The sequence below is a fragment of the Mitsuaria chitosanitabida ATCC BAA-476 = NBRC 102408 genome (genome assembly GCF_001598255.1).
Classification (GTDB): domain Bacteria; phylum Pseudomonadota; class Gammaproteobacteria; order Burkholderiales; family Burkholderiaceae_C; genus Roseateles; species Roseateles chitosanitabidus.
Map to the genome: position 1 here is coordinate 1 of NZ_BCYP01000013.1, position 111,506 is coordinate 111,506.

The 111,506-nt window shown below is 71.7% G+C and carries 97 protein-coding genes and 1 pseudogene (1 of these 98 running past the window's edge); 51 read left to right on the plus strand and 47 right to left on the minus strand.

What is annotated here, in order from left to right; translation table 11 throughout:
• From MCHT01_RS27120 to MCHT01_RS08280, 3 genes and pseudogenes are all read left to right on the plus strand, one after another.
• A partial coding sequence (locus MCHT01_RS27120) for a hypothetical protein (RefSeq protein ID WP_218017883.1) occupies positions 1-556 on the plus strand: 556 nt, incomplete at its 5' end.
• A gap of 120 nt (positions 557-676) precedes the next feature.
• Positions 677-2,134: a sigma-54-dependent transcriptional regulator gene (locus MCHT01_RS08275; RefSeq protein ID WP_067064547.1), complete on the plus strand. Its 1,458-nt coding sequence runs from the start codon at positions 677-679 to the stop codon at positions 2,132-2,134.
• Positions 2,135-2,394: 260 nt separating this feature from the next.
• Positions 2,395-3,258, plus strand: a pseudogene (locus MCHT01_RS08280) (DNA topoisomerase IB); the annotation flags it as partial.
• Between the two features lie 148 nt (positions 3,259-3,406).
• Here MCHT01_RS08280 and MCHT01_RS27325 read toward each other — a convergent pair.
• Entirely contained in the window at positions 3,407-4,225 is an 819-nt protein-coding gene (locus MCHT01_RS27325; protein ID WP_084452186.1) for an HAD-IIIA family hydrolase, read from the minus strand.
• Between the two features lie 43 nt (positions 4,226-4,268).
• A complete protein-coding gene (locus tag MCHT01_RS08285) occupies positions 4,269-4,796 on the minus strand; it encodes a response regulator (protein ID WP_067064549.1) in 528 nt (175 codons plus the stop codon).
• 372 nt (positions 4,797-5,168) lie between these two features.
• Between MCHT01_RS08285 and MCHT01_RS08290 the strand changes: the two genes are divergently transcribed.
• From MCHT01_RS08290 to MCHT01_RS08305, 4 genes are all read left to right on the plus strand, one after another.
• The gene (locus tag MCHT01_RS08290) at positions 5,169-5,654 is read left to right on the plus strand and encodes a hypothetical protein (RefSeq protein WP_067064551.1); all 486 of its coding nucleotides are present in this window, start codon (positions 5,169-5,171) and stop codon (positions 5,652-5,654) included.
• 175 nt (positions 5,655-5,829) lie between these two features.
• A complete protein-coding gene (locus MCHT01_RS08295; protein WP_067064553.1) occupies positions 5,830-6,195 on the plus strand; it encodes a hypothetical protein in 366 nt (121 codons plus the stop codon).
• A 13-nt stretch (positions 6,196-6,208) separates the two neighbouring features.
• A complete protein-coding gene (locus MCHT01_RS08300; RefSeq protein WP_067064554.1) occupies positions 6,209-6,739 on the plus strand; it encodes a hypothetical protein in 531 nt (176 codons plus the stop codon).
• The gene (locus MCHT01_RS08305) at positions 6,714-7,370 is read left to right on the plus strand and encodes a hypothetical protein (protein WP_067064556.1); all 657 of its coding nucleotides are present in this window, start codon (positions 6,714-6,716) and stop codon (positions 7,368-7,370) included. Before MCHT01_RS08300 ends, MCHT01_RS08305 begins: the two co-directional genes overlap by 26 nt.
• A gap of 172 nt (positions 7,371-7,542) precedes the next feature.
• Here MCHT01_RS08305 and MCHT01_RS08310 read toward each other — a convergent pair whose 3' ends face one another.
• The 3 genes from MCHT01_RS08310 to MCHT01_RS08320 all read right to left on the minus strand — a co-directional run bounded on the left by MCHT01_RS08310 (position 7,543) and on the right by MCHT01_RS08320 (position 11,577).
• Positions 7,543-7,998, minus strand: coding sequence for a ferritin-like domain-containing protein (locus MCHT01_RS08310; RefSeq protein ID WP_067064558.1), 456 nt, complete (start codon positions 7,996-7,998; stop codon positions 7,543-7,545).
• Between the two features lie 67 nt (positions 7,999-8,065).
• Entirely contained in the window at positions 8,066-10,351 is a 2,286-nt protein-coding gene (locus MCHT01_RS08315; protein ID WP_067064559.1) for an ATP-binding protein, read from the minus strand.
• 83 nt (positions 10,352-10,434) lie between these two features.
• A complete protein-coding gene (locus MCHT01_RS08320; protein ID WP_067064561.1) occupies positions 10,435-11,577 on the minus strand; it encodes an AI-2E family transporter in 1,143 nt (380 codons plus the stop codon).
• A gap of 486 nt (positions 11,578-12,063) precedes the next feature.
• Between MCHT01_RS08320 and rpoN the strand changes: the two genes are divergently transcribed.
• Positions 12,064-13,467 carry an RNA polymerase factor sigma-54 gene (gene rpoN / locus MCHT01_RS08325; protein ID WP_245643200.1) on the plus strand — a complete coding sequence of 468 codons (1,404 nt, stop codon included), beginning with the start codon at positions 12,064-12,066 and terminating at the stop codon, positions 13,465-13,467.
• Positions 13,468-13,742: 275 nt separating this feature from the next.
• Here the strand turns inward: rpoN and MCHT01_RS08330 are convergent, their stop codons facing one another.
• Positions 13,743-14,189, minus strand: a complete 447-nt coding sequence (locus MCHT01_RS08330; protein WP_067064565.1) for a hypothetical protein — start codon at positions 14,187-14,189, stop codon at positions 13,743-13,745.
• A gap of 92 nt (positions 14,190-14,281) precedes the next feature.
• Here MCHT01_RS08330 and MCHT01_RS08335 point away from each other — a divergent pair, with 92 nt between their 5' ends.
• The gene (locus MCHT01_RS08335) at positions 14,282-15,538 is read left to right on the plus strand and encodes a mechanosensitive ion channel family protein (RefSeq protein WP_084452193.1); all 1,257 of its coding nucleotides are present in this window, start codon (positions 14,282-14,284) and stop codon (positions 15,536-15,538) included.
• A 42-nt stretch (positions 15,539-15,580) separates the two neighbouring features.
• Here the strand turns inward: MCHT01_RS08335 and otsB are convergent, their stop codons facing one another.
• From otsB to MCHT01_RS08355, 4 genes are all read right to left on the minus strand, one after another.
• Entirely contained in the window at positions 15,581-16,450 is an 870-nt protein-coding gene (gene otsB, locus MCHT01_RS08340; RefSeq protein WP_067064567.1) for a trehalose-phosphatase, read from the minus strand.
• Positions 16,447-18,738, minus strand: a complete 2,292-nt coding sequence (locus MCHT01_RS08345; protein WP_067064569.1) for an alpha,alpha-trehalose-phosphate synthase (UDP-forming) — start codon at positions 18,736-18,738, stop codon at positions 16,447-16,449. The genes otsB and MCHT01_RS08345 overlap by 4 nt, the downstream gene beginning before the upstream one ends.
• A complete protein-coding gene (locus MCHT01_RS08350) occupies positions 18,735-19,241 on the minus strand; it encodes a hypothetical protein (protein WP_067064571.1) in 507 nt (168 codons plus the stop codon). The genes MCHT01_RS08345 and MCHT01_RS08350 overlap by 4 nt, the downstream gene beginning before the upstream one ends.
• Before the next feature lie 73 nt (positions 19,242-19,314).
• On the minus strand, positions 19,315-19,527 hold the full coding sequence (locus MCHT01_RS08355) for a hypothetical protein (RefSeq protein WP_067064573.1): 213 nt from the start codon (positions 19,525-19,527) through the stop codon (positions 19,315-19,317).
• Between the two features lie 134 nt (positions 19,528-19,661).
• On the opposite strand from MCHT01_RS08355, the gene MCHT01_RS08360 reads away from it, so the two are divergent.
• The 3 genes from MCHT01_RS08360 (at position 19,662) to MCHT01_RS08370 (ending at position 21,671) form a co-directional block, all read left to right on the plus strand.
• Positions 19,662-20,699, plus strand: coding sequence for an SDR family oxidoreductase (locus tag MCHT01_RS08360; RefSeq protein ID WP_067064574.1), 1,038 nt, complete (start codon positions 19,662-19,664; stop codon positions 20,697-20,699).
• 136 nt (positions 20,700-20,835) lie between these two features.
• Positions 20,836-21,114, plus strand: a complete 279-nt coding sequence (locus MCHT01_RS08365) for a hypothetical protein (protein WP_067064576.1) — start codon at positions 20,836-20,838, stop codon at positions 21,112-21,114.
• Positions 21,111-21,671 carry a hemerythrin domain-containing protein gene (locus tag MCHT01_RS08370; protein WP_067064578.1) on the plus strand — a complete coding sequence of 187 codons (561 nt, stop codon included), beginning with the start codon at positions 21,111-21,113 and terminating at the stop codon, positions 21,669-21,671. The genes MCHT01_RS08365 and MCHT01_RS08370 overlap by 4 nt, the downstream gene beginning before the upstream one ends.
• Positions 21,672-21,726: 55 nt before the next feature.
• Here MCHT01_RS08370 and MCHT01_RS08375 read toward each other — a convergent pair whose 3' ends face one another.
• Together MCHT01_RS08375 and MCHT01_RS08380 are read right to left on the minus strand one after the other, a co-directional pair.
• On the minus strand, positions 21,727-23,160 hold the full coding sequence (locus MCHT01_RS08375) for a type II toxin-antitoxin system HipA family toxin (RefSeq protein ID WP_067064579.1): 1,434 nt from the start codon (positions 23,158-23,160) through the stop codon (positions 21,727-21,729).
• Entirely contained in the window at positions 23,157-23,516 is a 360-nt protein-coding gene (locus MCHT01_RS08380; protein ID WP_067064581.1) for a helix-turn-helix transcriptional regulator, read from the minus strand. The genes MCHT01_RS08375 and MCHT01_RS08380 overlap by 4 nt, the downstream gene beginning before the upstream one ends.
• A gap of 202 nt (positions 23,517-23,718) precedes the next feature.
• Here MCHT01_RS08380 and MCHT01_RS08385 point away from each other — a divergent pair, with 202 nt between their 5' ends.
• Positions 23,719-23,907, plus strand: a complete 189-nt coding sequence (locus MCHT01_RS08385; RefSeq protein WP_067064582.1) for a DUF6496 domain-containing protein — start codon at positions 23,719-23,721, stop codon at positions 23,905-23,907.
• Between the two features lie 76 nt (positions 23,908-23,983).
• Here MCHT01_RS08385 and MCHT01_RS08390 read toward each other — a convergent pair whose 3' ends face one another.
• A complete protein-coding gene (locus MCHT01_RS08390) occupies positions 23,984-25,519 on the minus strand; it encodes a PQQ-dependent sugar dehydrogenase (protein WP_084452195.1) in 1,536 nt (511 codons plus the stop codon).
• 153 nt (positions 25,520-25,672) lie between these two features.
• Here MCHT01_RS08390 and MCHT01_RS08395 point away from each other — a divergent pair, with 153 nt between their 5' ends.
• Positions 25,673-27,973: a TonB-dependent receptor family protein gene (locus MCHT01_RS08395; protein WP_067064584.1), complete on the plus strand. Its 2,301-nt coding sequence runs from the start codon at positions 25,673-25,675 to the stop codon at positions 27,971-27,973.
• Positions 27,974-27,989: 16 nt separating this feature from the next.
• Here MCHT01_RS08395 and MCHT01_RS08400 read toward each other — a convergent pair whose 3' ends face one another.
• The 6 genes from MCHT01_RS08400 to MCHT01_RS08425 are packed head-to-tail and all read right to left on the minus strand — an operon-like array spanning position 27,990 to position 33,733.
• On the minus strand, positions 27,990-30,005 hold the full coding sequence (locus tag MCHT01_RS08400; RefSeq protein ID WP_067064585.1) for a hybrid sensor histidine kinase/response regulator: 2,016 nt from the start codon (positions 30,003-30,005) through the stop codon (positions 27,990-27,992).
• Positions 30,002-30,961: a sensor histidine kinase gene (locus tag MCHT01_RS08405; RefSeq protein WP_067064587.1), complete on the minus strand. Its 960-nt coding sequence runs from the start codon at positions 30,959-30,961 to the stop codon at positions 30,002-30,004. The genes MCHT01_RS08400 and MCHT01_RS08405 overlap by 4 nt, the downstream gene beginning before the upstream one ends.
• A complete protein-coding gene (locus tag MCHT01_RS08410) occupies positions 30,958-32,070 on the minus strand; it encodes an ATP-binding protein (RefSeq protein ID WP_067064589.1) in 1,113 nt (370 codons plus the stop codon). The genes MCHT01_RS08405 and MCHT01_RS08410 overlap by 4 nt, the downstream gene beginning before the upstream one ends.
• 1 nt (position 32,071) lies before the next feature.
• Entirely contained in the window at positions 32,072-32,485 is a 414-nt protein-coding gene (locus MCHT01_RS08415; protein ID WP_067064590.1) for an anti-sigma regulatory factor, read from the minus strand.
• Positions 32,466-32,879, minus strand: a complete 414-nt coding sequence (locus tag MCHT01_RS08420) for an STAS domain-containing protein (protein WP_067064592.1) — start codon at positions 32,877-32,879, stop codon at positions 32,466-32,468. Before MCHT01_RS08420 ends, MCHT01_RS08415 begins: the two co-directional genes overlap by 20 nt.
• Positions 32,876-33,733: an STAS domain-containing protein gene (locus MCHT01_RS08425; protein WP_067064594.1), complete on the minus strand. Its 858-nt coding sequence runs from the start codon at positions 33,731-33,733 to the stop codon at positions 32,876-32,878. The genes MCHT01_RS08420 and MCHT01_RS08425 overlap by 4 nt, the downstream gene beginning before the upstream one ends.
• Before the next feature lie 281 nt (positions 33,734-34,014).
• Here MCHT01_RS08425 and MCHT01_RS08430 point away from each other — a divergent pair, with 281 nt between their 5' ends.
• From MCHT01_RS08430 to MCHT01_RS08455, 6 genes are all read left to right on the plus strand, one after another.
• Positions 34,015-35,112, plus strand: coding sequence for a hybrid sensor histidine kinase/response regulator (locus MCHT01_RS08430; RefSeq protein WP_067064596.1), 1,098 nt, complete (start codon positions 34,015-34,017; stop codon positions 35,110-35,112).
• A gap of 138 nt (positions 35,113-35,250) precedes the next feature.
• Complete coding sequence (locus MCHT01_RS27805; RefSeq protein ID WP_273489621.1) at positions 35,251-36,141, plus strand: beta/gamma crystallin-related protein; 891 nt, start codon at positions 35,251-35,253, stop codon at positions 36,139-36,141.
• Positions 36,142-36,254: 113 nt separating this feature from the next.
• Positions 36,255-39,857 carry a response regulator gene (locus MCHT01_RS08440; RefSeq protein WP_067064765.1) on the plus strand — a complete coding sequence of 1,201 codons (3,603 nt, stop codon included), beginning with the start codon at positions 36,255-36,257 and terminating at the stop codon, positions 39,855-39,857.
• 46 nt (positions 39,858-39,903) lie between these two features.
• Positions 39,904-40,749, plus strand: a complete 846-nt coding sequence (locus MCHT01_RS08445; protein WP_067064597.1) for a CheR family methyltransferase — start codon at positions 39,904-39,906, stop codon at positions 40,747-40,749.
• A gap of 112 nt (positions 40,750-40,861) precedes the next feature.
• Complete coding sequence (locus tag MCHT01_RS08450; RefSeq protein ID WP_084452234.1) at positions 40,862-41,260, plus strand: hypothetical protein; 399 nt, start codon at positions 40,862-40,864, stop codon at positions 41,258-41,260.
• Between the two features lie 242 nt (positions 41,261-41,502).
• Entirely contained in the window at positions 41,503-42,366 is an 864-nt protein-coding gene (locus tag MCHT01_RS08455) for a substrate-binding periplasmic protein (RefSeq protein WP_067064599.1), read from the plus strand.
• A gap of 7 nt (positions 42,367-42,373) precedes the next feature.
• Here MCHT01_RS08455 and MCHT01_RS08460 read toward each other — a convergent pair whose 3' ends face one another.
• On the minus strand, positions 42,374-42,673 hold the full coding sequence (locus MCHT01_RS08460; protein ID WP_067064601.1) for a hypothetical protein: 300 nt from the start codon (positions 42,671-42,673) through the stop codon (positions 42,374-42,376).
• Between the two features lie 401 nt (positions 42,674-43,074).
• Between MCHT01_RS08460 and pepA the strand changes: the two genes are divergently transcribed.
• Positions 43,075-43,872 carry a flocculation-associated PEP-CTERM protein PepA gene (gene pepA / locus MCHT01_RS08465; protein ID WP_067064603.1) on the plus strand — a complete coding sequence of 266 codons (798 nt, stop codon included), beginning with the start codon at positions 43,075-43,077 and terminating at the stop codon, positions 43,870-43,872.
• A 268-nt stretch (positions 43,873-44,140) separates the two neighbouring features.
• Here the strand turns inward: pepA and MCHT01_RS08470 are convergent, their stop codons facing one another.
• Entirely contained in the window at positions 44,141-44,926 is a 786-nt protein-coding gene (locus MCHT01_RS08470) for a Crp/Fnr family transcriptional regulator (protein ID WP_067064604.1), read from the minus strand.
• A 361-nt stretch (positions 44,927-45,287) separates the two neighbouring features.
• Here MCHT01_RS08470 and MCHT01_RS08475 point away from each other — a divergent pair, with 361 nt between their 5' ends.
• A complete protein-coding gene (locus tag MCHT01_RS08475) occupies positions 45,288-46,289 on the plus strand; it encodes a PEP-CTERM sorting domain-containing protein (protein ID WP_067064606.1) in 1,002 nt (333 codons plus the stop codon).
• Between the two features lie 4 nt (positions 46,290-46,293).
• Here the strand turns inward: MCHT01_RS08475 and MCHT01_RS08480 are convergent, their stop codons facing one another.
• The gene (locus MCHT01_RS08480; RefSeq protein ID WP_067064607.1) at positions 46,294-46,995 is read right to left on the minus strand and encodes a heavy metal response regulator transcription factor; all 702 of its coding nucleotides are present in this window, start codon (positions 46,993-46,995) and stop codon (positions 46,294-46,296) included.
• 156 nt (positions 46,996-47,151) lie between these two features.
• On the opposite strand from MCHT01_RS08480, the gene MCHT01_RS08485 reads away from it, so the two are divergent.
• Positions 47,152-49,434 carry an ATP-binding protein gene (locus MCHT01_RS08485; RefSeq protein WP_067064608.1) on the plus strand — a complete coding sequence of 761 codons (2,283 nt, stop codon included), beginning with the start codon at positions 47,152-47,154 and terminating at the stop codon, positions 49,432-49,434.
• A 125-nt stretch (positions 49,435-49,559) separates the two neighbouring features.
• Here the strand turns inward: MCHT01_RS08485 and paoC are convergent, their stop codons facing one another.
• The 11 genes from paoC to MCHT01_RS25550 all read right to left on the minus strand — a co-directional run bounded on the left by paoC (position 49,560) and on the right by MCHT01_RS25550 (position 62,821).
• The gene (paoC, locus tag MCHT01_RS08490) at positions 49,560-51,776 is read right to left on the minus strand and encodes an aldehyde oxidoreductase molybdenum-binding subunit PaoC (protein WP_067064609.1); all 2,217 of its coding nucleotides are present in this window, start codon (positions 51,774-51,776) and stop codon (positions 49,560-49,562) included.
• Positions 51,773-52,741 carry an FAD binding domain-containing protein gene (locus tag MCHT01_RS08495; protein ID WP_067064611.1) on the minus strand — a complete coding sequence of 323 codons (969 nt, stop codon included), beginning with the start codon at positions 52,739-52,741 and terminating at the stop codon, positions 51,773-51,775. Before MCHT01_RS08495 ends, paoC begins: the two co-directional genes overlap by 4 nt.
• Positions 52,738-53,484, minus strand: coding sequence for an aldehyde dehydrogenase iron-sulfur subunit PaoA (gene paoA / locus MCHT01_RS08500; RefSeq protein WP_084452200.1), 747 nt, complete (start codon positions 53,482-53,484; stop codon positions 52,738-52,740). The genes MCHT01_RS08495 and paoA overlap by 4 nt, the downstream gene beginning before the upstream one ends.
• A 171-nt stretch (positions 53,485-53,655) precedes the next feature.
• Positions 53,656-54,720, minus strand: a complete 1,065-nt coding sequence (locus MCHT01_RS08505; RefSeq protein WP_169806108.1) for a glycosyltransferase family 2 protein — start codon at positions 54,718-54,720, stop codon at positions 53,656-53,658.
• Positions 54,721-55,046: 326 nt separating this feature from the next.
• Positions 55,047-55,238 (minus strand): DUF3606 domain-containing protein, encoded by a 192-nt coding sequence (locus MCHT01_RS08510; RefSeq protein WP_067064613.1) that lies wholly within the window; start codon positions 55,236-55,238, stop codon positions 55,047-55,049.
• Positions 55,239-55,353: 115 nt separating this feature from the next.
• Complete coding sequence (locus MCHT01_RS08515; RefSeq protein WP_067064614.1) at positions 55,354-57,492, minus strand: bifunctional diguanylate cyclase/phosphodiesterase; 2,139 nt, start codon at positions 57,490-57,492, stop codon at positions 55,354-55,356.
• Positions 57,493-57,607: 115 nt separating this feature from the next.
• Positions 57,608-58,024 carry a response regulator gene (locus MCHT01_RS08520; RefSeq protein ID WP_067064615.1) on the minus strand — a complete coding sequence of 139 codons (417 nt, stop codon included), beginning with the start codon at positions 58,022-58,024 and terminating at the stop codon, positions 57,608-57,610.
• A gap of 12 nt (positions 58,025-58,036) precedes the next feature.
• Positions 58,037-60,409: an AsmA family protein gene (locus tag MCHT01_RS08525; protein ID WP_067064617.1), complete on the minus strand. Its 2,373-nt coding sequence runs from the start codon at positions 60,407-60,409 to the stop codon at positions 58,037-58,039.
• Between the two features lie 100 nt (positions 60,410-60,509).
• On the minus strand, positions 60,510-62,054 hold the full coding sequence (locus MCHT01_RS08530; RefSeq protein ID WP_067064619.1) for a phospholipase D-like domain-containing protein: 1,545 nt from the start codon (positions 62,052-62,054) through the stop codon (positions 60,510-60,512).
• Positions 62,051-62,587, minus strand: a complete 537-nt coding sequence (locus MCHT01_RS08535) for a ferritin-like domain-containing protein (RefSeq protein ID WP_067064621.1) — start codon at positions 62,585-62,587, stop codon at positions 62,051-62,053. Before MCHT01_RS08535 ends, MCHT01_RS08530 begins: the two co-directional genes overlap by 4 nt.
• A gap of 57 nt (positions 62,588-62,644) precedes the next feature.
• Entirely contained in the window at positions 62,645-62,821 is a 177-nt protein-coding gene (locus MCHT01_RS25550; RefSeq protein WP_084452206.1) for a DUF1328 family protein, read from the minus strand.
• A gap of 259 nt (positions 62,822-63,080) precedes the next feature.
• Here MCHT01_RS25550 and MCHT01_RS08540 point away from each other — a divergent pair, with 259 nt between their 5' ends.
• Complete coding sequence (locus tag MCHT01_RS08540; RefSeq protein WP_067064624.1) at positions 63,081-63,635, plus strand: hypothetical protein; 555 nt, start codon at positions 63,081-63,083, stop codon at positions 63,633-63,635.
• A gap of 79 nt (positions 63,636-63,714) precedes the next feature.
• Complete coding sequence (locus MCHT01_RS08545; protein ID WP_067064626.1) at positions 63,715-63,921, plus strand: hypothetical protein; 207 nt, start codon at positions 63,715-63,717, stop codon at positions 63,919-63,921.
• A 135-nt stretch (positions 63,922-64,056) separates the two neighbouring features.
• Here MCHT01_RS08545 and MCHT01_RS08550 read toward each other — a convergent pair whose 3' ends face one another.
• The gene (locus MCHT01_RS08550) at positions 64,057-64,722 is read right to left on the minus strand and encodes a YiaD family glycine zipper/OmpA-like lipoprotein (protein WP_067064628.1); all 666 of its coding nucleotides are present in this window, start codon (positions 64,720-64,722) and stop codon (positions 64,057-64,059) included.
• Between the two features lie 262 nt (positions 64,723-64,984).
• On the opposite strand from MCHT01_RS08550, the gene MCHT01_RS08555 reads away from it, so the two are divergent.
• Positions 64,985-66,193, plus strand: a complete 1,209-nt coding sequence (locus MCHT01_RS08555; protein WP_067064634.1) for an EAL and HDOD domain-containing protein — start codon at positions 64,985-64,987, stop codon at positions 66,191-66,193.
• A 94-nt stretch (positions 66,194-66,287) separates the two neighbouring features.
• Here the strand turns inward: MCHT01_RS08555 and MCHT01_RS08560 are convergent, their stop codons facing one another.
• From MCHT01_RS08560 to MCHT01_RS08575, 4 genes are all read right to left on the minus strand, one after another.
• Positions 66,288-66,953, minus strand: a complete 666-nt coding sequence (locus MCHT01_RS08560) for a response regulator (protein WP_067064637.1) — start codon at positions 66,951-66,953, stop codon at positions 66,288-66,290.
• Between the two features lie 178 nt (positions 66,954-67,131).
• The gene (locus MCHT01_RS08565) at positions 67,132-68,286 is read right to left on the minus strand and encodes an HlyD family type I secretion periplasmic adaptor subunit (RefSeq protein ID WP_067064638.1); all 1,155 of its coding nucleotides are present in this window, start codon (positions 68,284-68,286) and stop codon (positions 67,132-67,134) included.
• A gap of 36 nt (positions 68,287-68,322) precedes the next feature.
• Positions 68,323-70,506: an ATP-binding cassette domain-containing protein gene (locus MCHT01_RS08570; RefSeq protein WP_067064642.1), complete on the minus strand. Its 2,184-nt coding sequence runs from the start codon at positions 70,504-70,506 to the stop codon at positions 68,323-68,325.
• 51 nt (positions 70,507-70,557) lie between these two features.
• Positions 70,558-71,838 carry a TolC family protein gene (locus MCHT01_RS08575; protein WP_067064646.1) on the minus strand — a complete coding sequence of 427 codons (1,281 nt, stop codon included), beginning with the start codon at positions 71,836-71,838 and terminating at the stop codon, positions 70,558-70,560.
• Between the two features lie 333 nt (positions 71,839-72,171).
• Here MCHT01_RS08575 and MCHT01_RS08580 point away from each other — a divergent pair, with 333 nt between their 5' ends.
• The 3 genes from MCHT01_RS08580 (at position 72,172) to MCHT01_RS08590 (ending at position 76,380) form a co-directional block, all read left to right on the plus strand.
• Positions 72,172-72,531, plus strand: a complete 360-nt coding sequence (locus MCHT01_RS08580) for a four-helix bundle copper-binding protein (protein WP_067064647.1) — start codon at positions 72,172-72,174, stop codon at positions 72,529-72,531.
• Positions 72,532-72,763: 232 nt separating this feature from the next.
• Positions 72,764-75,199 carry an Ig-like domain-containing protein gene (locus MCHT01_RS08585; protein WP_218017884.1) on the plus strand — a complete coding sequence of 812 codons (2,436 nt, stop codon included), beginning with the start codon at positions 72,764-72,766 and terminating at the stop codon, positions 75,197-75,199.
• A 35-nt stretch (positions 75,200-75,234) separates the two neighbouring features.
• Positions 75,235-76,380 carry an EAL domain-containing protein gene (locus MCHT01_RS08590; protein WP_067064650.1) on the plus strand — a complete coding sequence of 382 codons (1,146 nt, stop codon included), beginning with the start codon at positions 75,235-75,237 and terminating at the stop codon, positions 76,378-76,380.
• On the opposite strand, the gene MCHT01_RS08595 is transcribed toward MCHT01_RS08590, so the two are convergent.
• Both MCHT01_RS08595 and MCHT01_RS08600 read right to left on the minus strand, forming a co-directional pair.
• On the minus strand, positions 76,355-78,460 hold the full coding sequence (locus MCHT01_RS08595; RefSeq protein WP_067064652.1) for a sensor histidine kinase: 2,106 nt from the start codon (positions 78,458-78,460) through the stop codon (positions 76,355-76,357). The genes MCHT01_RS08590 and MCHT01_RS08595 overlap by 26 nt on opposite strands.
• A 64-nt stretch (positions 78,461-78,524) precedes the next feature.
• Positions 78,525-78,755, minus strand: a complete 231-nt coding sequence (locus MCHT01_RS08600; RefSeq protein ID WP_067064653.1) for a DUF2789 domain-containing protein — start codon at positions 78,753-78,755, stop codon at positions 78,525-78,527.
• A 138-nt stretch (positions 78,756-78,893) separates the two neighbouring features.
• Here MCHT01_RS08600 and MCHT01_RS08605 point away from each other — a divergent pair, with 138 nt between their 5' ends.
• From MCHT01_RS08605 to MCHT01_RS08620, 4 genes are read left to right on the plus strand one after another with little or no spacing between them, the layout of a single operon-like run.
• Complete coding sequence (locus tag MCHT01_RS08605; protein WP_169806109.1) at positions 78,894-79,673, plus strand: MEDS domain-containing protein; 780 nt, start codon at positions 78,894-78,896, stop codon at positions 79,671-79,673.
• A 10-nt stretch (positions 79,674-79,683) separates the two neighbouring features.
• The gene (locus MCHT01_RS08610) at positions 79,684-81,288 is read left to right on the plus strand and encodes a hybrid sensor histidine kinase/response regulator (RefSeq protein WP_148661451.1); all 1,605 of its coding nucleotides are present in this window, start codon (positions 79,684-79,686) and stop codon (positions 81,286-81,288) included.
• Positions 81,289-81,338: 50 nt separating this feature from the next.
• Positions 81,339-82,151, plus strand: coding sequence for a response regulator transcription factor (locus MCHT01_RS08615; protein WP_067064658.1), 813 nt, complete (start codon positions 81,339-81,341; stop codon positions 82,149-82,151).
• Positions 82,152-82,158: 7 nt separating this feature from the next.
• Positions 82,159-84,306, plus strand: coding sequence for a PAS domain S-box protein (locus MCHT01_RS08620; protein ID WP_067064660.1), 2,148 nt, complete (start codon positions 82,159-82,161; stop codon positions 84,304-84,306).
• Positions 84,307-84,331: 25 nt separating this feature from the next.
• Here the strand turns inward: MCHT01_RS08620 and MCHT01_RS08625 are convergent, their stop codons facing one another.
• Positions 84,332-85,264, minus strand: a complete 933-nt coding sequence (locus tag MCHT01_RS08625) for a Crp/Fnr family transcriptional regulator (protein ID WP_245643201.1) — start codon at positions 85,262-85,264, stop codon at positions 84,332-84,334.
• A 226-nt stretch (positions 85,265-85,490) separates the two neighbouring features.
• Here MCHT01_RS08625 and MCHT01_RS08630 point away from each other — a divergent pair, with 226 nt between their 5' ends.
• Positions 85,491-85,940, plus strand: a complete 450-nt coding sequence (locus MCHT01_RS08630) for a Rossmann-fold NAD(P)-binding domain-containing protein (protein ID WP_218017885.1) — start codon at positions 85,491-85,493, stop codon at positions 85,938-85,940.
• Between the two features lie 43 nt (positions 85,941-85,983).
• Here MCHT01_RS08630 and MCHT01_RS08635 read toward each other — a convergent pair whose 3' ends face one another.
• On the minus strand, positions 85,984-86,577 hold the full coding sequence (locus MCHT01_RS08635; RefSeq protein WP_067064664.1) for a DUF4142 domain-containing protein: 594 nt from the start codon (positions 86,575-86,577) through the stop codon (positions 85,984-85,986).
• 75 nt (positions 86,578-86,652) lie between these two features.
• Entirely contained in the window at positions 86,653-87,708 is a 1,056-nt protein-coding gene (locus tag MCHT01_RS08640; RefSeq protein ID WP_176579644.1) for a glycosyl hydrolase, read from the minus strand.
• A 335-nt stretch (positions 87,709-88,043) separates the two neighbouring features.
• Between MCHT01_RS08640 and MCHT01_RS08645 the strand changes: the two genes are divergently transcribed.
• Positions 88,044-89,264 carry an MFS transporter gene (locus MCHT01_RS08645; protein WP_084452215.1) on the plus strand — a complete coding sequence of 407 codons (1,221 nt, stop codon included), beginning with the start codon at positions 88,044-88,046 and terminating at the stop codon, positions 89,262-89,264.
• Positions 89,265-89,522: 258 nt separating this feature from the next.
• Here the strand turns inward: MCHT01_RS08645 and MCHT01_RS08650 are convergent, their stop codons facing one another.
• Both MCHT01_RS08650 and MCHT01_RS08655 read right to left on the minus strand, forming a co-directional pair.
• Entirely contained in the window at positions 89,523-91,193 is a 1,671-nt protein-coding gene (locus tag MCHT01_RS08650) for an HD domain-containing phosphohydrolase (RefSeq protein WP_084452217.1), read from the minus strand.
• Positions 91,194-91,254: 61 nt separating this feature from the next.
• On the minus strand, positions 91,255-92,049 hold the full coding sequence (locus MCHT01_RS08655) for an alpha/beta fold hydrolase (RefSeq protein WP_067064666.1): 795 nt from the start codon (positions 92,047-92,049) through the stop codon (positions 91,255-91,257).
• A 601-nt stretch (positions 92,050-92,650) separates the two neighbouring features.
• Here MCHT01_RS08655 and MCHT01_RS08660 point away from each other — a divergent pair.
• From MCHT01_RS08660 to MCHT01_RS08675, 4 genes are all read left to right on the plus strand, one after another.
• Entirely contained in the window at positions 92,651-93,313 is a 663-nt protein-coding gene (locus MCHT01_RS08660) for a choice-of-anchor J family PEP-CTERM protein (protein ID WP_067064669.1), read from the plus strand.
• A 109-nt stretch (positions 93,314-93,422) separates the two neighbouring features.
• Entirely contained in the window at positions 93,423-93,854 is a 432-nt protein-coding gene (locus tag MCHT01_RS08665; protein WP_067064671.1) for a post-PEP-CTERM-1 domain-containing protein, read from the plus strand.
• Positions 93,855-93,857: 3 nt separating this feature from the next.
• Positions 93,858-95,357, plus strand: a complete 1,500-nt coding sequence (locus tag MCHT01_RS08670) for a PA domain-containing protein (protein WP_067064673.1) — start codon at positions 93,858-93,860, stop codon at positions 95,355-95,357.
• 304 nt (positions 95,358-95,661) lie between these two features.
• Positions 95,662-95,937, plus strand: coding sequence for an HU family DNA-binding protein (locus tag MCHT01_RS08675; RefSeq protein ID WP_067064674.1), 276 nt, complete (start codon positions 95,662-95,664; stop codon positions 95,935-95,937).
• A gap of 87 nt (positions 95,938-96,024) precedes the next feature.
• On the opposite strand, the gene MCHT01_RS08680 is transcribed toward MCHT01_RS08675, so the two are convergent.
• A complete protein-coding gene (locus MCHT01_RS08680) occupies positions 96,025-96,858 on the minus strand; it encodes an enoyl-CoA hydratase-related protein (protein WP_420541801.1) in 834 nt (277 codons plus the stop codon).
• A 166-nt stretch (positions 96,859-97,024) separates the two neighbouring features.
• Positions 97,025-98,218 carry an NO-inducible flavohemoprotein gene (gene hmpA, locus MCHT01_RS08685; protein WP_067064678.1) on the minus strand — a complete coding sequence of 398 codons (1,194 nt, stop codon included), beginning with the start codon at positions 98,216-98,218 and terminating at the stop codon, positions 97,025-97,027.
• A gap of 178 nt (positions 98,219-98,396) precedes the next feature.
• On the opposite strand from hmpA, the gene norR reads away from it, so the two are divergent.
• The 12 genes from norR to MCHT01_RS08745 all read left to right on the plus strand — a co-directional run.
• Complete coding sequence (norR, locus tag MCHT01_RS08690) at positions 98,397-99,998, plus strand: nitric oxide reductase transcriptional regulator NorR (protein ID WP_067064680.1); 1,602 nt, start codon at positions 98,397-98,399, stop codon at positions 99,996-99,998.
• 31 nt (positions 99,999-100,029) lie between these two features.
• Positions 100,030-101,451 (plus strand): MFS transporter, encoded by a 1,422-nt coding sequence (locus MCHT01_RS08695; protein ID WP_067064682.1) that lies wholly within the window; start codon positions 100,030-100,032, stop codon positions 101,449-101,451.
• A 363-nt stretch (positions 101,452-101,814) separates the two neighbouring features.
• Positions 101,815-103,563, plus strand: coding sequence for a glycosyltransferase family 39 protein (locus MCHT01_RS08700; RefSeq protein ID WP_067064684.1), 1,749 nt, complete (start codon positions 101,815-101,817; stop codon positions 103,561-103,563).
• 51 nt (positions 103,564-103,614) lie between these two features.
• Entirely contained in the window at positions 103,615-103,986 is a 372-nt protein-coding gene (locus MCHT01_RS08705; RefSeq protein ID WP_067064686.1) for an SMR family transporter, read from the plus strand.
• Positions 103,987-104,018: 32 nt separating this feature from the next.
• A complete protein-coding gene (locus tag MCHT01_RS08710) occupies positions 104,019-105,191 on the plus strand; it encodes a DegT/DnrJ/EryC1/StrS family aminotransferase (RefSeq protein ID WP_067064689.1) in 1,173 nt (390 codons plus the stop codon).
• Positions 105,170-106,243 (plus strand): glycosyltransferase, encoded by a 1,074-nt coding sequence (locus MCHT01_RS08715; RefSeq protein ID WP_067064691.1) that lies wholly within the window; start codon positions 105,170-105,172, stop codon positions 106,241-106,243. The genes MCHT01_RS08710 and MCHT01_RS08715 overlap by 22 nt, the downstream gene beginning before the upstream one ends.
• Positions 106,240-107,154 carry a formyltransferase gene (locus MCHT01_RS08720; protein ID WP_067064692.1) on the plus strand — a complete coding sequence of 305 codons (915 nt, stop codon included), beginning with the start codon at positions 106,240-106,242 and terminating at the stop codon, positions 107,152-107,154. The genes MCHT01_RS08715 and MCHT01_RS08720 overlap by 4 nt, the downstream gene beginning before the upstream one ends.
• 91 nt (positions 107,155-107,245) lie before the next feature.
• On the plus strand, positions 107,246-108,307 hold the full coding sequence (locus tag MCHT01_RS08725; protein WP_067064694.1) for a bifunctional UDP-4-keto-pentose/UDP-xylose synthase: 1,062 nt from the start codon (positions 107,246-107,248) through the stop codon (positions 108,305-108,307).
• 59 nt (positions 108,308-108,366) lie between these two features.
• Positions 108,367-109,260: a polysaccharide deacetylase family protein gene (locus tag MCHT01_RS08730; RefSeq protein WP_067064696.1), complete on the plus strand. Its 894-nt coding sequence runs from the start codon at positions 108,367-108,369 to the stop codon at positions 109,258-109,260.
• A 95-nt stretch (positions 109,261-109,355) separates the two neighbouring features.
• Positions 109,356-110,177, plus strand: coding sequence for a TMEM165/GDT1 family protein (locus MCHT01_RS08735; protein ID WP_067064700.1), 822 nt, complete (start codon positions 109,356-109,358; stop codon positions 110,175-110,177).
• Entirely contained in the window at positions 110,174-110,389 is a 216-nt protein-coding gene (locus MCHT01_RS08740) for a hypothetical protein (protein WP_067064702.1), read from the plus strand. Before MCHT01_RS08735 ends, MCHT01_RS08740 begins: the two co-directional genes overlap by 4 nt.
• A 176-nt stretch (positions 110,390-110,565) precedes the next feature.
• Positions 110,566-111,506, plus strand: the 5' portion of a protein-coding gene (locus MCHT01_RS08745) for a DUF4382 domain-containing protein (protein ID WP_067064703.1). Its footprint extends 253 nt past the window's final position; the window shows 941 of its 1,194 coding nt (coding positions 1-941); the start codon lies at positions 110,566-110,568; the stop codon falls past the right edge of the window.

A 111,506-nucleotide genomic window follows, 5' to 3' on the forward strand; every position in this document is an offset into this window, starting at 1 on the left:
CGACTCCGACTCCGACTCCGACTCCGACTCCGACTCCGACTCCGACTTCGATGCCGATGCCGATGCCGATGCCGATGCCGATGCCGATAGGCCGCGGAAGGCGACTGCGCGACTCGGACATGTCCCGGAAACCGGGGTGAAATCGTCACCGGACGTTGCGCCGGGCACGGTGCTTGCCCTTTGGGCGGACCGTCAACACAGGAGTCTTTTCATGCACCTGCGCAAGCTCGCCTGGGCTGTTCCGCTGATGCTGGCCGCGACCGCGGTCCACGCGGAGAACGCCGGCAGTTTCCTGGAGGGTGCCAAGCTCGCGTCGCTGGCGCGTCCGGAGGCCGCGGCCCCGGCCCACGGCCCCTCCGTCCATGCCGGCGGCGCCCATGGCGCCAACGGGACCGCCCCGCGCTCGCCCGCCGCCACGCCCTCGATGACGGAGGTGCTGACCGCCGACGCCGCGGACACGGAATCGCGCTCGTCCTTCGAGATCCGGAATTTCCTGACCCTGGTGGTTGCCCTGGCCCTGGTGGGCTGGATCCAGCGCCGCCGTCGCGATGCCTGAGGACATCGTCCGGATCGACGATCGTCACCGGAATATTTTTCAAATCGATGCGAGGCCGGGGCTGGCAATCCGTCGGGTTGCTGCAAGAATGGCCCGCGCCCCACAAACAAGGATGTACCGGTGACCCATGCGTTGATCGTGGATGACGATGTCGATTCCGTCGCCACTCTGCAAGAACTGATTGCGAGCGAGAAGTTCACCGTCTCGGTGGCCCATACCCTGCGCGACGCGCGCCGCCACATCGCGCTGCAGCAGCCCGATGTCGTCCTGCTGGACCTGCAGCTGCCCGACGGCAACGGCATGGAGCTCTTCCAGGACCCGCAGCTGGTGGCCAACTCCGAGGTCGTGCTGATCACCGGCCACGCCAGCCTGGACACCTCCATCCAGGCGCTGCGCCTGGGCGCCGCCGACTACCTGGTCAAGCCGATCAACATCACGCAGCTGCAGGGCGTGCTGTCGCGCGTGATGAAGCCCGCGGCGCTGCAGGCCGAGGTCGCGGACCTGAACGCCAACCTCGCCCAGAGCGGCCACTTCGGCCTGCTGTGGGGCCGCACGCCGCCGATGCAGCGCATCTACGACCAGATCTCGCGTGTGGCGGGGACCAGCGTGTCGGTCTTCATCAACGGCGAGAGCGGCACCGGCAAGGAGCTGGTCGCGCAGACGGTGCACGACCTGAGCCGCCGTCGCAAGAAGCCCTTCCTGGCGGTGAACTGCGGCGCGATCTCCCCGAACCTGATCGAGAGCGAGATCTTCGGCCACGAGAAGGGCGCCTTCACCGGCGCGGACAAGCAGCACGAGGGCTTCTTCGAGCGCGCCAGCGGCGGCACGCTGTTCCTGGACGAGCTGACCGAGATGCCGCTGGAGCTGCAGGTCAAGCTGCTGCGCGTGCTGGAGACCGGGCGCTTCATGCGCGTGGGCTCGACCACGACGCTGGACGCGGACGTGCGGGTGATCGCGGCGTCCAACCGGCCGCTGCTGCAGGCGGTGCAGGCGGGCAAGCTGCGCGAGGACCTGCTGTACCGCTTGAACGTGTTCCCCATCGAGATGCCCCCGCTGCGCGAGCGCCTGGACGACGTCCCGCTGCTGGCGGACCACTTCCTGCGCGGCATCGGCGCGAAGGAAGGCAAGAGCAAGCGCTTCACCGCGAAGGCGCTGGCGCAACTGCAGACCTACCACTGGCCGGGCAACGTGCGCGAGCTGCGCAACGCGGTGCAGCGCGCCTATGTGATGGCCTCGGGCGACTCGGTCGACGAGCAGTGGCTGCCGCGCGGAGAGGGCGTCGAGCCCGCCGCCGCTGCCGCGCCGGCCGGGGTCGTGGCCTCGACGGCGACCGCGATGAGCGTGGCCGCGCCCGTGGCGTCGGCGCCGGCCGAGTCCTCCGGCTCGTCGGTGACGATGCCGCTGGGCAGCTCGATGGCGCAGGTGGAGAAGGCCTTCATCCTGGCCACGCTGCAGCACTACAAGCACCACAAGGAACAGACCGCCGCGGTGCTGGGCATCAGCCTGAAGACGCTGTACAACCGCCTCAAGGAGTACGCCGCCGAGGACGCCGCCGCGGCCGACAAGGCCGAGCAGTAATCCATCCGCCGCTGCCACCGGGGTGTTGACCTTGCGGCCCGAGGACCCTGTCCCTCTGGGCCCGGTCCGCTGACCCTGACCCCCGACCCTGGTCCGCTGCCCCCGGCTCTCGGACCTCGTCCCAGCGAACCCCGTGGTGCCGAGCCTGGCGTGAGGTCGCTCCTGCGCGGCGCGTGCGGCCCCCTCTCCCGCGAGGCGGGAGAGGGCGGGGGTGAGGGTCGTGGCACGCCACCTGCCTCGACCTGCGCAGGAGGTGCCACATGTCCCTGCGCTGGGTGTCCGATTGCGAACCGGGTCTGCGCCGCAAGCGCGCGGCCAAGGGCTTCCGCTACGTCGATGCCGAAGGCCGCCCGATCCGGGACCCGGTGACGCTCCAGCGCATCCGCGCGCTGGCGATCCCGCCCGCCTACGTCGACGTCTGGATCTGCGCCTGCGACGACGGCCACATCCAGGCCACCGCCCGCGACGCGCGCGGCCGCAAGCAATACCGCTATCACGCCGACTGGATGGCCCTGCGGGGCGAGAACAAGTTCGGGCTGCTGCTGGACTTCGGCCAGCGCCTGCCACGCCTGCGCCGCGCGGTGCAGCGCCGGCTGCGCGAGGGTGGCCTCGATCGCGCGCGCGTCATCGCGGCGCTGGTGCGCTTGCTCGACCGCACCTGGATGCGCATCGGTCACCGCGAGTACGCCCGCAGCAACGGCTCCTATGGCCTGAGCTCGCTGCTCAGCCGGCATGTGAAGGTGAGCGGCGACGCCTTGCTCCTGAGCTTCCCCGGCAAGAGCGGCGTGCGACATCAGCTCGCGGTGCGCGACGAGCGCGTGGCGGCACTGGTGCGCCGCTGCCGCGATCTGCCCGGGCAGGAGCTCTTCGGCTATGAGGACGAACAGGGCGAGGCGCATCGCATCGATGCCGCCGACGTGAACGACTGGCTGGCCGAGCAGGGCGGTCCGACCTGCAGCGCCAAGGTCTTCCGCACCTGGCACGCGAGCGTGCACGCGCTGGACCTGCTGCTGACGCATGCGCGCGCGGGCACGGCGCCGGTCGATGCGGGCAAGCAGACGATCCAGGCGGTGGCCGCGCGGCTGGGCAACACCGTCGCCGTCTGCCGCAAGGCCTACGTGCATCCGGCGGTGCTCGACTGGGCGCAGTCGGATCGGCTGTCGACGCTGCCCGATCAGCGCTGGATGCGGACGCCTCCGGCCGTCGCGGGCCTGAGCCTGGCCGAGCGTCGCCTGATGGGGCTGCTGCGGACGCAGCCCCGCGTGGAGGTCGCTACACCGGCGCCGGCGCCCCGTTCAGCGGCGTCGGTGGCGGACTCGACGCGATCGGCTCATCCGGCGAGCCCGCGCCCGGCACCTCGTCCAGCGCGTCGGGCGGCACTGCGTCGACCGCCGCGGGCAACGTCGTCGTCGTCACCGCGCAAGCCGCCGCATGCGCGGCCAGCAGCTGATCGGTGAGCGACGGCCAGTCGCTGAACACGGCGTCCGGCTCGCGCAGCGGCGAGCGTCGCCAGAGGGTTTCCGCGCCGGTGTCCAGCAGCCAGCCGGCCGTGCCGGCGCGGTGTCCGGCCTCGACGTCGTCCAGCGTGTCGCCGACCATCCAGGATCGCGCCAGGTCCAGCCGATGCGCGCGCGCCGTGCGCAGCAGCATGCCGGGGGCGGGCTTGCGGCACAGGCAGGCCGGGCGGCCTTGCGCATCGGGCGCGTGCGGGCAGACGGCGACGTCGTCGACGATCACGTCGAACTCGTCCCGCAGGCGCTTGACCAGCGCCGCCTGCAGTTGCGCGAACTGGACCCGCGTGAACGCGCCGCGCGCCAGTCCGCTTTCATTCGTGACGATCACGAGCGCCAGGCCCGCCTGCCGCAGACGCGCCAGCGATTCACCGGCGCCCGGGACGAAGCGCAGCCGCGCCGGATCGGCCGCGAGCGCGGGCGGGTCGTCGGGGTCGGGGGGCTCGACGAGGGTGCCGTCCTTGTCGACGAAGAGCGCCGGCCGCAGCGGCGCGTGCAGGGCCGCCTCGCGGCGGTCGCGCTCGAGCCCCAGGTCGGCGATGGAGATGGTGCCCAAGGGGGCGTCGAGCCAGGCACTCATGCGCGGCTCCTGAAGCGGCCTCCCCGCCGCGCGCGGCACGGGCTCATCGCATCCAGCCCATGCTGCCGGCCTGGCGATGCGCCGCGGACAGGCCGGGCCGCGGCCGTGCCGCGAGTCCGGGCGTGTCGTCGCGCCGGACGCCACCGGGCGCCGGATCGACCATCGCGCCGCCGGGCTCGCCGGTGGGCAGCAGCGAGGCGCGCGGCGGCGGCAGCAGTTCGGCGAGGCGGGCCAGGGTGCGGCGCACATCCAGCGGCTTGGCCCACAGCTCCATGAAGCCGGCGCCCAGCGCGTCGAAGTCGGAATCGGCGGTCACCGCGATGGCCGGCACCTGCGCCAGGCTGCTGCGCATGCGCAGCAACTTCAGCAGATCGGAGCCGTGGCAGTCGGGCAGGTTGAGGTCGACCAGCAGCAGCGCGGGCTGCAGCTTGCTGCTCAGGCGCCAGGCGGGCATGCCGGCCTCGGCGATGTGCAGGCGCAGGTCGCGGCGCTGCTCGAACATGGCCTCCATCACGATCACGTTGAGCGGGCTGTCTTCGATGTACAGCACCGAGGTGAGACCGTCGTTCATCGATTCGCTCCTTCCCTGTTCTGATCCAGTTCGTCGCGAAAGAGGGCAAGTGCCGTGCCCGGCGGACCCCCCTGCCTTTGGGGGCATGGAGATACCGCGGTGTTACCGGTGAATGGCCGCCACGTCAACGTCGGCGACCGCTTGACCCGCCGGCGCGCAGGGCGATCCCGGTCGGACCGGAGGGGTCCGGGACGCCTTCCCGCGATATCGGCCCGAGAGGATTGGGCATGAGCCATTCCTGGCGGGCTCCCCTCCAAAGAGGGGACAGGGCTTGCGTGCCTTCGCCGCTCGCAAAGGGCGGATGGCCGATGGGCATGAGGCTTGCCTTCCACAGGATGTCCCCGGGACGTCGCCCGGGATGAAGGAGCGACCATGGCCACTCGCACCGCCCGCCCCGAGAGGCTGGCCAGCAGCTTCGGGGTCTACAAGCCGGTCAACCACCTCGTGATCAGCTTCCCCGGCGCGGCCGAGGCCGGCCAGGCCGGCGCCGCCATCGCCGCGCACGGTGTGGCCGATGCGGACCTCCATGTGTTCACCGATCGCGAGATGAGCGCGCAGGTCGAGCATGACCTGCAACGCGCCAGTCCGCTGGCGGCGATCGGTCAGGAGGTCAACCTGCTGCGCAGCCACGGCGAGCTGGCCAGCCGCGGCTTCCACTTCCTGGTGGTGAAGGCCAGCGACGACGCGCAGGCGCGGGAGATCGCCGAGATCGCGCGCCGCAATCACGCCGAGCGCGCCCAGTACTACGGCCACTTCATCATCGAGGAGCTGATCGAGCCGGAGGGCGGTCGCCCGCAGGTGGCGGAGTCCCCACAGCGCGGGCTGGACACGCATCCCAAGCCGCCGCTGCCGCGCTGATCAGGCGGACCCCCGGCGCTCGCGCGCGTGCCGGGAAGGCCGGCGGGCATCGCCGGCCCGGCGCCGACGAGGGGCGTCGCAGGAAAGTCGAGCGCGGCAAGGTACGCGGCTTGCCGTCGGTGGGGCTCACCCACCACCGCCATCCGCCTCCGCGCGACACGAAAGGACTTCCGCCATGAGCACCACGCCCAACAACGAGAAGAGCGACAAGACCGTCCCGTTCACGACGGCCGAGGATGCCGCCAAGATCGCCAACGGCGCCGCGCCCTCGAGCACGGCGGCCGTGGACATGGTCAATCGTGTCGCCGACAAGGCGCACGCGACCATCGACCGCCTGGCGACGACGGCGGCCCCGGCGGCGCAGCAGTTGCAGAAGAGCCTGGAGGACACGAACGACATGCTGCACGAGCGCGCCGATCGGCTGCGCGCCACCGGCAACGAGTGGTGCGACGGCGTGCGCGCGAACGTGCGCGAGCATCCGCTGATGGCGATCGGCACCGCGCTGGCGGTCGGCATGCTGATCGCGCGTCTGACGCGCTGAGCCCGGCGCGCCCATGAGCGACAGCGACGTTCCGCCGTCCTTCTCGACCGCCGCGGACGCGGGGCCCTCCGGGCCTCCCGTCCCTCCCGGCCCGCCGCCCGACGTCGGCTGGCTGGGCGATCTCCACGGCCTGGGCCGCGCCGCGCGCGGCATGGTGTCGGGCCGGCTGTCGCTGCTCGCGCTGGAACTGCGGCGCGCGCAGCACGGCCTGGTCAGCTTGGTCATCCTGGGCGTGGTCGCCGCGATCGCCGGCACCACGGCCTGGATCGCGCTGTGGGCCCTGATCGCCGCGCTGGCCGTGCATCTGCTCGGCCTGAGCTGGCCCTGGGCCTTCGCCGGCGTGCTGGTCTTCAACCTGCTGGTGATGCTGTGGGTCGTCGCGGCGATGAAGTCGCTGACCCCGCTGCTGTCGCTGCCGGCCTCGCGACGCCAGTTCCACTGGCTGTTCAACGACCCCAACGATCCCCCCGACCCGAGGACGGCCGCCGCCGCGCCGGGTCCGCAGGAGCCCCCCGCCCATGGCCATCCCACCGCCACGCCCTGACCCCCGCGGCATCCCCGACGTCCCCGACCGCGCGCTCGCGCAGCCGCCGGAGTCGCTGGCGGACCTCGCGCTGCGCATCGAGATGGCCGAGCTGCGCGTGGTGCGTCGCGACCTGGAGTTCCGGCTGCATCTGGATTCGCTGCAGCACCGCGGCAAGGCCGTGCTGGTGCCGAGCCGCTGGCTGCTGCCGGCGCTGGGCACCGGCGCGAGCTGGCTGTTCTGGCGCCTCGTGCGGCGGCGGCCCAAGGGCCATCGCGGCGAGGGCCGCCATCGGGACGATCACGCGCACCGGCAGGCGCACGGCCATGGGCATGGCTCGGCGCATGCTCACTCGGCGCATCACGCGCCTCACGCCCATGGTCCTGGCGGCCCGTTCGGGCGCGATCCCGGTGAATCGTCGACGCAGGGGTCTTCGCCTCACGCGCACCAGGACGGCGGCGGCCATCTGCAGCTGCTGACGATGCTGTGGGGCCTGGTGCCGCTCAGCCTGCGGGGGCGCGTGCATCCCGAGATCGCCCAGCTCCTGATGGGCGTGGTGGCGGGCTACCTGCAGGGGCGCAAGGAACAGCGAGCAGCCGCGCACCCCGCGGACACGCCCGCCGCTTCCGGCTCACATCGCGCCGCCGACTGAACCGATCCCCCGCAGCGGCGTGAGCGCCGCCGCGCCGAGGGATCGGGTCGCAGCCCCCCGATATCCGAGCCCCGAGACCGGAGACCGGAGACCGGAGACCGAGAGATCGAGAGACCGGGGCGGGGGGGTCGGGAACGCCCCCGCGGGGGGGCGAACGCCGGATCTCGGCCGATCAGGCGTCGGCGTTGCGCGCCTGATCGCGCAGCAGCTTGATCTGGTCGTGGTTGCGGAGCGCGCCGGCCAGTTGGCGCTGCACGACCTCGAGCACGGGCGCGGGCAACTCCTTCTGCGCGGCCTTGCGGTAGCGCGCGACGGCGCTGTCCTCGCCGCGCTCGCATTCCTCGAGCATGGCCTTGTCGCTGTAGCCGGTCAGCGTGCCCTTGACCGCCACCCAGCCGCGATGCATCGCGCCGGTGGTCGATCCTTCGTCCTCGGGTGTGCCGCCGTGCTGCCGCACCAGCTGCTGCAATTCCGCGCAGGCCTGGCGGCAATCCGCGGCGCGCTGGGCGAAGACTTCGCGCAGGCTGGCGCTCTTCACGTGCTCGGCACAGCTGAGAAAGCCGTATTCGCCGTCCTTGCAGGTCTCGATGAGCGTGTTGAGCTCGTTGATCACGTCCTTGCTGTCCATGGCGATCCTTCCGGGGTGGGAGTGGTGATGCCTGGAATCAGCAAGGGCTGTACCCGCGTGACCTCCGTCAGGCCTCGGTCGGCAGGCCCATCGCGCGGCGCAGGCCGTCGAGGATCTGCGACGGCGACGCGGGCTTGCGCAGCACGATGAACGAGGACTCCGCGGTGAGCGCGGCGCTGTAGCCGCTGATCAGCACCACCGGCAGGCCGGGCCGGCGCTTGCGCAGCTCCCGTGCCAGCGCCTGGCCGTCCATGGAGCCCGGCATCACCACGTCCGACAGCACCACGTCGATCGCCGCGCCGGCGCCGAACTGCTGCAGGGCCTCGTCGGCGTCGCGCGCGCTCAGCACCTGGCAGGAGAAGCTGCGCAACAGGCTGGCGGTGACCCGCGCCAGCTCCTCGTTGTCCTCGACCAGCAGCACCCGCACGCCCGACAGGCTGCCCGCCATCGACGCCACGCCGCTCGCGCCGGCCGGCATCGCCTCGCGCGGCGCGGGCGCGCTGGTCTGCGAGGGCAGCAGCAGCGTCACCGTGGTGCCCGCGCCGGGCTGGCTGGCGATCTTGGCCGTGCCGCCGGCCTGCACGCAGAAGCCCAGCACCTGGCTGAGGCCCAGGCCCGTGCCCTTGCCGACGGCCTTGGTGGTGAAGAAGGGCTCGAACACGCGTGCCAGCACGTCCTCGGGGATGCCCGGGCCGCGGTCGGTGAAGCTGATGGCGACGTACTCGCCCGGCGCCAGGTCGTCCACGTCCCAGGACTCGGCCCGGCGCGCGTCCAGCGTGATCTCGCCCATGCCGTCGGTCGCGTCGCGCGCGTTCAGCGCGATGTTGATCAGCGACAGTTCCAGCTCCGAGGGGTCCACGCGCACGTTGGGCAGCTCCGGCGCGATGGTCACCGTCAGCTGCATGCGCTTGCCCAGCACGGTGGTCAGCAGCTCCTTGGCCTCGCCCAAGGTCGAGCGCAGGTCCACCAGCTGCGGATGCACCGGCTGGCGGCCGGCCACCCGCAGCAGGTGCTGCGTCATGCGGCTGCCCACCTCGACCGACCGGATGATCGCGCCCAGCGGCATCTGCAGCGACTCCGCGGCGGGGCTGCGCTGGATCAGGTGGGCGCTGTTGCTGATCACGCCCAGCAGGTTGTTGAAGTCGTGCGCCACGCCGCCGGTCAGGCGGCCCAGCGCGGCCGTGCGCTGCGAGCGCGAGCTGAGCTGCTCCGCCTCGCGCGTGCGGTCGACGGCTTCGTTGACGCGCTCCTCGAGCTCGGCGCGTCCTTGGCGGATCGCGACGCTGGCGTCCTCCAGCGCCAGGGCCACCTCGTCGCACTCGACCATGCCGGTGGGGGGCGCCTGCACGGGCTCGCCCGCGCGCAGCTTGGTGGCGATCGCGTGCAGCGCGTGGATGGGCTCGGAGATGCGGCGACTGATCCACACCGCGCCGATCAGGCCCGTCAGCACCAGCAGCAGCGCGCCCACCGCGATCGGCTGCAGCGGCGCCACGCGTCCGCCCAGCAGGGATTGGCGCGGCACCGCAGTGATCACGGTCCACCCCTGCGGCGACTTGGCGAAGTAGCCCGTCACCGGCTGGCCGTCGAGGTTCACGGAGTCGAAGACGGCCTCCTCGTGCGACTTCATCAACTGGAGCAGGTCGGTGGTCCCGGGCCGGCCGGCGAAGCTGATGCCGCCGGGATGCCGCGCGACGATGGTCCCGCGGCTGTCCATGATGGTGGCGGTCCAGTCCGGGGGCAGGCCTTGCGCGTCGATGATCTGCTGCAGCTCCTGCGGCAGCAGCGTCACGGCCATGTTGAACCAGACATGGCCGCCACGCTCGATCGGTTGGACCACGGTGGCGCGCAGCTGGCCGGTGGCCGGGTCCGGCAGCAGCGGACCGACGACGGGCTGCTCCAGCAGCGGCAGTCCTTCCTTGACGGTGGCGTGGCCCGCCGGCGTGGGTGGGGGCTCGGGGGGCGCGGTCGGGGCGCTGGCGGCATCGGCGCGGCGGCCCGGGGCCAGCCGGGTGCTGAACAGGGTGCGGTCGGGGGCGTTCAGCTCGACCCAGCCGGACAGGCCCTGCATCGCGCGGCGGGACTGCAGTTCCAGCATCGCCAGATCGTCGGCCGGGATCTGCGGCGCGTTGTCCAGGATCTGCGACAGCGACAGCACCCGCGCGATGCCGGCGCGGCGCGCCAGCTCCTTGTCGACCACCATGGACAGCGCGCGCGTGTTGTCGCGCATGTGGCGCACCAGCGCGTCCTTCTCGTCGGTCCAGGTCTGCCAGCTGACCCACAGCGCGGCGATGACGCCGGGCAGCATCACGGCCAGGACCAGGAGGAGCAGACGGGAGCGGATCGGCAGGGGCATGGGCGCTTCGGGTGGATGGACGCGCCAGCGGGGCCAGGCGGCGCCCGCGTCGCGTCGAGGCGGCAGATTATGGGTGGTGCTGTTCAACGACGTTCCCTTCGCGGCGCCGCTTCACGCAACAGGGTGGCCAGCGGCGGGCAGGGCCGGTCGCTGCCACGCAGGTAGAGCGCCACCGGGCGCATGCGGCGGTTGCGCTGGCTGAAGCTGCGCAGGCAGATCAGCAGCGGCACGGCCAGCACCGCGCCGGCCACGCCCCAGAGCCATCCCCAGAACATCACCGACAACAGCACCGACAGCGGATTCATCGACAGCCGCTTCCCCACCACCAGCGGGGTCACGACGTTGGCCTCCAGGCCGTGGAGGCACAGGTAGGCGGCGACCGGCGCCAGCAGCGCGCCCAGGCCGCCGTCGCCCGGCGACGTGGCCACCGACGCCGCCAGCAGCAGGCCGGCCATGATCAGCGGGCCCAGGTAGGGGATGAAGTTCAGCAGCACGGCCAGCGCGCCCCACAGGCCGGGGTTGGGCAGGTCCAGCAGCCACATCGCGCCGGCGACGACGCCGCCCACCACCAGGTTGATGGCGGTCACCGACACCATGTAGCGCGAGATGTCGCGCTGCGCCGCGCGCAAGCCGCTGAGCACCGAGCAGCGCAATCGGGGCCGGTGCGGCAGCAGCTCGATGCAGCGCGACAGCACCCAGTGCTCGGAGGCGAGCAGGAAGTACAGCAGGATGGTGGTCGCCGCGGCCGAGACCATCAGCCGCAGGCCGCCGCCGACCAGCTGCGCGGTCAGGGCCACGCCTTCGCTGGCCAGGCGCTCGCGCAGCGGGTCGGCCGGCGGCGGCGCGGCCCGACTCGCGCGGCGCTCCGTGGGCGGGCCGAAGCCGGGGATGGACGCGCGCCAGCGGTCGACGCGGTTCAGCCCCTGCGACAGGGCCTGCGGGGCGCGCTCCCACCACTGCGCGGCGGGCTCGGCCAGCAGCGCCGCCGCGAGCACCGTGCAGCCGACGACGGTGGTGACCAGCATCGCCGCGCTGACGGCCTCGGGCACACCGTGGTGGCGCATGGTCCGCACGGCCGGCGCCAGCACGAAGGTCAGGATCAGCGCGACCAGCACCGGCAGCACGATGGCGCTGGCTTCCTTGAGCAGGAAGATCAGCGCGATCAACAGCAGGCCGCGCGTCGCCCAGCGGCGCATCGAGGACGGGGGCAGGGCGACGTCGCGCAAGATGTAAGGAAGGGTCGGGGAAGGGGGGATCCAGCCCCTCGAAGCAAGGCCCGGGCCAGCCCCTGCGAGCCGAACGGGTACGCGGAGTTACGCGCGCGGGTCGCTCGCCCGCGTCCGAACGGACCACGCCGGCTGGCAAAAAGTGCCGAAAAGCTTGCCGCGCCGGAGGGCTCCGGCGGCGCCCGCCGCGAGGGCGGCATGGCCGTGGCGCGCGCGACGGAAATTCTTGGTCGCGACCCTGCGATCACCGGCAGGGCCCATGCCTGTTGACTTTGCGGGGATCGGGCGGGCACGACGGATGGCGCGCGGCCCGCGATGTGAAACCGCCGGACGGTGTCGGCATGGGTCTTGCGTTGAGAGGGCATCGCGCCGGTTCGCCGGCACGGCCTACCAGCGGCAAGGGCACGCGGCGTGCGCCCGAACCCGATGTCGTTGCGGGCCGTTTCATTTGACCCGAACGGATTCAGGAGTTTCACAGTGGGAGCCATGGAACTACGGCACGAGCACAGGCAGTCGCAGACGCTGTCGCCTCGCCTCCAGCACGCCGTGCGGCTGCTGCAGATGTCCTCGCTGGACTTTTCGACGATGGTCACCGACATGCTGGGGCGCAACCCCTTCCTCGAGGTGACCGAGGCGTCCGATGACGCTTCGCCGCTGGAATCCGATGTCGCGGTGGCCCCGGCCCCGGTGATGTCGGAAGCGCCCGAGCCTCTGCCCGACGATCGCGAGATCTGGCGCGCGGAGACCTCCGGCTCGATCCGCCGCGCGGATGACGGCGAGCTCAGCGCCCTGGAGATGACCGCCGCGCAGACCTGCCTGCGCGAGCATCTGCGCAGCCAGCTCAACGTGCTGCGCCTGTCGCCGCGCGACCTGCTGCTGGCCACCATCGTGGCCGAGTCGGTCGACGACGACGGCTACCTGCGCAGCTCGCTGGAAGAGTTGGCCGCGGTCGCCCAGATGCAGCCGCCGGTGGCGCTGGAGGAGATGCAGATCGCCCTCAAGCGCGTGCAGGCCCTGGATCCGCTGGGCGTCGGCGCCCGCAGCGTGGCCGAATGCCTGCTGCTGCAGCTGCCCAAGATCGAGGACACGCGCAGCCGCCTGCTCGCCGAGCGCGTCATCACCCAACATCTGAACCTGCTGGCCTCCCGCGACGTGCCGTCGCTGGCGCAACTGCTGGACGTGAGCGTGGCGGAGGCCGAGGCCGTCTGCCTGAAGCTGCGCCGCTTCGACCCGCGCCCGGGCTGGCGCTACGAGACCACGCAGGCGGCGTACATCGTGCCGGACGTGCTGACGACCAAGGTGCGCGGCCAGTGGCGCGTGCAGCTGAATCCGGCCGTCATCCCCAAGGTGCGGATGAACCAGGTCTATGCGGAGCTGTTCCAGCGCCATCGCCAGCAGGGGCATGCCGAGATGGCCAACCACCTGCAGGAAGCGCGCTGGACCATGCGCAACATCGAGCAGCGCTTCTCGACGATCCTGGACGTGGCCAACGCGATCGTGAAGCGTCAGCGCCACTTCCTGGAGTTCGGCGCGATGGCGATGAAGCCGCTGGGGCTGAAGGAGATTGCCGATGAATGCGGCATCCACGAGTCCACGGTCTCGCGCGTGACCAACAACAAGTACCTGGCGACGCCGACTGGCGTGTACGAGCTGAAGTACTTCTTCTCGCGCGCGATCGTGAGTAGCAACGGCAGCGCGTGCTCGGGCACGGCGATCCGCGGGCTGATCAAGGACATCATCGAGGCCGAGCGACCCGAGAACCCGCTGTCCGACGCCGAGATCACCCGCCAGCTGGCCCGCCAGGGTCTGGTGGTGGCGCGTCGCACGGTGACCAAGTACCGCCAGATGCTGCGCATCGACGCGGTGGAGCGCCGCCGGCAGCACAGCTGATCCCGCATTCCGAGGCGCGATGGAGACAAGGATGGGGCCCCATGAGGCCCCATTTTCATGGGCAGGTCACCACGGCCGGCCGATCACGGGTCGTCATCCTCGAGCGCCCACGTGCTCACGCTGCCATATGGTCGTATGGTCATGCGGCCATGCGGCCATGCAGCCATGCAGCCATGCAGCCGTGCGGCCGTGCGGCCGTGCGGCCATGCAGCCATGCAGCCGTGCGGCCTGAGGCCTGAGGCCATGCGTTCATGCGTTCATGCGGTCATGCGCGCTCAGCGCTTGTCGTCGGGCCGCTTGCCCGGGCGGCGAGTGCCGCCTTCGTCGCTGCCGCTCGTGGTCGTCCCCGCGGTGGCGCCGGCCTCCTTGAGCACCCGATCGCGTCGCTCGGCGTCGAGCCCGGGCGTCGCGCGCAGATCGGTGTCGACCTGGCCACGCTGGAGATCCTCGTGAGCTTGGCCCATGACCGCGTGCTGCTGCTCGCCGGCGGCGCCGGTGCCCATGCCGCCGGTGGAGTCGCCGCCGGTGCTCTGATCGCGTTCGTGCGGCAACTGCGCGTCGTGGTCCGATCCCGTCGGCGAGGGCTCCTCGAGATCGCCGGGCGCGACGGGCGCCTTGTCGAGCAGACGGCGCGGCGCGGCGGCGCCGGTCTCGGCGCATGTCTGGTCGTCGCGCGGTCGGCCGGGACGGGCGTCGGGCGGGGGGCGGCGATCGGTGGCCATGGGGCACTCCTGTTCGTTCTGATGCTCTGAACTCGGCAATCGGGTGTCCCACCGACCGCCGTGCCGGAACGGGACTTGCCCGACCGGCGCCCATGAGCATCGCCATTCCTGGCGGCGTGGCCAGCGCCGCCCACGCCGCGAGCACCGCCCACGCCGCGAGCGCGGCCACTGCAACCAGCGCCGCCAGCGCGGCCGCGGCCGCAAGTGCGGCGGGCGGCGTCACGCCCGCCATCGCCTGGCGGTCCCGGCTCCTGCTGCTCGACGCGGACCTGGTGATCTGGGGTCAGCTCTTGCTCGGCGCGGTGGTGATCGTCGCGGGCGCGCTGCTGCTGCACGCGATCCTGCGGCCGATCGCGCTGCGGCTGACACGCTTCTCGGTACCGCTGACCGCCGTGGTCCAGCGCTGTCTGAGCCCCACGCGCTGGGCGATGCCCATCGTCGGCTTGCTCATCGCGGCGCAGGGCGTGCCCGACACGGTCGCCGGCATCGACGGCGCGCAACACCTGCTGGGCGTGCTGACGCTGGTCGCGTTGGCGGCCGTCGGAATCGGCGCGATCACCGGCGTGGCCAACGGCGTGGCGCTGATGCACCCGGCCGACGTCGAGGACAACCTCGCGGCCCGCCGCATCCAGACCCAGACCAAGGTGCTGGCGCGCATCGCCAAGGGCGCGGTGATGCTGACGGCGCTGGCCTTCATCCTCATGACCTTCCCGCGGGCGCGTCAGGTCGGCGCGAGCCTGCTGGCCTCGGCAGGCATCGCCGGCCTGGTCTTCGGCCTCGCGGCACGCTCGGTCTTCGGCAACCTGCTCGCGGGCCTGCAGATCGCGATGGCGCAGCCGATCCGCCTCGACGACGTGCTCATCATCCAGGGCGAGTGGGGGCGGGTGGAGGAGATCACCTCGACCTATGTGGTACTCAAGATCTGGGACGAACGTCGGCTCGTGATCCCGCTGCAGTGGTTCATCGAGAACCCGTTCCAGAACTGGACACGCACCAGCGCGAGCATCCTCGGCACAGTGATGCTGTGGGTGGACTTCACGCTGCCCGTGCAGGAACTGCGTGACAAGGCGTTGACCATGTGCAAGGGGTCGACCCATTGGGACGGGCGGGTCTGCGGCGTGCAGGTCGTGGAGACCACCGAGCGCACGATGCAGATCCGCGTGCTGGTCAGCGCGAAGGACTCGGGCAAGGCCTTCGACCTGCGGTGCGAGTTGCGCGAGGGGCTGATCGCGTGGCTGCAGAAGACGCATCCGCAGTCGTTGCCGCGGGTCAGGGCCTTGGTCGAGGACATCGCTGCTCCGGCGGCACCCGTGTTGAAGCCCTCATTGCCGCCGTCGCCGGCGCCTTGAACGCTTGTTTGGAGGCTCGGTCCTGCCGCCACCGAGCACCGATCAGGGCGACCGGGTCCCCTTTTCTCCATCTCCCCCCTTTGCTTGCCTCTCGGCAAGCAAATTCCCTCCTTGAGTTCCGAAAAGGGGACCCGGTCCCCCTGATCCCCCTTCACCGAGGACCTCCAGCATCAGTCGCAGCACGTCGTCGATCTCGGCCTGCTCGTGGAGGAAATACCGGGCGTGGCTGTGGTCGAGTCGAGGGCCCACGCGCACGGTGACCCAGTCGTGGCCGACCTGCTCGAAGGCGGGCTCGTCGTTGGTGTCGTCACCGACGAAGAAGCCGGCGTCGGTGCCGTAGCGGGAGGCCAGTCGCAGCAGCGCGTCACCTTTGTGCGGGGCCCCGGTCACCAGGATGTTGACCACGCGCTTGCCGGGCTCGGCCTCGACGCCCGATGGGAGCTCCTGGAGGAGGACGGCGATCGCCTCGCGCGCGATGACGGGATTGGGGGCCAGGCGGTAGTGGATCGCGAGGGAGGCGCCCTTGTCCTCGATGGTGGCGCCGGCCTCGTTCAGCATCGGCTCGAGGCGGCGCGCGATCTGGCGGAACGCCGCCAGCGTGGTGACGACGCGGGGATCGGGGCCGTCGAACTCGTCCTCGGCGCCATGGTTGCCGACGATGTGCGTGGGCCTGAAGCCCAGGCGGTGTCGCACGTCCAGCACCTGCCGGCCGCTGACGACCGCCACCGGGACGCGGGTGGTCAAGGTCTCCAGCAGGGCGGCGGTGGAGGGCGGGATGCGGGCCTCGTCCGGATGCATGACGATGGGCGCGAGCGTGCCGTCGAAGTCGAAGCCCAGCAGCGGCCGCCGCGCCATGAGGCGCCGCAGCGCGTCGCGGCCCTCGGGGTCGAGCAGGTAGCGGGTGGGCATCATGGGAGCGTCGCCTCCTCGCCGGACTCCCGGGCGCGGCGTTGCACGCGGCGCGTGATGCGCTCGCGCAAGCGCCACTGGCCGGCATCGGCCAGCATGCGGCCGGCCCAGCGGTAGACGTTGAACTCGCGCACCGTCATGCGCAGGCTGGCCATGCGCTCGCGCTGTTCCTGCGGGGGCATGGTGGCGGCGCGGTGCAGGGCGTCGGTCGTCTCCTCGACGTGGTACGGGTTGATGACCAGCGCCTCGGGCAACTCGCGCGCGGCGCCGGCGAAGCGGCTCAGGATCAGCACGCCCTGGTCGTCGTCACGCGCCGCGATGAACTCCTTGCACACGAGGTTCATGCCGTCGTGCAGGCTGGTCACGACACACATGTCGGCCGCGCGATAGAGCTCCATCAGCGCCGCGTGGTCATGGTGCTGTGCCAGCAGCAGCACCGGCTTGTAACCCGCCATGCCGAAGCGCAGGTTGATGCGCTCGGTGACGCGGTGGATGCGGTCCTGGAACTCGCGGTACTCCTCGAGCGCGCTGCGCGTGGGCGCGGCGACCTGCACGAGCACGAAGCGTCCCTGCCATTGCGGGTACTTCTCGAGCAGCCGCTCGACCGCGTGCAGCCGCTCCAGGATGCCCTTCGTGTAGTCGAAGCGGTCGACGCCGACGGCCAGCACCGTGTCCGGCGCCAGCTGCAGGTGCTCGAAGATCCCGGCGCGCGCCTCGGCCGGCGTGGCCCAGCCGGCGCGCTCCTGGTCGGTCGGCCACGCGATGGAGATCGGATAGCTCTGCACCAGCGTCGGCTCGCCCTGATAGCTGATGGTCGAGTGCTCGTGCTCGATGCGGGCCTCCAGGTAGCGGTCCACGGTCTCGGTGAAGTTCTTGCAGTGGAAGCGCGTGTGGAAGCCCAGGATCGTGCTGCCCAGCATCCCCTGCAGCAGCTCGCGCCGCCACGGACAGATGCCGAAGGACTCGGGGTTGGGCCAGGGGATGTGCCAGAAGGTGATGATGGTCGCGTTGGGCAGCTTCTCGCGGACCATGGCGGGCAACAGGGCGAAGTGGTAGTCCTGCACCAGCACGACCGGGTCGTCGCCGCGGGCCTCGGCCACGACGGCATCGGCGAAGCGCTGGTTGACGGCGCGGTACTGGGCCCAGTCGGACTCGCGGAAGACCGGCCGCACGTGCGCCACGTGGCACAGCGGCCACAGGCCTTCGTTGGCGAAGCCCTGGTAATAGCCTTGCTCTTCCTCGTCCGTGAGCCAGATGCGGCGCAGCACGTACTCCTGCGTGTCGGGCGGAACGGCGACGCGGTCGTTGGCGTCGACGACGTCATGGTCGCCGCTGCCGCTGCCGTGCGCGATCCAGGTGCCCGAGCAGGCGCGCATCACCGGCTCGACCGCGGTCACCAGTCCGCTGGCGGGCCGGCTCACGGTCACGCCGTCCGGGCCCTTGTGGTGGATGTAGGGCTCGCGGTTGGAGACCACGATCACCTGGTCGCCCCGCAGCTGCGTGCGCAGCAGGCCGCGCAGACGCTCGGGGTCCCAGGGCGTGAGCGGGCCGTGCTCACGGTAGAGGTTGTCCTCGAGTTCGCGGATGTGCTGGCGGATCTCGACCTCCAGCGGCTGGAGCTCGGGCGGCGGACCGCTCTCGGCGGGCGCGGGCCCGCCGGCGGTGTTGAGCAGCGGTCGCACCAGACCTTCGCCGCGCAGGATGGCGCGCATGCCGTTGACCCAGCCACGCCAGCTCAGCTGCGCGACGATCATCGTGATGCCGGCGATCGCCAGGCCCAGCACCGTGATGAAGATGATCATGTAGCGCCGCGTGTCCAGGCTGCGGCGGTCGGGCAGGCTCAGGTCGTGCAGCAGCACGAGGCGGTCGGAATCGGCCTGCTGCGGATTCACCGGGAACACGCCCACGTGCACCGCGCCGCTGGCCAGCTCCAGGCGCGGGTCCTTGAGCTTCGCGGTCTGCTCGGCCTCGCCGCAGCCGAGCGTGTCGGGGAAGCCCTTGGTGCTGAGCACCTGCTTCCCATCGGGCGCGCAGATCGCGATGCCCACGAGGCGCTCGTCCAGCACGCCGCGCTCGAGCAGGTTGCGCAGGCGCTCGCGCTTGGCGCCGGGTTCGATGTCGGAGATGGCGACGGAGAGCGTCTTGGCGACCATCTCGCCGCGGGTGCTGAGGTCGCGCGAGAACCAGCGCAAGGTCATGCGGTCCAGCAGGGGCAGCGCCAGCAGCGCCGCGACGGTGAGGGTGATCAGCAGCGGGACGAGGAAACGGATCTGGAGGTGCAGCGATTTCATGCGTCGGACCCGTCGCGGTCATCGCGATCGTCGTGATCGGCGTCACGGCGCAGCGCGGCGACGCCTCCGAGCGCGAGGCCGGCCGCGAAGCCGCCGTAGATCATCAGCAGACTGAGCGTCGACGGCGGCCGGGTGCCGGCGGCCGTCGCGCGGTGATCGGCGGCGGGCGTGAGCAGACTGGGGGAGACCACGCGGTCCAGGCCGACGGCGACCGCGGTCAGCAGCAGCGCGTCGCCGCAGGCGTTGGCGCGGGTGCGGTGGCGGCGCAACGCGCGCACACGGTCGTAGAGCGCGCCCCACAGGACGGCGGTGGCGGTGTGCAGCGCGATGTCGGCGGCGGAGGCCTTGAGCGGCGGCCGGCCGACGCGGTACTCGGAGGGACCGACCAGGTGCGCCGGATCGGATCGGCTGCCTCTCAACATCGCCAGGCCCGAGAACACGCTGGCGAGCACGCCGCCGGCGCATGCCCGGCGCAGGGCCGGCAGCAGCAGGGGATTCAGCAAAAGCGACTCCTGTCACAGAGGGAAACAACCCCCTGGGGATGGCAATCGCCGTGCCGGGCGCCGTGCGACAGGCTCACTGCACGCCGGTGGGCGGCGGCATGTAGGGCGGCTCGCGAACAGGGATGGGGTCCTCGCCGGGGAGGGGCGGATCGATCACGTCGGGCGGCTCGTGGTCCGGCTCCGGCGTGGGGCCGTGCGGCGGCGGCGGCACGAACGGCACCTCGTTGGGATGAGGCGGGGACGGCGGCACCGTGTGGGCGTGCAGCGGCGGAAGGGTGGGGTGCATGGGCGGTCCTTGGCGGGATGACGCCGCCTTGCAAGCGGCGCGCCCGGCCGCGTGGGGTCCGGGCTTGCCGACCCCTGGTCGATCGGGCCCTCGGTTCCTCGCGGCCCACCCCGTCACATGCAAGGAGTTCCACCATGACGAAGAAGACAGCGCCCCGGCAGGAAGCACCCCGTTCCCGCGCCGACGACACGCAGGCGCGTGAGCGCCATGTGCAGCACGTGCAGGATCTGAAGGACTCGGAGCAGCAGGCCCGGCAGGGCGGCGAGCAGGCAGGCTCGACGTCGGCCAAGGCACCGGTGCAAGCCGGCGCGCGCGAGCAGCCCGGCCGCTTCCCCGCGCAGCATCTGGTCAAGCCGGGCGAGGAGGGCGATCTGGCGACACGGCCCCGCTTCCGCGCGCCGGATTACCGCGGCAGCGGCAAGCTCGAGGGCATGGCGGCCATCGTGACCGGGGGCGACTCCGGCATCGGGCGCGCGGTGGCGGTGCTCTACGCGCGGGAGGGGGCCGACGTCGCGGTGATCTATCTCGGCGCCGACGAGGACGAGGACGCGCGCGAGACCCAGCACCACATCGAGGCCGAGGGCCGCGCCTGCCTGCTGATCCGCGGCGACGTGCAGGACCGGGAGTTCTGTCGGCAAGCGGTGCGGCAGGTCGTTCAGCGCTTCGGCCGGCTGGACGTGCTGGTCAACAACGCGGCGTTCCAGGAGCACGCGGCCTCGATCGAGGACCTCGATGACGAGCGTCTGGACCTGAGCTTCCGCACCAACGTGTTCGGCTATTTCCACATGGCCCAGGCGGCGGTGCCGCACATGAAGTCCGGCGCCAGCATCGTCAACACCGGGTCCGTGACGGGTCTGCAGGGCAGCGCGAGGCTGCTCGACTACGCATCGACCAAGGGCGCGATCCACGCCTTCACCAAGTCGCTGGCGCAGAACCTGATGGACAAGGGCATCCGCGTCAACGCGGTCGCGCCAGGGCCGGTGTGGACCCCGTTGAATCCTGCCGATTCACCCGCGGAGAAGGTGCCCGGGTTCGGCGCGCAGACCGACATGCATCGGGCCGCGCAACCGGAGGAGCTGTCCCCGGCCTACGTGTTCCTGGCGTCGCCGGTGTGCGCGGGCTACATCTCCGGCATCGTGCTGCCGGTGACGGGCAGCGTCGGCGCGATCTGAACGGCAGAAGGCGAACGGGAGAAGGCGCGGGGCGCCGCACGCCGTCCCGTGGGACACCGCGATCGCCGGCCCGGGCGTCGCGCGCGTGCCGATGCGGCACCCCGTTTGCCGGATCGGCCGCAAGGAGGCATCGTCCATGAACGATCAGGCACTGGCGGTCTTGCGGTCGACGACCGTCGCCGCGACGGCCACGGCACCCCTCGCGACGACACCCGCCGCGACGGCGCCGGCACCCGAGCGCAAGCGCTCCGACACGCCGGCGCATCCACCCGCGCGGCCCCCCGAGCCGGGGCCGGAGCAGGCGCCGCACGAGCATCCCGACGACCCCGGCGTGCACCCCGACGGACCGCGCCGCTATCACGACGACCACGGCGCGCCCGCCCGCATGCGATCGGAGGAAGGAGTCCCCGCATGAACCACGCGTTTGCCCAGAACGGCGTGCGCGCGGACCTGATCGCGCGCGACGAGGTGGTGGCGCTGCTGGTGGACGACCATCAGCGCGCCCAGCACGCGTTCCACCAGTTCGACCGGCTGTGGGCCCGGCACGAGCTCGAGTCCTGCGAGGCGCTGGTGCGTCGCACCTGCGCGCTGCTGTCGCTGCACGCGACGCTGGAGGAAGAGTGGCTCTATCCGGCGGTGCGCCGCTGCCCGGAGATCGGCGCCGTCGAGCGCCGCCTCGTCAACGAGGCCGAGGTCGAGCACCTCGTGACGCGCATCCTGATGTCGCAGCTGCGCCGCATGAGCGCCAACGACGACCAGTTCGCGCCGCTGGTGAGCGTGCTGGGGCGCTACGTCGAGCACCACGCCAAGGACGTCGAGCAGGGCATCCTGCCGCGTCTGACGCATGCCTCCTCGGTGGACTGGCGCACCCTGTCCAGCGGTCTGCGCCGCCGCCGCGCGGAACTCGAGCGCCAGTGGCAGGACGACCTGCAGGTCGAGGCAGCGGAGGGCGCGCGGCAGCAGGATGCGTGAGCGCGCGGTTCGCCTCGGTTGAGCGGACGGCTCGCCGCCGCCGCGGGCGAGCGGGTCAGCGCTGAGCGGCCGAGGCCGTGTCGCGCGCCTTCGCCCGCTGCGCGCGACGTGCCAGCGAGGCCACCAGGGGGTGGTCCATCACATGCGCCAGCAGGCGCTGCTTCTGCTGCGGCGTGAGCGCGGACGCCTCGATCATCGCGGGCCATCGGTCGTAGGCGGCCTTGACGCAACGCGAGATGGCCTGCTCGGCGGGTTTGACCGCGATGCGAAGGCGCGCGCAGAACTCCTGCAGCAGCGCGGGCGAGATCGCCTGCTTCGCCGCGGCGCCGTCCTTGCGCGCCTGCGCGGCCGCGCGCCGGGGCAGGTACTCGGTCGGCAGGAGGAGGAGGGCGTGACCCCGGATCCGGTGGAACACCGCGTAGGCCACCAGGTCGTAGGCGGGCGACAGGCTGGGCGTGATGCCGTCCAGGTAGCGCACCCCGAGGTTCTTCAGGTGCATGTCGGCGTTGCCCACCATCTCGTTGACGACCAGACGCCGCAGCAGTTCGTGCACCGCGGCTTCGCCCATCGACGGCTCGGCGAGGAGCACGGCGGCGATGTCCAGGTAGGTCGCCGGCAGGGCCCCTTCCGGGGAGGGCGCGCCGTACTTGTCCTCCGGCATGCGCCCGAAGATCTGCGCGAAGTCCTCGACGTGGAGGCGGCCGCCGGGGCTCCGGTCGAAGCGAGTGACGGCGAGGAAGCGGGTGTGGCCGTCGGCATCGCCGAGGTCGTAGCCATGCGGCAGCCCGAGCCGATCCAGCGGCTCCAGCGTCGCCTCGCAGGTGTCGACGCCGGCCGCGCGCGCCAGGCGCAGGGTCAGGTCCTCCACCTCCGGCAGCAGCGGCTGCCCGACGACCGGCAGCTTCGCGATGATGTGCGTGTCCTGGTCCTTGGTCCTGCCGACGTAGCGGTCGCCCTCGCGAATGACGCCCAGCTTGGGCTGCACGCCCGAGAGCGACACGCCTTCGTCGAGCGGATCGGCCGTGACGGACATCTCCAGGGCGTCCTGGCCTTGCGTCACGTAGCGCGCGAGCTCGTCCCGCGAGAGTTCGACCGGGAGTGCGTACACCTGGCCCGGCAGGTCCTTGCCGCAGGCCGCCAGCATCTCGAAGTGGTCGTCCGGCGCGCAGTGCCGCAGCGCGGCGACATGGTCGCGGAACACGCCCTCGGGCAGCAGGTTCTGGAAGAACGCCGGCAGCAGCCAGCCGTTCTTCGCCGAGTGCCGGCCGTTGAAACTGGCCGACTGCACATCGCGCCACAGGGCCGCCTGAGCCTGCGGGGTGCTGGCGCGCAGCGACAGCGACAGGGTCGGCAGGGTGTCCGCCCCGCGCGCGAGCAGATCCTCGTCGGCGACGAAGCGATTGGTGACCGAGGCGCCCGGCAAGGCGTACTGGAACAGCACGCCGAGCCGCAGCGGGCCGAGATGGATGGACAGGGCTTTGACGTTCATCGACGCGTCTTTCCAGGGCGAGCAGCAGTCCGCGCAGTCGTCGCCGGGTCGCTCGGCGTTCCAGGTCGAGCGTGCAAGGCCGCCAGGGCGTCGGTGACGACGGATCTCACCGGCGGTCCGACCTCCTGGCCGGCCGCCAAGGCCGCGGCGGCGCCCTTGGGCACCAGCAGCAGCTCCAGCCCCAGCCGATCCGCCAGGGCCATCAGGGTGCTGAGGCGGAAATCCTCCTCGCCGCTGAGCACATGCGTGAGGGTGCGCCGGGAAATGCCGGCCGCCTCCGCGAGCCGGGCCTGGGTCATGCCGTTCCGCTGCGAGGCGTCCCGCAGGGTTGTCGCGATGTCGGGGAGGGTGATCATGGCAATAAAGTACGCAATATCGAGTAAAGCGTACTTTGATGCGCTCGACTGGGCAAGCTCTCATGAGCAATAAAGTGCTCAAAAATTTGCATTGAGTACTTTATTACTCATTCTGGACGCGGTGGCCCGGAAGCGCGGGGCGCGGGAACGCGAGGCATCCGCCTTGCCTCATCCCGTCATCCCCCACTTCGAAAGGACGACCATGACAGCGCGATACGGGAAGAAGGCCCACGACGAAGTCGAGAAGGCCGTGCACGAGGAGAAGCGCGGCGAGCTCAAGAGCGGCCGCGGTGGCAAGACGGTCACCAGCCAGAAGCAGGCCGTCGCGATCGGCCTGTCCAGGGCCCGCAAGGCCGGCGGCAAGGTGCCGGCCAAGCGCGCGCATCACTGAGCGTCGAGCCCGCGGGTCCGATCACCGAAGCGGGTCGGATCAGCGCAAGGGCCCGGGAGCGCCCCGGGCCGTCGCTTCAGCGCGAGGCCGGCGCGCTCGGCGCCTGCGCCGCTCGGGGGAAGGCGGCCGTCGGACCGGCCGAGCCCGCGGCGGTCACGCGCCAGATGACGTTGCCGACGTCGTCCGCCACCAGCAGCGCGCCGGCGCGGTCCACCGCCACGCCGACCGGACGGCCCATGGCCTCGCCCTTGGCGTTGAGGAAGCCGGTCAGCACGTCGATGGGCATGCCGCTGGGCTTGGCGCCGACGAAGGGCACGAAGATGACCTTGTAGCCCGCCGGCACCTGCCGATTCCACGAGCCGTGCTGGCCCACGAACATGCCGTGCGCGAAGGCCTGCGTCAGCCGGTTGCCGTCCGCCGAGGCCAGTCCCAGCGAGGCCGTGTGCGCGCCCACCGCGTAGTCGGGCACCAGGGCGCGGTCCACCAGCTCCGGCCGCTGCGGCTTGACGCGGTCGTCGACGTGACGGCCGTACCAGCTGTAGGGCCAGCCGTAGAAGCCACCGTCCTGCACCGAGGTGATGTAGTCCGGCACCAGGTCGTCGCCCAGTTCGTCACGCTCGTTGACCGAGACCCACAGCGCCTGGCTCGTCGGCTCCCAGGCCAGGCCGACCGGATTGCGCAGGCCCGAGGCCAGCACCCGCGTCGCACCCGTCTTGATGTCGATCTCCAGGATGCCGGCGCGGTGCTGCTCGTTCTGCAGGCCGTTCTCGCCCACGTTGCTGTTGGAGCCGATGCCCGCGTAGAGCCGGGTGCCGTCGGCGCTGGCGATCAGGCTCTTGGTCCAGTGATGGTTGATGGAGCCCGCCGGCAGGTCGGCCAGCTTGGTCGGCGGACCGGCCAGACGGGTCTGGCCGTCGGCATAGGGGAAGCGCATCACCGCGTCGGTGTTGGCCACGTAGAAGCTCGGGCCCACCAGCGCCATGCCGAAGGGCGAGTTCAACCCCTCGGCGAAGACGAAGCGTTGATCGGCGATGCCGTCGCCGTTGGTGTCGCGCAGCAGCGTGATGCGGTTGGCGCTCTTGGCGGTGGCGCCGGCCTTCTTCTGGAACTGCTTGGTGATCCAGGCCTTGGGGCCCTTGCCGTCGTCGGGGCGCACCGGCGCGTTGGTCTCGGCGACCAGCACGTCGCCGTTGGGCAGCACGTAGACCCAGCGGGGGTGATCGAGCTTGTCGGCGAAGCGCGTCACCGCCAGCCCGGTCGCCGGCTGCGGCTGCACGCCGACCGGCCAGCCCACCGCCTTGGCGACATTGATCGTGGGCACGAGGCGCTTGTCGGGCTCGGGGAGCGTCGGGTTGGGACCGTAGCCGGGCGGGGTCGCGGGCTGGGCCTCGAGCGCGCGCACCGTCGAGACGCCAGTCGCCGCGAGGGCCACCAGCGCCGCGACCGCCAGCAGCGCCCGTGTCGGCCGGGCCGCGCGAGTCGAGCCGACGGACGAAGCGGACGAGGCGGACGAGGCGGACGAGGCGGACGAGGCGGCAGCGGGAGTCGACGCGGACGAGGTGGGAGCGGCAGGCGAGTGAGACAAGGCGGATGGGGTGGGCTTGTTGTTCATGGGCGTCTCCGTCGAGGGGCGCGCCGAAGCGGGCGCCAGAGGCGGGAACAGCAAGCGGGATGCCCGCGCGATGCGATATGGTCCGCGACCGGCATTCCGTTTGCCATGAGGCCCGCGGGCGCGATCGACGCCATCCATGCATCGGGAGGATCAATGAAGGGATCACAGGGCCGCAGCGGCCTGCGCGCGGTCGCGGCCGCCTGGCTGTGCGCCGCCGGCACGGGCGCCATCGCGGCGACGGGCGAGGCGTCGGTGCCGTCCCAAGGCCCGCCTTCGGAGGTGGCGCCCACGGCGGCGCGGGGCCAGCCTGTGGTGATCGCGAACCGGCGGCAGGCGGACTCGCCGTCGGCCACGCCGCCGGACACGCCGCCGCACACGCTGTCAGGAACGTTGCCGGCCGTGGTGGTCTCGGGCAGCGTGGCCGGGCGGCGGCTCGACGACGCCCCTTACGCGGCGTCCGTGATCGACGCGGACACCCTGCGCGGGGCCGGTCCGCGCATCAACCTGTCGGAAGCGCTGAACCGCGTCCCCGGCCTCACCGCCAACAACCGTCAGAACTACGCGCAGGATCTGCAGCTGTCGACGCGCGGCTTCGGCGCGCGGGCGCCGTTCGGCGTGCGCGGGCTGCGGCTCTACACGGACGGCATTCCCGCCACCATGCCGGACGGCCAGGGTCAGGTCACGCACATGGACCTGGCCTCCGCCGCGCGGATCGAGGTCCTGCGCGGGCCGTTCTCGGCGCTCTACGGCAACAGCTCGGGCGGCGTGATCGCGATGGTCAGCGCGCCGGTGCGCGAGCGCTTCGCGGCGGTGGACCTCGACGCGGGCAGCGCGGGGCTGCGTCAGACGCGCCTGAGCATCGGCTCGCCGCTCGGCGGCGGCTGGGAAGCGCAGGCGGGCGTCTCGCATCTGGCGTTGGACGGCTTCCGTCCGCACAGCGCCGCGCGTCGCGCCTTGGCCAACGGCCGGCTCGCCTGGGCCGGCGAGCGCGATCAGGTGCTCGTGCTGATGAACAGCATCGACCAGCGCGCGCAGGATCCGCTCGGCCTGACCGCCGCGCAGCTCGCCGCGAACCCGGACCAGACCGCTGCTCAGGCCGAGCAGTTCGACACCCGCAAGAACGCGCGGCAGACGCAGCTCGGCGCGCGTTGGTCGCATCGCTTCGACGAGGCCGGCCCGCTGTCGGACACCGCGATCACCGCCTATGCCGGCCGGCGCGCGGTCACGCAGTGGCAGTCGATCACCGTCGCCGCGCAAACCCCGGTGGGCAGCGGAGGCGGCGTGGTGGACTTCCATCGGCGCTACGACGGCGTCGACGCCCGCGCGATCTGGCGGCTCGGCGAGGCGACGCTCGCGACGGGCGTGAACCTCGAGCGGCAACGGGACGATCGGCAGGGCCATGAGAACTTCATCGGCAGTGGCGCGGCTCAACGCCTCGGCGTGACGGGCGCGCTGCGCCGCGACGAGGACAACGAGGCCGTCACTCGCGAGGCCTACGCACAGCTGGAGGCGCCGATCACCGAGACGCTCAGCGCGAGCGCCGGTGTGCGGGCCGGGCGGGTCACGCTGTCCGCGCAGGACCGCTTCCTGTCGAATGGCGACGACTCCGGCGCCGCGCGCTACCGCTATGCCACGCCCGCGCTGGGGCTGGGCTGGAAGGCCGCGCCCGGCTGGCTGCTGCATGCCGCCGTCGGCCGGGGATTCGAATCGCCGACGCTCAACGAGCTCGCCTACCGGGCGGACGGGCAGGGCGGTTTCAATGCGGCGCTCAAGCCGCAGAAGAGCACGCAGCAGGAGCTCGGCCTCAAGTGGCGCGGCGGGCGAGGCGCCGGCGATGGGGCGATCGAACTCGATGCCACCGTCTTCCACATCGACACCCGTGACGAGATCGGCGTGCTGACCAACAGCGGCGGCCGCTCCAGTTTCCAGAACGTCGGGCGCACGCGGCGCGGCGGGATCGAGCTGGCCGGGGCCTGGGCCTTCGCACCGCGCTGGCGGACGCAGGTGGCGCTGGGCACGCTGAAGGCGAGCTACCGCGACGGTTTCCTGACCTGCACCGCCACGCCATGCGCGGCGGCCAGCGTCTCGGTGCCCGCGGGGAACCGCATCGCCGGCACCCACGCGGGCAGCGCCTACGCGGAGCTCGCCTGGCGGCCCGACGAGGTGGCGCGGCATGGGGAGCTCGCCGTCGAATGGCGCGGCGTGAAGCGCACGGCGGTCAACGACCTCAACAGCGAGTGGGCGGCCGGCTACGGCGTGCTGAACCTGCGGGCGCGGCATGCCTGGCGCTTCGGCGCGATGCGCGCCGAGCTGAGCGCTCGCTTCGACAACGTCGCGGACCGCCGCTATGCGGGCAGCGTCATCGTCAACGATGGCAACGGGCGCTTCTACGAGCCGGCGCCAGGCCGGTCGTTCTGGCTGGGGTTGTCGCTGCGGGCCGCGGACGGCGGCTGAGGCCTGACGGGACGGCTCAGGACGCCGGCGTGGTCGCGACCTGTTCGACCAGGCGCATCAGCAGTTGCGGCCTCAGCGGCTTGGCCAGGTGGGCGTCGAAGCCGGCCTGCAAGGCCTGCTGCCGGTCGATGTCGCGCGAGAACGCGGTCAGCGCGATCGCCGGCAGGTGCTCGCCGGGCGCCTCCAGCGCGCGGATGTCGCGGATCAGCTCGTAGCCGTCGCGGCCCGGCATGCCGATGTCGCTGACCAGCAGGTCGAAGACCTTGCCGGCCAGCGCCAGCAGCGCTTCGTCGGCGCTGGTGACCGTGGTCACCTGCACCCCGCGCTCGGCCAGGATCAGCTTGAGCATCGCGCCCGCGTCGGCGTCGTCGTCGACGACCAGCACGCGCATCCCGCCCAGCGCGACCGGCGCGCCGCCCTCGTCGCCCAGCGCCCCGAAGGCGCTCACGCCGCCGGGGCCCGTGTCCCCGTCGACCAGCGCCGGCGCCTGCTCCGCGCCCGGCAGCCAGAAGCTGATCGCGGTGCCGCGGCCCGGGCCGTCGCTGCGCACGTCGACCCAGCCGCCATGCGCCTCCACCAGGCTCTTGACGATGGCCAGGCCCAGGCCCAGGCCGCCGTGCTGCCGGTTGCTGGTCGCGTCGCTCTGCGTGAAGCGGTCGAAGATGTGGGGCAGGAACTCGGGCGCGATGCCCTGGCCCTCGTCGCGGACCTCCACCGAGGCGCCGCCATCGTGCGCCCGCAGCGAGAGCGTGATCGTGCTCCCGCGCGGCGAGAACTTGGCCGCGTTGCCCACCAGGTTCCAGATCACCTGCTGCAGCCGGCCGCCGTCGGCCAGCAGCGCCACTTCCTCGTCGCGCAGGTCCAGCTCCAGCCGATGGCCGCTATCGGCCAGCGTGTGCTGCAGCGCCGCCGCCGCCGCGCGCGCGACCGAGCCGGCCTCCACGCGCTCGCGGGTCAGCGGCAGCTTGCCCACGTTGAGCCGCGACATGTCCAGGATGTCCGCGATCATCCGTGCCTGGATGGAGACGTTGCGGTCGATCGCGGTCAGGCCCTTGTGGAGCAGATCCGGCGGGCTGTGCCGCTGCAGCACATGGGTCCAGCCCATGATCGCGTTGAGCGGCGTGCGCAGCTCGTGGGACAGCACGGCGATCAGGTCGTCCTTCATCCGCGACAGGCGCTCGGCCTCGCCGCGCGCGCTGCGCTCGCGGTCCAGCAGCTCCTGGCGCTGGCGCGCGATCACGAGCCGCTGGGACACGTCGACCGCGGTGGCCATGCACAGGCCGGGCTCGATCGGCGTCGAGGCGGTCCACTCGACCTGCACGGGACCGGGCACCTCCGTGTCACCGTCGCCGCGAGGCGGTGGCAGCAACGGGAACTGCGCGCGCAAGCCGTCATGCCCCAGCGCCGCGATGAAGGCCAGGGCGTCCGGCCGGTGGGCCTCCGCCACGAAGTCGGTCAGCGGCCGGCCCAGCACCTCGTGCTCCTCCCGGCCCAGCAGCGCGAGCATCGCCGGGTTGGCCTCCAGCACGGCGCCGCCGCCGGCGCGCAGCAGGCAGATGCCGTTCGGCGCCAGCGCGTAGACGGCACGGAACTTGGCCTCGCTGCGACGCATCGCGTCCTCGGCGGCGCGCGTGCGCACCAGCGCCTGGATGGTGGAGACCAGCACCGCCGGCTCGACCGGGTGTGTCAGGTAGGCGTCGGCGCCGGCGTCCAGGCCGCGCACCTTGTCCTCGTCGGTCAGGTAGGCGGCGGTCAGGTGGATCACCGGCAGCCGGAAGGTGTTGGGTCGCTCGCGCAGGCGGCGGCACAGCTCGAAGCCGTCGATGTCGGGCAGGTGGATGTCCAGCACCACGGCGGACAGCGCGTCGTCCGCGATCGCGAGCGCCTCGGCGCCGGTGCTGGCCTCCAGCGTCGGGAAACCGGCCGCGTTGAGCAGCCGCACCGTCGTGTAGCGGCCGACGGGGTCGTCGTTGACCACCAGCAGCCGGTGCCGGGACCGGTCGATCAGCCGCGCCGCCTTCGCCTCGCTCATGCCCCGGTCCCCGCGCCGGTGAGCCGCTCGCCGGCGGCGTCCGCCGTGCCGTCCGCGCGGGCCTCGGGCAGGCGCAGCGGCAGCGTCACCGAGAACACCGAGCCCACGCCCGGCTCGCTCGTCAGGTCGACGCGGCCGCCCAGCAGCTCGGCCAGGCGCTTGCTCAGCGACAGGCCCAGGCCGGTGCCGCGCAGCCGCTTCTGGATGGGCGAGCCGATCTGGGTGAAGTCCTGGAAGATGGCCGCGTGGAACTCGGGGGCGATCCCGATGCCGGTGTCGGCGACGGCGAAGGTGACCTGTTCCTCGCCGGTGTCGGAGCGGCCCGGCGTAGCGCTGACACGCACTTCGCCGCGGGCGGTGAACTTCAGCGCGTTGGAGACGAAGTTGCGCAGGATCTGCGACAGCTTGGCGTCGTCCGAGAAGACCTGGCCGATGCCCTGGGGCTCCTCGAAGATCAGCTGCACCTCGGGGTTCACCAGCACCGGCTTGAACATGCCGCGCAGCGCGGCGAAGAGGTCGACCAGCTCGAACCAGGCCGGGGAGACGTCGATGCGACCCGCCTCGACCTTGGCCAGGTCCAGCAGGTCGTTGACCATGTCGGCGAATTCCTCCGAGGTCCGCCGGATGAAGTTGATCTGCTTCTCCTGCTCCTCGGTCAGCGGGCCGTCGACATGGTCCAGCAGCAGCCGCGTCAGGCTGCGGATGGAGGCGATCGGCGTGCGGAACTCGTGGCTCATGTAGGCCAGGAAACGGCTCTTGAGCTCGGTGGCCTGGCGCAACTGCTGGGCCTGGGTGTCGAGCTCGGCATACAGCGCGAGCACGCCGCGGTTGGTCTCGTCGAGCTCTTCCTGCATCGCGGCGATCTGGGCGCGCGCGTTGTCCAGCGCCGCGCGCAGCGCGGTCGGGCTGTCGGCCTCGGAGGGGCCGCCCACGAGGGCGGCGGATGGGTCGCTCATGGTTCTCCCTCGATGACTGGCGGGCCGGCCGTCGCGTCGTCACGCGCCGTGCCCGTCGATGCCCCGCGGCGCACGACCACGACGCAGGCGTCGTCGCGTCCGCGCAGGTGGTCCCGCAGCACCCAGGCGGCGATCACCGAGGGCCCGGCCTGGATCAGGCCGGGCGTGGCCTCCAGCGACCAGCGGCTGACGATGCCGTCGGAATGCAGGACCAGCACCGCATGGGGCGGCCAATCGTAGACCACCTCCTGCAAGCGCCGTACCTGCAGACCCAGCGTGCCGTGCTGCGACAGCAGCGTGCGATCCGACACGCCCGAGATCAGGCGACCGACGATGTTGCCCGCGCCGGCGAAGCGCAGCGACGACTGACCTTCCTCCAGCGCGAGGGCGGCCCCGGCGGCGCCCCGGGTGGCGCGCATGCGCTCGTGAGCGTCTTCCAGGAAGGCCGCGGGTGAGGCGAGCGTGCGATCCGAGGCCTCGCCCAACAACGCCACGAACCGGTCGGACGCCTCCGCTGCCGCGGCGCCATGGCCCAGTCCGTCCGCAAGGCCGACGATCCAGCGCGCGCCCTCGCGGCGCAAGCCCCAGCCGTCCCCGCAAATGGTTTCGCCGGGCGCGGCGAGCGAGACGGCGCCGATGTCGAAAGCGGCGCGACCGGTCACGGGCGGTCCGCCCGCCGGCCACGGAGATCCGGGAATGCGTCCGCGCGGCGAGAAGCTCGCCACGAGCACCGTGCCGCGTCCGGCGGCCGAATGGCCGTCGAAGCGATCGGCCATGCGCTTGACCGCGCCCAGGCCGGTGCCGGAAGAGCCGCCGGTGCTGAAGCCGTCCTGCAGGCAGCGCTGCAGGTCCATGCCGCCCCCCTGGTCCAGCGAGATCACGCGCAGCCCGGTCCCGTCGGGCCGGCGCTCCACGCCCATCAGCAGCGCGCTCTGCCGCCCTGGTCCGACGTGTCGGACCAGGTTGGTGCCGAGCTCGGTCACCGCCAGCGCCACGCGGCCGGCCGCCTCCTCGTGGAAGCCGAGCTCGGCCGTCAGCGCCTGGGCGGCGCGTCGGGCCTCGCCCACCTGGCTGATGTCGTCGATGGAGAAACGTTGATCGGGGCGCACGTCACTTCCAGCGCGTGATGGTCACGCGCGTACCTCGGCCCGGGGCCGACTCGATCTCGAAGTCGTTGACCAGGCGCTTGCTGCCCGACAGGCCCATGCCCAGGCCGCCGCCGGAGGTCCAGCCGTCCTTCATCGCCAGGTCCATGTCCGGGATGCCCGGACCCTCGTCGACGAAGGCCAGGCGCAGGCCCGCGCGCGCGCCTTGCTGCACGATCGACCATTCCATCGCGCCGCCGCCGCCGTAGACCAGCGTGTTGCGCGAGAGCTCGCTGGCGGCGGTGATCATCTTGGTCTGGTCGACGAGGGAGAACTTGAGCTCCTGCGTCAGCTTGCGCACCATCTGGCGGGCCAGCACGATGTCAGGCTCGCTGCGCACGGGCAGCGCGCCGGTGGGATCAGGATTCGTCGGCGTCAAGGTCGGCCTCCTGCTGCTGGTCCTGGGGCCGTTCCGATTCGTCTGCCTCCTGCAGCAGCGTCATGCCGCGCTCGACATTGAGCGCGGTGCGCACGCCATGCAGCGACAGCCCCAGTTCCACCAGTGTGATGGCGACGGCAGGCTGCATGCCCACGACCACCGAGGTCGCGCCCAGCACCTTGGCGATGCTGGAGATGCCGGCCAGCATGCGGCCGATGAAGGAGTCGACGATCTCCAGCGCGGAGATGTCGATCAGCACACCGGTCGCGCCGGTGTCCTGGATCTTGTTGGCCAAGTCGTCCTGCAACTGCAGGGCGGTCTGGTCCTGCAGGTCGACCTGGATGGTCACCAGCAGGATCCTGCCCATGCGCAGGATCGGGATGCGGGTGCTCATGCCTGGGCCTTGCCCTTGGTCACGACGAAGCCGGCGCGCTTGAGCGCCAGCGACAGCGCATCGGCCAGAGTGGCCTTGGTCGTGATGCCCTCCAGGTCGATGCCCAGGTGCACGATGGTCTGCGCGATCTGCGGCCGGATGCCGCTGATGATGCAGTCCGCGCCCATCAGCCGGATCGCGGTCACGGTCTTGAGCAGGTGCTGCGCCACCAGCGTGTCGACGGTGGGCACGCCGGTGATGTCGATGATGGCGAGTTCCGAGCCGGTCTCCACGATGCGCTGCAGCAGCGCCTCCATCACCAGCTGCGTGCGGCCGCTGTCCAGGGTGCCGATCATGGGCACGGCCAGCACGCCGTCCCACAGCTTGACCACGGGGGTGGACAGCTCCAGCAGCTCCTGCTGCTGGCGCACGATGATGTCCTCGCGGCTGCGTTGATAGGTCGTGACGGTGAACTGGGCCATCTTGTCGATCAGCGACGAGATCTCCCAGGTCGCGTCCACCAGCGCCGCCGGCTGGTCGGCGAAGCGGCGCTGCAGGCCGGCGAAGAGCGGCTTCTTCAGCGCCAGCACGAAGCGGCTGGTGTCCGCCGCCGTAGAGCCCTGCGCCGCGCGGGACGCGGAGAGCCGGGTCAGGACCTCGCGCACGCCGGACCAGGGCGCGTCGTCGAAGTTGTCGGTGTTGCCGTTGGCGCGCACGCCGGACAGGAGGCTGTCCAGCAGCAGGCCGGTCTCGCGGACCTCGCTGCCGAGGTCGCGACCGCCGCCGCCGGCGACGAGCTCGGTCTGCCATTCGGCCAGGACCTGATCGCGATGGGTGGACAGGAGGTCGTCGACCGCGGCGCTGTTCTGTTTCATGGAGGTCCTCGTGGGCGCTCGGCGGCGCCTTGGCGATGAAGGAGGGCGACGCTGCCGCAGCGATGCGCCGGCCCGGTGTGGGGCGGCGCATCGTACCTCCAGGGCGACACCCCCGTCGGATTCACGGGGCGAGGATCGGGGGAGGGTATGTCCCGAGCCATCGTGGGCACGCCGGTTGCCCAATGCGGTCGTGCGGAACGCTTTGCCGCAGCGCCGGCGTGGACGGCGCCATCACAACAAGGCGAGACGAAGAGATCGAGACAGATCGTTGGAGGAATGACGTGGCGGATCAGATCAGTGTGCTGGTGGTGGATGACAAGCCTCAGAACCTGCTCGCGATGAGAGCCTTGCTGGCCGACTCCGGCCTGCAGGTGCTGACGGCGGAGTCGGGCCCGCAGGCCCTGGAACTGCTCCTCGTGCATGACGTGATGCTGGCGCTGCTGGATGTGCAGATGCCGGGCATGGACGGCTTCACGCTGGCCGAGCTGATGCGGGGCGCGGAACGCACGCGGCACGTGCCCATCATCTTCCTCACGGCCGGCTCCCAGGAGGCGCAGCGCAGCTTCAAGGGCTACGAGGCGGGCGCGGTGGACTTCATCTACAAGCCGGTGGACGCGCATGTGCTGCGCAGCAAGGTCGCCGTCTTCGCCGACCTGCATCGCCAGCGCCTGATGCTGGCCGAGCGCATCGTCGAGCAGGAACGCCTGGCCCGCGTCAACGCGCTGATGCTGGGCGCCCTCAGCCACGACATCCGCAGCCCGCTGTCCGTGATGATGCTCAACGCCGAGCTGCTGATCCGCCAGACCGAGTCGCCGTCGCTGCAGAAGGCCGGGGCCCGCATCAAGTCGGCGGCCTCGCTGCTGGGCCGGCAGGTCGATCACCTGGGCAGCCTCGCGCGGCGGCCCTGCGAGCTGCTGCAGCTGCAGCCCACGCCCGGCGACCTCGCGACGCTGGCCGCCCAGCGGCTGGACGTCGAGAGCAACCAGGCCGTGCTGTGGAGCCCGCCCGCCTTCGAGCGGGTCGGCGACACGGTCGGCGAGTTCGACCAGGAACTGATGGCGCAGGCGCTGGACCAGCTGTTGATGCAGGCCGCGACGCACGCCGGCGACGGCGCGCTGCGCGTCCAGGTCGATGGCGGCGCGCACCGTTCGCTGATGCTGCGCATCAGCTTCGACGCGGTGCTGGAGCCGGAGGCGGCGATCCACCTGTTCGGCGGCCAGGAGCCGGTGTCGGGCATGTCCTCGGCCCAGGTCGGCCCGGGTCTGCAGGAGCCCGAGCGCGTGGCCCGCGCCCATGGCGGCTCGCTGATCGGGGTGTCGCGCGCGCGGCAGGGCACGATGTTCGAGCTGCTGCTGCCGCGCCTGCAATCGGAGCGCTGAGATGCCGCGGCGCAGCAAGGATCGGCGGCCGATGCGCTCGGCCTCCCGTCCTACATCGGCCGCCAGCGCGGCCCGACAGACCGGTGGCGCGCGGTCGCCCAACATGGTGGCATCACAACCACCACGATGGGGACCGCCATGAACGCCACGACCAATCACTCGTCCGGGACGTCGACCACCACCGAGGCCGTGACCGCGATCTCGGCGACCGCCGTCGGCCGCCCGGCCAAGAGCGGCGCGTCCCGCCGCGCCTCGCTGGCGCTGCGCGCGGCCGTGGCCGCCGGCGCGGCGCTGCTGTGCGGCCAGGCCATGGCCGACATCACCTTCTTCGAGCGCGAGAACTTCCGCGGCCGCTCGGTCGGCGTGGACGCGCAGGTCTCGCGCATGCGCGACGTGGGCTTCGACGACCGCGCCTCGTCGGTCGAGGTGACCGGCCAGCGCTGGGAGGTCTGCGAGGACCCGGGATACGGCGGGCGCTGCCGCGTGCTGCGGCCGGGCAGCTATCCCTCGCTGCAGTCCATGGGCTTGAACGATCGCATCAGCTCGGCCCGCGTCGTGGGTGAGCGTTCGGACGTGCGCGACGACCGCTACGGCCCGGAGCCTCAACCCAGCTACTACCGCCGCGGCGACGAGTCGCTCTACCAGGCCCGCGTGACCTCGGTCCACGCCGTCATGGGCCAGCAGCAGCAGCGCTGCTGGATCGAGCAGAAGGAAGTCCGCGACCGGCCCAACGTCGGCGGCGCCGTCATCGGCGGCGTGCTGGGCGGCATCCTGGGCCACCAGTTCGGCGGCGGCACCGGCCAGGCCGTGACCACGGCCGCCGGCGCGGTCGGTGGGGCGGTGATCGGCAGCAACGTGAATCGCAATGACACGCGCGCCGTGCAGCGCTGCGGCGCGGTGCCCAACGACGGCCGGCCCGAGTACTGGGACGTGCGCTATGAATTCCGCGGCCAGGAGCACGCCGTGCAGCTGACCCAGCCGCCCGGCGCCAGCATCACCGTCAACTCGCGCGGCGAGCCGCGCATCTGAGGGCCGCACAACCCGCATTGGAGACCCTGGGAACCCTGTGAGCGGAGGAGGAACGGCACGCTAGGATCCGGCGCGCTGTCCGGTGCCGATTGCTGGACGACCCCCTTCCGCTCATGACCACAACGACCTCTCCGGCTTCTCCCGGCTCCCCCGCGGACTTCTCGTTCGAGGCCTCGCGCCGGCGCCATGAATGGCTGCCGCTGCCGACGACGCTCGGCTTCCTGCTGGCCGTGATCACCATCGTGATCACGGCCTGGTTCTCGTGGCGCTCCCAGCAGGCGCAGTCGGAGACCGCGGAGCAGATGGCCCGCACGCTCACCGTGCAGGAGCAGATCCAGACCCTGGGCTCGGCCATGAAGGACGCGGAGACGGGCCAGCGCGGCTACCTGATCACCGGGATCGACAGCTACCTGCTGCCGTTCAACACCGCGCAGGTGACCATGCCCGCGGCGGCCGAGCGCCTGCGCGGCGCCTTCAAGGACAACCGCTCCCAGCTCCAGCGGCTGGAGACCATGGAGCAGCTGTTCAAGGCCAAGCTCGCCGAGATGGACGAGACCATCACCATGCGCCGCAAGGGTGACGGCATCGGCGCGGTGACCATCGTGCAGGGCGACCGCGGGCGCATCCTGATGGAGCGCATCCGCACGCTGCTGGGCGAGATGGAACGCGAGGAGCGCGACCGCGCCGCCGATCGCCGCGCGGTCTGGGACGCGGCCGTGCAGCAGACGGTCTGGGTGATGGGGGGCGGCTCGCTGCTGCTGCTGGTGCTGACGGCCTCGGCGGCGGTGCTGGCCTCGCGCGGCTATCGCGCCGCCAAGACCGAGGAATGGCTCAAGGCCGGACAGGCCGGACTGGGCAACGCCTTGCAGGGCGATCCGCACGTGGAGCGCCTGGCCGAGATCGCGGTCGGCTTCCTGGCCCGCTACCTGGACGCGCAGGTCGGCGCCTTCTACGTGGCGCAGGAGGACGGGACCTTCCAGCGCGTGGGCGGCTATGCGCTGCCTCAGGACGCCGCGGCGCCGCCCGCGCTGCGCGGCGGCGACACGCTGCTGGGCCAGGCCGCGCGCGACCGTCGGCCCTTGCACGTGCGCGATCTGCCGGCGGACTACCTGCCGATCGCCTCGAGCCTGGGCCGCGCCCGCTCGACCGAGCTGCTGATCGCGCCCGCCGGCATCGACGGCGGCGTGCAATGCGCGCTGGAACTGGGCTTCCGCCACGAGGTGGGCGAGGCCGAGCGCGAGCTGCTGGCCCGCATCGCCGAGCCGCTGGCCATGGCGCTGCGCGCGGCCAAGGACCGCAGCCGGCTGGAGGCGCTGCTCGAGGAGAGCCGCCGCCAGGCCGAGGAACTGCAGATGCAGCAGGAGGAGCTGCGCGCCAGCAACGAGGAGCTGGAGGAGCAGGGCAACACGCTGCGCGACTCGCAGCTGCGGCTGGAGAACCAGCAAACCGAGCTGGAGCAGACCAACGCACAGCTCGAGGAGCAGACCCGCCAGCTCGAGCTGCAGCGCGCCGACCTGGCGCAGGCGCAGGAGCTGCTCACCGAGCGGGCGGACGCGCTGGAGCGCTCCAACCAGTACAAGAGCGAGTTCCTGGCCAACATGAGCCACGAGCTGCGCACGCCGCTGAACTCCACGCTGATCCTGGCCAAGCTGCTGTCCGACAACAAGGACGGCAACCTGAGCGAGGAACAGGTGCGCTTCGCGCAGACCATCAGCTCGGCGGGCAACGACCTGCTGGCGCTGATCAACGACATCCTGGACCTGGCCAAGATCGAATCGGGCAAGGTCGACATGCAGATCGAGCGCGTGCCGCTGCCGCGGCTGCTGCAGCAGCTGACGCAGACCTTCGCGCCCATGGCCGCGCAGCGCAACCTCGCCTTCGGCCTGCAGATGGCGCCGGACGCGCCCGACTGGATCGAGAGCGACGAGACCCGCATCGGGCAGATCCTCAAGAACCTGCTGTCCAACGCGCTGAAGTTCACCGAGAAGGGGTCGGTGCGGATGGACGTGCAGGCCACGGCGGACGGCCGCCTGGTGTTCTCGGTGCGCGACACCGGCATCGGCATCGCGCCGCAGCAGCAGGAACTGATCTTCGAGGCCTTCCGCCAGGCCGACGGCAGCACGCACCGCAAGTACGGCGGCACCGGCCTGGGGCTGTCGATCTCGCGTGACCTGGCACGGCTGCTGGGCGGCGACATCCACCTGGCGAGCACGCCGGGGCAGGGCTCGACCTTCAGCCTGGTGCTGCCGCAGACCTACGTCCCGCCGGCCGAGGAGGACCTGCCCCGGCCGCTGTCGCCGGCCCAGGCGCCGCTGCCCGCCGCCGGTCCGGCGCCCGTCACGCCCATGGGGGCCGTGGCCTTGCCGCCGGCACTGCCCGCGCTGCCGGCCTACGACCCGGCGATGGATCCGACGGCGGCCGAGGCCGAGGCCGTCGCCTCGCTGCTGCACGAGCCCGCGCCGGCGGCGCCCGACGCGCGGCTGCCGCAGCTGGACGACGACCGCCTGGCCTGGGTGCCGGGCGAGCGCGCCATCCTGATCGTCGAGGACGACCCGCGCTTCGCGCTCATCCTGCGGGATCTGATCCGCGAGATGGGCTTCCTGTGCCTGATGGCGCACACCGCCCAGAACGGCCTGTCCGTCGCGCAGCGCTACGCGCCGAGCGCGATCCTGCTGGACATGAACCTGCCCGATCACTCGGGCCTGGGCGTGCTGGACCGGCTCAAGCGCGACCCGATCACGCGCCACATTCCCGTGCACGTGATCTCGGTGGCGGACTACACGCACGAGGCGCTGGAGCGCGGCGCGGTGGGCTACGCGCTCAAGCCGGTCAAGCGCGACGAGCTGGAGGTCGCGTTGCGGCGGCTGGAGGCCAAGTTCTCGCAACGCATGCGCACGGTGCTGGTGGTGGAGGACGACGCGCGCCAGCTCGACAGCATCCGCCACCTGCTGGCCGCGGACGAGGTCCGCATCCAGGGCGTGGCCACCGCGGCCGAGGCGCTGGCGCTGCTGCGCCAGTCGACCTTCGACTGCATGGTGATGGACCTGAACCTGCCCGACATGAGCGGCTACGAGCTGCTCGACGCCATGGCGCAGGAGGAGGAGGTGGCCTTCCCGCCGGTGATCGTCTACACCGGCCACACGCTGTCGGTGCAGCAGGAGCAGCAGCTGCGGCGCTACTCGCGCTCCATCATCATCAAGGGCGCCCGCTCGCCCGAGCGGCTGCTGGACGAGGTCACGCTGTTCCTGCACCAGGTGGAGTCGCAGCTGCCGCCCGAGCGCCAGCGCATGCTCAAGGAGGTCCGCGCGCGCGACAACATGCTGGAGGGGCGGCGCGTGCTGATCGTCGAGGACGACGTGCGCAACATCTTCGCGCTGTCGGCGGTGCTGGAGCCCAAGGGGGTGAAGGTCGACATCGCGCGCAACGGCCGCGAGGCGCTGGAGCGGCTCGACGCGCCGCTGCAGGGGCCCAACGCCAAGCCCGCGGTGGACCTGGTGCTGATGGACATCATGATGCCGGAGATGGACGGCTACACCGCCATGCGCGAGATCCGCGCGCGGCCCGACTTCAAGCGGCTGCCCATCATCGCGCTGACCGCCAAGGCGATGAAGGACGACCAGGAGAAGTGCATGGCCGCCGGCGCCAACGACTACATCGCCAAGCCGCTGGACATCGAGAAGCTGCTCTCGCTGGTCCGCGTGTGGATGCCGCGCTGAGCGCGCCCGCATCGACGCTTCGACACGACGGGGAGGGGACGCGCGCATGGCGGGACAAGAGGTCGACATCGAGGTCAAGCTGATCCTGGAAGCGATCTACGAGCGCTACCACTACGACTTCCGCGACTACGCGGGCACGTCGCTGCGGCGCCGGCTCAAGGCCGCGATGCAGCGCTTCGAATGCCAGACCCTGTCGCAGCTGCAGGGCCGCCTGCTGCGGGAGCCGGAGGTGATCCGCTCGGTGCTGGGCGACCTGACGGTGCAGGTCAGCGAGATGTTCCGCGACCCCGAGTACTTCCTCGCGCTGCGCGAGCAGGTCGTCCCCGTGCTGCGCACCTACCCGTCGCTGCGGCTCTGGGTGGCGGGCTGCAGCGGCGGCGAGGAGGCGTACTCGCTGGCCATCCTCATGAAGGAGGAGGGGCTGCTGGAGCGCACCCTGATCTACGCGACCGACATCAACCAGGAGGCGCTGGCGCAGGCGCAGGCCGGGGTCTACCGCATCGACCTGGTGCCGGGCTTCAGCGAGAACTACCGGCGGGCGGGCGGGACGGGCTCGCTGTCGGACCACTACACGGCGGCCTACGACCATGTGCTGCTGGACAAGTCGCTGAAGGACCGCATCGTCTTCAGCGATCACAGCCTGTCGACCGACAGCGTCTTCGCGGAGGTCCAGCTGGTGTCCTGCCGCAACGTGCTGATCTACTTCAATCGCGCGCTGCAGGATCGCGCCTTCGGCCTGTTCAGCGAGGCGCTGTGCCGCAACGGCTTCCTCGGCCTGGGGGCCCGCGAGACCATCCGCTTCTCGTCCCACGCCGGCGACTTCATCGAGATCGCCGCGCGGGAGCGGATCTACCAGAAGCGCTCGCCCGGCACGCCGGGCGGCGACGACTGAGGCGGGGGCGCGCGGCGTCGGCCCGTCGCGCCGCGGGGTGCACGGGCCCCGGACTTGCCGCACGGGGGCATCGCGATCGTCGTTGCGGTCGCGCTCGCACAGGAGCATCCCCATGGCCACCAGTTCTCTCCTCGGCGGCACGCCCGCGCCGGCGCAACCCAAGGGCACCGATGCCGACGCCCTCGGCCCGAGCGACAGCTCGGACAGCGGCAGCGACATCCAGCATGAGCGCCGCATGCCGACCGGTCCGGACGATCCCGACGAGTTCGGCGCGGTGCCGGCCGAGCATGGGAGCGACACCGATCGCTTCGGTACCGGCGAGCGCGCGTCGGCGACGCCGGGTCGCGATCGCGACGCGCCCGACATCGCGCCGGACCGGGTGAGTCGGTCCCCGGATCCGGAGGACGTCGACGCGACCATCGACGTGGAGGACCTGGCCAGCGGCGACGATCCGTCACTGGGGCCCGACGCGGAGCATGCGGATGACGAGGACGGCGAGCGCCGACCTTGAGAGAAGCCGCCGGCAGCGCGACGCGCCGCGCCGCCGGCGCCGCTCAACCGCTCCGGTGCGGGCCGGGGCGGCGAGTCCGTCGTCGACGACTCCCGGTGGACACCGTCCGGCGCGAGCCGCGACCCGACGGTGGGGGAGGAGGTGCTGGGCGCCATCGCCGACGGGCATCGCACGCTCAATGGCAAGCACTGTTCCCGCCGCGGCGTTCCTCGGCCATGATCACGCGCCCTGATGCGCCGCCGATGAACCGCCTCCGCTCCCCCTTCGCCATGACCTCGCGACCACGCGTCGCGTATCGGACGTGGCTGCCCGCGCTGATGCTCGTCGCCGCCGGACTGCCGACGCTGGCGCAGGCCGAGTGCGCGCGGCCGATCCGCGTGCCGGTGGCCGACATCGGCGCGGCGGTGACCGTCAAGGACGGGGAGGTGGGCGGCATCTTCCCCGAGCTGCTGCGCGCCGAGGCTCGCCGCGATGGCTGCGAGATCGTCTTCAGCGCGGTGCCGCGGGCACGGCAGGAGATGCTCTTCGAGACCGGTCAGGCGGACGTGCTGGTCCCGGCCCGCCGCTCGTCGCAGCGCGATCGGCACGGCCGCTTCGTGCCGATGATGCAGAGCCGCGCGGCCCTGGTCTGGATCGGACCCGATCGCCCGCGCTTCGTGGACCTGTCCGAGCTGGCGGCCCACAGCACGCTGCGCGTGGGCATCGTGCGCGGCTACGACTACGACGAGCCCTACCAGTCGGCCGTGCGCGCGCTCGAGCGGCAAGGGCGCCTGGCGCGCGCGACCGACCCGGTGTCGCTGGCGCGGATGCTCAACGAGGGCGTGGCCGACATCGCCGTGATCACGCCGACGGCGGTCACCGGCGCGCTGCGGCGCGATCCGCGCTGGCGCCATCTGGCCGAGCGCGTCCATTACGAGATCGACGAGGCCTTGCCTTGGGGCGACAGCGGCGCCTATGTGTCGCACTCGACGGCGCTGGGCGCCCGCGACCGCGCGCGGATCGCCTCGTGGCTGGAGCGCATGGCCCGCACGGGCACCGCCTGGCGCGAGTTCCAGCGTCAGTATCCGGAAGACCGGCTCACGGACACCGTGCGTCCGAAGCCTTAGGCGCCCCTCAGAGCGCGCCGATCAGGGCGATCGAGGCCACCACTCCCAGGGCCAGCGCGACGAGCCAGGCGCGCATCGGCGCGGGCTCCTCGCGGGGGCGCCGCTGCTGATGGCGATGCGCCAGGAAGCAGGCCACCGACGCGCCGCCCGCCAGCAGGAACACCAGCGCATAGCCCAGGCCCTCGATCGTGCGGCCGTGATGCACGGCCAGGGCGAGGACGATCTGTCCCAGCATCAGCCCGGCGACGCCGGAGATCGCGGTGGACGACAGCGCGGCGGAGGCGGCAGTGCGGACGGGCTTGCTCATGGCGGGACTCGGAGGCGGTGAAGGGCGGTCGGCGTGGTGTGATCGGTTCGCTGTCCGATCGCCGGAAGGGCCCATGACGACGGGGAACGCGGCGATCGCGATTGTCCCGTCGCGACCGGGCGGCGCGCGCATCGAAAAGCGCCGAGGCAGCGGAGGAATGCGCGACCTGGCCGTGTGGTTTCGAGCTCGTGCATCGCGGTGGACGTGGTGCACACGCATCACTCGCGCACCCCGTGAACGCGGGGGTGTTCCAGGCACGCGTCACCCCTTTCGTCGCGCCTTCGAGGTACATCCGGGAAAGGCCCGATTTTTATGTGGCGGGGCGAACAGACGCTCTCTGGAGGGGATGGTGAACTGCCTCGTCCGCAATCGTGCGGACGTGTTCTATCGGAGCAACCACCATGACCCTGCCTTTGCTCTCCCTGAAGTCCTCGGCCGTCCAGCGCACCCTGCTGGGACTGGCCCTGGTCGCCGCGAGCGCCAGCGCCTCGGCGCTGCCTTCGTTCACCTGGGACCCCGCCGCCGCCGGCCTGAACGGCTCTGCGTTCACGGCGGACAACCTGCTGGTGTCCAACTATTCGACCGTCACCTTCTCGGGATCGTCGTTCACCCAGTCCGGCTACCTGTCCATCAGCGCCGCGCAACTGGGTGGCCTGACGCTGCCCTCGAACGGCCTGAACCAGAACTACGGCTTCTACATCCAGTTCAGCGGTTCCGGCACGGTGACCACCCCGGGTGACCTGGGCACGCAGCCGACGCTGGGCACGCTGAACTCGCTGACCTACACGCTGTACGGCTACAACGGCACCGCGTCCTTCGGCTTCAGCGGCAACACTCCGACCGAATCCGCGAGCGGCGAGGTGGCCCTGGCCACCGGCACGCTGAAGGTGGGCACCGTGTCGACGACGCCGCTGGGCGACGGCACCTTCAGCCCGGGCGCGCAGGCCAAGCTGTCGCTGACCTGGCTGAACCCGAACTTCCAGACCTCGCTGCCGGCCTACGACATCGCGCTGACGTCGTTCTCGAACACGCCGTCGCAGGTCGAGGCGATCGCCAACGGCTTCCGCATCCGTCAGGGCGGTGGCTCGATCAACTTCGCCGCCTCGGCGGTGCCGGAGCCGTCGACCTACGCGATGCTGATCAGCGGTCTGGCCGCGATCGGTTTCGTGGCGCGTCGCCGCAACCGCTCGGAGAAGTGATCAGGACCGGGTCGGTCGCCGCGCGCGTCCGGCCCGGTTCCCTCGGCGAGCCGTTCGCCGCATCGCGCTGCGGGGCGCGACGCACGGAAGGACCGCCGACGCCGTCGACATCGGGGCTGGCCCCACGGCGGCATCCGCGAGGCCACGGCCACGCGGCAGCAACGCAGTACGGATGAAGCAGTACGTGGAAGGGGCCGGATGACACCGGCCCGGCCGCCGTCCTCCCGGATCTGGCGGCCGTGCGAGAGCCCGTCCGCGGCGGCAGGTCTCAGGCCTGAACGGCGACGGGCGCGAAGGTGGCAGAGGTGGCCGCGTTCGCGCCGTCCAGATCCTGGGGCAGCAGCCGTTGGAAGTCCTGCTTGAGCAGGGCGTAGCACTCGCAGGCCCGGGCCTCCAGGCCCGGCCGGTCCAGCACCGCGATGTGACCGCGGGAGTAACGGATCAGGCCGGCCGCCTGGAGGCGCTGGGCGCTCTCGGTGACGCCTTCGCGGCGCACGCCCAGCAGGCTCGAGATGAGTTCCTGCGTCACCGACAGTTCGCAATGACCGTGCTGACGGTCCAGGCACAGCAGCAGCCAGCGGCACAGCTGGCGTTCCAGCGAGTGATGGCGATTGCACAGCGCCGTGTGCGAGGTCATCGTCAGCAGCGACTGCACGTAGCGCAGCAGCACCGGGGCGCCGCCGCGGGTGAACTCGTCGCGCACCGTCGCCACGCGCAGGCGATAGGCCAGCCCGGCGCGTTGCACCACGGCGCGGCAGGCCGGCGATTCGCCGCCCATGGCCGCCGCGAGACCGGCCGCGCCTTCCGATCCGATCATCGCCACCTGTGCCGAGGCGCCCGAGTGGGTCGTGTGGATCAGCGAGATGATCGCGGTCGTCGGGAAGTAGACGTGGGTCGTGGGACTGCCAGCCTCGAAGAGCACGCGGCCCTTGAGCAGCTCGACGGTCTCGACGAGTCCGGACCAGCGCGCCTGGTCCTCCGCCGGCATCTGGGCCAGCAGGAAGTTGACGCGGTTCGCGCCGGGAGTAGTTGTTGCGGCAAGAGACAGGGGCATCAGGGGCTCCAGGAACCCGACAGCGGTTCCAAGCGGCATGAATGGCAAGCGCCGTGCCCAGGACGCGTATCAGTCGGTGTCATTCCGTGCCTGTCGGTATGCGGCAATCGTCGTTGACGAGCGCCGTCGGACGCAGGGTCCGATCGCCGTTTTCCTCCGTCGCCATCGGCCCTCCGCGCGATCGGGCTGGCGCTCGCGGCGGAGGATGAGGGACGCCCTGTCCCCGCGTCGGTGCGCTCGCGCACCGGCCTGGATGTCCTGTGCGCACACGCCTTCGTCGGATCGGGAAAAGCGAGGGGGTCACCTCATGAAAGCGCTTCCTATAAACAGGACTCCACCCCCAACGACACGAGGCAGACCGATGACCCGAACCCTTCTGATGAAACGCCTGGGCGGCGCGCTCGCCGGACTGGCGCTGGTCGCCGGCAGCGGCGCCGCCATCGCGGCCGAGAGCATCCTGTTCGTCGGCAACAGCTTCACCTATGCGCAGGGATCGCCGGTGATGCACTTCGGCTCAGACACGGTCACCGATCTCAACGGGGACGGCATCGGCGGCATCCCCGCGCTGTTCAAGGCCTTCACGATGCAGGCCGGGCTGGACTATGCGGTCAGCCTGGAGACCGTCGGCGGCAGCGGGCTGGACCTGCATTACCAGACCAAGATGCCGCTGATCGACAAGGCCTGGGACCGCGTCGTGCTGCAGAGCTACAGCACGCTGGACGCGAGCGCTCCGGGCAACCCGGCCAAGCTGATCCAGTACTCGGGCCTGCTGGCCGATGCCTTCCACGCGAAGAACGCGGACGTGCAGGTGAGCCTGATGGCGACCTGGTCGCGCGCGGACCAGACCTACCCGACCACCGGCGCCTGGTACGGGCAGTCGATCTTCCAGATGGCCAAGGACGTGTACGCCGGCTATGCGGCGGCGGACGCGGCCTCGGACCGCATCAACGGCGTGATCCCGGTCGGGCTGGCCTGGAACCGCGCGATGGCGCAGGGCTTCGCCGACACCAATCCCTACGACGGCATCGACGCGGGCACGGTCAAGCTCTGGGCCGACGACAACTACCACGCCAGCAAGTACGGCAGCTACCTGGAGGCGCTGACGATCTTCGGCCAGCTCACCGGGCTGGACCCTCGCAGCCTGGGCGCGAACGAGTCGGCCGCCGCGGCGCTGGGCATCAGCGCGGCGCAGGCGGTGACGATGCAGCAGCTGGCCTTCGAGCAACTCGCGGCACCGGTGCCGGAGCCCTCGTCCTGGGCGATGCTGATCGCCGGGTTGGGTCTGCTGGCGTTCTGGCGCCACCGCGCGGCCCGCCTGCCCGCGCCCGCGTCGATCGCCGCGGGCAGGCGGGCGCTGGCGTGATCCCTCAGCCGATGCCGGGATCCCGGTTCTCCAGCACGTAGCCCATCCCGCGCACCGTGTGCAGCAGCGGCGCGTCGAAGGGCGCGTCGATCTTGCCGCGCAGCCGCCGCACGGCCACCTCGACGACGTTGGTCCCGCCATCGAAGTTCATGTCCCAGACCTGCTCGGCCAGCTCGGTCCGGGACAAGACCTGACCCTGGCGCCGCAACAGCAGGGTCAGCAGCGCGAACTCCTTGGCGGTGAGCTCCAGCCGCCGGCCGGCGCGCTGCGCCTTGCGGCGCAGCAGATCCAGCTCCAGGTCGGCCAGGCGGAGCACGGTGGCCTCGGCCATTGGCGTGGCGGCGGCGCGCCGCAGCAGCGCCTGCACGCGGGCGACGAGCTCGGAGAAGGCGAAGGGCTTGACGAGGTAGTCGTCGGCGCCCGCCTGCAGACCGCGCACGCGGTCCTCGACCTCGCCGCGCGCGGTGAGCATCAGCACCGGCAGCGCATGGGTGTGGTCCTGCTGGCGCAGCGCGGCCAGCACCGCCAGCCCGTCGATGCCCGGCAGCAGGCCGTCCAGCAGGACCAGGTCGTAGCGGCCTTCCGAAGCCTGGTGCAGACCGTCGACGCCGTCGGTCGCGACGTCCACGACGAAGCCCTCCTGCGTCAGCCCCTGGCGCAGGTAGTCGGCCAGCCGTTCCTCGTCCTCGATCACCAGCAGCTTCATGGGGTCGGGTCGTCCTTCCTGTCGTTCGTCCGGCCTCGCGGCATGGCCCGTCCGGGCCGGTGCCGGTCCCAGGGACGGCGGGCGGCGGGAACAGCGGGTTCTCCCCCGTCGACAGGCGGGGAAGGGGCGCGGAGGCCCGCCTAGAATCGCCCGATCATGCCGAACCGGACCTCGTCTTTCACGTTGCCGCGCGCCGGGTCCGTCAACGGCAAGCTGCGCGCCATGGTCTGGCTGATCGTGCTGCCGACGCTGCTGCTGTCGGTGATCGCGGGCGTGGCGGTCTTCCTGGCCGAGCGTCGCGCGGCGATCGCCGCGGCCACCGAGACGGCCGAGGCCCTGAGCCTGGTCGCCGACCGCGAGATGGCGGTCCGCACCGCGCTGCTGCAGGCGCTGAGCGTCTCTCCCAGCCTGGCCGAGGGCCGGCTGGAGCAGTTCCACGGCGAGGCCCTGCGCCTGGCCGGCGGCACCGACAACACCATCGCGCTGATCGACGAGGACGGCCACCAGCTGATCAACACCCGCATTCCCTGGGGCCGGCCCCTGCCGGGCTCGCGCGGGTTCGTGGGCGGGATCGACAGGTCGCGGCGGCTGATCGTCTCCAACCTCTACCTCGGTCCCGTGGACCGGATGCCCAGCTTCGCGGTGCGCGTGCCGGTGACGGTGATGGGCCGGCCCATGTTCCTGGGCTACGGCAGCCCGGTCGGCGCGATGCAGCAGATCTTCCGCCAGCAGCCGCTGCCCGAGGGCTGGCTCGGCGTGGTGCTGGACCGCGAGGGCACGGTCGTCGCACGCACCAAGGACCCCGAGAAGCGCGTCGGCCAGCGCGCCAGCGCCAACATGCTGCGCGCGATGAAGGCCGCCGATCGCGGCGTCGTCGACGCCCGCACCCTGGACGGCGTCCCCGTGTTCACCGTGTTCAGCCGCGCGCCAGATTCCGGCTGGGTGGTGCTGATCGGGCTGAGCCAGGAGGAACTGGCCAAGGGCGCCTGGACCGCCTTCGCGATGACGCTGTGCCTGTCGCTGCTGTTCATCGTGCTGGCGCTGCTGCTGGCGCGGCGCATGAGCCAGGCCATCGAGTTCCCGCTGCGCCGCCTGCGCAAGGACGCGATCCGCATGGGCCGCGGCGGCACGGTCGAGGAGACGCCCGCCGGCATCGAGGAGATCGACGTCGTGCAGCGCGCGCTGGCCACCGCCAGCCGCGAGCGTGCCGGCAGCGAGCAGCGGCTGCGCGAGGAGGTCGACGCCGCGGTGGCGCAGACGCGCGACGCGCAGCAGGCGGCGCTCCGCAGCCAGAAGCTCGAGGCGCTGGGGCGATTGACCGGCGGCATCGCGCATGACTTCAACAACCTGCTGCAGACCATGACCACGGGCCTGCAGTTGGCGCGGCGGCTCAGCCAGGATCCGCGCGCCAACGCGGCGCTGGACGCCTGCCAGCGCGCGACGGGCAAGGCCTCGCAGCTGACGCGGCAGCTGCTGGCCTTCGGCCGGCAGCAGGTCGGCCACGAGGCGGTCATCGACCTGCGGCGCCAGTTGCCGGAGCTGATGGCCCTGGTCGGCGGCGCGGTGGGCAGCGCCATCGAGGTCGAGCTGGTGATGGACGACGAGCTCTGGCCGGTGCGCGCCGATCCCGTGCAGCTGGAGCTGGCCGTGCTCAACCTGGCGCTGAACGCGCGCGACGCGATGCATGGGCGCGGGCGGCTGATCGTCTCGGTGCGCAACCGCGTGTTCGAGGCGGGCGACCTGGTCCTGCCCGCCCCCGAGCTGGCGGCCGGCGAGTATGTCGCCGTCTCCGTGCGCGACAGCGGCGACGGCATGTCGCAGGAGCAGGTCGAGCGCGCCTTCGAACCCTTCTTCACGACCAAGCCGGTGGGGCAGGGCACGGGGCTGGGCCTGGCGCAGGTCTATGCGCTGGCCAAGTCCGCCGGTGGCTCGGCCGCCATCGTCAGCAAGATCGGCCTGGGCACCGAGGTCACGCTGTGGCTGCCGCGCTCGCTGGGTCAGGTCGAGGCCGAGGCGCCGGACGGCGATGCCACCGTCCCGGCGCCGGACCGCCGCCATGCGGGCACGGTGCTGCTGGTCGAGGACGAACCGCTGGTGCGGGAACTGACCGCCCAGGCCCTGGAGGAGCGCGGCTACCGCGTGCAGACGGCGCCCACCGCCGACCAGGCGCTGGAGATGCTGCGCGGCGGACTGGCGGCGGACGTGGTGCTGTCGGACATCGTGATGCCGGGCATCCGCAGCGGCGTGGACCTGGTACGCACGCTGCGCGTGCTCAAGCCGACGCTGCCGGTGGTGCTGGCCAGCGGCCATCCGGTGCGCATCGAGGAGGCGCCCGACGTGCCGCTGGTGGCCAAGCCCTACGACGTGGACGCGCTGGCCGACGTGCTCGCCGAGGCGATGAACCCGGCGCGCGAGGCGGTCGATCTGGGCGGTCGCTGAGGGCGTCGCCGATCGGGCCGACCATCGGTCCGCCGATCGCGTCCGCCACCATGTCGACGATCGCGTCGTCGATCGCGCGATCCCGCGATCAGGCGGATCGCCTGGCCTGCCGCCCGATCGACCGATCACGCCACCGGGGGCAGCCCCTTGAGCAGCTTGTCCAGGGTGAGCGGATAGTCCCGGACCCGCACGCCGGTGGCGTTGTGGATCGCGTTGGCCACCGCGGCGGCGACGCCGCAGATGCCGAGCTCGCCCACGCCCTTGGCCTTCATGGGCGAGGAGACCGGATCGGTCTCGTCGAGGAACACCACCTCCTGGTGCGGGATGTCGGCATGCACCGGCACCTCGTAGCCCGCCAGGTCATGGTTGACGAAGAAGCCGCGCCGCTCGTCCACATGCAGGGCCTCCATCAGCGCCGCGCCCACGCCCATGGTCATCGCGCCGATCACCTGGCTGCGCGCCGTCTTCGGATTGAGGATGCGACCGGCCGCGCAGACGGCCAGCATGCGGCGCACGCGGACCTCGCCGGTGAAGGCGTCGACGGCGACCTCGCAGAAGTGGCCGCCGAAGGTCGACTGCTGGTACTTCTTCGCCAGATCACCGTACTCCATGCGGTCCTCGGCGACGAGGCCGGTGGTGCCCGCCGCCTCCGCCAGCGACATCCGACGCCCCCCGCCGCGGATCTCGCCGTCCAGGAAGACCGCGTCCTTGGGGTCGAAGCCGTGCTGGGCGACGAGGGCCTCGCGCAGCTTCACGCAGGCCGCGTAGACGCCCGACGTCGAGCTGTTGCCGCCCCACTGGCCGCCCGAGCCCGAGGACACCGGCAACGCCGAGTCGCCCAGCCGCACGACCACGTGGTCCAGCGCGACCCCCATCATCTCGGCCGCGGTCTGCGCCAGGAGGGTGTAGCTGCCGGTGCCGATGTCGGTCATGTCGGTCTCGACGGTGACGATGCCGCGCCCGTCCACGCGCACGCGCGCCGCGGACTTCATGACCAGGTTGTTGCGGAAGGCCGCCGCCACGCCCAGGCCGATCAGCCAGCGCCCCTCGCGCCGCTGCGCCGGCGCGGCGGTCCGGCGGCTCCAGCCGAAGCGCTCGGCGCCCAGGCGCAGGCACTCGGTCAGGCGGCGCTGCGAGAAGGGCCGCTCGGGCTTCTCCGGGTCGACCTGGGTGTCGTTGACGATGCGGAACTGGATCGGGTCCATGCCCAGGCGCTCGGCCATCTCGTCGATGGCGATCTCCAGCGCCATCAGCCCGGGCGCCTCGCCGGGCGCGCGCATGGCGTTGCCCTCGGGCAGGTCCAGCACCGCCAGGCGCATCGCGGTCATGCGGTTCGCGCCGGCGTAGAGCAGGCGGGTCTGGGCCACGGCGGTCTCCGGGCTGCCGCCGGGCAGGTCGCCGGACCAGCTTTCATGCGCGATGGCGGTGAGGCGGCCGTCGCGCTCGGCACCGAGCCGGATGCGCTGGATCGTCGCGGGCCGGTGGGTGGTGTTGTTGAACATCAGCGGGCGCTGCAGCGCCACCTTGACCGGCCGCCCGCTGGCCTTGGCGCCCAGCGCCGCCATCAGCACGTCCGCGCGCAGGAACAACTTGCCGCCGAATCCGCCGCCGACGAAGGGGGAGATCAAGCGCACCTTGTCGCGCGGAATGCCCAGCGTGCGCGCGAGGTCGCCGCGGCCCCAGTCGATCATCTGGTTGGAGGTCCAGACGGTGAGCCGGTCGCCCTCCCACACGGCCAGCGTCGCATGCGGCTCCATCATCGCGTGCGACTGGTCGGGGGTGGTGTAGGTCTGGTCGAGCCGCACCGGGGCCTGGTCGAGGGCGGCATCGACATCTCCGACGCGGGTGTCTGGCGGCGTGCCGCCGGGGCCGTCGTCCGCCTTGGGCGGGGACGCGCCGTCCTTGGCGCGGGTCAGGCTGAAGGCGCCGGGCTCGGGCGCGTACTCGACGCGGACCAGGGCCGCGCCGGCCCGCGCCTGCTCGAAGCGCTCGGCCACGACGACGGCGATGGCCTGGTGGTAATGCTCGATGGTCGGCCCGCCGAGCAGCGTGGCCGTGTTCATCTTGCCCTTGCCGAGCTTGCCGGCGTTCTGCGCCGTGACGACGGCGAGCACGCCGGGCGCCTTCTCGGCCTCGGCGACGTCCAGCCGCGCGATGCGGCCCTTGGCGATGCCCGCGCCGACGACGACGCCGTAGGCGGGGTTCTTCGCGACGTCATGGCGCTCGTAGGCGTAGGGCGCCGTGCCGGTGGTCTTGCGCGGGCCGTCGATGCGGTCGGTCGGTTGGCCGACGACGCGCAGCTGGTCGATCGGATTGGTGGTGGCGGGGGTGTCGAACTTCATGCGGTCCTCCCGGTCGAGGCGGCCTGCGCCAGCACCGCGGCGAGCGTGCGCTCCACCAGCGTCAGCTTGAAGGCGTTGTCGGGCGTGGGGCGGGCGCCGGCCAGCAGCGCCTGCGCCGCGGCCGGGGCGCCACGGCGCAATTGCTGGTCCGCGGCATCGACGCGCCAGGGCTTGGGCGCGATGCCCCCCAGCGCGACACGGCCGCCCCCATCGCGCTGGATGATGGCCGCCACCGAGACCAGCGCGAAGGCATAGGACGAGCGGTCGCGGACCTTGTGATACAGCTGCGTGCCGCCGACGGGACGCGGTAGCGTCACCGCGGTGATCAGCTCGCCGGGCTGGAGTTCGGTCTCGCGCTGCGGCGTGTCGCCGGGCAGCCGGTGCAGGTCGACGATGGGGATGCGTCGGGCCTGACCATCGGGCCGCACCGTCTCCACGGTCGCGTCCAGCGCGCGCATCGCGACCGCCATGTCGCTGGGGTGCGTGGCGATGCATGCCTCGCTGCCGCCGACGACGGCGAGCTGCCGGCTCATGCCACCCTCCAGCGCGCTGCAGCCGCTGCCGGGGCGGCGCTTGTTGCAGGGCTGGTCGGTGTCGTAGAAGTAGGGGCAGCGGGTCCGCTGCAGCAGGTTGCCGGCGGTGGTCGCGCGATTGCGCAACTGGCCCGAGGCGCCGGCCAGCAGCGCCCGTGAGAGCACGCCGTAATCGCGCCGCACGCGGGCGTCGGCCGCCAGGTCGGTGTTGCGCACCAGCGCGCCGATGCGCAGGCCGCCGTCGGGCGTGGGCTCGATGCGGTCCAGGCCCAGGGGGTTGAGGTCGATCAAGTGGGCGGGGGTCTCGATCTGCAGCTTCATCAGGTCGAGCAGGTTGGTGCCGCCGGCGATGAAGCGCGCGCCGGGTCGATGCGCCGCCGCGGCGGCCGCGGCTTGCGGCGACTGCGGGCGTTCCAGGGTGAAGGGCTTCATGCGGACCTCCGGTCGCCGGCGCCCGGCGCGGCCAGGCCGGCCACCTCCGCCAGCGCGTCCAGGATGTTCGAGTAGGCCCCGCAGCGACACAGGTTGCCGCTCATGCGCTCGCGCAACTCGTCCAGGGAGAGCAGGGGGCGGACCGCGAGGTCGGGCGTGACATGGCTGGGGATGCCGGCCTTGATCTCCTCGAGCACCGCCGCCGCCGAGCAGATCTGCCCCGGCGTGCAGTAGCCGCATTGGTAGCCGTCATGGCGCACGAAGGCGCTCTGCAGCGGATGCATGCGCTCCGGCGTGCCCAGGCCCTCGATGGTCACGAGGCGGCTGCCCTCGTGCATCGCGGCCAGGGTGAGGCAGCTGTTCACGCGCCGGCCGTCGAGGTGGATGGTGCAGGCGCCGCACTGGCCGTGATCGCAGCCCTTCTTGGTGCCGGTGAGCTGCAGGTGCTCGCGCAGCATGTCCAGCAGCGTGGTGCGGTTGTCCAGGACCAGGGTGTGGGTCTGACCGTTGACGCTGAGCGTGACGCGGGTGGTCGCGACCAGGTTCTCCTGAGGCGGCGGCGCGTCGGCCGGCGGGGCGGCCCCCTGGGCCGAGGCGGCCAGCGGCGCGCCGGCGGCGACCGCCGCCGAGGCGCCCGCGCCGACGATCAGCAGACCGCGCCGGGACAGCGCGCAGCCGGCATGGCCGGCGGGAGGTGGGGACGCGCTGTCGCAGGCGTCCGGGGAAACCGTGTCGAGGTCCATGCGGGGCACTCCTGGCGGGCCGGGATCGGCAAACCAGGCAGGGCGGCAAGCGCCATTCCCGCGCGAGGCCTCGACGCCGGCAGGCGACGCCCCAGGTGGCGCCCGAGCGGGGCGCCTCGATGACCGCTCGATACCGGCTCGATGCCCGCTGAGCCGCGGCTCAGCCGGCGGTCACCGGCAAAGCAGCCGCAGCGCGCGACGCCGCAGCGACTTCGCCAGGGTCAGCGTCGTGCCGCGTCGATGCGGCCCGTGGACGATCAACCGGGCGAAGGCGCGCAGGCCCAGCGTCAGACTGCCGCGCGCCACGTGGCCATCGGCATGATGCAGGCGGCCCAGGCGACGGCGGCGCGCGAGTTCGGTGCGGTTCACCGGCCCGGCATGCGGGCACTCCAGACCGAAGCGCTCGACCAGCTGGTCCCGCATCAGCTCGGTCGAATTGCGCCGCGGCATGCGCTTGGACAGCGAACTCGCGCTCTGGCGGTACAGCACCAGCGGCGTCGACAGCTTCACCACCGAGGTCAGGCGCGTGGCGCGGGTGAAGTACTCCCAGTCGTCGGTCTGGTGGTCGTTGCAGAGAAAGGGCCCCAGCCGGTCGGCCAGCCGGCGGCGGTACAGCACCGACGAGGGCAGGGTGAAGTTGGTCATGACCATCAGCGGATAGATCCAGCCGGTCAGCCGGTCCTCGGTGCTCAGGTCGCCTTCACGCGCGAAGAAGGCCGGGGCGTCCTCGCCATGCCAGGTCTGGAACTCGGTGAAGCACAGGTCGGCCTCGGGGCGCGCGGCCAGGGCGGCCAGTTGCAGCTCGAGCTTGCGCGGGTGCCAGACGTCGTCGGCGTCCAGCAGCGCGACGAACTCGGAGCGGCTCATCGCCAGGCCGGCGTTGCGGGTCGCGGACATGCCGCGGTTGGCATGCCGGATCACCCGCACCCGCGGATCGGTCGCATGGCGGCGGGCGATCTCGCTGGTGGCGTCGGTGGAGCCGTCGTCCAGGATCAGCAGTTCGAAGTCGGTGAAGGTCTGCGCCAGGACGCCGCGGATGGTCGCCTCGAGAAAGGCTTCGGCGTTGTAGGCCGGCACGACGATGGACACGCGAGGCATGGCGGGCTTGCGCCCGATGGTGGAAGCGGCGCCCCGACTCTCGTCCAGCGCCACCTCGCGATCTCCGCCCAGTGGCTGCGCGTGGTCGCGCCACACGCCCTCGGACCGCTGCTCGCGGCCGCCAACAACGCCTGTCATGGTTCCCGACTCCCTCAACGTCATCCACGGCGTCTCGGATCGGCGTCTTCACCGTTCCGGAGGCCCTATTTGTAAACGGAATGTTACTGAAGCGGGACCGGTCGGACAGCGAACTAACCCCCTCGCGCGCGGGGATCGAGGTGCGACAAATTGCGCGAATCGCGTCGTGCCGCGAGGGCTGGTGCGAGCAGCGCGCGACGGCGGCGACGGGCAGAGGCCGAACGGGCTACGGTCGAGACGGGTCGGTGGGATCGGGATCGGGACAGGGATCGGAACCGGGATCGGGATCGGAATCGCAATCGGCGCGCGCCGGCGCCGGCGGCTTCTCAGCGATGCGCCGCCAACCACTCTTCCACGTGCGAGGCGCTGGTGCCGACCGCGTCGACCGCCCGGCGCAGCAACTCGGGCGAGACGTCGAAGCGCTCGCCCCAGTACCGCAGCTCGTAGTCGTCGACGACGTTGACGTGATGGCGCTGCTCGCCGTGGGCGCCGGGGCTGTTGGCGGTGGCTTCGCTCATGAGGACTCCTCCCGGTTCAAGCGGATGTGGTCAGTCGAGGGCGATGGGGTGCGTGCGATCGGAACGGGGTACGGGGCCGGCCGCGCGGGCGACCCAGCGGCCGCGCGCGGCGCGATCAGGCCGGTTTGCGCGGCGGCGGCAGGCGGCTGCTGTCCTCGCCGTCCAGCGTCGCGCCTGGATCTTCCTCTCCGGCGACCGATTCGTCGAATGAATGGTCGGGCACCGGCGGCGGACCGGGGTCGGCCGGGCGGGGCGGGTGCGGGGATGCCCGCGGCGGTCCGCCACGGCGGTGGGGCGTCGCGGACGCGCCGGCGTCATTGGCGGCGTCGGCGGGATCGCGGCGCTCGGGGGCGTCGGGCGAATCGGAGGAGGTGGCGGACATGGCGGCACTCGACAGGCTGCTGGCCGAGACGTACCGGTGCTTGCCGGCCCGCTTGGCGTGGTACATCGCCGAATCGGCCAGGCGCATGAGCGACTCGGCCTGTCGGCCATGGTGCGGGGCAAACGCGATGCCGATGCTGGCGCCGGTGCTGACCTCGGTGCCGTCGGCGAGCCGGATGGGCTCGCGCAGCGCCGACAGCATGCGCCGCAGCGCCGGCTCGGCCTCGCCCTCGCTGCGCAGCGAGGTCAGCAGCACGGCGAACTCGTCGCCGCCCAGCCGCGCCACCAGGTCATGGGTCCGCACGCCCGCCAGCAGGCGCTGCGCGATGACCCGCAGGACCACGTCGCCGGCCTCGTGGCCGTGCTGGTCGTTGACGTCCTTGAAGCCGTCCAGGTCCACGTAGCAGACGCCCACCAGGCCCAGGCGCTCGTCCAGCAGCGCCAGCGCCCCGGCCAGCCGCTCGGTGAACCGCACCCGGTTGGGCAACCCGGTCAGCGCGTCGTGCACCGCCAGATGCTGGGCGGTGGCCTCGCTCTCCTTGATCGCGGTGATGTCGATGACCATCCACAGCGACTCGCGCGCCGAGACCGAGGCCCCGCTCAGGTCGATCCACACCGGCGTGCCGTCCTTGCGCCGCATGCGCAGCTGGGTGCGGTAGCGCTGGCCCGAGGCGATCGCCGGATAGGCCTGCGTGCCGACCTGCTCGTAAGAGCCGGCGTCCATGTAGAGCCGCTGCGTGGCCTGGCCCAGCAGCTCGTCCGGCGCGTAGCCGAAGACCGATTCCAGCGCCCGGTTCTTCCAGACGATCTGGCGGTCCCGCAGCCGCATCATGCCGACCATGTCGTTGTCCAGCATGAGGTTCTGCTCCAGCGCCAGGCGGCTCAGGTCCTCGCCCGAGCGGCGCTCTCGGCGCTGCTGCAGGAACAGCAGCACCGAGCAGCCCAGCGTCGTCAGGATGACGACCGCGGCCAGCGCGCTCTGCTGCAGCACCTCGCCGCGCCAGGCGGCCAGGAAGTCGCCGGTGCTGGCGCCGGTGAACACGGTCAGCGGATAGCCGCGCACCTGGCGGTAGCAGGTGATGCGCTCGATGTTGTCCAGCTTGGTCTTGGTCAGGTACCAGCCCTGCAGCGGGTTGACCGCCATCTGCCGCATCAGGTCCTCGGACACGATGATGTCGCCGATGCCCCGGATCGAGTGCGGCTCCGCCGCCGAGTAGCGCGCGATCAGGCGCTGGCTCTGCGTGCGCAGCGAGATCGCGCCCTCGGTGCCGATGGTCAGGCCCTTGAAGCTCTCGATGAAGTGCTCGGTGGACAGGTTGGTGTAGACGATGCCGGCGAACTCGCCCGCGTCCGTCTCCAGCCGCCGCGCCACCACGATGCCCCAGCGGCGCAGCACGCGGCCGAACAGGGGTTCGGAGATGACCAGCGCGTCGCTCTCGCGGGCGCGCTGGAAGTAGTCACGGTCGCCGATGTTGAGCGTGCCTTCCTCGGCGGCCAGGCCGTACAAGACCTGACCCCGGGCGTCGGCGATGCGGATGGCGTCCACCTGCGGCAGCAGGCTGCGCTGGTCGGCGATGGCGCGCTCCATGGCCTTGCGCAGGTCGCCGTCGCCGGCCGCCGCGCGGCGGTGCTGCAGCGCCAGCGTGGCCAGCGCGTTGTCCACCTGCTTGAGCTCGGCCCCGATCTCGATGCTCAGGCTGCTGGCCAGGTTCTCGGTGGTCTCGCGGGCGCGCACCTTGTCGGACTCGCCGCTGGCGTTCAAGGCCAGCACGGTGGCCGTCACGATCGCGATGGCCACGACGAGGTTGCCCGCCACCAGCCAGAGCAGGAGACGGGCCAGCGAGCGGGTGGGGCGGTGGTGGACGCGTTCCATCGGGGGGCGACAGGCGAAGCGGGCATCGTAACCGTCCCGAGGCCGCCCGGGCATCCGTTGCGGCCCGGAGCCGCGTTCCGGTGTCAGCGCGGTTTCAGGGGACGATCCCGGGCCGTCAGGCCTTGGACGAGGCCACGTCCAGGCAGTAGGCGATGAGCTCGTCGAGCTCGCCGGACTTGTCGAAGACGCGGTCGGCGCCCAGCGCCAGACAGCGGCGCCGCATGTCGACGGTGGCGTAGTTGCTCAGCACCACAAGCTTGGCCTCCGGCTGCAGCAGCCGGGCCTTGGGCAGCAGCGACAGCCCGGTGCCGCGCTTGAGGAAGATGTCGATGATGACCAGGTCGCAGGGGATGGCCTCGTCATGCAGCCAGCGCAGCGCGCCGGCCTCGTCCTCGGCCTGGCCGACCACCTCCAGCGTCAGCATCTCCTGCAGCGTCGCCACGAGGTTCTCGCGGATCAGCGCGCTGTCCTCCACAAGGAAGCAGCTCAGCGGTCCGGATGACGTCGCGGTGGAGGAGTCGGGCGAGGACATGGGCGCCGATTATCACGATCCGGCGCGTCGCTTCGTCACCGGCGCGAGGCGCGCGTTGCATTCCGACAGCGCCGCACGACTTTCGTCATCCGGATCCTCGCCCAGGTCGATCAACGGCACGATGGCCGCCAGCGGCGCCACCGCCACGCCCAGCACGGCCGCCGGCACCAGGCGCTTGAGCAGCGGCCCCTTCTCGAGACTGATGCGCGGATCGCCCAGCGTGCCGTCGATGTGCAGCGGCGTGCGCAGCGACAGCGGGGTCTTGTCCTTGGGCTCGACCCGGGCCTTGAGCGCCAGCCGCTCGGTCGCCAGCGACATGCCGCCCTCCATCAGCACCAGCGAATCCGAGGTGTCCACGACGAAGGGCTTGGGCGTGACGGCGCCGTCCTTGACCCGCAGGTCGGCCACGCCGCAGCTGACCTTGAGGCTGTCGTCGCCCCGGATGAGCATGCCCAGGCCCTGGGCGATGTCCAGCCCGGCGGCCTCGACCATCAGGTGCGAGACGGTGCCGTCGGTCCAGTACAGGACCATGCGGCCGTCGGCGCTTGCCAGCAGCTCGGCGGTGGAGCGGCCGGTGCCGTCCAGCGCGATGCGCCCGCCCATCACGCCGGTGACGTAGGGGGGCTGGTTGTCCTTGCGCTGCAGCTTGAGCCATTGCTCGAGACGCACGCCGCTGACGCGCAGGCGGACCTCCCACTTGGCGCGCGGCTCGCGGCCGTCCAGCTGGACCAGGCCGGCGAACTGGCCCTTGGCCACCCGGGCGTCGATGTTCTGGATCCGCAGCACCCCATCCTGCAGCACGATGCGCGCGTTCAGCGGCTCGGCCGCCTGCAGCAGCGCGGTGCCGGACTCGAAGCGCGCCAGCTTGACGTCCACGTCGGCGTTCATCGCGCGCAGCGAGGGCAGGTCGAACTGCTTGTCCGGCAGCACGCGCGCGTTGCCGCGCACCGCGGCCTTGCGCGCGGCGGGCTCCGCGGGCACGCCGACCGCCGGCCCCAGGTCGGCCAGCCACAGCACGCTGCCGCGCAGTTGGCCGGTGAGCCGCGGCAGGGCTCGGGGCGGGTGGTCGAACTCGAAGTCGCCGCTGAGGTGGCTGCGGCCGATGGTGGCCTGGCTCACGGCGGTCTTCCAGCGCGTGCCGTCGCGGCTCAACTGGCCTTGCATCGCGAAGGCGGGCGTGGTCGGCAGCGTGATGCCCAGCGGCTCGCCCACCGCGGCCAGCGAGGGACCGCTGAGCTTGTACCGGCCCGACAGCCCCTGGCTCCCGATGAGGTCGCGCACCGTGCCGTCGAAGCTGAGCTCGGCCTTGCCGATGTTGCCGCGCAGGGTCACCGGGACCGCGGGTGCGTTGGGGTCGGAGGAGAGCCAGGGCAGGGCGGAGCCGGTCTGCAGCGAGGCCTGCACCGGCAGGTTGCGGTAGTGACCCTCGGCATGCGCGGTCACGCCATAGCGGCCGCCCTCGCCGGGGCCGGGCTCGCCCGCGTCCGAGGCGCCGCGGGGCTTGCCGGCCAGGCGCTCGCCGAAGTCCACGGCCAGGCGCGTGCCGGAGGCGGCGGCGCTGGCCGCGCGCGCGCCCAGGGTGGCGGAGCCGGAGATCTTCGCCGTCGCGTCGGCGCCAGCCGTTCGGGCCTCCCGCGTGGGCGCGCTCGCGGCCGCCGCGCCGTCGCGCCCGCCTTGGGCGAGCGCCGCGCGGTCCGCGGTCGACCAGGATTCCCGCAGCGCGAAGCGGGCCAGGAGGGAGGCCCGCTCGATCTTGTCGTCAACCAGGGCGGTGCCGTTGCGCACTTCCAGCAGGTCGAAGCGCACACCGTCGACGGCGGGCCGACGGCGGATCTGGGAGCTGCTGTCGCTCTGCTCGCCGAACTGCCAGCTGGCGCGGCCCTCGACATCGCGCTCCAGGCGCAGCGTCAGGTCGTCGGCGCGCAGGGACTTGACCCGCAGCGCGCCACCGTCGCGCAGGGCCAGCAGGTCGCCGTAGCGCAGGACCAGCGCGGCGTCGGTCGCCTGTACCGTCGGGCTGCCGAGCGTGCTCCAGCTCGGGCCGGCGACGGTCAGCGCATGGGTCCTCAGCCGCAGATGGCCGATCACGCGCAGCTGCCAGGCGCCCCGGCCGTCGGCGTCGCCCTCGAAGGTGACCATGCGATCGAGCTTCTGGCTCAGCCACTGCTCGGCCGGGCGCCGCAGGAAGGGCCAGCCCAGCCACTCGCACACGCCGATCGCCACGACCAGCATCCCGACCAGCACGGCCACTCCCAGCGCCCAGCCGCGCCAGCCATGGCGGGGATGGGGCCGGTCGGAGCGCTCGGGCCGGCCGGGCGCTTGGAGCGCCGCGCCCGGAGCACGGGCATCGGGGGCGGGGGGCGGCGTCGGCGGCTGCGCGTTCATGGCGTTCTCCTTCGGGGACTGGGGGGCGGACGACGCGCCAGGGGCGCATCGAGCGGGTCGGGGATCGCGTGCGATCGCGTGGGACTGGCGGGACCTCCGTTCACCACCATTGTTCGAACATGCGGGAGAAGAATTCCTTGCCGCGCTGCACCAGCCCGCGTTGCTGCCAGCGTTTGAGCGTGATGGCCTGCGAGGCGTCGACGTCGCGCTGGAACATGCGTGTCATCGCGTCGCCGAAGTCCTCGCCGAGCACGACGGCGTTGACCTCGTTGTTGAAGACGAAGCTGCGCCAGTCCATGTTGCTGGAGCCCACGGTCGAGACCACGCCGTCGATGACGGCGGTCTTGGCATGCAGCACGGCGTCCTGCAGCTCGTGAATCCGCACGCCGGCCTCGAGCAGGCGCTCGTAGTGGCTGCGGCCGGCGTACATCACCGGCGAGAAGTCGCTCCGCGAGGGCAGGATGAGCTGCACGTCGACGCCGCGGGAGGCCGCGTCGCACAGCGCGTCGACCATGTCCTTGCCCGGCGCGAAGTAGGCCATGGTCAGGTAGACGCTGCGCTGGGCCGCGCGGATGCTGCCCAGCAGCAGGGTGTAGATGCGGTTCTCGGGGTCGTTGGGCGTCGACGGGATCACGCGCATCAGCTGCTGGCCCGCCGGCGCGCGCGCGGCGGGCAGCACCTCGGTGGCGGCGGCCACCGGGCCCTCGCACTGCTGCTGGGCCCAGGTCTCGCGGAACAGCGTGTGCAGCGCCTGCGCCGCCGGGCCGCGCACCTGGATCATGGTGTCGCGCCAGCCGTTGTCCGGTTCCTTGGCCGCGTCGCCGGCACCGGGCGCCGGGCCGGAGGCCGGCGCGGAGGCGGGCGCGTCGGCGAGTTGGGGGTCGGGTCTTGCCGGCTTGCGCGGCCCGCGGCTGCCGATGCCACCCGAGCCGGACGAGTACACCGCGCTGATGTTGATGCCGCCGGTGAAGGCCGTCTCGCCGTCGACGATCAGCATCTTGCGATGGTCGCGGTGGGTGATGCGGTGGTAGCGGGTGCGCTTGAGCGGATTGATGGGGTTGAAGGCGCACACGGCGATGCCGCCCTGGCGCATGCGGTCGAAATAGGCGTCCTGGGTGCCCAGCGAGCCCACCGCGTCGTAGACGATGGCGACCTGGACGCCCTGCGCGCGGCGCTGCAGCAGCAGGTCGGCGAGCTGCCGCGACACGTCGGCGTCCTCGATGATGTAGCTCTCGAGCAGGACCTGGCGGCGCGCCTTGCCGATCGCGTCGAACATCGCGGCGAAGGTGGCCGGTCCGTCGATCAGCAGCCGGGTGTCGTTGCCGGCGTAGAGGTCCACGTCGCCGAAGGCCGACATCGCGGCGATCTGGCGCTTGAGCAGCTCGGCCTTGCCCTGCGAGGCGGCCCCCTGCAGCGCCTGCTCGCGGCGGTTCTGGTCCAGCGGGCCGCGCGGGCCGGTCACGTCGACCTGCGCCGCGACGCGCGTCAGCGCGGGCGTCGCGGCGGGCGGGTCCGGCAGCCGGCCGTTCACGGGCGGACGCGGCGTGCCGCAGGCGGCGAGCGCGACGCTCAGGCCGAGCCCGATCAAGAGCGCGCCCAGGCGGCCGCTCGGGCGTGCACGGGTCGAGGCCGCCGCGGCGCTCATTCCTTCAACAGGTCGGCCAGGTCATCGGCGTGCTCTTCCTCCTCGGCGAGCACTTCCTCGAGGATGCGTCGCGTGGTCGGATCCTTGTCGCCGATGAGCTGGATCATCTGCCGGTAGGCCTCGACGGCGATGCGCTCGGCGATCAGGTTGGATCGCAGCATGCCCTTGAGGTCGGAGGTCTCGTCGTAGTCCGCGTGGCTGCGCTTGGTCAGCGAGTCCGGATTGAAGTCCGGGTCGCGGCCCAGCTGCACGATGCGCTCGGCCAGCCGGTCCGCATGGGCGGACTCCTGGTTGGCGTGCTCGAGGAACTCCTCGGCGATGCGCGGCGACGACAGGCCGTGCGCGGTGAAGTAATGGCGCTTGTAGCGCAGCACGCAGACGAGCTCGGTGGCGAGCGCGTCCTGCAGCAGTTGCACGACTTCGTCGCGCCACGGCCCGTAGCTGGGCGTGACGGGACCGTCGTCGAGGTGCTGGCGCGCACGCTTCAAGGCTTGCTCGTCAAGCTTGAGGTGCTGGTGTTCGGGGGCGTTCATGGCTGGCTCCTCTGAAGGCGGATGGGATGCGGGCGGTCGGGCGAAGCAGGCGCGGCGTCACTTGCGCAGCGCGTTCACGCCGGTGATGCCCAGCACCAGCAGGACCAGGAAGATGACCAGGAAGATCCCGAACAGGATCTTGGCGATGCCGGCCGCGCCCGCGGCGATGCCGGTGAATCCAAGCACGCCCGCCACCAGGGAGATGACGGCGAAGATGAGAGCCCACTTCAACATGGCGATGTCCTTTCAGCGGTGGCCGCGACGCGGCGCTTGCAGCCACTGTAGAAGCGGCCCCTCGGCCCGGGGGATCAGCGGGACCCACGTCGCGCTGTAGGACGGGACGCCGATGTCGGCGATCCCGGCTCGGGACGCGACGGCCTGCCGGACTCGTCCTACAGCCGGGGCCGGCGCGGTACGACAGACGCCGCGGCCGGCGTCGCCTAGTCTTCCCTCATCGCTGTTCTGCGGCGCCGCGCGCCGGAAAGGAATCGAGATGACCCCGCTGAACAAGACCCTGAACCGGACGCTGGGCGCGCTGCCCGGCACGACCCTGGTGACCGCCGGCGCGCTGCTGTCGGCCGTCATGATGGTGACCACGCCGGCCTTCGCCGCGAGCGGTGCCCGGGCCGACAAGTCGGACATCCAGGCGACCTACGAGAAGGAACGCGCCGACTGCATGGCGGGCCGCACGGCGGAGAGCCGCCAGACCTGTCTGAAGGAAGCCGGCGCCGCCCGGCAGGAAGCGCTGCGCGGCAACCTGCGCACCGCCAGCACGCAGGAGCTGGCCGACAACGCCATGCTGCGCTGCCAGCGCGTGCGCGAGGAGGACAGGGAAGACTGCCGCCTGATGGTCCAGGGTCAGGGGACGCGCGATGGCAGCGTCCGCAGCGGCGGCATCCTGACGCGCATCGAACGCATGGTCGAGGAGAACCCGACCGCCGCCGGCGCGCCCGCCTCGGCACCGATGCCGCCCAGCGCGCCGCGCCGCGACGTGCCGCCGCCGCGCCAGCCCAAGGACGGCCCGCAGACGCGTCGAGCGCGCGGTTGAGCGCCGGTCGTGGGCCCGCCCCGCGGACGCGGCCGCCCCACCGGATCGACCTCCACCGAGCATCCCTGAGGAGATGGACATGGCGATGATGAAACGCATCCTTCCGCTGGCGCTGTCCAGCCTGGCCGGCTACGCGCTGTGGCAATGGCAGGCCCGCCGGACGGCGCAGCGGCTCAAGACGTCCCACGGCAAGCCCGAGGAGATGACGACCTGGGAAGGCGAGGGCGGCGCGTTGCATCGCACCGGCCCGCACATGGGCCCCGAGCCCGCCAAGCCCGGGCACTGAACATCCGCTCGCCCAGACAGAACGGCCTGCCGCCCCGAGGGGACGGCAGGCCGTTGTCATGGGCGCGGCCCGGCTGCGCGAGGCCGCCGGGCGCCGTCAAGGACACCGGGAGGTGCCCCTGGCGGCGGATCGCTGTCAGCCGCCGCTGCCTTGCTGCGGCTCGCGCAGGAAGATCTCGACGCGGCGGTTCTTCGCGCGGTTCTCGGCGGTGTCGTTGGACACCATCGGTTCGCGAGATCCGCGGCCGGCGACCTCGATGCGGTCCGAGCGGACGCCGCGATCGGACAGGTAGTTGCGCACGCTCTCCGCGCGGCGCAGCGAGAGCGGATCGTTGATCGCGTCGGAGCCGGTGTTGTCGGTGTGGCCGATCACGCGGACCACCGTCGGCGACGGGTTGCTGTTCAGGCCGTTGGCGAAGGCGTCCAGCACCGGGCGCAGCCGCGGCTCGAGCGTGGCGCTGTTCAGCGCGAAGGAAATGTCGCTCGGGACATCGAGCTTGAGCTGGTTGTCGGCGGTGCGGGTGACCTCGACGCCGGTGCCCTGGGTGGCTTGCTCCATGGCGCGGCGCTTGTCCTCCATGTGGCGCGACCACACGTTGCCGGCCACCGCGCCGACCGCGCCGCCGATCAGCGCGCCGGTGCCGGCCTTGCCGCCGGTGGCGGAGCTGAGCACCGCGCCGGTGACCGCGCCGATGGCCGCGCCGCCGGCCGTGCCGCGTTGACGGTCATCCATGTTGGCGCAGCCCGCGAGCGCCGAGAGGGCGAGGGCGGCGAAGGCCAGACGAGGGTGTCGCAGTTGCATGTCGTTTCTCCTGAATTCAATGAGACAGCCCGGGGGCGGAGCGGCTGTCCCGCCGCCCGGGACGCGATGAGTATCGCGCGGGATGGGCAAGCGCGACGCCTGTCTCCAGGTTCGGCCGCGCCGCCGCGATCCGGTCAACGTTCCTCTTGCGAGTCAGGATGACCAATTCATTCTTGCTAGCCGTTGGTCATCCATGACATGAGTTTGCTATTCGAGAAGCCGACCTCGATTTCTAGCATCGATGCATCCTTCTGGAGATCGCATGCAGCCCCTCGACGACACCGGTCGCGCCTCCGTCAACGGCGCCCTCCCCACCGCACCGACCGGTGTCGCGCCCGCCGCGACCCACGCGCCTTCCGCGCGGGAACATGTCGGCTCCCACGTCCGCTACGCCCACCAGCCGATCGTCGATCGCGCCGGCAAGGTGGTGGCGACGGAACTGCTGTTCCGCTGGAACAGCCTGGACGGCGGCGTCGGGCCCGAGCTCGGCACCTACGCCACGGCCACGGTGCTGGCCAACGCGCTGCTGGACGGCGAGCTGCTGACCGGCTCCACCCCGGCCGAGCACCCCATCGGCGACCTGCTGGTCAACATGGATGCCCGCACCTTGATGAGTCCGATCGCCGAGGCCATGACGCCCGACATCGGCGTCATCGAGCTCCTGGAAACCGTCACCCTGGACGCCGCCCTGACGGCCCGCATCCGCGATCTGCACCGCCGCGGCTACCGTTTCGCGCTGGACGACCTGGTCAGCCTGGACGACCCGCGCTGGACGCTGGCGCCGTGGGTGCAGTTCGCCAAGATCGACGTGCTCGGCCGCGACGCGGTCGAGCTGCAGGCGCTGATCCGCAAGGCGCATCAGCTCGGCATGGCGGTCATCGCCGAGAAGGTCGAGGACGAGGCGGCGCTGCTGCAGCTCAAGCGCATGGGCGCCGACTACTTCCAGGGCTACGGCGTGGCCCGCCCGACCACCTGCGCCGTGCGCGCGCTGCCGGGCTGCGACAGCCGCGTGACCGGACAGCTCTACCTGCTGGCGCAGGCCGGGGTGGCCGAAGGCTCGCTGGCGCTGCTGGCCGGCCGGCATCCCGCGCTGGTGGCGCGACTGCTGCGGGTCCAGGCCATTCACGCGCCGCAGTACATGGCGGTGGCGGAATCGCTCTCGGATGTGATGGTGTCGCTGCCGCAACCGGTCCTGCTGGCCTGGTTGGCGATCTTCAACATCGCGGCCGTGCATGGACGCGATCGAGACCTCGCCACGCTGCTGCACGACCAGTTGTCCGAGACGCGGCTGAGCCTGCGACGGGACGGCGGCGTCCGCACACCGATGGATCTCGAGCGCCGCAGCTTCCAGGTCTGCACCCAGCTGCTGCGGATGCGACTGCCGCGCCGCCACGACGGCGCCTTGCAAGCGCACCGTGGATCCTCGACGGTCGGCGCCGCGGGGCGTGCCCCGCTGAATGCCGCCGCGTGACGCGGCGACCTCGGGGGCGCGGCTCGCGTGCTCCCGTTTCCCAGCACAAAGGCCGCCCGAGGGCGGCCTTTGTGCAGTCCGTCTGGCGCGAGGGTCAGTCGTCGACCAGTCCGTGCATGCGGGCGACGCTGGTCGCCATGGCGCGGGAGTTGACGTTCAGCTTGCGGTAGATCGAGCGCAGGTGCTGGTTGACGGTGAAGCGCGAGATGGAGAGGCGGTTGCCGATGTCCACGATGGGCAGGCCCTCGATCAGCAGATGCAGGACGCTCCATTCGCGTTGGCCGAGTCCGAGGTCCTTGAGCTTCTGGTCCTTGTTGACCTTGGGCTTGACGCCCGTTTCCAGGCTCTTCATCTCGGTCAGCACGACGCGCGACACCGCCGGGCTCAGCGGCGCATGGCCGTTGTGGGTGGCGATGATCTTGTCGATCAGGCTGGGCTGGATCTCTTCCTTCAGCAGGTAGCCCGAGGCGCCGGAGCGCAGGCTGCGCATCACGTGCTTGGTGTCGCCGAAGGTGCTGATCACGATGCTGTGCGCATCGGGGCACTTCTCCTTGATCAGCTTGAGCAGGTCGATGCCGTCGACGTCGGGCAGGCCCAGGTCGACCAGGTAGATGTCGGCGCGGTTGGCCAGGATGGCGGAGACCGACTCCCCGCGGTTGCGCCCGATGCCAACGATCTGGCAGGCGCTGCTCGCGGACACGACGTCGATGAGGCGCTGGAGCACGGTGGCGTCGTCTTCGATGATGGTGACGGTGATCATGGGTTTCCCTCTCTGAGCGAGTTGTTGTCGATGAAGGACCGGTGTCGGCGGTGGGCGTTGGGGGCGTCGGCGTTGAATGACGCGAGATCGGGATGGCAGTCGGGACGGGCGATTGTGGATCGTCAACCGGGGATCTGTCGCCGCCCCCCGGTGGAGGGGTGAGGCGACCGATTGACGCTCAGCGCTCGCCGAGCGACTCCGACAAGGTCTTGCGGACCGGCTTGAGCAGGTAGTCCAGCACGGTGTGCCGCCCGGTGATGATTTCCGCCGTGGCGGTCATCCCGGGTTGCACCACGATGCGGTCCGCCTTCTCGCCCTTGAAGCGCTTGCCGTCGAGCCGGATGTGGGTGCGGTAGTAGGGTTGCTCGCCCTGGGGCGTGCGCTCGGTCAGCGCGTCCGGGCTGACATAGGTCACGACGCCGGACAGGGCGCCGTAGATGCTGTAGTCGAAGGCGTCCAGCTTCACCGCGGCAGGCATGCCGGGCCGCACGAAGCCGATGTCCGCGGCCCGCAGGCGAGCCTCGATGATCAGCTCGTCGCCGCTGGGCAGCAGCTGCATGATCTCGTCGCCGGGCCGCAGCACGGCGCCGATGGTGGTCTGGGTGATCAGGTTGACCGTGCCGTCCACCGGGGCGCGCAGCTGGGTGTGCTCGAGATTCCCGTGGCGGTCGTTCAGGACCTGCTGGATGCTGGCCAGGTCCTCCTCGGTCTTGGCCAGCTCGGCCTGGGCGTCCTGCAGGAACTTGTTGCGACGCGTGGTCACCTGGCCGGCCGCCTCGTTGGCGGCGCGCTGCAGACGGAGGAACTCGGCGGCGCTGATGTCGCCGGCCTGACGCAGGGGCTCGTTGAGCTCCACCTCGCGCCGGGCGAGGTCGGCCGACTTCGTCAGCACCGCCAGGTCCTCCTGCAGCGCCGTGCGGCGGCGCTCGTAGAGGCGTTGCTGGAGGGTGTCGAAGGCGCTGGTGCCCGCGGGGCGGTACGGGGTGCCGAGCGTCTCGGCGCGCAGCCGCGCCAGGGCAGCGTTCAGGGCCGCGGACTTCTCGGAGGAGTCCGCCAGCGCCGCGCGTGCCTTGGTGTCGTCCAGCTGGACGAGCAGGTCGCCCTTGCGGACCGGGCCGCCCTCGTGCACGAACAGCTTCTCCACGACGCCGCCGTCGGGCGCCTGGATCACCTGGGTGCGGGAGGAGGCCATGACCTTGCCGCCGGTGCGCGTGACCTGGTCGATCTCGGCCTGGGAGGCCCACCACAGGCCGGCGCCGAGCGCCGCGACCACGGCGATCACCGTCCAGCGGATGCCGTGCTGGCTGTCGTGAGGGGTAGGGTTCGGTTTCATGGGATGACCTCGATGTCTGGAAGTGGGACGGCGGACTCAGGTGGCCGCGACCGGGGCGGGGCTGTCCTGACCGGACGCGGGCGATGCGGAGAGTTGGCCTTGCGGCGCGGCCGCGGCGGGAACGGGGCGCTGTTGCAGGCGCGCGAGCACGGTGTCGCGCGGACCGTCGGCCAGCACGCCCTGGGGCGAGAGCACGATCACGCGGTCGACCAGCGCCAGCAGGGACAGCCGGTGGGTGACCAGCAGCAGCGAGGTCTCGGGACGCAGCGCCTGCTTCATCAGCCGGACGGTGGCCTGCTCCAGGCCGTCGTCCATGCCGGAGGTGGGTTCGTCGAGCAGCCAGACGCCGCGGTCCGCCAGCAGCAGCCGGGTGAGCGCGACCAGCTGGCGTTGACCGCCGGACAGGCCGCGGCCGCCCTCGGACAGCTTGCGGTCCAGGCCCAGCGGGTGCTGACCGATCAGCTGCCACAGGCCGGTCTGCCGGCAGGCGGCGAGCAGTTGCTCGTCGCTCAGCTCGGGCAGGCCGAAGAGCAGGTTCTCGCGCAGCGTGCCGGAGAACAGCCAGGGATGCTGCGGGCAGTAGGCCATCTTGGACGAGCGCCAGCCGGCGTGGATCTGCTGCTGGTCGACACCGTCCAGGAAGACGGTGCCCGCGCTGGGCTTGGCCAGGCCGCAGGCCAGCGACAGCAGGGTCGTCTTGCCCGCGCCGATGGTGCCCAGGATGGCGACCTTTTCGCCGGGGCGCAGGTGCAGGTGGCCGATGCGCAGCGGATCGCGCTGGCCGGGGTAGCGGAACTCGACGTCCTCGAAGCGGATGTCGCCGTGCAGGGCCTCGGGCACGACCGGGCGGGTCACCGCCTCGTTGTCGGTCTCGAGCTTGAAGATCGCGTCCAGCGCCGTCATCGACGCGCGCGCGCTGCCGATCTGCACCATCAGCGAGGGGATCGAGGCCAGCGGGGACAGCACGCGCCCGGACAGGATGGAGCAGGCCACGATGGCGCCCTGCGTGAGATGGCCGTCGATGGCCAGGGCCGCGCCGATGCAGATCAAGGCGACATAGCTGACCTGCTGCAGCGCCGCGGCGATGTAGCCGGTGGCGTCGGTCTCGTGCTTGAGGGCCAGGCTTTGCGTGGCGTTGGTCTCGGACAGGGCGGCCCAGCGCGTCTCGAAGCGCCAGCCCGCGCCCAGGCCCTTGATGGCCTCGGTGCCTTCGATGGTCTCGACGAGCAGCCCGGTCTTGGCGTTGGCGCCGGCCAGGTTGCTGGCGGTCAGGCGCGCGATGCGCCGGGCCCGCAGCAGGCCGACCGACAGGGTCACCCCGAAGAGGGCGATCGCGGGCAGGGCCATCCAGGGACCGCCGACCGCGCCGATGACCAGCGCGAACAGCAGCGCCATCGGCATGTCGAAGAGCAGGAAGAGCGTGCTGGCCGACAGGATCCCGCGGATCGACTCGAAGCTCTGCACCTGGGAGGCCAGCGTGCCGACGGAGCCGGGGCGCTGGTCCAGCCGGACCGCGTTCAGCCGGGCCATCAGCGCCTTGGAGATGTCGATGTCCAGCCGCTTCAGGCGCGGCTCGAGCAGGCTGGCGCGGGCCATCTTGAGCAGGAACTCGATCAGCACCGCCAGGCCGACGCCCAGGGTCAGCACCCAGAGGGTCTGGTAGCCCTGGTTGGGAATGACGCGGTCGTAGACCTGCATCGTGTAGAACGAGATCGCGATGCCGACCAGCGCCAGCACAAGCGACAGGCCCGCCGCTTCCATGAAGATCGGCCATTGGCGGCCCAGCCGGCCGAGCATCATCGACAGCGCGCTGCGGGAGCTGGCGGCGTCGAGACTGCCGTCGGCGACCGCGTGCAGGCAGGGCACGCCGTCCAGCACCAGCTCGCGACGGGCGCGGTCCGCGCCCACGCAGGACCACAGGCCCTGCGCGTCACGCGCGGTGACGACCTGCCAGCCGTGTTCGGGGTGATGGCACAGCAGCGGGAGCGCGGCGAGCTGCGGACCGTCGAGGCGGATGAAGCAGGTGCGTTCGTCGAGGGACTGCGCCAGGCGCGTGGCACCGGCGAGGTCGGCGGACACGGAGGTCGTGGCCAGCTGCTGGCGCGCGAACTCGATGGGAACGGGCAGTCCCTTGAGGCGCAGCCAGTGGGTCAGCACGGTCGCGAGCGCATCGTCGGCCGGGGCGGTGGCGTCCGCTCGCTTGAGGAAGGGCCATTTCATGAGGAGTACTCCAGTGAAGGATGGCGCGCGACGCGAGGCCGCGCGGGGTGGTCAGTCGCGCGCGCCTTGCGCGGTCAGCAGGTTCAGGCGGTAGAGGCCGGCGCGTTCCTCGATGGCGCCCTCGCGCAGGGCTTGGCGGGTGCCGTAGTTCTCGCGAACCATGTTCAGCAGGTCCAGCCAGGCGCGCTTGCCGGCGTCGAACTGCCGGCGGTAGGAGGCGAGGACCTCCTCGCTGGTCGCGGCCGTCAGCCGCGCGTTGCGCTGGGCCGCCACGGCGGCGGCGTAGCGCGTGTACTCGAGCTGGTAGGCGGAGAACTGGTCCTGTTCGGTCGCGGCCACCGCGGCTTCCGCCGCGGCGATGCGGGAGCGTGCCGCGTCGACGCCGGCCAGCGCGCCCAGACCGCCGTTCAGGCCCGCCTGGATCACCAGCCCGACGCGGTGGTCGCGGTAGGCGCCGCTCTGGCTGTCCAGGCGCAGGCTCACCGTGGGGAGCAGGGAGGCCTTGGTCTTGGCCAGTTCGTCGCGAGCGAGGTCGACATTGGCGCGGGCGACCAGCATCTCGGGGGAGGTCTGGATGCGGGCGAGGACCTCGCCCAGTTCCGGCGGCGGGGGCATCGTGCCGTCGAGCAGGTCTCGCAGGCCGTCGTCGACCGGGCGCCGGGACTGGCGCTGCAGCACCTGACGGTGCAGTTGCTCCTCCAGCCGGGCCTGGGCCAGCTCGGCCTCGACGCCGCTCAGGCGCGAGGCCGCCAGCGCCGCGTCGGCGTTGGTCGCGACGCCCGCCTGATTGCGGCGACGGATCATGTCGAGCAGCGCGCGATGCGTGTCGCGCAGCTGTTCCAGGCTGTCGACGCGGCCGCGCGTCTTCACCCAGTCGGCCCAGGTCGAGACGATCCTTGACCGCAGCAGACGCCGCGCGGACTGCAGGTCCTGCTCGCTGCTGCGCAGCGCGTTGCGGGCCGAGCTCAGGTTGGCGGTGAGCATGCCGCCCGTGTAGAGGGGCTGCTGCACGCGCAGCACGTTGACGTAGCGGCTGGTGCCGGTCGCCAGCTCGCGCGAGAAGCTCGGGGTCGGACCGAACTGCCACTTCGCGGCGGTGACGCCGCCTTCCGCGGCCGCGATGGCGGCCCGGGCACGCTCGATGGAGGGGTCCTCCGCCAGGGCCGAGCTCAGGAAGTCGTCCATGCGGCCGGCCCAGCGCGCCGTGGCGGCGTCGCGGTCGTCGTCGGGCGCCGGAACGGCCGTGGTGGAGGTTGTCGTGGAGGCGGGGATGGGATTGGTGGCGGGCGTCGGGGTTTCGTCCGCGGCGACGGCCTGAATGGGCAGACTCATCAGCACGACGGCGGCTGCGACGCAGGTTTGAATCCAGGGGCGGCTGATATGTGCCGGGTACCGGCCTTGAGGGGTGGAATTACGGGTCACGGTCAACTCGCTTCAGTTGTTTCGCTTCGTGCCCAGTTTCGTTTCGCGCTCCAAAGGTTCACAAGCGCAACTATTTGCTAGTTAGAACGGGCGGGTAGCCGCAAATGGCCGGTTTGTGGGGTTTGACTAGCAAACTCTTGCTAGTCCTCAGCCAGCGGAATGGCGGTCTTTCCGCGCGAGGCCGCGGGTTTGGGAGGCATGGCGGTTGCCGTCCCCGGGGCTCCACCCTCAGAAGGAGTCCCCATGTCCGACCCTGACGATCTGGCGCCTTGCCTCAAGGCCTGCGCCGAGGCCTTGCTGGCCACCCGTCAATGCGCGAATGCCTGCATCCGTTCGGGCGACCGCACGCTCGAGGCCTGCGCGCTGCTCGACCTCGACTGCGCCGCGCTCTGCGAGGCCACGATCAGCGCGCTCTCGCTGCAGTCGCCGCATCACGGTGACTTCTGCGCCCTGTGCGCCCATCTGTGCCGGGCTTGCGCGCAGGAATGCGCGAAGCACCCGCATGCACATTGCAGGCGTTGCGCCGAGGCCTGCCTCGCTTGTGCCAAGGCCTGCGACCAGCACGCAGGCGAGCGTCACCCGCTGGGGACAGCGGTCGAATAGTCAAAGTAGGCTAGTCGCTAGCAAAGGTTGATCACTCTTCGGCGTTGATCAGCACATGGAGGTGGTCTTTCGTTCGAAATCCGATTTCTAGAATTTCCTCGTCATCCCGAAATTCAGTCGGGAATGGATTATTTCCTGCCTCATGCCGCCCGAATTTGGGAGGTATTGGTGATCGCGTGGGTGGTTTGTTTGGGTGATGGGTTTGAATATTCACGAGTTTCTTTCGTGAATATTGCTCGATCTCCGCATTCAATTCCCCATCCGTGAATCGCCGAGGCAGAGCCATCGGCAATTCGACGAGGAATCGGACGTGAGACAGCAGCATCAGGCGGGCGCCACGGCGGCAGGGTTGCGGCCGCGCAGGAAGGGTGGAGGGGAGGCGGCGCCTCAGGATGAGGGCCCGAGCCCGAGCCCGAGCCCGAGCCCGGGTACGGGTACGGGTACGGGTGTAGCCACGACCGCAGACGCGGACGCGGATGGGGCCACGAACGCAAGCACCCGCACGATCGACGACGAGGGCCACGACGACGGTCTCGCTACCGTCATGCCGAGGGGCTCGGGTGTCGACCCGGATCCGGCCATGGTCGGCTGGTGGTCGGCCGAGGGCCTCGCGCTGGCCTTGCTGTCGAGCGGGAGCGCCGTGGCGCTCGGCGCGGGCACCGCGCATGCGGAGGCCGCGGCGAACCCGCCGGCGCTGGTTCCCCCGCCAGCGCCCACGCCGGCACCTGTGCCGGAGCAAGGTGGCGATCGCCAACCTGCTCCGCCGCCGGTCCTGCCGGACGATGCGGAAGCGGACTCCCGTCCGACCCCGGCACCGCCGCCCGATCCCGCGCCACCGGTCGTCGCCCCGCCGGACGAGCCGTCCCCGGCCCTCGATGTCGACCCTCCGGCAGCGGGGCGGCTGATCAGCCGGACGGCCTTGCTCGCCACGACCGGGCAGCAACAGGTCTTCCTGTCCACGGCCGGCGAGGAGCTCGGCGCGGACGTCCGCTTCGAGGTGTCACGCGACGGTGGCGCGACCTGGGCCACCACCGGCGCATCCCTGAACTCGCTGCTCGACGGCGACTACCAGTTCCGCGCGCTCGTCACCGATGCCGCCGGCAACAGCAGCCACAGCGCGGCACAGACCCTGAACATCGACGCCACGCCGCCGCGCGTCGGAGCGATGCGGATCGAGCTCGGCACGGACACCGGCATCAGCGCCTTCGACCGCATCAGCCAGACGCGGGATGTCGATCTGAGCGCCGAGGCCAGCCCGGGAACGCTGTCGTTCGAGCATTCGATCGACGGCGGCCTGACGTGGTCGACGGTCGATCCGGCCGTGCGCGATCTGCCCGACGGCGATCATCTCTTCCGCGCCGTGCTCACGGACGCCTTCGGCCGCTCGGCGACGTCGGCGGCCGTGTCGGTCACCGTCGACACGCTGGCGCCCGCCATCGGCCGGCTCGATCTGGTGGCCCCGGGCGGGCAGGGCGATGCCACGTCCGGCTACGTCCTCAAGCAGGCGAGCTTCTCGTTCTCGCTGGACGGCGGCGCCGACACCGCGAGCTTCCATGAGGTGTCGACCAACGGCGGGCTCGACTGGCTCCGCTGCGGCGCCTCGCCGGCCGGGCTGCTCGATGGCGACTACCTGTTTCGGGCCGGCGCTGTCGACGCCGCGGGCAACACGGCGCTCAGCAACGTCGTGGCGGTCCGCGTGGACACGCGCGAGGCGGTCGCGGGCAGCCTGCTGCTCACCGGCTTCGCCGACAGCGGGAGCGACGCGCTGGATCGCGTCACGTCGATTGACCATTTCGTGCTGGCCTTGACAGGCACCGCGGCGAGCGCGGTCTCCACCGGATTCCAGGTGACACGCAGCGGCACTCAGACATGGGTCGATACCAGCGCCGCGCAGAGCGCGCTCAGCGACGGCAACTGGCAGTACCGAGGCGCGGTCGTCGACGCGGACGGCAGCACCCACTACACCCGCGCGATCACCGTCCGGATCGATACCGCGCCCCCGACCGCCGTCAAGCTGAGCGTCGCGGACCTCGATGACACGGGGGGCAACGCCACCGACGGCATCACCCGGGACAACACCTTCCGGCTGCAGATCGGCGGCGGGGCCGGGCGCTCGTCCGTGGCCTACGAGAACTCCACGAACGGCGGCCGGACCTGGCAGGCCTGCGGCGACACCTTGAACGATCTGGCCGATGGGAGCTATCTGTTCCGGGCCTGGGCGATCGACGCTGCGGGCAATCGCGACTCGAGCGCCTCGCGGGCGATCACGATCGACACCAGCGCCCCCGCGCCGGGGCATCTGGTCCTCGAGGACTTCGAGGACACCGGCCTGGCGGCGGATCTCTCGACCACCGACGCGAGCTTCAGCCTGGCACTCGCCGGTCAGGACGCCGGAGCGACCGTGCTGTTCGAGCGCTCGGACGACGCCGGTGTGAACTGGTTCGCCACCGCGACCGCGCAGAGGGATCTCGCCCCGGGTTCGCACCACTACCGCGCGACGGTCAGCGACCTGGCGGGCAACACCGCCACGACCGGCGTGATCGAGGTCCGCATCGACGCGCCGGACCCCTTGTCCGCCGGGCTCGCCCGCGACGTCTGGCTGCCACGCGACCCCGGCCTGACCGCGATCGGCGCGGCGATCGCGGGCGGCGCACCGCTGGCGGTCTGAGCGTCCCGACCCGGCCCCTATTCCTGGAGATCGACATGAACTTCCTCGACATCTGCCCCCTGGATCGCCCGGTGCGATCGCCCGCGGCCACGCCCGCCGCCCCCGTCATCCTGGCCGCTCCGGCACGCGCGAGCGACGAGGACCGGCTCACCGCTCGACCTGACTCCGGCGGTCTGGTCCGCTTCGCCGCGCAGGAGATCGCCGATGCGGACGGGCGCATCGTCGGGCACGACCTGCTGTTCCGATGGAACGCGGCCATGCAGCCCGACGCGCTGGTGCCCGGCGAGTTCCTGACCAGCGCGTTGCTGGCCAACGCGCTGATCGATGCCGGCGTCGCGGGCCAGACCCCCTCGGGCCGGCTGTTCATCCCGATGGATGAGCCGACCCTGATGGGGCCGCTGGCCGATCTCGTGACCCCGACGCTGGGCGTGATCGAGCTGACCGACGCGGTGGCGGTCGACACCGCCGTGCTGATGCGCGTGGCGCAACTGCGCGCGCGCGGGCAACGCTTCAGCATCGACGGGCTGCGTCACCTCGACGACCCTCGCTGGTTGCTGGCGCCCTATGCGGACGTCCTCAAGCTCGATCTCGTGGCGACCCGACCCGCGCAGCTCGCGCCGATCGTCGCGCGCGCGGTCGACGCGGGGCTCGAGGTGATCGGCAAGCGCGTCGAATCCATGGCCGGCTACCAGCGTCTGAGGGAACTCGGCGTGACGCAGTGCCAGGGCCGATTCATCTCGCCGCCGCAGGACGTCTCCGTGCCGGCGCTGCCGGGCTGCGATGCCGCGGTGCTGCTCAGGGCGCGACGCCTGCTCGCGGATCGCGCCGACACCGAGGCGATCGCCGCGGAGCTGTCGACCGATCCGGCGATCGTGATGCGCCTGCTGATCGTGGCCGGGCGCCAGTGCACCGTCCCGCCGCAGGATCCGCCGACGCTGGCCGCCTTGCTGGCGGACTGGCCGCCCGCCTTGCTGGGCGGCTGGATCCGGGTCTGGCTCTCGGCCTGCTGCCACGGGCATGGCGCGGCCTGGGTCCGCTCGGTGCGCGGCGAGGTCGCGCGGTATCAGCGCCGGCTCGGCGACGCGGCCTCCGGCGCCGAGGCGCGAGGCAGCCTCTGGCAGGTCCAGCGCCGCCTCTGCAGCCCGAAGCACTACCTCAAGACGCGGCGCTACGGGGGCTGAAGGTCCCCGGCGCCGGGGCCAGCGGCAGGACCACCGTCGTGAGCGCGCCGTGGTCGCCGCGCTCGAAGCGGAAGCTCGCGCCCATCGCCTGGGCCCGCTCGCGCATGTTGGTCAGCCCGTGCCCGGTCGATGTCCCGAACGCCGGACGGATCCCGGAGGCCAGATTCGCCGCCGCGTCGCCGTTGTCGGACACGGTGAGCGTGAGGCTGGTGTCCTCCTGCGTGAGCGAGATCCTCAGCCGCGAGGCCCGCGCGTACTTGAGCGTGTTGGCGACGCTTTCCTCGACGATGCGCAGCAGGTCCTTCGACCGCTCGCCCAGCAGCACGAACTCGCCGCCGCCCGCGATGTCGTACTCGACCTGGAAGTCCGGCGCGCTGAGCATCGAATCCAGGTTCATGCAGTAGTCGAAGAGGATGTCCTGGATCTCGCGATGCTCGGTGGTGTCGGTCTCGCTGATCACATCCCGCACGCCCTGCAGCATGCCCAGCAGGTTGCGCTCCAGCTGCTGGGGCTCCACGCGCCCCTCGCGCAGGCTGAAGATGGTCGTGATCAGCCGCGAGCCGATGCCGTCGTGCAGCACGTTGTAGATGCGCTCGCGCTCGTCCTGCGCGGCCTCGCGACGTTCCAGATCGCGCTGGCGGTCGTAGCTGACGGCGAGCTCCATCTCGCGCCGGCGCAGCGATTCGGCCAGGATGCGGTTGGCCTCCCGCACGTGCTCGACGCTGACCCGGTACTTGGCCAGGTGCACGCGCGCCATCACGATCAGCAGCGGCGGCAGCGCCAGGTGGGTCAGGTAGATGGGGGCGGTCAGCAGGCGCGTCAGGTTCCACGGGCCGTCGTGGGCCGGCCAGGGGATCAGCTGCATCAGCACGTTGTAGTCGTGCAGGATCAGCAGGCCCGCGAGCAGCACGGTCACCAGCAGCAGCAGGCCGTCGCCGCTGCGGGTGCGCCAGACATGCAGCGCCAGTTGCGCGACCGCCCAGGCCTGGAAGGGCAGCAGCGCCCAGATCCAGAACATGTCCAGATTCCACTCGAGCAGCTGACCGGCGAAGGGCCAGATCGTCGCCGCCACGGCGGAGACGACGAACAGCGCGACGAGCGCGCGCCGCGTCAGCGGCCGGTCGATGTAGCGCAGGATGAACTGCACCAGCAGCACGTTCAGCCCGCCGGCGCTCAGGTAGAAGGTCCACAGCCACAGGGTCCGCCAGGCCGCCGGCATGTAGACCCACAGCGACAGCGTGCAGGCCAGGGCCCAGGTCAGCGCCGCCGCGCCGAGCAGGGCGAACACCTTGTCATGCCGGTTGGCCAGCCAGACGCCGATCATGAACAGGCCCGCCAGGAAGCAGAAGGCCTTGGAGGCATGGGCCAGCGCCACGCCCAGGAAGTCGATGGTCTCGGCGACGTAGCCGGCCTCCTCGGAGCGGCCCACATAGATCGGCGCGAGGGTGAAGTAGGGCTCCCAGCTGCTGACCTCGACGGTGACGATGTTGGGGCCGTCGCGGCGCAGCAGTTTGCGGGGCAACTCCGCCACCAGCGGGCGGAACCACATGAAGCGGGCGTCCGGGGTGGACTGGGCGTAGCCGTCCAGCCAGACCCCGTTGAGCCATACGCTGGCGCCGTTGATCGACTGGGTGATCACCAGGCTCTTGGAGGGACGCAGGCCGTCGCCGTCGCGGACGGGGTCGTGGATGTCGTCCGGCGTGATGAAGGGGCCGAGGTCGATCTGGTAGCGGAGCGTGTGCAGCGTCCGGTCCCCGTCGGTGCGGATGAAGGCCGGCAGCGTGAGGCGGGCGTTCGACTGGATCAGTCGCCCGGTCATCCGAGGCGCCCTCGGGTCGCCCGGCGTGGCCTCGCGCATCTCGAAACCGGTCACCTCGGACACGGCCGAGACCCGGCCGCCGTGGCGCTCCATCGCCCACAGGCCCAGCAGCGCGGCCGCGACCAGCCCCAGCAGCAGCAGGGTCGGCCGGATCAGCGCGACCAGCGAGGTCGGCGACCACGGGGGCGGTCGATCCGCCGGGACGCGCTCATGCGCGGCATCGCCGGGGTCGCCCGCATCGGTGACGAGGGTCTGCGCCATGGTCTCCTCCCTGGAGATCGTCCGGCCGCTGTGGTTGATCTGCTGGGCGGCCGCGACGCGAGCGTCAATGTAGCGCGAGGTTGAGCTGGTCCACCACCTCGGCCCAGTCGGCGTCCTGCAACAGCATGTCACGCAGGGCCCGGGACTGCTCCGGGGTCCAGAACGGCGCGTCGGCGACGGCGACATCGCCCGCCAGTGGCCGGTGGCGCTGGATGAAGGCCCGGATGTCGGCCTCCCCGGAGGGCAGGCCCAGTTGCGCGAAGAGTTCGGCGAAGGGGTGAACCGTGGATTCCATGTGACAACTCCTTGATCGATGAGGGGGCGCTCTCGCCCTTGCGGGGGACGAAGCGCACGACCCGTCGAAGGCTAACATCGCCGCCTCAAGCCTGCGGGATCGACAGGCGCGTGCAGGGCAATCGCGAGGGAGGTCGCAGTGGACAGCGCGAGATCGGCGCAGGGGAATGGACGCGGCGTGCCGCACCTGTCGGTCGACGGGGCGGCCCTGCGGCATTTCCACATCTGCGCGTTCTTCAACAGCCGCGAGGAAGAGGCGCAGGTGCTGGGGCCGTTCTATCGCGAGGCCTTCCGTCGGGGGGAACGCAACCTGCACCTGATGGCGCCCGGCGCCCTGGCGGCGCACCGGGCCGCGCTCGCGGCGACGGGCATGGACGTGGCGGCCTGCGAGGCCTGCGGCCAGTTGGCCCTGGCGACCTGGCCGGTCGAGGACGGCCGGCCGCGTTTCGACGCGGAGGCCTGGCTGGAGGTGCTGGCGCGGGCGGCGGATCACCCGACGCCGCGGGAGCGGCCTCCGATCGACGATGCCCATGAACGCCATGCGCTCGCGGGGGCCGGCCAGCGCCTCGTGGCCCGCATGGACGCGGCGCTCGACGCCGGCGCGGATCCCATCGACCTGCTGATCTACGAGGCTCGCCTGAACGGCTTGGTGGACGGGCGTCAGTTGCCCACGATCTGCGTCTACGACCTGGCCCGGCTGGATGGCGCGACGATGATGGACCTGCTGCGCACGCACCCACTGACGCTCATCGGCGGGGTGCTGCGCGAGAATCCCTTCTTCACGCCGCCGGCCGAGATGTTGCGCGAGCTGTCCGCCCGCCGCGTCAGCGGTCGGCGGCGCGGCCTGCCGGCTCCGGGTGCCGTCCCGGCGCAGTCCTCGAACCTTCCCAATCGCGTGTCGGCCCGGCCGGCGCGCTGAGCCATCGACGATGTCCCGAGAAAGAGAGCCGTCCGCCGCCGACCAGGCGCTGCGCGACCTGATGGGCCTGCTGGCGCTGCCCGCGCTGTGGGTGGGCCGCGACGCGGCCACCGTGCTGCAGCTGACCACCGAGGCCGTGAACCGCATCGTCGGCACGGCCGTGTGCCTGGTGCACGCGCCGCTGGTGCCGGACGCCATGCCCAGCACCTTGCTGCACCTGGGCGGTGTGCGCATCGGCCACGAGGCCTGGACCGACTTCATCCAGACCTGCCGCCAGATGCCGGACTCGGCGGAGACCGCGCTGCCGCTGGAGTCGCCGATGGGCACGCTGCGCGTCGTGCGGCTCTACCTGGGCCCGGCGGGTCGGGCCGGCAGCCTGTGGTTCGGGTCCTCGCGCCCGGACTTCCCCTCCCAGCACCAGAGCGCCTTCATGCGCGCCGCGGCGACCCTGGCCGCCACGGGCCTGCACGCCGCGCGGCTGGACCATGAGCGCGAGCGCGCCGCCAGCGCCAAGGACGAGTTCCTGGCCATGCTGGGCCATGAACTGCGCAATCCGCTGGCGCCGATCTCGACCGCCTTGCACCTGATCCGTTTGCAGACCGGCGGCCTGTCGCGCGAGCACGAGATCATCGAGCGCCAAGTCGGCCATCTGTCCAAGCTGGTCGACGACCTGCTGGACATCACGCGCATCACGCGCGGCAAGATCGAGCTGGCGCGCGAGCCGGTGGACGTGCAGGTCCTGCTCACCGAGGCGATCGAGAGCGTCAGCCCGCTGCTGGAGGAGCGCAATCACCTGCTGCAGGTCCATTGCGACGTCGGGCCGGAGTTGCGCCTGGTGGGCGATCGGGCGCGCTTGCGTCAGGTGGTGGTCAATCTGCTGAGCAACGCGGCCAAGTACACGCCGACCAATGGCGAGATCCGCGTGTCCGCGCAGGCCGAGGGCGAATCGCTGGTGATCGAGGTCGAGGACAACGGCGCCGGCATCGACGCCGCGATGCTGCCGCGCGTGTTCGAGCTCTTCGAGCAGGGGTCGACCACGCTGGAGCGCTCCAAGGGCGGCCTGGGCATCGGCCTGGCGATCGTCAAGCAGCTGGTCGAGATGCATCACGGCCAGGTCGCGGTGCACAGCGCCGGCGCGGGGCAGGGCGCGCGCTTCCGCATCATGCTGCCGGCCGAGCTGCAGCAGGTCGCGCCGGTGCCCGACCCGGCCGTGCCCGCGCTGGACACGCTGCCGCCCGCCCAGGGCCGCGTGCTGGTGGTCGACGACAACCGCGACGCGGCCGAGACCCTGGGGCTGGCGCTGCGCTATTCCGGCTACGACGTGGTGACGACGACCTTGCCGCAGGAGGCGCTGGACCGGGTCCGCGCGACCCCGTTCGACGCGGCGGTGCTGGACATCGGCATGCCGGTGATCGACGGGTACGAACTGGCCGCGCTGATCCGGCGCGAGCTCGGTGTCGACGCGCCACGGCTGATCGCGCTGACCGGTTACGGGCAGGCCTCGGACCGTGCCAAGGCGCTGTCCAGCGGCTTCGACGAGCACATGGTCAAGCCCATCGACCTGGACCAGCTGGCCCGCACGCTGGAACGACTCATCCGCATAGAGGCCAGATGACCGCCGGTCCCCGGGAGGTGCGCGGATTCATTTCATAGAATCTGACCCCGATGACCGCAACGCCAGGCACTTCCCCGACCGCGCCCGTTCCCTCGCACATCGCGATCCTGGACGACGAGCCCGACATCACCCAGCTGCTGGCCGGGTATCTGGGCTCGCACGGCTTCCGCACGACGCAGCTGCACAGCGGGCGCGCGCTGATGGCGCTGATGACGGCGGACACGCCCGACCTGGTGCTGCTGGACCTGGGCCTGCCGGGCGAGGACGGCTTCGTCATCGCCCGCCAGCTGCGCGAGCACTGGCGCTGCGGCCTGGTCATCGTCACCGGCCGCGGCGACGCGGTCGACAAGGTCGTCGGCCTGGAGGTCGGTGCCGATGACTACGTGACCAAGCCCTTCGACCTGCGCGAGCTCGTCGCCCGCGTGAAGGCCGTGCTGCGGCGTCTGGCGCCCGAGCCCGGTGCCGCCGCCCCCGCGCCCGCGCTGGTCGCGTCGCCGGCCCCGGTCGACGCGGTGCACGACCTTTCCGCTGGCCGCGAGTGCCTGCACTTCGAGGGCTGGACCGTCGACGTCGCGGCGCGGCGCGTGGTCGGGCCGGATGGCGTCGAGGTCGCCCTGACCACCGGCGAGTTCGACCTGCTGCTCACCTTCCTGCAGCACCCGGGCCGGGTGCTGTCGCGCGACTTCCTGCTGGAGCAGACCCGCGGCCGCGAGTCCGCGCCCTTCGACCGCACGATCGACGTGCAGGTCGGGCGGCTGCGCCGCAAGCTCGGCGCCGAGCAGGGCGAGGGTCTCTGGATCAAGTCGGTGCGGGGCGCCGGCTACCTTTTCGTGCCGAGGGTGACCTCGACGCTGTCGGTCTGAGGTCCGCATGAGCGCGCCGAACTGGCCCCCGGGCATCGACGATGCCGCCATCTTCCGCGCGCTGTTCGCGGCTTCGCCCGACGGGCTGGTGCTGGTCGACGACGCCGGCGTGATCCGCCTGGCCAATCCCACCGCGGAGCAACTGCTGGGCTATTCGCGCGAGGAACTGGTCGGCGCGTCGATCGAGATGCTGGTGCCGGACAGCATCCGGCCCCGTCACGCGCAGTACCGCGAGGCCTACGGCAGGGCGCCGCGCTCGCGCCCGATGGGCGGCACGACGATGGACCTGGTGGCGCGCCGCAAGGACGGCTCGGAGACCATGGTCGAGATCGCGCTCAGTCCGCTGCAGCCGCTGGGGCTGCCCTATGTGATGGCGTCCATCCGCGGCGTGGCCGAGTACCCGCGCGTGCGGCAGGCACTGCAGCGCGCCCGTTACAGCGAGCACCTGGCCCAGCTGGGCCGCATCGCGGTCGATTCGCTCGACCCGCAGGAGGTGCTGCGGCAGGTGCCGTCCATCGCCGCGCAGGCGCTGGAGGCGGACCTGGCGATCGTGTTCCTGCTCGACGCCGGCCGGACCACCCTGCGCGTGGTTGGCGGCGTCGGTCTGCTGGACGAGGAGCCCGTCGGCACGCTGGTGCCGGGCAGCCCGGACACGCCGCAGGGCTTCGTGCTGGCGCAAGGGCGGCCGGTGGTGGTCGAGGACTACGGCACCGAGTCGCGCTTCGTCGTCCCCGAGGCCTATCGCCGCGCGGGGCTGGTGTCGGCGCTGTCGGTGCCCTTGTCGGACCGCGGCCGGCCGGTTGGCACGCTGGCGGTGCGCTCGCGCCAGCCCAAGCGCTTCGGCGACGCGGAACTGCGCTTCCTGGAATCGGTCGCCAACCTGCTCGGCACCTGCCTGCAGCGCGCGCAGACCGAGGAGGCGCTGCACCACTCCCAGCGGCTGGAGACGGTGGGGCAACTGACCGGCGGCATCGCGCACGACTTCAACAATCTGCTCACGGTGATCCAGGGCAACCTGCAGGTGCTCGCGGACCTGCCCGCGGTTGCCGGCGACAGCTTCGCGCCGCAGATGGTGGCCGCGGCGACGCGCGCCTCCCGGCGCGGCGCGGAGCTGACGGGCAAGCTGCTGGCGTTCTCGCGCCGGCAGATGCTGCAACCGGCGAGCGTGGATGTCGGCGCGATGATCCGCTCGCTGGCCGACATGCTGCGGCGCACGCTCGACCAGCGCATCCGCATCCGCATCGAGGTCGCGGCCGATTGCCCCGATGTCCTCGCCGATCCGGCCCAGCTGGAATCGGCGCTGCTCAACATCGCGATCAACGCGCGCGACGCGATGCCCGAAGGCGGCACGCTGGACTTCGAGGCGGCGCCGCTGGCGGCGATCCCGCCCGAGCTGGGGCGGGAGCTGGAGGAGGATGAACGGGCCGCCGCGGATCCTTCCCTGCCCGGCGCGACGCGCTACGTGCGCATCGCCATCAGCGACAGCGGCAGCGGCATGTCGGACGAGGTCAAGGAGCGGGCCTTCGAGCCCTTCTTCACGACCAAGCAGACCGGGCGCGGGACCGGTCTGGGCCTGAGCACGGTCTATGGTTTCGCGCGTCAGTCGCGCGGCGCGGTGGGCATCGACAGCGTGTCCGGTCGAGGCACGACCTTGACGCTGATCCTGCCGCAGCCGCCTCGGGCGCCGGTCGCCGCCGAGGTCGCCGAGCCCCAGGCCGACGCCTTGACCGCCGGCCTGCGGGTGCTGCTGGTGGAGGACGATGCGGAAGTGCGCGCGGTCGCGCGGCGATTCCTGTCGGACCTGCGCTGCGTGGTCGTCGCCTGCGCCAGCGGCGAGGAGGCCCTGCGCTACCTCGAGGAGGTCGCGGCGCGGGCCGAGCACGGGGAGCGCGAGGGCGCCGACTCGGCCGCCAATGCCGAAGGCCTGCCGCATCTGCTGCTCAGCGACATCGCGCTGGGCGCGGGCATGCGCGGGACCGAGCTCGCGCAGCGGGTGCATCAGGGCTGGCCGGAGATCGCGGTGCTGCTGATGTCGGGCTTCTCGGTGGAGCTGCTGGCCAGCGGGCCGGAAGCGGCGCTGGGCTGGGAGCTGCTGCCCAAGCCCTACACGCGGGCCGACCTGGCGCGCGCGATCGGGAAGGTGCTCGCGCGCTGAGCGGGACGCGCGTCCCGCGGTCCGCTCATTGCACCGGGAGGTGGTCGTCGTCGGACATGGAGCCGCCGATCACGAAGTCCTCCAGCCGGGCCAGGCTCGGGATCGAGATCTGGCGGCGGCCCCGCTCGCCGAAGCGGATCAGGCCCAGGCGGCTCAGCTTGGACAGGCAGCGGCTGACGGTTTCCAGCGTCATGCCCAGGTAGTTGCCCAGGTCGGCGCGGGTCATGCGCAGGGTCAGCTCGTCGGCGCGCAGGCCGCGCTGGTTCATGCTGCGGGCCCAGCTGCACAGGAAGGCCGCCACGCGCGCCAGCGAGGCCAGCGTGCAGACCGACATCAGGGACTGGCGCTCATGGACGATCTCGGCGCTCATCGCCTCGTGCACGACGGCCATCAGCTCGGGGTGGCGGGCGCAGGCGGCGGTCAGAGTGTCGTAGGGGATCACCGAGATGTTGCCGGTGTCCATGGCCACGGCGTCGCAGGGATGACGGCCGTTGCCGATGCCGCTGAAGCCCAGCCAGTCGCCGCGGAACTTCAGGCTCACGATCTGCTCGCGGCCATCCAGGCTGCGGCTCACCAGCTTGAAGGCGCCGGCATTGATCAGGTAGACGGTGTTGAAGGGTTGGGCGGCGCGGAAGATCACGTCGCCGGCGCGCACGACCTTGGCGGTCGGCTGGACCAGGTCGCGGATGATGTGCATCACTTCGAGCATGCGCTGCTGGGGGTCACGCGGCGCGCCGCGGGTGTAGCTGGAGGGGAGCTCGTGGACGGGCGTCGGGCCGATGTGCAGCAGGTCCGGCGGGATCAGGCCGGCGACGTCGGTCGGACGCTGGAGGCCGGCCTTGACGGACAGGGCGCCGGACGGGGCGGACGCAATGCGCGGGCGGCCGGCCGGGGCATTGCGCAGTCGATCGCGGGGCAGGTCGTTGGAAACCGGGGCGGAGGCGATGGCGCTGTGCATGGTGGGTCTCGTCGTTGAAAGGTTGATCGAATCCTAGGAATCGCCCGCAAATGCAGCGCCAATCCTTGACATCGGTCGGCAACAGTCGGTGAACCCTTGGTGACGGTTCAGTAACGAGCCCTCGACTTGCACAGATCGCGTCCGCCGTGGCGGTGCTCCCGGCGCGAGGCTTGACATGGATCAACCCCGGACAACGCGAAGCCACTAGTCTGCGACGCTCATCATGATGTCCGCCGCTCCCTCGCCGATGCCCCAACCGAAGTTCCCTCCGGCACCACCGCCTCAACCCCCAGCACGGCCGCCCGCGCCGGCGCCCTGGACGCGGGCGGCGCCGCTGCGCGGGATCTCGCTGGGGTTGGTGTGCGCGGACGCGGAGGCCCCCGCCGCTCGGTTGTTCCGCGACGCGGCGCAGGACCTGGGCGCGCAGGTGACGGTGCTGGACCCCGCGCGGATCACGGGCGGGGGGGCGCTGGACAGTGTGGGGCGCTTGCTGGGGCGGCTCTACGGGGCGATCGAATGCCAGGGGCTGGCGCCCGCGCTGGTGCGCGCGCTGTCCGAGGCGACGCCCGTGCCCGTCTTCGACGGACTCGCCGCGGCCGGCGCGACCTCGTCGGTGCTGGAGCGGGACCGGCAACTGCGAGCGGTGCAGACGGCGCTGCTGGCCGCCTTGCGCTGAGGACGTCCGGAGGCGCCAGGCGGCGCGCTCCGGACCCGTGTCCTCACTTCTTCTTGTCGGCGGCCCGGGTGGTCTTCTCCAGGGCCTGCGCGTCCTGCAAATGCTGCTGCAACGTCGGCAGCATCTTGACGGCCCAGGCCTTGACGTCGGCGTCCTTGGCGTCCGTGGAGGCCTTGGTGAAGAGCTTCACCGCGTCCTTGTGGGCGCTGACCTGGCCCTCGGCGTAATGGTGGTCGAAGCTGGTCCCGTCGCGTTGCTCCAGGACCTTGAGCTTGCCCTTCTGCATCATCGACGCGTCGGCGGGGAGCTTCACGCCCTTGGCCACGGCCAGCGACTGCAGGTCGGAGTCGGCCTGCTTGTGCTGATCGATCATCTTCTGCGCGAAGGACTTGACGTCCGCGCTGCTGCCCTTGGTGACGGCGATGTTGGCGGCATTGATCTCGGCGAAATTGGCCTCGGCGGCGTCCTTCAGGAAGCTGCTGTCCGCGTGCGCGACCTTGGCCCCGGAGGCCGGCGTGGCCGCGGGCATGGTGGCCTGGGCCGAGGCGGCGCCAGCGGCGAGACAGCCGCCGACGGCCAGGACGATCGCGGCGAGGGCGGGCGCGCGACGGACGCGCGAGGAGGTGTTGACGGTCATGAAGGCACTCCGTGAAGTGGGTGATGCCTCCTGGTCAGCAATCGCGGTGCCCGCGTCCCGCCGGGCCGTCGCGCCTCAGGTCCTGGGCAGGGCCTTGTACTGGACGCCGACCTCCGTCAGCGCGCCCGACCCCGCCAGCAGACTGCTGAAGTGCGGATCCGAGGCAAGGCGCCCGGTGAACCACGCATAGCGCTGCACGTCCGCGCGACCCTCGCAGAGGGCGACCATCTCGGCCATCTGCGCCTTCTGCTTGGCGGCGGTGTCGATCTGCGCGCCATCGTTCTGCGCATGCCAGTTCGCCATCTCGGTGACCCAGAAGGGCTTGCCATACTTCTTGAGCCGATCGAGCTGATCACCCAGCCCGTAGTCGTACCAGTGGAAACCGAGCGCGTCGATCTGCGGATCGCGGCCGCCATTGGCGTTGCGATAGGCGGCGAGGAAGGCGTCCATCCACACGACCGGATCGCTGTAGCCCGGCATCGTGCCCCAGGTGATCTGCGGCCCGACGAGCTTCACGCCGGTCTGGCGCGCGACGTCCTCGTAGCGCGGCCACTGCGCGGCGGCGGTGGCCGGATCGATGTTGGCCTGGTCGACGAGGTTGGGCTCGTTGAGCAGCAGCAGCGCGGTGACGGTCGGCCGGGCCTTGAGCGCGGCGACGACCTGCGCGGTGTCGAAGCTGAAGTTCCACAGCATCGGGACATGGGTCATGGCGCCAGCGATGGTGGGATCGGCACGGACCGTGGCGGCCGGGTCCAGCGCCCAGTTGAACCACCAGCCCACCGGCCCCGCGAGCGCGTCGAAGTCCGCCTTGTCGCGCAGGTCGTAGGCGACGCCACGCTTGAGCGTGACGGTCGGTGGCGCCGGGGTGGGCGAGGGCGCGGGGCTCGGGGAGGGGCTGGGCGAGGGACTCGGCGACGGGCTGGGAGACGGGCTGGGAGACGGGCTGGGAGACGGGCTGGGAGACGGGCTGGGCGAGGGTCCCGCGGCCGGCGCGGCGGGCGAGCCCGCGCTGTCGCCGCCGCAGGCGCCGAGCGTCACGCTCAACACGCCGGCCCCGGCGAAGGCGAGCAGGCGACGCCGATCCACGTCGGGCGGCGGCGGCGCGGTCAGCGCGTCGGGGTCGAGGAGCATCGGGGGAACGGGCGGCTTGGGCATGGTGAACTTCACGACGATGAGGCTGTCCCCGGAATGGGGGTCAGGTCTTGCGGCGCGGAGTATGGGTGCGGTGGCCTACAAATGTCCGGGGATGAAACATATCGTTAATGTTTCTGACGCCTGCGTTCAAGAATGACAGCGGCCCCTCGGGAAAGCCCCGAAGACGCCGGGGTCCGTGTAGCGGTGCGCTCCCCTTGACAACCTTGTCAGACTGCCGGGCGACAGGCGGCTCGATCGGCGGTTTCGCGCGCGGTACGGCGCCTACAGTCACGCCAGCTTCACGCGATTCCCGCAGCTCACGCCGTCCGACGATGTCCGCCACGCCCACCCCCACCGACGCTTTCCCGGCCCCGACGCCGCGCCGCCTGCTCGCGGCCGCCTGGGCCCTGCGCATCCAGTTCTTCGTCTCGGGCGCGCTGTTCGCGACCTGGGGCGTGCACGTCCCCACGGTGAAGGCGCATTACGGCATCGGCGAGCAGGCGCTGGCCCTGGCGATGCTGGCCTCCGGCGTCGGCGCGCTGCTGGCGCTGACGCAGGCGGGGCGCGTCATCGGGCGCTTCGGGCCGCGTGGCGTGGCGGGCCTGACCGGCCTGGTCTGCGCGAGCGGCGTCTCGCTGCTGCTGACCCCGTCGGTGTACGGGGGCCTGGTTGGCATCCTGCTGCTCTTCGGCGCGACGGCCAGCCTCTTCGATGTCGCCATCAACGCCGAGGCCACCGAGATCGAGCACCTCGCCGGCCGTCCGCTGATGAGCGGCTTCCATGCGATGTTCAGCCTGGGTGGCATGGTCGGCGCCGGCGTGGGCAGCCTGCTGCCGCTGCTGGGCTGGACACCGGGCACCCACCTCGCGACCGCCTGCGGCGTCGCCGTGCTGCTGATCCTGGGCGCCTGCGCCGCGATGCTGAAGATGCGCGCCGCCGGCGGGGAGAAGCAGCCCATGAGCCTGCCGCGCGGCGTGCTCGCGCTGATCGGGACGCTGGCCGCGCTGGGCCTGATCGCCGAGGGCGCGATGTACGACTGGAGCGTCCTGTTCATGAAGCAGGAGCGCGGCAGCTCCGCCAGCGTCTCGGCGCTGGGTTACGCGAGCTTCAGCCTGGCGATGGCGCTGGGCCGCTTCGCCGGGGACTGGGTGCGGGCGCGCGTGGCGCCGGTGCCGCTGATGGTGGCCAGCGGGCTGATGGCGGCCTCGGGCATGGCCCTGGCGCTGCTGGTGCCCGTCGAGCAGGCCGGTCTGCTCGGCTTCGCGCTGGTCGGGCTGGGCCTGTCCAACGTCGTGCCGGTGCTGTTCAGCGCCGCGGCCAAGGTCCCGGGCGTCAGCGCCGCCCACGGCATCGCGGCCGTGTCCTCGCTGGGCTACCTCGGGATGATGGCGGGACCGCCGCTGATCGGCATGGTCGCGGAACACTCGTCGCTGACCGCGGGCCTGGCCTGCGTGGTGGTCTTCGCGGTCTTCATGGCGCTGAGCGCGGGGCGGGCGCTCGGCGGCGCCCGGGCGCCGGGATCGACCGAGGGCGGCGTCGGCGCGACGTCCTGAGCCGCGCGGCGAGCGGCGCTCGCGGCCCGGCGCATCGCGTAGGGCATCGCCTGACACCGGGATGCGGCGATGTCCTCGGCGGGCATCGGGCGTTGCCGTCGTGCCGGGCTACGGGCCGGTCCGTACAGTACGTTCCTGACAGCGGTATTCGAGCTCCGCTGTTCATGCTTCTCTCTCGCATGGTCCGCCTCTCTCCCTCTGCGGGCGGACGAATTTTCGGCCCTGGTCGTGAGACCGGGGCCTTTCTTTTTGCCGCGCTCAGACCGGCAGCAGCCCCAGCGTCATGGCCTTGAGCGTGGCCGCGGCGCGTGTGCTGCAGCCCAGCTTGCGGAAGGCGCTCTCCAGATGCGTGCGCACGGTGCTCGGGCTGATGCCCAGCTCCCGCGCGGCCTCCTTGTTGCTGTCGCCGATGGCGATCCGGGCGAGCACCTCGGCCTCGCGCGCCGACAGCGCGATCGCGTCGCCCGCCGTGCCCGGCGCGGCTGCGGTGCTGGCCGCGGTCGACGCGGTCCTCGGGATCGCGCCGCACAGCGCCTCCACCGCCTCGACATCCAGACGACCCGCCCGCGCCTCGGCGCGCAGCGTGGCGCGCGCGGCCTCGAGCGTGGCGGCCGGCCGGCCGGGGCGCGCGGTCCTCAGCGTCACCCAGCATGCCGCCGCGATCAGCACGCGCGCCGGCCTCGGAATCGCCGCGCCCGCCACGCCGCGGAAGGCGCCGGAGCCATCCAGCCGTTCGTCGACATAGGACGCCAGCTCGGCCTCCGCGGTGAGCGCGCTGAGCCGCCGCGCCGCGCGTCCGGTCCAGTACGGCATCAGCCTCAGCCGCTCGCGATCGGCCTCGCCGAGGCGCCGTCCCTCGTTCCACAGCGCATTGGGCACCGACGCGCGCCCGATGCCATGCAGCAGACCGGCGCGATGCAGCCGCGCCTGGTCGGCCGCATCGAGGCCCAGCGCCGCGCCCGTCGCGCGGGCCGCCTCGGCGACGCGGCGCGACAGACCGGTCATCCAGGGCAGCTTCAGGTCGATGACGTCGGCGACCAGCGCGAGCGGCGTCTCGAGCGTCGCGAGCGATGCGCCGATGGCCGAGCGTCGAGTGCTGTCGTGCGCCGCTCCGCTGGCCGGGTCCCCGAAATCATGGCGCGATGCGTAGACGGCCGCGTCGACGGCCGCGTCGAGCGCGAGCGCGTCCCGCTCGTGTGCGCCGTCGTCGAGCGCCGCCAGCCACGAGGCCGCGTGCGCGATGACCAGGTCCACCAGCGTCCGCGGATAGCGTGCGTCGGCGCGCTCCGCGATCTGCCGCAGCGCGGCCGTCAGGCCGTGCGCGCGCGAGAAGATCTCCAGGTCGCCCGCGAGCGCCACGTGATACACGGCCGCCGGCACCTGGTCGCCCCGCAGACCGGCCGGCGCGCCCAGACCGTTCCAGTTCTCGAAGACATGGCGCAGCGCGAGCTCGACCGAGGCCGGCAGGCCCAGCATGCGGGCGATCTCGCCGGCGACCTCGCAATGGATCAGGGCCATCTCGCCGACGCCGGCCGCGAAGGCGGCGGCCTGCGCGGCGGAGGCGGTCGTGAGCATGGCGTCGCGGCCGCGGACGTCGTCGCCGAGCAGGGTGGAGAACTCCGGCGCGTTGGCCGTGCAACCCGACCAGCGCAGCAGCGCGACGCAGGCCGCCTCGTCGATCGAGGCACGGTCGGCCCCGGCCGTTCCCGCGAGGCGGGCCGCCAGCCAGGCGGTGCGCGCGGAGTGGTCGACGGGCTGGCCCATGCTCAGGTCGCCGACGAAGGCGAGGGCGCGGATCGCGTCCAGCACGGGCACGCGGGCCGCGGGATCGTCCGGCTCGGCGGCGGAGCGGGGATCGCGGGTGGCGGCGTCGGCCGAGCCCGCGAGGGCGGCCGAGGCGGGGAGGGTGGGGGACGTCGGATCGGTCATGAAGGTCGGCGCCTCGCGCGGGCGCCGACCCCTGCCGACGCCCGCGCGCGCGGCGCGGACCTTACTTCGATTGACGGACCGCGTCCAGGATCACCGCGGCGACGGCCTCGGGATGCGATTGCTGCGGCACGTGGCTGCTGTCCAGCTCGGTGACGCGCGCGCCGATGCGCTTGGCCATCGCGGCCTGCTGCGCCGGCAGGATCATGTGGTCGGCCCGGGTCAGCAGGTACCAGGAGGGCTTGCCCTTCCAGGCGGTCGTGGACACGGGCTGCTCGAAAGCCTTGGCCTGGATCGGACCTTGCGTGGCCGCCATCACCGCGGTCGCGGACGCCGGCAGGTCCTGGGCGAAGTGGTCGCGCATGCCCTCGTCGGTCAGACGCAGGAAGCCCTGGGCGTCGGCTTTCAGATGGGTCAGCCCGGGCGGCGTCGGGAAGCCCTTGCCCTGGTCGGCGGTCGACTGGCCCTGGTCCGGCGCGAAAGCCGCGACGTAGACCAGCGAGGCGACCTTGTCCGAGCTGCCGGCCTCGGTGATCACCGTGCCGCCCCAGGAGTGGCCCACCAGCACGACCTTGCCGGGCTGGTCGTCGATGGCGCGGCGCGCGGCGGCGACGTCGTCCGCCAGCGAGCTCAGCGGGTTCTGCACGGCGACGACCTTCAGGCCTTCGCGCTGCAGCAGCGGGATGACCTTGGCCCAGTCGGAGCCGTCGGCGAAGGCGCCGTGGACGATGACGACGGTGGGCGACGCGGCGGTGGTCTTCGCGGGCTCGGCCGCCCGCGCGGCGGAGGAGGCGCCCAGCGAGGCGGCGAAGGCCGTGGCCGCGGCGGCGGCGATCAGGAGGCGGCGGGCGGTGTTCATGAGGGGGCTCCGGGGTGGTTGGTGGAAGGCCTCCACTGTCGCGAAACGCCGCGATCGGCGGTATCGGACGAATGTCCGAGGCGGCGCCTGCCCCGTGGTTCACGTCGGGTACCGCGCCATCGGGAGTTGCCCGAGGTGCGCAACAGTCCGGGGCCGGTCCGGCGACCCGGCGACGTCATTCCCGCTTGGACATGACGCCCGGGGGCGGTCCGCCGCCACGGTGCGCGCGGCGGCATCGACGCGGGCCGTCACCGGGTGCCAGGTCTTGCCGCCGACCGCGCAACCGGGCGTTTGCGCGGGTTTGCGGCGCGTTTGCGCGGGCCACGCGACGGGAACCGGGGACGTGGTGAAGCAAATCCCTCCTTCGTGAAATCCCTGTGAAGCCGCGGCCCGGGCTAGGGAAATCGCTCCCCCCGCACCGAGGGGGAACTGCTCCTTTGGCCCCTGTAAAGGCCTGTGAAGTACGTCACACAATCGGCGCGCCCCAGTGGCCGGTTTCCCCCGAGCCGGTCGCGAGGAATCGCAGGCGAGGCCCGCATCACGGGCCCGGTCTGTTCAAGGTCTGGTGGACATCCCACCGCATTCGCAGAAGGACGCAGCAATGTTCAAGAAAACCATCACGGCCCTGGCGCTGATCGGTGCGTTTGCCTCCGCGCAGGCCGCCGCCCAGATCGGGCCGAACTACGCCGAGGGATTCGATCTCCAACCCGGCAAGAGCGCCCAGCAGGTGCTGACCGGCAAGGGCTGGCTGATCTATGACAGCACCCCGCTGGGCCTGACCCACGCCTGGGGACAGGGCTCCAGCGCCGACTACGGCATCGACGGCCAGGCCGGCGGCGCCAACAGCTTCCTGACCTCCGACTACAACAACACCGTCGCCGGCGGCTCGCTGTCGTCCTGGCTGCTCTCGCCGGTGTTCACGGCGTCCTACAGCTTCGACGTGAGCTTCTGGCTGCGCGGCATCCTGGCCGACGGCTACAGCGACAGCGTGACCTTCGGCTTCGTGAACGCCGCGGGCGACCTGAACAGCTTCGTGGCCGCCGACACCGTCGTGGCGGGCGGCGACTGGACCAAGTACACCGTCTCCTTCCTGGCCAAGGACATCCCGGCCGGTGTGCGCTTCGCCATCGGCTACATCGGCAGCGCCGACTCGTCCAACGCCGTGGCCATCGATTCCTTCGCCAGCGTGCCCGAGCCCTCGAGCTGGGCCCTGGCCGGTGTCAGCCTGCTGGGCCTGCTGGCCGCGCGACGCCGTCGCGCCTGATTGCCCGGACGCCGCGGCGCCTACCCGGTGCCGACGGCGGGGACCGGGCCGCGCGCGGCGCCGGACTCCCCCATCCATCGAGTCATCCCTTCGAGCAAGGATCACGAACATGATCACCCGTATCACCCTGGGTCTGGCGGTCGCCATGGCCCTGCCGATGGCGGCGCAGGCGCAGGACGCCGGCGTGCTGCCCGTGGGCGCTGCCGAGACCGCGCCGACCGAAGCCCTGGTCGTCGTGCGCGACACCGTCACCGGCAAGCTGCGTCCGGCCACCGCCGACGAGCACGCCGCGCTGGCCGCGTTGCCGGTCAACGCCAAGATGCGCGTGGCCGGCCGGGCCGCCGCCATCACCCCGCAACGCAAGCTGCACAGCAGCGGCGCGGTGGGCGTGCGCGTCACCGAGGACATGATGAGCCACTCCGTCATGGTGCGCGGCGCCGACGGCAAGCTGGAGGAGGTCTGCTTCTCCAGCAAGGAGGAGGCCGAGGCCTTCGTCAAGAGCGGCGCCACCATCGCCAAAGCCACCCTGCCCACGGAGTAAGCGATGCTGAAGACCTTCAAGAAGAACGCGCTGCGCGCGGCCGTGCTGGCCACCCTGTGCGGCGTCGGCGTGGCGCAGGCCGCCACCATCGTCATCACCAGCCGCGACAAGCCGGGCGTGGGCTTCAACGACCCGACGCCGGTCGATCCCGTCGGCGGCAACCCCGGCCGCACGCTGGGCGAGCAGCGCATGTACGTGTACCGCTACGTCGCGGACATCTGGGAGAAGTCGCTCGACACGCCGATCACGATCACCGTGAATGCCGGCTGGGAGGCGCTGACCTGCCAGGCCAACTCCGCCGTGCTGGGCAGCGCCAGCCCCTGGAACTACTGGCACGACTTCCCCAACGCGATTCCGGGCACCTGGTACCCGCAGGCCCTGGCCAACAAGCTGGCCGGCGTGAACCTGACGGACGGCATCCCCGACGACGGCACCGGCTACGGCAACGTCGACATCCGCACCCAGTTCAACATCAACCTGGGCAACACGGGCTGCCTGACCGGCTCGCCCTTCTACCTCGGCCTGGACGGGAACGCGGGCAACGGCGTGAACTTCGTCGAGACCCTGCTGCATGAGCTGGGCCACGGCCTGGGCTTCACCGTGCTGTCGGTCTATATCGGCAGCACGTCCGGCGCGGTGGGCTTCCGGCTCAACGCCGACGGCTCCGCCTACGTGCGCGACGGCGGCCTGCCCAGCGTCTGGGAGCAGTACATGTTCGACAACACGGCCGGCAAGAGCTGGCTGAACATGAGCAGCGCCGAGCGCAAGGTGTCCGCGACCAACAACCTGGGTCTGGCCTGGACCGGTCCGAACGCGGTGGCCGCGGCCTCGATCCTGGCGGGCACGCCCTCGCTGACGGTGAACTCGGCGGCTCCCGGCTACTCCGGCACTTACAACTACGGCGCGGCCTCCTTCGGTCCGGCGGTGTATTCGACCGAGCTGTCGCTGGGGGCCCTGTCCACGGTCAAGGCCAACGCCGCCGGGCAGGGCTGCGCGGCCCTGGACGCGGCGGACACGGCGGCGGTCAAGGGCAAGGTCGCGATCATCGATCGCGGCGTCTGCGGCTTCGCCGTCAAGGCCAAGAACGCGCAGGACGCGGGCGCGGTGGGCGTGATCATCGCCAACAACGCGGCCGGCGCGGCCCCGGGCCTGGGTGGCTCGGACCCGACGGTGGTCATCCCGACCGTGAGCGTGTCGCAGGACGACGGCGTGAAGCTGCGCGCGGCGATCACCGCGTCCATCCCGTACGCCCCGCGCGGCAAGGTGGGCACGGCGTCCTCGGCGCTGATCGTGGACCTGTCGCGCCGCCTGGGCGCTGACGCCAAGGGCCGTCCGCTGCTGTACACGCCCAGCGTGCTGGCGGTGGGCTCGTCCGTGTCGCACTGGGATGTGTCGGCCTTCCCGAACCTGCTGATGGAACCCAACATCAACGCGGATCTGACGACCATCCTGGTCCCGCCCAAGGACATCACCAAGCCGCTGCTGAAGGACCTGGGCTGGTGAGTCCGGACGCCTGAGGCGCGCGGATCGGCCCCGGCCGGTCCGCGCCGACGCCTGCCGCCGACGTCCCCGGATGTCGGCGCCCCGTGAAGCCCGGTACGAAAGTGCCGGGCTTCTTGCTTGCCGGGGTCGGTGCCGACCCGGCGACCTCCTTGGAGGCCGGGCTGGCTGTCCTCGCGCCGGATCCCGGTTGGGCGAATGCCGCCCGGATGGGGCCCCGTTGCGTCTTCAAACAGGAAGGGTGCCGGAGTGGCTGATAATCGCGACCCCCGGGGACCCCGGATCCTGGTTTTTTACTGGAAGACTGATGAACAAGAGTGAACTGATCGAAGGCATCGCCACCAAGGCGGGCACCACCCGTACCGTCGCCGCCGCCGCCCTGGACGCGACCCTGGAAACCATCACCGAAGCGCTGGCCGCTGGCGACCAGATCGCCCTGGTGGGCTTCGGCACCTTCAAGGTGAGCGAGCGCGCCGCCCGCACCGGCAAGAACCCCGCCACCGGCGAAGCGCTGGACATCCCGGCCTCGAAGGTCGCGAAGTTCACGGCCGGCAAGGCCCTGAAGGACGCCGTGAACAAGTAAGCCTCCCGGCTTCGCTTCACGTCCCGCCGGCTGGCGGGGAACGACGCCCGCGATGCGCTGCATCGGCGGGCGTTGTCGTTTCCGGGCTCAGCCCTCGCGGAAGAACTTCAGCGCGGCCAGGTCCGGGAAGGCCGTCGGCCGCTTGCCCTGCGCGGCCGCGAAGGCCTCCATCAGGTTCCTGTTCTGCCAGATCGCGGCCTGCAGCCAGCCCATCTGCTGCAGGCTGTCCTTGACGCCGTGGTCGCGCGCGTAATGGATCGCCTGCTTGCTGCCCCAGATCGCCACCGGCGGTTTCTGCGCGATCTCGCGCGCGCACTGCAGCGCGGCCTCGACGCAGGCGGCCTGGCTGTCGAAGACCTCGTTGACCAGGCCCACGGCCTGCGCCCGCGCGGCCGGCATGCGGCGACCGGTGTAGGCCAGCTCCTTCACCACGCCCAGCGGGATCAGCTTGGGCAGGCGCTGCAGCGTGCCCAGGTCGGCCGTCATGCCGATGTTGATCTCCTGGATGCAGAAGAAGGACGCGCTCTCGGCGTAGCGGATGTCGCAGGCGGCGACCAGGTCCACCGCGCCGCCGATGCAGCCGCCCTGGATCGCGGCGATGGTCGGCACGCGCAGGTCGTCCAGGCGGTTGAAGGCCTGCTGCATGTCGGCCAGCAGGTCGACGATGGCCGCGCGGCCCTCGGCGCTGCGGTCGTCCAGCTGGATGCCGCCGTTCTTGAAGACGTCCAGCGACATCCCCGCGCTGAAGTGCTTGCCCGTCGACGAGATCACCAGCGCCCGCAGCGTGGGGCTGCGATGCAGCTGCTCGAGGACGGTCTCCAGCTCGCGCCACAGCTGCGGCGACATGGTGTTCATCTCGTCGGGCCGGTTCAGCACCAGGTGCGCGACGCCGGCGTCCTCGGTCAGGCTCAGGCATTCCATGCGGGTCTCCATCTGCTTGTGATGACCGGCGATGCTAGTGCGTGCGCCGCCGCGGGGGGGTCCGGAAGGCGTCACCGGCCGCGCTTTGGAGTGGGCGCTCCAAAGCGCGAGGGCCCTCCCGGCCTGCCCGCCGCATGGGCGCCCGATCCGTCCGATCCGGCGCGGATCAGGCGCCGAGCAGATCCTCGGCCGGACCGAAGAACTCGTAGCGCAGTTGGTCGCCCGGGATGCCCAAGGCCCGGCCGCTGCGCAGGACCGCGCGCATGAACGGCTTGGGGCCGAGGCAGTAGAGGTCGACGTCGCGGTCCGCCGGCAACTGGCGGGCGAGCAGCTCGTCGCCGATCAGGCCGACGGCATGCGGGGCGTCGCCATCGCGCGGCGCGTCGTAGATGTAAAAGGCGTCGACGTTGTCGTGCGCGGCCGCCAGCGCGTCCACCCGTTCCCGGAAGGCATGCACGCCGCCGTGCCGGGCCGCGTGGATGAAGCGGATCGGTCGGCCGCTGGGCGCCGCCGACTCCAGCATCGCCATCGCCGGCGTGATGCCGACGCCGCCGGTCACCAGCACCAGCGGCCGCCGGGCCTGGGCGTCGAGGGTGAACGCCCCGGCCGGCGGCTGGATCTCGATCGTGTCGCCGACCTGGACCTGGTCGTGCATCCAGTTGGACACGCGGCCGCCGTCCTCGCGCTTGATGCTCACGCGGTACCAGGGCTTGCCCGGCGCGTCCGACAGCGAGTAGTTCCGGCGCACCGTCCGACCGTCGATGCGCAGCACCAGGGTCAGGTATTGCCCGGGCACGAAGGGGGCCAGCGGCCGACCGTCGACCGGCTCCAGGTAGAAGGAGGTGATCAGCTCGCTCTCGCGCGCCTTGCGGGCGATGCGGACCTGGCGCTGGCCGCGCCAGCCGCCGGGCTGCGCGGCGGTGGCGGCGTAGGCCTGTTCCTCGGCGTCGATCAGCAACTGGGCCAGGGCGCCATAGGCCTTGCCCCAGGCGTCGAGGATGGCGTCGGTGGCGATCTCCGCGCCCAGCACCTCCCGGATCGCGCGCAGCAGGCATTGGCCGACGATGGGGTAATGCTCGGGCTGCACGCCCAGGGCGACGTGCTTCTGGATGATGCGGGGCAGGGCGCCGGCCAGGGCTTCGAGCCGGTCGATGTGGCTGGCGTAGGCCAGCACCGCGCCGGCCAGCGCGCGGGCTTGCGTGCCTTCGGCCTGGTGGGCCTCGTTGAAGAAGGCCTTGAGCTCGGGATGCTCGCTGAGCATCAGGCCGTAGAAGTGGCGGGTGATGTCCTCGCCGCGGGCTTTCAGCACGGGGACGGTGGCCTGGATCAGGGTGATGGTCTCGGGAGAGAACTGGGACACGTGAGCTCCGAGGTGTCGTTGGGATGACCCGATCTACACAGGATTCGTGCCAAGCGCGGAACGGTCACCGTCGGATTGCAAGCCATTGATTCATATGGCGGCTGTTCATCTCGAGATGACCACATGGGTCGAATTGACCGAGAATCGCGGCCGGTCCGAATGACAACATCAGGTCGAAATGACACCCGAATCCCGCTATCGCCAGCTGCTGGCGGCCGTGCGCCGTCTGGTGCCCTGCGACGCCGTGGCGCTGCTGAGGCTGTTGCCCGAGGAGCGCGCCGAGGTGTTGCAGCCGGTCGCGGTGGACGGCCTGTCGGAGGAGGCGCTCGGGCGCCGCTTCCCGGCGGCGGCGCATCCGCGGCTGGCGCGCCTGCTGGCCAGCGGCGTGGGCCTGCGCTTCTCGGCGGACATGGGCTTGCCGGATCCGTATGACGGGCTGCTCGCGAACCAGCAGACGCTGGAGGCGGTGCACGACTGCATGGGCGCGCCCTTGCGGCACGAGGGCCGCGTCTGGGGCCTGCTGACGCTCGATGCGCTGGATCCGCGCGCCTTCGACGCGGTCGGTCCGGCGCAGCTCGCGGCGGCGGTGCAGATGCTGGAGGCCGGCATCGCCGCCGAGGAGACCATCGTCCAGCTGGCGCAACGGGCGCGGCAGGAGGCGCTCGCCCGCGATCGCCGGCCGGGTGGCGCCCCGCGCGAGCTGCTCGGCCGCAGCGCGGCCATGAACCGGCTGCGCCAGGAGATCGACACGGTGGCCGCCTCGGACCTGACGGTGCTGATCCTGGGCGAGACCGGCGTCGGCAAGGAGCTGGTGGCGGAGCGGATCCACGCGCGCTCGTCGCGGCGGGAGCGGCCGCTGGTGCAGATCAACTGCGCGGCGCTGCCCGAGACCTTGGCCGACAGCGAGCTCTTCGGCCACAAGCGCGGTGCCTTCACCGGCGCGGTGGCGGATCGCATCGGCAAGTTCGAACTCGCCGACGGCGGCACGCTGCTGCTGGACGAGGTCGGCGAGCTGCCCCCGGCGGTGCAGGCCAAGCTGCTGCGCGTGCTCCAGAGCGGCGACGTGCAGCGGCCCGGCAGCGACCGTGTGCAGCGCGTCGACGTGCGGGTGCTGGCGGCGACCAACCGCGATCTGAGGCAGGAGGTCGCGCGCGGCCGCTTCCGCGCGGACCTGTATCACCGGCTGTCCGTCTATCCGCTGCAGGTGCCGCCGCTGCGCGAGCGCGGCCGCGACGTGCTGGCGCTCGCGGGCGGCTTCCTGGAGGAGAACCAGCATCGCCTCGGCGCGCGCAACCTGAGGCTGTCACCGGCCGCGTCGCGGGCCTTGCTCGGCCACGACTGGCCGGGGAACGTGCGCGAGCTCGAGCACCTGATCAGCCGCGCCGCGCTGCGCGCGCTGGCGTCGGCGGGGAAGGGCGGTCGCTGGGTGGCGATCGAGCCCGAGCACCTGGGCTTGGGCGAGTCCCCTGTGCCTGCCGAGTCCACCGCGCCTGCCGAGTCCACCGAGTCCACCGCAACAGCCGAGTCCGGCGCAACAGCCGGGCCGGGCCGAGCCTGGGTGGCGGAGGCCCAGGCAAGTCCTGGCCCCGATCGGCCGTTGGCGCCAGCGCGCTTCGACGGCTTGGGGCTGCGCGAGGCCACGGAGCGATTCCAGCGGGAGTGGATCGTCGCCGCGATCCGGCGCCATGGCGGTTCCATGGCCGCCGCGGCGCGGGAGGCGGGCATGGACCGCAGCAACTTCCTGCGACTGGCGAGACGCCTGGGCGTTCCCGACGCCTGAGGCCGGAACACCGATTGCCGCTCCCGCGGCGATGTCCCGCACCCACGATCTCGCGCACCGGCTCGACCGGCTCCCCTGGTCCCGCTGGCACTGGCGGGTGGTGCTCGCGCTCGGCGTGGCCTGGGTGCTGGACGGGCTGGAGGTCACGCTGGTCGGCTCCGTGGGCGCGGTCCTGGAACGCGCCGACACGCTCGCGCTGACCGCCGTCCAGGTGGGCTGGGCCGGCTCGCTGTACCTGGCGGGCGCCATCCTCGGCGCGCTGGTCTTCGGGCGCCTCACCGACCGGCTCGGCCGCAAGAAGCTCTTCATGGTGACGCTGGCCGTGTACGCGGTCGCCACGCTGGCGACCGCCTTCTCGACGAGCTTCGCCTTCTTCGCCGTGTGCCGATTCGTCACCGGCCTGGGCATCGGTGGCGAGTACGCCGCCATCAACTCCGCCATCGACGAGCTGATCCCCGCCCGCGTGCGCGGCCGCGTGAACCTGGCCGTCAACGGCAGCTTCTGGATCGGCGCGGCGCTCGGCGCCGGGTCCTCGCTGATCCTGCTGAACCCGGCCGTCCTCGGTCCGGTGCAGGGCTGGCGCGTGGGCTTCGCGATGGGCGCGCTGCTGGCCATGGCCCTGGTGCTCGTGCGTCGCCACGTCCCCGAGAGCCCGCGCTGGCTGCTGCTCCACGGCCGCGACGAGGAGGCGAGGCGCATCGTCGCCGACATCGAGGCCCAGGTCGTCGCGCAGCACGGGCCGCTGCCGCCGCTGGATCCCGCCGCGCGCCATGAGCGACGCGACACCGTGCCCACGATGCGCGAGGTGCTGCACGTCCTGCTGCGCCGCTATCGCGTCCGCAGTGGTGTCGCGCTCGCGCTGATGCTCGCGCAGGCCTTCTTCTACAACGCGATCTTCTTCACCTACGCGCTGGTGCTCACGCGTTTCTACGGCGTGCCCGAGTACCGCGTCGCGCTCTACATCTTCCCTTTCGCGCTCGGCAACGTGCTGGGGCCCTGGCTGCTGGGCCCGCTCTTCGATCGGGTGGGCCGGCGCCGCATGATCGCGCTGACCTATGGCCTGGCGGGCATCGGCCTGGCGGCGACGGGCGTGGCCTTCGTCGCCGGGATGCTCGACGCGCGCTCGCAGGCGCTGTGCTGGTCGGTGGTGTTCTTCTTCGCCTCGGCCGCGGCGAGCTCCGCCTATCTCACCGTCAGCGAGGTCTTCCCGCTGGAGATGCGCGCCATGGCCATCGCGCTGTTCTATGCGGTCGGCACGGGGGCGGGCGGCTTCGCCGCGCCCTTGCTCTTCGGCTGGTTGATCGGCAGCGGCGACCGGGGCGCCGTCGCCGCCGGCTATGCCTTGGGCGCCGGGCTGGTGATCGTGGCGGGGCTGCTCGCGCTGCGTTTCGGTGTCGACGCCGAAGGCCGGTCGCTGGAGGACATCGCCCCGTCGATGACGCCCCGCGGCTGATCGTCGCAGTCCCGTGCCGCCCGGCCGAACCGCGCGGTCGCGAGTCCGAGGGCGCCGGGGCGCGGCCGATCGCGGATGTGTCGAATCGGCCGTCGTCCATGACGGTCTGGTGTCGGAACGGTCACGTTGTTTGACGAAGGTCGACTCCTGGCGCCCACCGGAGGGGGTGTGACAGCTTCCCGTCAGCCCCCCTTCATGTCCCCTTCAGCTACATGGCGACCATGCGAGGGGAGACGACCGATTCATGGCGTTTTCGCGGCATTGTCATTACGCTCGTCACAACTCGTGCGAACAATGCCGCGCGTCGAAGTCGTTGCCGGCTCCCCGATGGCGGGGCCGGTCATTGAGGGGGAAGGCCTTCTGTTGAACGATCACGCTCGCATCGCCGCCGGCCATGAGGGGCCGCGGAGTCACGCTTCGGCGCCCGCGGCGCCGCGCGTCCTCGGCTTGTCGGTCGGGGCGCTGGTCCTGATCGCGCTGGGGGTCCTGCTCTGGTTCCTGACGCTGGATGCCCGCCATCTGCTGGCCAGCGACGAGGGCCGCTATGCCGAGATCGCCCGAGAGATGCTGGTCTCCGGCGACTGGATCACCCCGCGCTACAACGACGTTCTCTACTTCGAGAAGCCGCCGCTGCACATGTGGATGACGGCGCTCTCGTACGAGCTCTTCGGCGTCGGCGAGTGGCAGACCCGTCTCTGGGGCGCCTGCTGCGGCCTGATCGGCCTGGGCGCGATGGTGCTGGCCGCGCGCCGCTGGTGGGGCTCCCGCGTCGCCGCCTGGACCGGCCTGATCCTGGCCGCCACGCCCAACTGGTACCTCGGCGGCCACTTCAACTCGCTGGACATCAGCGTCTCCGCCGCGCTCGCCGTGACGCTGGCCGCGACCCTGATCGCGCAGCACCCGCAGGCCGGTGTCCCGGCCCGGCGCCGGTGGATGCTGCTGGCCTGGACCGGCATGGCCGCCGCGGTGCTGGCCAAGGGCCTGATCGGCCTGGCGCTGCCGGGCCTGGTGCTGGTCGTCTACAGCGTCGCCACGCGCGACTGGCGGCTCTGGGCGCGCCTGCACCTGCTGCCGGGCGTCGCCCTGTTCCTGGTGCTGGTCGTGCCCTGGTTCTGGGCCATCGGCACCCGTCATCCCGAGTTCAACCACTTCTTCTTCATCCACGAGCATCTGCAGCGCTACACCTCCACGGTGCACCGGCGCGACGCGCCGCCGTGGTACTTCGTCCCGCAGTTCCTGGCCGGCTTCCTGCCTTGGCTGGGCCTGATCCCCGGCATGTGGCGGGCCGCCCGCGACGAGCGGGCAACACCTGGCACCCCGGTCCCGTTCCGGCCCGCGCGCCTGGTCGGGATCTGGGCCGTGGCGATCTTCCTGTTCTTCAGCGCCTCCTCGTCCAAGCTGCCGGGCTACCTGCTGCCGGTCATGCCCGCGGTGGCGCTGCTGGCGGCGATCGCGCTGGAGCGACTCCCGTCGCGGTCCTGGGCCCGCTGGATGTGGACGATGCTGGCGCTCTTCGCGCTGGTGGCCGTGCTGTCGCCCTTCGCCGGCAAGCTGGGCAAGGCGCCGGGCCCGCGGGCGCTGTTCGCGGCCTACGGGCACTGGGTGCTCGCGGCCAGCCTGCTGATGGCGCTGGGCGCGGCGGCGGCGCTGTGGCTGCGCCGCGTCGGCCGCGAGGGCACCGGCCGGGTCGCCTACGCGGTCGGCATCTACCTGGGCCTGACCGTGGCGCTGCTGGGGCACGAGACCTTCGGCCGGCCCGCCTCAGGCGTCGACCTGGTGCCCGCGATCGAGCGCGTGCTGCGGCCCGACATGCCGCTGTACGGCGTGAAGCGCCTGGATCACACCTTGCCCTTCTATCTGCGCCATCCGCTGACCATGGTCGCGGAGCCCGACGAGCTCGAATTCGGTGTCGGCCAGGAGCCGCGACGCTGGCTGCCGACGATGGCCGCCTTCGACGAGCGCTGGCGCACCGGCCCCCGCGCGCTGGCGCTGATGACGCCCGAGACCCGCGATGAGCTGAAAGCGGCCGGCCTGCCGATGTGGCCCGTCGCCGAGGACGCGCGCCGTGTCGTCGTCGCCAACTTCCCGACCGCGCCCGCCGCGGCCCCCTGACCGTCGGCCCCGTCGCCCCCCGATTCGCCGAACCGAGATCGTCCCGACCCGATGACCCCATCGACCTTCGCCCTCATCCTCACCGGCGTGCTGCTCAATGCCGGCGCGCAGCTGCTGCTCAAGGCCGGCGTGACGCCGCTGGGCAGCCTCAGCCTGGATCTGGCCCATCTGCCGGCCACGCTGCTGCGGGTGGCCGGGCAATGGCCCATCGTCGCGGGCCTGGGCTGCTACGTGGTCAGCGTCGTCGTCTGGATCATCGGGCTGTCGCGGGTGGATGTGTCGGTCGCCTATCCGATGCTGTCGCTGGGCTACGTGGTGAACGCGCTGGCGGCGGCCGCGCTGTTCGGCGAGGTCCTGAGCCCCGGCCGCTGGATCGGCATGGCGCTGATCCTGGCCGGCGTCGCCGTGATGTACCGGAGCTGATCCAGGCTCGCCGACCCGCAGGACCCGACCCCATGACCGAGCCCTTCCTTCCCTTCACCCGGCCCGACATCGACGAGGCGACCATCGCCGCCGTCGGCGAGGTGCTGCGCTCCGGCTGGATCACCACCGGCCCGAAGTCGCAGGCCTTCGAGGCGCGGCTGTCCGAGTTCTTCGGCGGTCGCCCGGTGCGCTGCTTCTCCAACGGCACGGCCACGCTCGAGGTGGCGCTGCGCGTCGCCGGCATCGGCCCCGGCGACGAGGTCATCACCACGCCGCTGACCTGGGTCGCGACGGCCAACGTCATCGTCGCGGTCGGCGCGACGCCGGTCTTCGTCGACGTGGACCCGGTGACCCGCAACCTGGACCTCGACGCCGTCGAGGCCGCCATCACGCCGCGCACCCGCGCCGTGATCCCCGTCCACCTGACCGGCCTGCCGGTCGACATGGACCGCCTCTACGCCATCGCCAAGCGCCATGCGCTGCGCATCGTCGAGGACGCCGCCCAGGCCATCGATTCGCGCTGGATCGGTGCCGGCGACACCGGCGAGGGCCGCCGCATCGGCGCCTTCGGCGATCTGGTGAGCTTCAGCTTCCAGGCCAACAAGAACCTCACCTGCGCCGAAGGCGGCTGCCTGGTGCTCAACACGCCGGAGGAGGCCCGTCACGCCGAGCGTCTGCGCCTGCAGGGCATCGTGCGCAGCGGCTTCGACGGGCTGGAGATGAGCGAGCCCGGCGGCAAGTCCAACCTCAGCGACGTGCACGCCGTCATCGGCCTGAGCCAGATGGACCGCCTGCCCGCGATCACCGCGCGGCGCGCCGTGCTGGCGCAACGCTACCTGGACCGCCTGAAGGCGAGCGGCATCGAGGCGCTGGGCGTCGAGCTGCCGCCCGCGCTGGCGACCACCGGCGCCATCACCAACTGGCACATGTTCCAGGTGGTGCTGCCGGCCGATCGCATCGACGGCGGCCGCGCGGCGGTGATGAGCCTGCTCAAGGACGCCGGCATCGGCGCGGGCGTGCATTACCCCGCCGTGCATCTGCTGGACTTCTATCGCCGTCGGGGCTGGCGCGAGGGCCAACTGCCGGTGGCGGAGCGCATCGGCCGCGGCACCCTGACGCTGCCGCTGTTCCCCGCGATGTCCGACGAGGACGTCGACCGTGTCTGCCAACAACTCGAGCGCGCATGCCGTCTCCTGCTCACCTGACCCCCGCGGCCACCGCGCCGGCGCTGTCCATCCTGATCCCCGTCTACAACGAGGAGGGCGTGCTGGACGCGCTCTTCGCGCGCCTGTATCCGGTGCTCGACGCGATGGGCGAGCCCTACGAGATCATCTTCATCAACGACGGCAGCCGTGACCGCTCCGTCCCCATGCTGCGCGAGCAGTTCCAGCGCCGGCCCGACGTGACGCGGGTGGTGCTGTTCAACGGGAACTTCGGCCAGCACATGGCGCTGATGGCGGGCTTCGAGCATGCCCGCGGCGAGATCACCATCACGCTGGACGCCGACCTGCAGAACCCGCCGGAGGAGATCCCGCGCCTGGTCGCCGCGATCCGCGAGGGGCACGACTATGTGGGCACGGTGCGCCGCCAGCGTCACGACACCGCCTTCCGGCGCGTGTCCTCGCGCCTGATGAACCGCCTGCGCGAGCGCATCACCCGCATCGAGATGACCGACCAGGGCTGCATGCTGCGCGCCTATGACCGCGCGCTGGTGGACACGCTCAACGCCTGCCAGGAGGTCAACACCTTCGTGCCGGCGCTGGCCTACACCTTCGCCGCGTCGCCGACCGAGATCGAGGTCAGCCATGAGGAGCGCCACGCGGGCGAGTCCAAGTACTCGATCTACAAGCTGCTGCGCCTGAACTTCGACCTGGTGACGGGCTTCTCCATCGTGCCGCTGCAGTGGTTCTCGCTGCTGGGCACGGCGCTGTCGGCGGCCTCGGGCTCGCTGTTCCTGCTGCTGGTGATCCGGCGTTTCCTGTTCGGCGCGGAAGTGGAGGGCGTGTTCACGCTCTTCGCGCTGCTGTTCTTCCTCGTGGGCATCGTGCTCTTCGGCATCGGCCTGATGGGCGAGTACGTCGGCCGCATCCAGCAGGAGGTGCGCCGCCGGCCGCGCTACCGCGTCAGCGCGGTGCTGCAGGCCGCCCCGGACAGCGGCCCCGTGTTCACCGACGGCGCTCGCGCGGCCGCTCCGGCGGACACCGCTGGCGCGCTGGGGGCCAGCGCCGTCGCCGGTGCCAAGGAGATCACCTCGTGAGGGCCGTCGTCTTCGCCTATTCCAACGTCGGCGACCGCTGCCTGCGCGTGCTGCAGGCCGGCGGCGTGGACGTCGCGCTGGTGGTCACCCACCGCGATCATCCCGGCGAGAAGCTCTGGTTCGCCCGCGTGGCCGACACCGCCGACGAGCTCGGCATCCCGCGGCTCTACGGCGACGATCCGCAGGATCCGGCGCTGGCCGAGGCCGTGGCCGCCGCGAAGCCGGACGTGATCTTCTCGTTCTACTTCCGCTCGATGCTGCCGGCGTCGCTGCTGTCGCTGGCGCCAGGCGGCGCCTACAACATGCATGGGTCGCTGCTGCCCAAGTTCCGCGGCCGCGCGCCGACCAACTGGGCGGTGCTGCACGGCGCGACCGAGACCGGCGCGACCCTGCACCTGATGGTCGACAAGCCCGACGCGGGCGACATCGTCGACCAGCAGGCCGTGCCCATCCTGCCGCGTGACGACGCGCGCCAGGTCTTCGACAAGGTCTGCGTCGCGGCCGAGATCACGCTGTGGCGCGTGCTGCCGGCCCTGATCGCCGGCCGCCCGCCGCGCCGCGCCAATCCGCTGGCCGACGGCAGCTACTACGGCGGCCGCAAGCCGGAGGACGGACGCATCCACTGGGATCGTCCCGCCGTCGAGATCGATCGCCTGGTCCGTGCCGTCGCCCCACCGTATCCGGGCGCCTTCGTCGAGATCGACGGTCGCCGGCTGATCGTCGCCCGCGCGCGGCCCTGGGTCGACGCGCCGCTCCCCCACGACACGACGCCCGGCCTGCGCCTGATCGACGGCGAGCCCGCCGCGATCTGCGGCGACGGCCAGGCGCTGCGCGTGCTCGAGGTGATCGAGCTCGGCGAGCCCCTCGATGCCGAGGCCCTGCGCGCCCTGTGCGCCGGGGCCGCGCGCTGAAGCCTGTCCGTTTCCGTTCTTCCTGTTCCCTGAGCTCACACGGGGCTTCCCACGAGGCCCCGACCGATCCCTCCAGACGAGAGTCGACCCCATGAAGTCCCCCAAGAAAGTCCTCATCCTCGGTGTCAACGGCTTCATCGGCCACCACCTGACGCGCCGCATCCTGGACACCACCCCGTGGGAGGTCTACGGGATGGACATGTCCTCCAGCCGGCTGGGCGACATGATCGATCACCCGCGCATGCACTTCTTCGAAGGCGACATCACCATCAACCGCGAATGGATCGAGTACCACGTGCGCAAGTGCGACGTGATCCTGCCGCTGGTGGCGATCGCCACGCCCGCGACCTACGTGCGCGAGCCGCTGCGCGTCTTCGAGCTCGACTTCGAGGCCAACCTGCCCATCGTCCGCTCGGCGGTGAAGTACAAGAAGCACCTGGTCTTCCCGTCGACCTCCGAGGTCTACGGCATGTGCGCCGACACCGAGTTCGATCCCGAGAACTCGCCGCTGGTCTACGGCCCGATCAACAAGCCGCGCTGGATCTATGCCTGCAGCAAGCAGCTGATGGACCGCGTGATCCACGCCTACGGCCAGGAACAGGGGCTGAACTACAGCCTGTTCCGCCCGTTCAACTGGATCGGCGCGGGGCTGGATTCGATCTTCGAGACCAAGGAAGGCAGCTCGCGCGTGGTGACCCAGTTCCTGGGTCAGATCGTGCGCGGCGAGTCCATCCAGCTGGTCGACGGCGGCCTGCAGAAGCGCGCCTTCGCGGACATCTCCGACGGCGTCGACGCGCTGGTGCGCATCATCGCGAACGAGGGCGGCACGGCGAGCGGCCGCATCTTCAACGTCGGCAACCCGGACAACGTGCTGTCGGTGCGCGAGCTGGCCGAGCGCATGCTCGCCATCGCGGCCGAGTACCCCGAGTACGCCGAGGTGGCGCGCGGCGTGAAGCTGGTGGAGACGACCTCGGCCAACTTCTACGGCAACGGCTATCAGGACGTGCAGGCGCGTCAGCCCGACATCCGCATCACCCGCGAGGTGCTGGGCTGGGAGCCGCGCGTGGACGTGGACGCCTCGCTGCGCCGCATCTTCGAGTCCTACCGCGGCATCGTGGAACAGGCCCGCGGCCTGGTCGAGGCCGCGGCGTGACGAGCCGCTCGATGGGCGACCTTGTCGGTCCGATTCGCGGTGACGAGGCGCGCTGAAGCATGGCTCGCATCGCGCTGAAGGTCGACGTCGACACGCTGAGAGGCACCGTCGAAGGCGTTCCGCGCCTGATGGAGATCCTGCGGCGGCACCGGGTCTCGGCCACCTTCCTGTTCAGCCTCGGCCCGGACCACACGGGCTGGGCGCTGAAGCGGGTGTTCCGCCCCGGCTTCCTGACCAAGGTCTCGCGGACCTCGGTGGTCCGGCATTACGGGCTGCGGACGCTGATGTACGGCGTGCTGCTGCCGGCGCCCGACATCGGCCGCCGCGCCGCCGAGCCCATGCGGGCCTGCGCCGCGGCGGGGCACGAGTGCGGCCTGCACGCCTGGGACCACGTGCTGTGGCATGACCAGGTCCGCCACCGCGACGAGGCCTGGACGCGCCGTCAGATGGGGCTCGCCTACGACCGCTTCGGCGAGGTCTTCGGCCGCGCGCCGAGCACCCACGGCGCGGCGGGCTGGCAGATCAACGACGCCGCCTGGCGCCAGATCGACGACTGGGGCATGGCCTATGCGTCCGACGGGCGCGGGCGCGAGGCCTTCCATCCGATGGTGAATGGGCAGCGGCTGCGGCACGTGCAGATGCCGACCTCGCTGCCGACCTTCGACGAGCTGATCGGTCTGGACGGCGTCGAGGAGCAGACCGTGGACCGCGCGCTGCTGGCGCGCACCGAGTCGGACCAGGATCAGGTCTTCACGCTGCATGCGGAGCTGGAAGGGGGCGAGCTCGCGCCCGTCTTCGACCGGCTGCTGGCCGGCTGGAAGGCGCAAGGGCACGTGCTCGGAACGATGCGCGACCACCACGACGCGCTGCCGGCGATCGGCACCGCCGCGGCGCCCCTGCACTGGGGCACGGTGCCCGGCCGCAGCGGCGAGCTGGCGCTCAGCGCGGCCTGAGCGGGCCGCGCGCGGGCCGGGACGGTCGATGACGACCGCGACCCGCTGACGCCGGTGATCGAGATGGATCGGAGTCAAACGACGAGGAGCCCCGCATGAGCGCGCTGTCCAGTGCATTGCCGGCGGTGAGCGCGGCCTTCGCGGCCTCGCTGGTCGAGGTGGTGGAGGCCTTCACCATCGTCCTCGCCGTGGGGAGCACGCGCGGCTGGCGCGCGGCCTGGGTCGGCACCGGCGCGGCGCTGGCGCTGCTGGCCGGCCTCGTGGCCGCGATCGGTCCAGCGCTGCTGAGGATGCCGATCCATGCGCTGCAGCTGGTGGTCGGCGTGCTGCTGCTGCTCTTCGGCCTGGGCTGGCTGCGCAAGGCCATCCTGCGCGCGGGCGGGGTGCTGGCGCTCCGCGATGAGGCGGTGCTCTACGAGCGCGCGACGCGGGAGCTCGGTGCCGAATCCTCGGCAACGGCAACGGCAACGGCAACGGCAACGGCAACGGCAGCGGCAGCGGCAAGCGGAACAGCAGGCGGCGCGCGACGGCGGCTCGACTGGATCGGCGTCGTCACCGTGTTCAAGGCGGTGTTGCTGGAAGGGCTGGAGGTCGCGTTCACGGTGCTGGCCGTGGGCGCCGGTCACGGCCTGATCGCCGAGGCCTCGCTGGGTGCGGCGGCGGCGTGCGCGTTGGTGCTGGTCGTCGGCATGGCGCTGCGGCGGCCGCTGGCGCGGGTGCCGGAGAACGGACTCAAGTTCTGCGTCGGCGTGCTGCTCACGGCCTTCGGCGTGTACTGGAGCGGCGAAGGCCTGAGCCTCTCCTGGCCCGGGGCCGAGCTGGCGCTGCTGGGGCTGATCGCGCTCTTCGCGATCGTGGGACTGGGGACCGCGAGCCTGCTGCGGCAGCTGTCGGTCCAGCGGGAGTCGCGCGCATGAGGCTGCTCATCGACGTGATCCGCGAGCTGTTCAGCATGTTCTGGGCGGACGCGGGCCTGTGCCTGGGCGCGCTGGTGGTCGTCGCGATCGCCGGCGGCGGCCTGTGGTCGGGGCTGCTGCCCGCGGGCGCGGCGCTGGGGCTGCTGGTCGTCGGCACCGTCCTCACGCTGCTCGCGAGCGTGTGGACGGCGGCGCGTGCGCGTCAGCGCTGATCGCGAGTGCGGCCCCCCGCACGGGCGCACGGGGCCCGGACGCAGCGGCGAGCTGGTTGCATCTGGTGATGTTTGAGCGCACTTCGGGGGCTGTCAGAGGCGCGCGGCAGGCGTAGCCTGTACGGGCCAAACGGTGGGCCCGTCGTCCAGGCAGGGCCGCCTGACAAGGAGATCTCATGAAGCTCCCCCACGCATGGGTCGCGGCCGTCGCGGTCGCCTCCGTCCTCTCGCTCTCCGCCTGCGGCGGAGGTGCCGGCGGCGATGGCTCGATGGCCACCGCCAGCGGCATGGGCACCCTCGGCCTCTCGCTGACGGACGCACCGAGCTGCGGCTTCGACCACGTGAACGTGGCCATCCAGAAGATCCGGGTCAACCAGAGCGCCACGGCGGCGGACACCGACGCCGGCTGGACCGACCTCACGTTCACCACGCCCAAGCGCGTGGACCTGCTCACGCTGACCAACGGCGTGCTCAGCACGCTCGGCCAGATCCCGCTTCAGGCCGGCCACTATTCGCAGTTGAGGCTGGTGCTCGCGGCCAACGACAGCGCGAACCCGCTGCTGAACTCGATCGTTCCGACCGGCGGCAGCGAGGTCGCGCTCGACACGCCCAGCGCGGTGCAGAGCGGCGTGAAGCTCAACGCCGACATCACCATCGCCGCCAATCAGCTCGCCGACTTCGTGCTCGACTTCGACGCCTGCAAATCGGTGGTGACGGCGGGCCACTCCGGCAAGTACCTGCTCAAGCCGGTCGTCGCGGTGACGCCCAACTTCATCTCGGGCGTGAGCGGCTTCGTCGACGCGACCCTGGCCAACGGCGCGACCTCGGTGTCGATCCAGCAGGGCGGGGTGGTCGTGAAGGCGACGGTTCCGGACTCGACAGGCAAGTTCCTGTTGCAACCGGTCGCGCCGGGCAGCTATGACCTCGTCATCACCGCACCCGGGCGCGCCACCGACGTGATCACCGGATTGACGGTGACCGCGTCGACGGTGACCTTGCTCAACAGCGCCTCGAGCGCGGTGACGCTGGGGGTCTCGTCCAGCGCCACGGTGGCCGGGACGGTGACGACCGGTGCGACGCCGATCGACGCCGCCGTACGCGCGACGCAGACGCTGTC

Excerpts from the sequence above, each read along its gene's own strand:
- MCHT01_RS08425 (WP_067064594.1), bottom strand. The coding sequence starts at position 33,733 with ATGAAACAGAACAGCGCCGCGGTCGACGACCTCCTGTCCACCCATCGC.
- MCHT01_RS08620 (WP_067064660.1), top strand. The coding sequence starts at position 82,159 with ATGAGCGCGCCGAACTGGCCCCCGGGCATCGACGATGCCGCCATCTTC.
- MCHT01_RS08545 (WP_067064626.1), top strand. The coding sequence starts at position 63,715 with ATGGCGATGATGAAACGCATCCTTCCGCTGGCGCTGTCCAGCCTGGCC.
- MCHT01_RS08735 (WP_067064700.1), top strand. The coding sequence starts at position 109,356 with ATGAGCGCGCTGTCCAGTGCATTGCCGGCGGTGAGCGCGGCCTTCGCG.
- MCHT01_RS08525 (WP_067064617.1), bottom strand. The coding sequence starts at position 60,409 with ATGAACGCGCAGCCGCCGACGCCGCCCCCCGCCCCCGATGCCCGTGCT.
- MCHT01_RS08560 (WP_067064637.1), bottom strand. The coding sequence starts at position 66,953 with ATGATCACCGTCACCATCATCGAAGACGACGCCACCGTGCTCCAGCGC.
- MCHT01_RS08540 (WP_067064624.1), top strand. The coding sequence starts at position 63,081 with ATGACCCCGCTGAACAAGACCCTGAACCGGACGCTGGGCGCGCTGCCC.
- MCHT01_RS08725 (WP_067064694.1), top strand. The coding sequence starts at position 107,246 with ATGAAGTCCCCCAAGAAAGTCCTCATCCTCGGTGTCAACGGCTTCATC.
- rpoN (WP_245643200.1), top strand. The coding sequence starts at position 12,064 with ATGGAACTACGGCACGAGCACAGGCAGTCGCAGACGCTGTCGCCTCGC.
- MCHT01_RS08355 (WP_067064573.1), bottom strand. The coding sequence starts at position 19,527 with ATGCACCCCACCCTTCCGCCGCTGCACGCCCACACGGTGCCGCCGTCC.
- MCHT01_RS27805 (WP_273489621.1), top strand. The coding sequence starts at position 35,251 with ATGAACGCCACGACCAATCACTCGTCCGGGACGTCGACCACCACCGAG.
- MCHT01_RS08310 (WP_067064558.1), bottom strand. The coding sequence starts at position 7,998 with ATGGACAGCAAGGACGTGATCAACGAGCTCAACACGCTCATCGAGACC.
- MCHT01_RS08400 (WP_067064585.1), bottom strand. The coding sequence starts at position 30,005 with ATGAGCGAGGCGAAGGCGGCGCGGCTGATCGACCGGTCCCGGCACCGG.
- MCHT01_RS08610 (WP_148661451.1), top strand. The coding sequence starts at position 79,684 with ATGTCCCGAGAAAGAGAGCCGTCCGCCGCCGACCAGGCGCTGCGCGAC.
- MCHT01_RS08455 (WP_067064599.1), top strand. The coding sequence starts at position 41,503 with ATGAACCGCCTCCGCTCCCCCTTCGCCATGACCTCGCGACCACGCGTC.
- MCHT01_RS08300 (WP_067064554.1), top strand. The coding sequence starts at position 6,209 with ATGAGCGACAGCGACGTTCCGCCGTCCTTCTCGACCGCCGCGGACGCG.
- MCHT01_RS08460 (WP_067064601.1), bottom strand. The coding sequence starts at position 42,673 with ATGAGCAAGCCCGTCCGCACTGCCGCCTCCGCCGCGCTGTCGTCCACC.
- MCHT01_RS08515 (WP_067064614.1), bottom strand. The coding sequence starts at position 57,492 with ATGGAACGCGTCCACCACCGCCCCACCCGCTCGCTGGCCCGTCTCCTG.
- MCHT01_RS08715 (WP_067064691.1), top strand. The coding sequence starts at position 105,170 with ATGCCGTCTCCTGCTCACCTGACCCCCGCGGCCACCGCGCCGGCGCTG.
- MCHT01_RS08640 (WP_176579644.1), bottom strand. The coding sequence starts at position 87,708 with ATGCTCCTCGACCCCGACGCGCTGACCGCGCCGCCGCCGCCCGACGTG.
- MCHT01_RS08440 (WP_067064765.1), top strand. The coding sequence starts at position 36,255 with ATGACCACAACGACCTCTCCGGCTTCTCCCGGCTCCCCCGCGGACTTC.
- MCHT01_RS08570 (WP_067064642.1), bottom strand. The coding sequence starts at position 70,506 with ATGAAATGGCCCTTCCTCAAGCGAGCGGACGCCACCGCCCCGGCCGAC.
- MCHT01_RS08575 (WP_067064646.1), bottom strand. The coding sequence starts at position 71,838 with ATGAGTCTGCCCATTCAGGCCGTCGCCGCGGACGAAACCCCGACGCCC.
- MCHT01_RS08375 (WP_067064579.1), bottom strand. The coding sequence starts at position 23,160 with ATGAACGTCAAAGCCCTGTCCATCCATCTCGGCCCGCTGCGGCTCGGC.
- MCHT01_RS08365 (WP_067064576.1), top strand. The coding sequence starts at position 20,836 with ATGAACGATCAGGCACTGGCGGTCTTGCGGTCGACGACCGTCGCCGCG.
- MCHT01_RS08295 (WP_067064553.1), top strand. The coding sequence starts at position 5,830 with ATGAGCACCACGCCCAACAACGAGAAGAGCGACAAGACCGTCCCGTTC.
- MCHT01_RS08480 (WP_067064607.1), bottom strand. The coding sequence starts at position 46,995 with ATGAAGCTGCTGGTGATCGAGGACGAGGAACGGCTGGCCGACTACCTG.
- MCHT01_RS08450 (WP_084452234.1), top strand. The coding sequence starts at position 40,862 with ATGGCCACCAGTTCTCTCCTCGGCGGCACGCCCGCGCCGGCGCAACCC.
- pepA (WP_067064603.1), top strand. The coding sequence starts at position 43,075 with ATGACCCTGCCTTTGCTCTCCCTGAAGTCCTCGGCCGTCCAGCGCACC.
- MCHT01_RS08530 (WP_067064619.1), bottom strand. The coding sequence starts at position 62,054 with ATGAGCGCCGCGGCGGCCTCGACCCGTGCACGCCCGAGCGGCCGCCTG.
- MCHT01_RS08420 (WP_067064592.1), bottom strand. The coding sequence starts at position 32,879 with ATGAGCACCCGCATCCCGATCCTGCGCATGGGCAGGATCCTGCTGGTG.
- otsB (WP_067064567.1), bottom strand. The coding sequence starts at position 16,450 with ATGATGCCCACCCGCTACCTGCTCGACCCCGAGGGCCGCGACGCGCTG.
- MCHT01_RS08285 (WP_067064549.1), bottom strand. The coding sequence starts at position 4,796 with ATGAACGACGGTCTCACCTCGGTGCTGTACATCGAAGACAGCCCGCTC.
- MCHT01_RS08645 (WP_084452215.1), top strand. The coding sequence starts at position 88,044 with ATGTCCGCCACGCCCACCCCCACCGACGCTTTCCCGGCCCCGACGCCG.
- MCHT01_RS08555 (WP_067064634.1), top strand. The coding sequence starts at position 64,985 with ATGCAGCCCCTCGACGACACCGGTCGCGCCTCCGTCAACGGCGCCCTC.
- MCHT01_RS08615 (WP_067064658.1), top strand. The coding sequence starts at position 81,339 with ATGACCGCAACGCCAGGCACTTCCCCGACCGCGCCCGTTCCCTCGCAC.
- MCHT01_RS08635 (WP_067064664.1), bottom strand. The coding sequence starts at position 86,577 with ATGACCGTCAACACCTCCTCGCGCGTCCGTCGCGCGCCCGCCCTCGCC.
- MCHT01_RS08330 (WP_067064565.1), bottom strand. The coding sequence starts at position 14,189 with ATGGCCACCGATCGCCGCCCCCCGCCCGACGCCCGTCCCGGCCGACCG.
- MCHT01_RS08395 (WP_067064584.1), top strand. The coding sequence starts at position 25,673 with ATGAAGGGATCACAGGGCCGCAGCGGCCTGCGCGCGGTCGCGGCCGCC.
- MCHT01_RS08580 (WP_067064647.1), top strand. The coding sequence starts at position 72,172 with ATGTCCGACCCTGACGATCTGGCGCCTTGCCTCAAGGCCTGCGCCGAG.
- MCHT01_RS08655 (WP_067064666.1), bottom strand. The coding sequence starts at position 92,049 with ATGAACACCGCCCGCCGCCTCCTGATCGCCGCCGCCGCGGCCACGGCC.
- MCHT01_RS08660 (WP_067064669.1), top strand. The coding sequence starts at position 92,651 with ATGTTCAAGAAAACCATCACGGCCCTGGCGCTGATCGGTGCGTTTGCC.
- MCHT01_RS08360 (WP_067064574.1), top strand. The coding sequence starts at position 19,662 with ATGACGAAGAAGACAGCGCCCCGGCAGGAAGCACCCCGTTCCCGCGCC.
- MCHT01_RS08345 (WP_067064569.1), bottom strand. The coding sequence starts at position 18,738 with ATGAAATCGCTGCACCTCCAGATCCGTTTCCTCGTCCCGCTGCTGATC.
- MCHT01_RS08290 (WP_067064551.1), top strand. The coding sequence starts at position 5,169 with ATGGCCACTCGCACCGCCCGCCCCGAGAGGCTGGCCAGCAGCTTCGGG.
- MCHT01_RS08675 (WP_067064674.1), top strand. The coding sequence starts at position 95,662 with ATGAACAAGAGTGAACTGATCGAAGGCATCGCCACCAAGGCGGGCACC.
- MCHT01_RS08380 (WP_067064581.1), bottom strand. The coding sequence starts at position 23,516 with ATGATCACCCTCCCCGACATCGCGACAACCCTGCGGGACGCCTCGCAG.
- MCHT01_RS08550 (WP_067064628.1), bottom strand. The coding sequence starts at position 64,722 with ATGCAACTGCGACACCCTCGTCTGGCCTTCGCCGCCCTCGCCCTCTCG.
- MCHT01_RS08740 (WP_067064702.1), top strand. The coding sequence starts at position 110,174 with ATGAGGCTGCTCATCGACGTGATCCGCGAGCTGTTCAGCATGTTCTGG.
- MCHT01_RS08705 (WP_067064686.1), top strand. The coding sequence starts at position 103,615 with ATGACCCCATCGACCTTCGCCCTCATCCTCACCGGCGTGCTGCTCAAT.
- MCHT01_RS08625 (WP_245643201.1), bottom strand. The coding sequence starts at position 85,264 with ATGCACAGCGCCATCGCCTCCGCCCCGGTTTCCAACGACCTGCCCCGC.
- MCHT01_RS08390 (WP_084452195.1), bottom strand. The coding sequence starts at position 25,519 with ATGAACAACAAGCCCACCCCATCCGCCTTGTCTCACTCGCCTGCCGCT.
- MCHT01_RS08695 (WP_067064682.1), top strand. The coding sequence starts at position 100,030 with ATGTCCCGCACCCACGATCTCGCGCACCGGCTCGACCGGCTCCCCTGG.
- MCHT01_RS08385 (WP_067064582.1), top strand. The coding sequence starts at position 23,719 with ATGACAGCGCGATACGGGAAGAAGGCCCACGACGAAGTCGAGAAGGCC.
- MCHT01_RS25550 (WP_084452206.1), bottom strand. The coding sequence starts at position 62,821 with ATGTTGAAGTGGGCTCTCATCTTCGCCGTCATCTCCCTGGTGGCGGGC.
- MCHT01_RS08520 (WP_067064615.1), bottom strand. The coding sequence starts at position 58,024 with ATGTCCTCGCCCGACTCCTCCACCGCGACGTCATCCGGACCGCTGAGC.
- MCHT01_RS08475 (WP_067064606.1), top strand. The coding sequence starts at position 45,288 with ATGACCCGAACCCTTCTGATGAAACGCCTGGGCGGCGCGCTCGCCGGA.
- MCHT01_RS08485 (WP_067064608.1), top strand. The coding sequence starts at position 47,152 with ATGCCGAACCGGACCTCGTCTTTCACGTTGCCGCGCGCCGGGTCCGTC.
- paoC (WP_067064609.1), bottom strand. The coding sequence starts at position 51,776 with ATGAAGTTCGACACCCCCGCCACCACCAATCCGATCGACCAGCTGCGC.
- MCHT01_RS08505 (WP_169806108.1), bottom strand. The coding sequence starts at position 54,720 with ATGACAGGCGTTGTTGGCGGCCGCGAGCAGCGGTCCGAGGGCGTGTGG.
- MCHT01_RS08680 (WP_420541801.1), bottom strand. The coding sequence starts at position 96,858 with ATGGAATGCCTGAGCCTGACCGAGGACGCCGGCGTCGCGCACCTGGTG.
- MCHT01_RS27325 (WP_084452186.1), bottom strand. The coding sequence starts at position 4,225 with ATGAGTGCCTGGCTCGACGCCCCCTTGGGCACCATCTCCATCGCCGAC.
- MCHT01_RS08730 (WP_067064696.1), top strand. The coding sequence starts at position 108,367 with ATGGCTCGCATCGCGCTGAAGGTCGACGTCGACACGCTGAGAGGCACC.
- MCHT01_RS08370 (WP_067064578.1), top strand. The coding sequence starts at position 21,111 with ATGAACCACGCGTTTGCCCAGAACGGCGTGCGCGCGGACCTGATCGCG.
- MCHT01_RS08405 (WP_067064587.1), bottom strand. The coding sequence starts at position 30,961 with ATGAGCGACCCATCCGCCGCCCTCGTGGGCGGCCCCTCCGAGGCCGAC.
- MCHT01_RS08600 (WP_067064653.1), bottom strand. The coding sequence starts at position 78,755 with ATGGAATCCACGGTTCACCCCTTCGCCGAACTCTTCGCGCAACTGGGC.
- MCHT01_RS08535 (WP_067064621.1), bottom strand. The coding sequence starts at position 62,587 with ATGAACGCCCCCGAACACCAGCACCTCAAGCTTGACGAGCAAGCCTTG.
- MCHT01_RS08590 (WP_067064650.1), top strand. The coding sequence starts at position 75,235 with ATGAACTTCCTCGACATCTGCCCCCTGGATCGCCCGGTGCGATCGCCC.
- paoA (WP_084452200.1), bottom strand. The coding sequence starts at position 53,484 with ATGGACCTCGACACGGTTTCCCCGGACGCCTGCGACAGCGCGTCCCCA.
- MCHT01_RS08315 (WP_067064559.1), bottom strand. The coding sequence starts at position 10,351 with ATGCCCCTGCCGATCCGCTCCCGTCTGCTCCTCCTGGTCCTGGCCGTG.
- MCHT01_RS08305 (WP_067064556.1), top strand. The coding sequence starts at position 6,714 with ATGGCCATCCCACCGCCACGCCCTGACCCCCGCGGCATCCCCGACGTC.
- MCHT01_RS08445 (WP_067064597.1), top strand. The coding sequence starts at position 39,904 with ATGGCGGGACAAGAGGTCGACATCGAGGTCAAGCTGATCCTGGAAGCG.
- MCHT01_RS08565 (WP_067064638.1), bottom strand. The coding sequence starts at position 68,286 with ATGAAACCGAACCCTACCCCTCACGACAGCCAGCACGGCATCCGCTGG.
- MCHT01_RS08670 (WP_067064673.1), top strand. The coding sequence starts at position 93,858 with ATGCTGAAGACCTTCAAGAAGAACGCGCTGCGCGCGGCCGTGCTGGCC.
- MCHT01_RS08650 (WP_084452217.1), bottom strand. The coding sequence starts at position 91,193 with ATGACCGATCCGACGTCCCCCACCCTCCCCGCCTCGGCCGCCCTCGCG.
- MCHT01_RS08630 (WP_218017885.1), top strand. The coding sequence starts at position 85,491 with ATGTCCGCCGCTCCCTCGCCGATGCCCCAACCGAAGTTCCCTCCGGCA.
- MCHT01_RS08495 (WP_067064611.1), bottom strand. The coding sequence starts at position 52,741 with ATGAAGCCCTTCACCCTGGAACGCCCGCAGTCGCCGCAAGCCGCGGCC.
- MCHT01_RS08710 (WP_067064689.1), top strand. The coding sequence starts at position 104,019 with ATGACCGAGCCCTTCCTTCCCTTCACCCGGCCCGACATCGACGAGGCG.
- MCHT01_RS08470 (WP_067064604.1), bottom strand. The coding sequence starts at position 44,926 with ATGCCCCTGTCTCTTGCCGCAACAACTACTCCCGGCGCGAACCGCGTC.
- norR (WP_067064680.1), top strand. The coding sequence starts at position 98,397 with ATGACACCCGAATCCCGCTATCGCCAGCTGCTGGCGGCCGTGCGCCGT.
- MCHT01_RS08510 (WP_067064613.1), bottom strand. The coding sequence starts at position 55,238 with ATGAGCGAAGCCACCGCCAACAGCCCCGGCGCCCACGGCGAGCAGCGC.
- MCHT01_RS08595 (WP_067064652.1), bottom strand. The coding sequence starts at position 78,460 with ATGGCGCAGACCCTCGTCACCGATGCGGGCGACCCCGGCGATGCCGCG.
- MCHT01_RS08665 (WP_067064671.1), top strand. The coding sequence starts at position 93,423 with ATGATCACCCGTATCACCCTGGGTCTGGCGGTCGCCATGGCCCTGCCG.
- MCHT01_RS08335 (WP_084452193.1), top strand. The coding sequence starts at position 14,282 with ATGAGCATCGCCATTCCTGGCGGCGTGGCCAGCGCCGCCCACGCCGCG.